Raw genomic sequence first — 112,284 nt, 5'->3', positions numbered from 1 at the left:
CGTTGCCCAAAAGCTGATCAAGATGGGCTATCGCGGCAGCCAGACCGCCGAACTCGTCTTTGACGAATGCCGCGTGCCCGCCGAGAACATGGTCGGGGAAGAGAACAAGGGCGTCGGCATCGTGATGAGCGGGCTTGACCTCGAACGCGCGATGATCTCGCCGATCTGTCTGGGCATCGCCGAACGCGCCCTCGAACTGTCGCTCGACTATGCCCAGACCCGTCGCCAGTTCGGCAAGCCGATCGGCAGCTTCCAGATGGTCCAGTCGATGCTGGCCGAGATGTATGTGCTGGTCGAAACCATGCGCACCTTCACCTACCGCGTCCTCGCCGCCGGCGCCAAGGTCGAGATCGGCGACGGCGGTCGCGGCGATATCCACATGCTGACTGCCGCCTCGGTGATGTATGCCGCGCAGACGGTGAACAAGGTTCTCGATATTGCCGTGCAGGTGCATGGCGGTTCGGGGTATATCTGGGAATCCGAAATCAACCGCCTGTACCGCTCGACCAAGCTGCTCGAAATCGGTGCCGGCACGACCGAGGTGCGCAAGATGATCATCGCCGGCGAGCTTCTGAAGGACATGCCCCGTGGCTGACGCAAAGTTCGGCCTCACCGATGAGGATTTGGCCAGCCATCCGATGACCTATGCATCCGGCGTCCTCGCCGGGCAGACCGCGGTCATCTCGGGCGGCGCGGGCGGCATCGGGCGCGCGACTGCGTGGCTCTTCGCCCGGATGGGGGCCTCGGTCGTCATCACCGGCCGCAAAATCGCCAAGATAGACCCGCTTGTCGAGGCGCTCACCGCCGCAGGGCATACCGCCCGGGGCGAGGCGCTCGATATCCGCGACCGCGCGGCGGTCAGGGATTTCTGGGACCGCCAGTGGCAAAACGGCGGCGCCGATCACCTGATCAACAGCGCCGGGGGCCAGTTCCCCGGCGCCGCTATCGACTTCACCGAGAAGGGTTGGGATGCGGTCATCAACACCAATCTGAACGGCTCCTGGCACATGATGCAAGCCGCCGCGCAGAAGTGGCGCGCGGCCGGTCGGCCGGGCAACATCGTGACGATCATCGTTGTGACCACCGGCGGCCTGCACGGCGTGGCGCATACCATCGCCGCGCGTTCGGGCATCGTCGGTCTGACCCGCGCGGTCGCCGTGGAATGGGCCGCGCTCGGCATCCGCGTGAACTGCGTCGCGCCCGGCGCTATCGAGACCGAGGGCTGGAATGTCTACTCGGAAGAGGCCCGCGCGGCCTATCCCAAGTCCAACCCGATGATGCGCGTCGGTACCGCCTGGGACATCGCCGAGGCCTGCGGCTATCTTTCGGCCCCCTCGGGCCGCTTCGTGACCGGCGAGGTCCTGACGGTCGACGGCGGCGGTCAGCACTGGGGCGAAACCTGGACCATTCCCAAGCCCGACTATTTCAAGACATGAGGATGCCATGCTGATCGAGAAAGGCGCGCGCTACACCTCGCAGGCGCGCACAGTGACCGAAACCGACATCGTGAATTTCTGCGGCCTCTCCGGAGATTTCACGCCCATCCACTCCGACGCCGAATTCGCGCGCACCACACCGGCAGGAGAGCGCATCGCCCACGGCCCCCTGGTAATGTCCATCGCCATCGGGCTCGGCACCGCCTCCGGCCTCTTCGGCGACCGGGTCATCGGGCTGGCGAACATCACCTGGGACTTCGCCGCCCCGGTGCGGATCGGCGACACCGTCCGCTCGGTGCTCGAGGTGGAAGAGCTGCGCCCCTCTTCAAAGGCCGGACGAGAGGTCGCCACCTACAGCTACGACGTACGCAACCAGCGCGACGAAAGCGTGCAGCGCGGGCGGATGATCGTGGTCCTGCGCGCGGCCTGACCGCTCAACCGACGTCGCGCAGTCTCGCCTCCAGCTCGTGCCGCAGGATCTTCCCCGTGGTCGACCGTGGAAGGTCGTCATACTCGACGAAAATCACTTCCTTGGGGCGCTTGTAGCCGGCCAGTTCGGCCCGGCACAGCGCCTCGACCCCGGCCGCGTCGATCTCCTCGCCCTTACGCGCGACAAAGGCCACCGGCACCTCGCCCCACCGTGCATCGGCCCTGCGCACCACCACCGCGTCACGCACGCGCGGATCGGCCAGAAGCACGCGCTCGATCTCGGCCGGATAGATATTCTCGCCGCCCGACTTGATCATGTATTTCGCGCGATCGACAAAATCGAAGGTCCCGTCCGCATGGCGCACGAACATGTCGCCCATATGGAACCGCCCGCCGCGAAAATCCTTGGCATTGGTCTCCGGCGCGTTCCAATAACCGGAAAAGATCGTCGGCCCGCGCACGGCCATTTCGCCCGGCGTCTCGTCAGGCACCTCGTTCCCCTTGGAATCCACCAGCACCGCATCGACCAGCGTCGAAAGTCGCTTGGACAAGGCGCCATGCAACAGCTCGTCAGGCCCCATCAGGCGCACCGATCCCGGCGGCAGACCCGTTTCCGTGGACCCGAAGCTGTTCAGATACCCCGCCCCCGACAACCGCGCGAGATCGGCGGCCAGATCGCGCGGCACAAGGTCGATCATCGCGCCGATGGCGCGGATGCCCTTCACCTGCGTGCCTTCACTGCGCAGTATCTCCACCACCGGCTCGATGGTTCCCGGCATCAGCAGCAACCAGCCCAGATGATCGCGCGCCATGATGTCGACAATGGCCCGCGCGTCATACCCGTCCAGGATATGGACCGTCCCGCCCATCATCAGCGTGGCCAGCACTTGGTCGGTCGATCCCATGTGAAACATCGGCGCCCAGGCGATGAAGCTGTCGCGCGGCGCCACCGAAAGATCCATCCGATAGGCACACATGCGCGCGATCTCGGCCCGATGGCTGATCAGCGCCCCCTTGGGCAGCCCGGTCGTCCCACTTGTGTAAAGAATGATCAGGCCGGATTCAGGGTCTATCGCGGGCCAATCGTCCAAGGCCGGGCCGCCCAGAAGGTCGCTCCACCCGCTCTCGATCTCGATGACAGCAAAGCTGCATCCGGTCGCCTCATAAGCCGACCGGAACCGCGCGGAACAGATCACCAGCGTCGGTTCCACCAGGTTGATGCAGTGGCGCAGCTCGGCAGTCTCGAGTCGCCAGTTCTGGCAGGCGACGATCAGCCCGAGGGCGGCGGCGGCCAGCTGCAGCTCGGCATATTCCTGGCGGTTCTCCGACAACAGCGCGACACGTTGCCCCGCGATCAGCCCGCGTGCCTTCAGCCCGGCGGCCAACGCCAAGACGCGGCGCTCCAGATCGCGATAGGTCACCGGCCCGTTCGCCGCACGGATGGCCACCGTTTCCGGTTGCCGCCGGACAGTCGCCCGGAACAGATCGAAGACGCTGGCGCGCCCCGCTGCCCAGGTCATTTCGGCATCCATCATCACGCCCCTCCCCCCCTAAGAAGCGACTGTCGCACAGACCGTCGCCTCGATGGCCGACAGCCGCGCGACCAGCGGGTCGGCCACGCCGATTCCCGCCATGACCATATCGACGATCGAGTCGGCCAGCACCTCGGGGTCCAGCGAACCCTCGCCCCGCAGATAGCCCCAGACCCGATGCTCGACGCCCCCATAGATCACGTCCCGGACCAGCCGCAGATCAAGATCGTCCCGCAGCTCTCCCTTGGCAATGCCCTCGCGCACGATATCGAGCGTTCGTGCGGTGTAGAGACTGTTCAGCCGAAAGACCTCGGTCGCACGGTACCCGTCGCTGCCGCGCACGTAGTTGAACATCAGGCTGCACATCTCGGGTTCGTCGTGCACCGTCTTGAGGTGGCGCCAGACCATGAACCGCAAACGCGCGCGGGTACCCGTGATGACGGACAGTTCACGCGCATAGGTTTCCAGCATCTCCTCGTACCATACCTCGATTGCACGAGTGAGCAGCGTCGCCTTGTTCTCGAAGAAACGATAGATACTGCCCTCGACGATCCCGGCACGCGACGCGATGGCCGCCATCGAGGCCCCGTCGAATCCCGCCGACCGGAATTCATCGGTCGCCGCCGCGAGGATCTGGCGCACGCGTTCCTCGCGGGAAAGACGTACGACACCCGGGCGATGGGATGTCACGCTTCGTCCCCTGACACAGCAAAGGACGGGCGCCGCTTTTCGACAAAGGCCCGGACGCCCTCGCGCGATTCCTCGGTCGAGAAGGCATCGAACACCGCGTCTAGCGCGATTTCATCCGCTTCGGCGTGCGCGGCATCCTCGGCCCGCAGCACCGCGCGCTTGGTGATTGCCACCGCCTCGGGCCCGCAGAGCAGAAAGCGCGCGGCGAAGGTCAGAGCTGCCTGTTCCAGCGCCTCGGGTTCATGCGCGGAGGAAATAAGCCCGTAGTCCAGCGCCGTCTCCGCATCGATCGAGTCGCCCGACAGCAAGAGATCCAGTGCGCGCGGTCGACCGATCAGCCGGACAAGCTGCTGAATGCCGTTACCGCCCGGCGTCAGCCCAAGGCGCACCTCGGGCTGCCCCATGCGCGACGCGCGGCTCATCAGCCGGAAATCGCAGGCGATGGCCAGCTCCATGCCGCCGCCCAGCGCATGGCCGTTGATCGCTGCGATGGTCGGGCAGGGCAGATGCTGAAGCGCGTTGAACACCTCTAAGATGCGGCGCACATAAGGATCACGCGCCCGCGCCGGATTGCCGGCCAGATCCGAGGCCGGATCGGTGAAATACTTCAGATGCGCTCCCCCGCAGAAGGCCCGGCCCTCTCCGGTCAAGATTAGCGCGCGTGGCGGATCACGGCGCAATTGCTGAAACGCATTCATCAGCGCATCGAGCATATCCCAGGTGAGCGTGTTCATCTGCACGCCGCGCGCCAGGGTCAGGCGCGTAATACCTGCTCGCGGATAGTCTACGCAGGCTGCCTGTGTCGCATCATGCATCCTTCATTCCCCTCTTGTCCCGGTGGAAAGACATTGACAGGTCACCGGGTTCTCCCTTTAATGAAGACAATTCATTAAGAGCGAGCAAACAGCAAGTCCTAAGTGACACGCCAAAGCAGCTCTGATGATGCAGGGGGAGGAAAGTATGGGGAAGTTCGCCCATCGTGCACTTGGCTTAGCCATAGACCCGTCGGGGTCTGCGTGCGAATCACGACAACTAAACCGTATTCATTTGTGGCCGCGCGGCATCAACGCGGGCGCGCTCCATGCTTGAACTGCGCAATCTGCAGGTCCTGTACGACAGGGCCATCGAGGCCGTCCGCGACGTCTCGCTCAGCGTTCCTGATGGCGCGATGGTCGCCCTGCTCGGATCGAACGGCGCCGGCAAGTCCACGATCCTGAAGGCAATCAGCGGCGTGCTGAGCCAGGAAGACGGCGAGATCGTCGCCGGCAGCGTGCAATTCGAGGGAGAATCGCTGGCCGGCGCTTCTGCCTCCGACATCGTGCGGCGCGGAATCATCCAGGTCCCCGAAGGCCGCGCGCTATTTGCGCCGCTGACGGTCGAGGAAAACCTCCTGATGGGCGGGTTTACCCGCACCCGCGCACAGACCCGCGATGGGATCGAACGTATTTACTCCCTTTTCTCCCGGGTAAAGGAACGCCGCCACCAGATTGCCGGCTATCTGTCCGGGGGCGAGCAGCAGATGGTCGCCATCGGCCGCGCGCTCATGTCCGACCCAAAGGTGCTCATGCTGGACGAGCCCTCGCTGGGCCTCGCCCCGCAGATCATCGACGACATCTTTACCGCGGTGGTCGAGCTCAACCGGTCCTCGGGTGTCACCGTGCTCCTGGTCGAACAGAACGCCCAGCTCGCGCTCGAAATCACCAGCCAGGGTTTCATCATCGAGAACGGCCGCATCGTGCTCGACGGCCCCTCGGACAAGCTGCGCGCCAATGCGGACGTGCAGGAATTCTACCTCGGCATCTCCAAGGGCGAGCGCAAGTCGATGCGCGACGTGAAACACTACAAGCGCCGCAAAAGGTGGCTGTCATGAGCTTTCTGCACCTCGAAGGCGTCACCAAGAAATTCGGCGGCCTGACTGCGGTCAGCAACATCAACCTCACCGTCGAACGCGGCCAGATCTACAGCCTGATCGGCCCCAACGGTGCCGGCAAGACAACCCTGTTCAACCTCATCAGCTCGGTCCTGCCGGTCAGTTCCGGCAGCATCACCTTCGATGGCCGCGACATCACCCGCCTGCCGACCCACGCGATGGCGGGCCTCGGCATGGCGCGCACCTTCCAGAACCTCGCTGTCTTCAAGCACGAGACGGTGGTGAACAACATCCTGACCGGCCTGCACTCGCAGCTGAAGACCGATCCCCTCTCGGCCGCCGTCTTCTGGGGCCGGGCGCGCAAGGAAGAGCTCTGGGCGCGCGAGCGGGCCGAGGAAATCATCGACTTTCTCGAAATCGAAGACCTGCGCAACCTTCCCGTCGGCACCCTGTCCTACGGCCAGCAGAAGCGCGTCGAACTCGGCCGCGCGCTTGCGGTGAACCCGCGCCTGCTGCTGCTCGACGAGATGGTGTCGGGCATGAACCAGGAAGAGCGCGAGGACATCGGGCGCTTTGTCCTCGACCTGAAGGAGGAGCTGGGCATGACCGTGCTCATGGTGGAACACGACATGGGGATCGTGATGGATATCTCTGACCGCGTCTGCGTGATGCATCACGGCGCCCGGATCGCCGAGGGCACCCCGGCCGAAGTGTCGGAAAACCCGGATGTGATCGAGGCCTATCTCGGCGGCGGGAGCCGCGCGGCATGACGCTCTCGCTCGACAGAATTCCCGAAATGACGATGCCCCAGATCCTGCGCGAACGCGCGCGGACGCAGGGCAACCGGCTGGCGTTGCGCGAAAAATCGCGCGGCCTTTGGCAGCGAACCACGTGGGGAGAGTACTTCAGGCGCGCGCGCCTCACCGCCATCGGGCTCTATGCCCTGGGTTTCCGCCCCGGAGACCGGCTTGCCATCGCCAGCGACGACAGCCCGGAATGGTATTTCTCCGACATCGCAGCCCAGATGCTGGGGGGCGCCGGGCTGGGGATCTATCCGACGAACCCCTGGCCGGAACTCCAATACATCGTGCAGCATTCCCAAAGCCGCATCGTGATCTGCGGCGATCAGGAGCAGACCGACAAGGTGATCGACGCACGCGCCAACGAAGGCGGGCTGCCGACACTGGAAAGGATAATCTGCGTCGACATGAAGGGCATGCGCAACTATCCGCGCGATACCCTCATGTCCTTCGAGGAACTTCTCGAGCTTGGTCGCAGCAAGGAAGCCGAGCTTGGCTCCGAAGTCGATCGTCTGATCGACGGCGGCAAACCGGATGACACGGCCATTGTCGTCTATACCTCCGGCACCACCGGGATGCCCAAGGGCGCCCGGCTCAGCCATCGCAACATGCTGTCGAATGCCGCCGAAATCGCGCGCATTCACGGCCTGAACGCAGACACCTATTCGGTGCTGTGCTACCTTCCGCTGTGCCACGTGGCCGAGCGCAGCTTCTCGCTGGTCCAGCAGATGGTGACCGGCTGCACCGTCTCCTTCGCCGAAAGCGTCGATACCGTCGTCACCAACCTGCGAGAGATCGCGCCGCTGGGCTTCCTCGGCGTGCCGCGCATCTGGGAGAAGATGCAGCAAAGCATCGACTACCGGGTGCAGGACACCACGCCGCTGCAACGCTGGGTCTATCAGCGCTCCATCGCAAAGGGTCGCGAGATCGCGCGTCGCCGGCTGGCCAACGGCGGCCGGCTGGCCAGCCTGGGTGATCGCCTCACCTATGGCGTGCTTTACCTCGTCTGCCTGCGCGCCCTGCAGCGCTTCCTTGGCCTGAACCGGGTGCGCACAGCCTTCTGCGGTGGGGCCTCCATATCTGAAGACGTGCTATTGTTCTTCTGGACCCTCGGCGTGCCGGTCTACCAGATCTACGGCATGACCGAATGCGCCGGTGCCTCGCATTCGCAGCGCCCCGGCGCAACGACCCTCGGCACCTCGGGCCAGCTGCTAAGCGTCTTCGACCAGAAGATCGCCGAGGACGGAGAACTGCTCCTGCGGGGCGAGGGATGTTTCCAGGGCTATCTCTTCGACGAACAGGCCACCGCCAAGGCCTATGCCGACGGCTGGCTGCACACCGGCGATATCGTCGAGCTCGAAGGTGCCGACGAACTGCGGGTCATGGACCGCAAGAAGGACATCCTCATCACCTCGGGCGGCAAGAACATCACGCCCTCGCTGATCGAGAACGCCCTGAAGGACAGCCCCTACATCCGCGAGGCGATCCTGCTCGGCGACGGGCGCAAGTTCCTCGCAGCACTGGTGCAGATCGACCTCGAGACCACCGGGAAATGGGCGCAATCTAACGACCTGCAATACACAACCTATCGCACACTCGCCGAAAACCCGAAGGTCCGCGAACTGATCGCGGGAGAGATCGAGCGGGTAAACCAGCGCTTCGCCCGCGTCGAGAACATCCGCAGGTTCGAGATCCTCAAGAAGGAACTCGATCACGACGACGGCGAACTGACAGCCACCATGAAGGTGCGCCGCAAGGCCATCGAAACCAAGTTCGCGGACGAAATCGCGACGATCTACGGGAGCGCTGCGTGATGGACTTCTTCCTTCTGCTGTTGTCCACCGGCCTTGTCATTGGCGCCTCCTACGGGCTGATCGCGATGGGCTTTGCTCTGGTCTACAAGGCGACCGGCGTGGTGAACTTCGCCCATGGCGAGTTGGTCATGCTGACGGCCTATGTCGCCTTCACGCTCAGCAACACCTTCGACCTCTCCTTTATTCCCCTGATGCTGATCACCATTCCCATCGCCATGCTGATCGGGCTGACGCTGGAACGCGTCTTCATCCGTCCCATGCTGGGCGAGCCGGTGTTTTCCATCGTCATGGTGACAATCGGCCTGGCTGTCATGCTGCGCGGCATCACCATCATGATCTGGGGGCCGGATCCCCACAACCTGACCGCCGGCGTAACCACCGACGTCATCATGATCGGCAACCTGCCCTTCTACGCCGCCCAGCTCATGTCCATCGCCGCGCTCGCCATCTGCATGACCGCCGCCTGGGCCTTCCTGCGATTCTCGCGCATCGGTATCGCCATGCGCGCGGTCGCCGCCCATGAAACCGCCGCCCTTCTAGTCGGCATCTCGGTCAAGCGCATCCACGCGATGGCCTGGGCGCTCTCCTCCGCGCTGGCCGCCATCGCCGGCGTGCTCTTCGCGATGAACTTCAAGCTGGCGCCCGACCTCTGGTTCCAGGGTCTCAAATCCTTTCCCGCAGTGATCCTCGGCGGTCTCGACTCGATCCTCGGCTCGGCGCTCGCCGGCATCGTCATCGGCATCATCGAGAACATGTCGCAGGGCTACATCGGCCAGGGTCTGCGCGAGATCTCAGGCTTCATCGTCATCGTCATCGTTCTGATGGTCCGCCCCTACGGCCTGTTCGGCGACAAAGAAATCGAAAGGGTCTGACATGCGGACCGGACATTTTCAGGAAACCACCGGCCAACTCATCGCGCTGACCGACAACAGGGTCGTGATCTCTTGGACCGCCGCCCTGCTGATCGCGCTGGTTCTCGCGCCTCTGCTCGTCGGCAACTACGTTCTCACGCTGATGGTCACGGTCCTGATCGCCGTAGTCGGCGCCGTCGGTCTGAACGTGCTGACCGGCACCACCGGGCTGATCTCGCTGGGCCAGGCCGGCTTTCTGGCGGTCGGCGCCTATGGCAACGCGGTGCTGCTCACCGACTACGGCTGGCCCGTCTGGCTGTCGCTGCCCGCTGGCGGTCTGGTCGCGGCGGCGATCAGCCTGCTCGTCGGCATCCCTTCGCTGCGGCTCAAGGGCCTCTATCTCGCCATCACCACGCTCGCCTTCGCCTTCATCGTCAGCCACGTGATCCTCTACGCCGAACCGATCACCCACGGCCCCAACGGCATCTTCGTCAACGGCGCCAAGATCTTCGGCTTCAACGTCCAGAAAGGCGCTCCGCTCTACTATCTCGCCCTCGGTGTCACTGTTCTCGTCGTGCTGATGGTCCTCAACATCCAGCGCACCCGGATCGGACGCGCCTGGCTGGCCATCCGCGACCATGACATCGCCGCCCGCGCGATGGGCATCGACCTCACCCGCTACAAGCTCCTGGCGTTCGTGATCTCGTCCTTCATTGTGGGCGTCGCAGGCGGTTTGGTCTCCTTGCAGATCCGTTTCATCAACATCGACGTCTTCGCGCTGATCCTGTCGATCGAGGCACTGGCGATCATCATCCTGGGCGGCCTCGGCTCGGTCGCGGGCGCCATCCTCGGGGCCGTGTTCCTGACCCTCTTGCCCGAAGGCATCCGCCTGTTCTTCAACCTGATCCTCGAACCCGGATCGTCCTTCTACACCACCTACGTCTACGAAATCCGCGGCGTCGCCTACGGCGCGGTCATCGTAGCGTTCCTGCGCTTCAAACCCGATGGGCTCATCGGTCTCTGGCGCGATCAAAAGAAATTCTGGAGCAACTGGCCGCTTGCCTACTGACCCCGCGGTCTTTCAAGGGAGGAAACACTATGAAACACCTGAAACTCGCCGCGCTCGCGGCCCTGCTCGGCACCTCGGCGATGGCCGCGGACCCGGGCGTGACCGATACCGAGATCAAGATTGGCGACGTCAACATCATGACCGGTCCGGCCTCCTTCATCGGACGCGCGGTGGCCATCGGCTCCAAGATCGCCGCGGCCGAGATCAACGAGGCCGGCGGCGTCAACGGCCGCAAGATCACCATCATCACCGAAGATGACGGCTATGTACCCGCCCGCTCGTTCCAGGCGCTGACCAAGCTGATCGAAGTCGACGAGATCTTCGCGCTGAACGGCACCTCGGGCACCGCCAACGTGCTCGCCATGATGCCGCTGATCGAAGAGAACAACCTGCCCACCATCGTCTCGACCGCACCCAACGAACTGGTCTACGACCCGGTGCGCCCCTCGGTCTTCACGCTGGGCGGCAGCTATTCCAACGCCTTCTACGCCCAGCTCAAATACATCCACGAAAACGCCGAGCCCGAAAATCCGGTCTACGGTCTGATCCGTCAGGACGATGACTTCGGCCTTGCCATCGAACACGGCTACGACCGCGCCATCAAGGAATTCGGCGTCAAGGACGGCGCGCGCGTCGCCTTCAAGAAGGGCACGTCCAATTTCTCGGCCGAAGTGGTTCAGTTCCGCTCGGCCGGTGTCAACGTGCTCGCCAACGGCGGCATCATCTCGGGCGCGGCAAATATCCTGTCCGAGGCCCGCAAGCTTGGCATGGACATGCAATCGGCGCAGGTCTGGTCCGAAGACATGCCGCTTTCCGTGAACCTCGCGGCCGAAGCCGGCTATGACTACTACGTCGCGGATTACGTGGCTCTGACCGGCCCGGCCAACGATGCCTTCATGGAGAAGGCCAAGAAATATGTGTCGGACGAAGAGATCGCGGCGATCAACCGCTATACCTACGTCACCTATGCCTCCCTCATGGCGATGGCCGAGGCGATGAAGGGCTGCGGTCAGGACCTGACCCGCGAATGCACCATCGAGAACCTGCGCAAGATGGAGAACTTCGACGTCGGCGGCATCGTCGCCCCGCTGAGCTTCAACAACGAGAAACAGCTCTCTGGTACCGCGCTGGCCGTCTATCAGATCGACGCCAAGACCAAGACCTTCACCCAGAAGACCGACTTTATCGACTATTGATCCGCTCACGCGCAGGGCGGCCCGGCGCCGCCCTGTCGCCTCTCATCCAGACGTCCCGAAAGTTCGAACCATGACACATTCCGTTTCCGCAAGCCGCAGCCGGAACCCGGCAACCTCCGTGGCGCTGGTCGTCGGCGCATCGCTTCTGATGACGCTGGCCGCCCATGTCTCGGTCCCGTTCTATCCGGTTCCGATGACCCTGCAGGGCAGTGTTGCGGTCCTCGCCGGGCTGCTCCTCGGCCCCAGGCTCGCCCTCGCGGCCATGGCCCTCTACCTCGCTCAGGGCGCGATGGGCCTCCCTGTCTTCGCGGGCACCCCGGCGCGCGGCCTCGGACTGGCCTATATGGCCGGCCCCACCGGCGGCTTCCTGCTGGGCTTCGCGCTGACCGCGTGGCTGGCCGGAACGCTCGCACGCTTCGGGTGGGCGCGGAGTCTCCTCGGCAGCTTCATCGTCTCTCTAATCGCCATCGCCGCCATGTATGTGCCCGGCCTGCTCTGGCTCGGCCAGTTCACCGGCTACGGTGCGGCCCTGCTGACCGCCGGACTGCTGCCCTTCCTGATCGGCGATGCGGTAAAGGCCGCGCTGGCGGCACTTCTCGCCCGCGGCTGGAACAGCCTGCGCCGCTGAACCCTGACGGCAGGCCGCTCCATCCGCGGCGGCCCGCCATCCGGCTTACGCCGGACATCCGCTTGCCCTAGAGTAACCGGATATCCGGCGGAGCATCCACCATGGCAAAATTCATCTACGGAATGAACCTGTCGCTCGACGGCTATGTCGATCACGACCGCTTTGCCCCCGACCCCGTGCTCTTCCGCCACTGGATCGACCAGGTCGCGAACGGCACCGCCAGCATCTACGGCCGCCACATCTACGAGCTCATGCGTTATTGGGACGATGACCAGCCCGGCTGGACCGAGGACGAACACGCCTTTGCCGACGCCTGGCGGAAACAGCATAAATGGGTCGTCTCCCGCACCCTCACCTCGGCCGGACCGAACGCAACTCTGGTGGCCGAAAACATCGACTCCACCATTCGTCAGCTCAAGTCGGACCTGAAGGGAGAGATCGACATCTCCGGCACCCTTCTCGCGCACAGCCTGTCGACCTCGGGTCTGATCGACGAATACAGGCTCTATTATCACCCGGTCGTGCTGGGCAGCGGCAAACCCTTTTTTGCCGGTCCACGCCCGCCCCTGCGCCTGACCGGAAGCGAGCGCATCGGCGACAGCGTCATCCGGCTGACCTACGTCCCCGCCTGAAGGCTCCGCGCCTCAAAACTCGCTCGCCAGATGGCCAAGGCAATCGCCCGCCTCGACCAGAGCGAAGGTGCGGATGCACATGGCGATCCCGCCGGTGCGGAAATGAACCGGCAAGGGCTCCGACCATGGGCGGTCGATATCGTGGATCAGCCCTGCCAGGGCTCCGGCCGCCAGAGTCTCGCCCAGCGCGTATTTCGGCTCGAAAAACCCGCGCCGGTCGGCAAAGGCGTAAAGCCCCGGATCATCCATAACAAACCGCCGCATGGGGCGTTCCGGCAAAGCCGCCGCCGGCAACACTCCCAGATAGGATAGCACGCCCCGCACGCCGCGTTCCGCCGTCGCCAGGCCCGACAGATTGACGGTCGAGCCGCCGCCGAATTCACCAGTCAGGAAATCGACCCCGTTCTGATCGGCAAAATTGCCGATCACCCGATCCTCCCCGCTCAGGGCGCGGATCGAATCGAAGTAGGTCACGTTTTCCGCCCCGAAGGCCGCGACCAGGGCCTCGGTGCGCGCTGCCTTGGCCGGCGCTCCACCGTGGCGCCAGCAGCGTCGGCAGATATTGCAGCGAACTGCCACCGGCATGCAGGTCGATCAGGCAATCGGCGCGCGGCAAAAGCTCGGTCGTGATGTAATGCGCGATCATCTCGGTCGCGGTGCCGTCGCGCTTGCCCGGAAAGGTCCGGTTCAGGTTGATGCCGTCGATGGGCGAAGTCCGCGTTCCCGCCACGAAGGCCGGATGGTTCATCGTCGGCACGATGATGATGCGTCCGCGCACCTGGTCGGGGTCGATCTCCCGCGCCAGACGCGCCAGCGCCACCGGCCCCTCGTATTCATCCCCGTGCACCCCACCGGTCAGCAGCACTGTCGGCCCGCTGCCCTTTGCCACCACCGCAATCGGAATCGCGATATGGCCATAGGCCGAACGATGCACCGAATGCGGCAACCGCAGGGTGCCGAACTGAACCCCTTCGCGATCAAAGTCGATATCGGTGCCGATCATGCTCTTGTCGAAACTCATCGCCCATCCCGCTTGCTGTCGTCAGGTGTTTCTTCCGGAACCGGCTGACGCGTGCCGCCGGTCTGTTTCAACCGCCGAGCCAGCAGGCTCAGGTTGCGATAGGCGACGGCGGCGTCGGGATGCCATGCCGCGACCGCATTGCCCTGTCGGGTCACCACGTCCCAGTCGCCCCGCGCCGCGGGTCCGCTCAACGCGGCCTGCGGGCCCAGCGCATCGACATTGCGCGCCGTGGCATCCAGCAGGCCCTTGTTCAGCGCCGCCGCAATCTCGGCGGGAACACCGGCCTCGGCCCAGGCCTCGCGCGCCACCGCCTGCAGCACCACCGCCAGATTGTTCGCCATGACCGCCGCCCCGTGATACAGCGGCTTGCCACCGTCGCGGATCGGAAAGGTTCGCGCGCCCACCGCCTCCAGAACCGGCGCGACGCGGGCCACCGCATCGGCGTCGCCCTCCATTCCGACAAAGGTGCCCGCGAACCCCTCGGCGGCCGCTGCCGGGTCGGCGAAGGTCATCACCGGATGGGCGCTGGCCAGCGACCAGCCCAAGGCCCCGAGCGGCGCCATCTCCTGCGCCGGCATGAAGCCGCTGCAATGCACCGCCACAGCAGGCCCCGGCGGCGACAATGCCGCCAGCGCGCCCGCGACCTCACCGATGCGCGTATCTGGCACCGCCAGAACCCAGATGTCGGCGGCACGCATCGCCGCGAGATCGCCCACCCCGCGCCCGCTGCCGATGAACGCCAGCGCCCGCGCCAGCCTTTCCGGGTCGCGCCCGTGGATGTCCTGCACCTCGACACCTTCGCAGCCACTGAACAGCCGGAACAGCGTGGTTCCGACGCCCCCCGCCCCGATCAGGTTCAGCTTCAAAGGGCGCTTGGTCAGGGCGTCAGTCAACGGGAAGTTCTCCTATTTCTCCGGATGGCCGCAATTCAGGCGGGCCAGAACCGTCCGGTGGCGGATGATACAACCCCGACCTTTTCACGCAATCCGCGTCACGTCACGCCCGCCGGGGTGTGGCATCTTGGAGGCTTTCCACATCATGACGCAAAGGTTAGACGCAGGACCATGACGCGCGCCTGGCGACATATCCTCGTGATTCCGGTCACCGTGATGCTGATCGCGGTGGTCAGCGTCTTTTCCGCCGCGCAGATGGCGCCGGACCGGACGGACCCGGCTTTCGAACAGGCAGCCCTGCTGGGGATGAGCGCCAGCGATCTCTGCGGCGACGAAGAGATGGATCATCATTGCCCGTTCTGCCGTCTGCTCCCCGAAACACCTGAAGTCGCCCCGGCCCGCATCGCGGTCGACTTCCGCCCGGCGGATGGCTGGCGTCAGCTAACCGACCGCTTCCGCGCCGCGCAGGCACGCCGCCACGCGCAGACCCCGCGCGCGCCACCTTCCATCGCCTGACCGCGCCCGCTCGCCGGGCAATCACAGTCAATTGGCCGACAGAGGCCAACCGAAAGCGCAGGCTGCGGTGCGTCCGCGCGCGCAATGCGATGGAAATACACATGAAACGATCCTTCCTCATGGCCGGCGCCCTGGCGCTGCTGGCCGCACCCGTCCTGGCCCACGCCACCCTCGAACAGTCCGAGGTGGCTGCAGGTTCGACGACCAAGATCACCCTCCGCGTGCCGCATGGTTGCAAGGGCGAGGCGACACATACCCTCCATCTGACTCTGCCCGATGGCTTCTACGCCGCCAAGCCGATGCCGAAACCCGGCTGGACCCTGGCGACGGAAAACGGGGCTTATGCGAAACCCTACGACAACCACGGCTCCCAGATGACCGAAGGCCTGCGCCGCGTGACATGGTCCGCCGGCCACCTCGAGGACGGCTGGTACGACGAATTCACCGTGCGGGGCACGGTCGGCAAGGATATCGAACCGGGCACCATCCTCTACTTCCCCGCGCTGCAGGAATGCGCGAATGGCACCGCCGACTGGACCGATACCTCGGGCGCGCAGGACATTGCGAACCCGTCGCCCAAGATCACCGTTGTCGCTGCCAAGGCAGGCGAAGATCACCACGGCCACGGCTCGATGACGATGGCGCCCATCACCCTCGGCCCGCTCGAAATCACCGCCCCCTTCTCCCGCGCGACCTTGCCGAACGCACCGGTTGGCGGCGGCTTCCTGACCATCACCAACACCGGCCCCGAGGACGACCGGTTGCTCTCGGCCGCTTCCAACATCGCCGGGCGCACCGAAGTGCACGAGATGGCGATGCAGGGCGACGTGATGAAGATGCGCGAACTGACCGACGGCCTGCCGATCCCCGCCGGCGCCACGGTCGACCTGAAACCGGGCGGCTTCCACATCATGTTCATGGATCTCAAGCAGCCCCTGGTCGAGGGCGAGACGGTCACCGTCACCCTGACCTTCGAAAAGGCGGGATCGGTCGATGTGCCGCTGATGATCGGCGCTCCGAACGCCAAGGGTCACGACCATCACTGATTGCAACCGGGGCGGCCTTCGGGCTGTCCCCTCTTTCCCGAGGCTCCCATGACAACCAGAACCCTTCGTTTCGCCCTCTGGGCACTCGTGTTCCTCGCCCTTGCCGCTGTCGTCTGGGTCCGATGGGTACAGCCGATGTTCGAGAAGAGCGTCGCCCTGACCATCGGCCCCGGCGACTATCACCTGACCACCACAACCGGCGAGCTTTTCACCGAGGACACGCTCAAGGGCAAGCCATCGGCCGTCTTCTTCGGCTTCACCCACTGCCCCGAGGTCTGCCCGACCACGCTGGGCGATATCGCGACCTGGCAGGAGGAACTGGGCGAGGGCAACCAGCTGCGCGTCTACTTCGTCACCGTCGACCCCGAACGCGATACCATCGACCAACTCCGCGAATATGTCTCCTGGGCGCCGGGCGTCGTCGGTGTGTCGGGGACGCCGGAAGAAATCGCAAAGGCAATTGCAGCCTTCCGCATCTTCGCGCGCAAGGTCCCGCTCGACAACGGCGGCTACACGATGGACCATTCGGCCAACGTGCTGCTCTTCGACAAGGACGGCCAGCTGTTCGAGCCGATCGCCTACCAGGAAGGCTTTGATCGCGCCGTGGCCAAGATCCGACGGATGCAGGCCGGTTAGGCGTAGCGCTCCAGAGCCTGCCGGAACAGGTCGGCATCCACGTTCCCGCCCGAGGCCACGGCGATCACCGCATCGCCCGCGACCGCCTCGGGCCGGAACAGCGCCGCCGCCAGCGCCACGGCGCCCCCGGGTTCGATCACGATCTTCAGCCGCAGGAAGGCCAGCGCCATCGCGCGCATTGCCTCATCCTCGCTCACCGCGAGCCCCGGCCCGCACAGCCGCTTGAGGATCGGGAAGGTGATGTCGCCCGGCTGCGGCGTGACGATGGCATCGCAGATCGACCCCGACAGGCGGTCGTTGCGCTGGATCGTCCCGGCCTTCAGCGACCGCGCCACGTCATCAAATCCTTCCGGCTCCACCGGCCGCGCCCGCAGCCCGGGGGCCTTCGCCTCAAGCGCCAGCGCGATCCCCGAGGTCAGACCTCCGCCGCCGCAGCACACCAGCACGTCGGCTTCGGTGACACCCAGCTCGGCCGCCTGCGCCGCGATTTCCAGCCCGGTCGTGCCCTGCCCCGCGATCACCAGCGGCTCGTCGAAGGGCTTGATCAGCGTCAGCCCCCGTTCCGCCGCCAGCTTCGCGCCCAGCGCGTCGCGGTCTTCCTTTGCGCGGTCATACAGCACCACCTCGGCGCCCAGCGCGCGGGTGTTGTCGATCTTCAGCTTCGGTGCATCCGACGGCATGATGATCACCGCGGGAACCCCATGCCCCTTCGCCGCCGCGGCGACGCCCTGCGCGTGGTTGCCGCTCGAAAAGGCGATCACCCCCTTGGCCCGCACTTCGGGCGCTAGCGCCGATACAGCCGACCAGCCGCCACGGAACTTGAAGCTGCCCGTGACCTGAAGGCACTCCGGCTTGACCAGCACCCGCCGCCCGGCGATCTCGTCCAGAAAAGGCGAAGTCAGCAGCGGCGTCCGGCGCGCGTGGCCGTTCAGCCGGCCGGCGGCGGCTTCGATCATGGTTATCGAGGTCATATCTTCTCCATCACGGCGCGGATCACGCGCAGGGCTTCGGGTTCATCCAGAAACGGCACATGGCCCCGGTCCGGCACGGTGCCGACGATCATCTCGGGAAACCGCGCCTGCATCTCGTCCAGCGTCGCTTGGCTAAGGAGGTCCGAGTTCGCACCGCGGATCACCCCCACGGGCCGCCCCTTCAACGCCTCGAACCAGGGCCACAGGTCCGGCGCCGGTCCGGCCTCGGCCTGCGCCAGCAGCGCGGCGCGCAGCTCGGGATCATAGCTCAGGTCCAGCCCCTCGGCTGTTTCGACATATTGCGCGCGCGCCAGCCGGGTCCAGACCTCCAGCGGCACATTGGGAAAAGACCGTTCGTAGGCCCGCATCATCCCCTCCGCCGCAGAGTCAAACGTGCTGAAAGACGGCTTCTTCCCGATATACGTCATGATGAAGGCAATGCCTTCGGGGGCGATCACCGGCCCGACATCGTTCAGGATCGCGCCCGACAGCCGGTCGCCATTCAGCGCCGCCAGCGCCATCGCCACCAGTCCGCCACGCGACGTGCCCAGCACCGGCGCCTTTGCCAGCCCCAGATGATCCAGCAGCTCCACCACGTCCTGCGCCTCGCGCACCACGTTGTAATTGCTGATGGTCGCATCCCGATCCGACAGCCCGCGCCCGCGATAATCCATCCGGATCAGCCGGACATTCGGCAGATGCGGCGCGAGAAAGTCAAAATCCCGAGCATTGCGCGTCAGGCCGGCCAGACACAGCAGCGGTTTCCCCTCACCCGCATCCTCGTAATACAGGCTCAGCCCGTCGGTTGTGGTAAAACGCATCTAAACTCCTGCCTCCGCCGGTATGCTGCCCAAATCGCCCAGAACCCGGTGCGGTGTCCACGGCAGACGATCCATCGGTTCGCCGACCCGGTTCACCCAGACGGTGCGGAACCCATAACCCGACGCCGCCGCCGCATCCCACCCGTTCGACGACACGAAGAGCACCTCCTCTGGCGCGCAATCGAACCGCTGCCCGACCAGATCATACACCCGCCGCGCCGGCTTGAAGACGCCGACGCTCTCGACCGACAGCACATCGTCCAGCACATCGCCAATCCCGGCCGAACGCACCGCGCCCTCCAGCATCTGCGGCGATCCGTTCGACAGGATCGCGGTCAGCTTGCCAGCTGATTTCAGCGCCGTCAGCATCTCGGGCACCTCGGGATAGGCCTGCAATTCCCAGTAAAGCTCCAGCAGCCTTTCCCGCAGCGCCGCGTCCCCCGCCAGCCCGCTGGCCTCGAGCGCCCAGTCCAGACCGTCCTGCGTAACCTGCCAGAAATCGGCATGTGCGCCCGTCACCGCCCGCAACCAGGAATAGGCCAGCTGCTTGTTCCGCCAGTCGCGCGCCACCTGCGCCCATCGGTCCCGCAATACGTAAAACTCCGGCGCATCTGCCGCCTGCCGCGCCGCGGCGGTCACATCGAACAGCGTGCCATAGGCATCGAAGACACAGACTTTGATCGGCATGGGCATCCCCTTGTCGGGGCCAAGACTTGCACAAGGCTCACCGGGACGAAAGATGCCATCTCACGAGGGCGGGCAGGCTCAGGCCTGCGGCTGCACAACGTCCGGAACCAGTCTCTGGGTTCCGAATTCCGATCTGCCGGCATCCAGCCGATACATCCCCGACCGGACCATCTCTGTCATTTGTGATCCGCCCAAGAGGCAGCTCGTCATCAGGGCGATCACGCCGACGATCAGCAACCGAACCACACCGTTCAGCATCGCGAAGCGACGGCTTGGCATGTCTCGTCTTATGGTTGTGTCTATTTCCGTCATGTCGCTTAATTGGAGACCGACTGTGGCCGCCAAATGGCAAGCATGGGGAATCTTCTTGAGCAGCGGCAATTCGCTCAGATAAAGTCCGGTTGCGGCATCCCCAGAACGTGAAACCCGCCATCGACGCGGATGATCTCACCGGTCGTGAATTTCCCGGCGTCCGACGCAAGATAGACCGCCGTTCCGCCGACCGCCTCAAGCGTCGCATTGCTGCGCAGCGGGGCGTTCTGGTCGGTGAACTTGTAGGTCTTGCGCGCCCCGCCAATGGCGGCGCCGGCCAGCGTCTTCATCGGCCCCGGGCTGATCGCGTTCACCCGGATCTTGTCCGGCCCGAGATCGTTCGCCAGATAGCGCGTCGCCGCCTCGAGCGCGGCCTTCGCCACGCCCATCACGTTATAGTTCGGCACTACCCGCTGCGACCCTTGATAGGTCAGGGTGATCAGCGTCCCGCCATTGTCCTTCATCAGCGGATAGGCCCGCCGCGCAACCTCGATGAAGGAATAGGCGGAGATATCCATCGAGTTCTTGAAGTTCTCCCGGCTGGTATTCAGGAACCGGCCCGTCAGCTCGGACTTGTCCGAAAACGCGATCGCGTGAACCAGAAAGTCGATCGTCGGCCAGCGCTCGGCCAGCTGCGCGAAGGCGACATCCAGCGAGGCGTCGTCGGTCACGTCGACATCCACCATGAAATCTGACCCGACGCTTTCCGCCAGCGGTCGCAGACGGCTGCCGAATGCCTCGCCCTGATAGGTAAAGGCGAGCTCAGCCCCCGCCTCGTGCATCGCCTTTGCGATCCCCCAGGCAATGGAGCGGTCATTGGCCACCCCCATGATCAGCCCGCGCTTGCCTTGCATTTGATCGCTCATGATTTACCCGCGATATCTGGACAGGATCATCGACCCGTTTGTGCCGCCAAAGCCGAATGAATTCGTCATGACGCTGTCGAGCCCGGCGTTCGCGACGAAGGCCGTCGCGATCTCTTCGGGTTTCAGCGCCGGATCCAGCGTCTCGACGTTGATTGAACGGGTGATGAAGTCGCCCTCCAGCATCAGCAGGCTGAAGATGGCTTCCAGCGCGCCCGCCGCACCCTGCGCGTGGCCGGTCATCGACTTTGTCGAACTGATCGGCGGGGTCGACCCCTCGCCGAACACGCGCCTCACGGCCTGCACTTCGCCCACGTCGCCGACCGGCGTCGAGGTACCATGCGCGTTGATATAACCCACCTTGCAGCCCTCGGGCAGCGTCGCCAGCGCCAGCCGCATCGCGCGCTCGCCGCCCTCGCCGCTGGGAGCCACCATGTCGTGGCCGTCGCTGGTGGCGGCATAGCCCGTCACTTCGGCATAGATCTTGGCGCCGCGCGCCTTGGCATGCTCCAGCTCCTCCAGCACGACAATCCCGCCGCCGCCCGAAATGACAAACCCGTCGCGGTTGGCATCGAACGCGCGCGAGGCCTTCTCCGGCGTGTCGTTGTATTTCGACGACATCGCCCCCATTGCGTCGAACAGGCAGGACAGCGTCCAGTCCAATTCTTCGCCGCCGCCGGCGAACATCACGTCCTGCTTGCCCATCATGATCTGTTCGGCCGCATTGCCGATGCAATGCAGCGAGGTCGAACAGGCCGAGGTGATGGAATAGTTGATTCCCTTGATCTTGAACGCCGTCGACAGGTTCGCCGAGATCGTGGACGACATGCATTTCGGTACCGCGAAAGGCCCGATCCGTTTTGTTGCCCCGGTGTTCAGCACCGACTGATGCGCAGCGAACATCGCGCTGGTCGACGGCCCGCCAGATCCGGCCACAAGCCCGGTGCGCGGATTGACGATATCGGCCTCTTCCAGACCGGCATCGGCGATCGCCTCGTTCATCGCGATATAGGCATAGGCCGCGCCCGGCCCCATGAACCGCAGCGCCCGCTTCTCGACATGCTCGGTCACGTCCAGCTTGAGCGTGCCCGCGACCCGGCTGCGGAATCCATGCTCCGCCATCTCGGGCGAAGCCACGATTCCGCTGGTCCCGGCCTTGAGGGCGGCGACAACTTCGTCCCGGTTGTTCCCGATCGAGGATACGATCCCCAGGCCTGTAACGACAACGCGGCGCATAAGCGCTCTCCTCTTCTGCTTACCGCCTGTGTAGGACAGCGGGACGGCGGGGCGCAACCATGTAGCGAAGCTGCGGCAAGGTCATGCGCCGCGGCCAGCGCGATGGATGCGCTCGCTTCGCCCGATGCAGAAAAGGCCCGGCGCCGCTTTCGCGGCGCGCCGGCCCCTCGCCTCAGAGGCTGGCGTCCAGTTCCTTCAGGATCGCGTCGCCCATTTCCGAAGTGCTCGCCGGGGTCGCGCCCTCGACGTTCAGCAGGTCGGCGGTGCGGATGCCCTTGGCCAGGACGGCATTCACCGCGCTCTCCAGCCGCTCGGCCTCGGCGCCCTTGTCGAAGGAATAGCGCAGCGCCATCGCAAACGATAGGATGCAGGCGATCGGGTTGGCCTTGCCGGTCCCGGCGATGTCGGGCGCCGACCCGTGCACCGGTTCGTACAGCGCCTTCGGACGCCCGTTCGCCATCGGCGCGCCCAGCGAGGCCGACGGCAGCATCCCGAGCGAGCCGGTCAGCATCGCGGCGAGATCCGACAGCAGGTCGCCGAACAGGTTGTCGGTGACGATGACGTCGAACTGTTTCGGCCAGCGGGTCAGCTGCATCGCTCCGGCGTCGGCGTACATATGGCTCAGCTCGACATCCGGATATTCCGCGTCGTGGATCTCCTGCACCACATCGCGCCACAGGATGCCCGATTCCATCACGTTGGCCTTCTCCATCGAGCAGACCTTGTTGCCGCGCTTGCGGGCGAGTTCAAAGGCCGAGCGCGCAACGCGGGCGATTTCGCTCTCCGTATAGCGCTGGGTGTTGATCCCGACGCGCTCGTTGCCTTCCTTGAAGATCCCGCGCGGCTCGCCAAAGTAGACGCCGCTCGTCAGCTCGCGCACGATCATGATGTCGAGGCCCGCGACCACATCCTTCTTCAGCGACGAAAAGTCGGCCAGCGCGTCAAAGCACTGGGCCGGGCGCAGGTTGGCGTAAAGGTCCATCTCCTTGCGCAGGCGCAGCAGCCCGCGCTCGGGCTTCACCGAGAAGTCGAGCTTGTCGTATTTCGGCCCGCCCACGGCGCCCAGCAGAACGGCATCGACCTCCTGCGCCTTCGCCATGGTGTCGTCATGCAGCGGCGTGCCGTGCTTGTCATAGGCGCAGCCGCCCACCAGATCCTCGGAAACGTCGAACTTCAGCCCGCGCTTGGCGCCGAACCAGTCGATGATGCGCGTGACCTGCGCCATGACTTCGGGGCCGATGCCGTCGCCCGGCAGGATCAGAAGGGAAGGGTTGGACATGCGCGTCTCCTCGGGGAATGTATCGCGCAGCGGCCTATCGCGGCGCGGCCCTAGGGTCAATCCAGATCGCGGTCCGGCCTCACTCCGCCGCACTGTGCCTGCGCTGCGGGGCCATCGATTCCAGCATGGCCCGGATCTCTCGGATGTCGCGCTCCATCATCACCAGTCTAATCTCCGGCGTTTCCTGGTCCGGCGGAATGCCGTGCTCGGCCATCTGTTCGCGCACGTCCTCCTCCTTGGCGTTCTGCATGGCGTCCACAATGATGCCGAACAGCAGGTTCAGGGTGGTGAAGGTGGTCAGGATGATGAAGGCGACAAAGTAGATCCAGGCGTGCGGGTGCCGCCTCATCACCTCGCCCGCGATGTCGGGCCAGCCTTCCAGCGTCATCATCCTGAACAGCGTGAAGAAGGTGGCGCCGATGGTGCCGAAATATTCGGGCACGGTCTCGTGAAAGAAACTGAACCCGATGATCGCACCGACATAATACAGGATCGCCAGCACCGCCGCGACAGATGCTCCGCCCGGAATCGCCAGGAACATGCCGGTGATCACCCGCCGCATCGACGGCACGACCGAGATCAGCCGCATCAGTCGCAGCACCCGCAAGGTCCGCAGCACGCCAAGCCCGCCCGCATCCGGCAGCACCGCGATCCCCACCACGATCAGATCGAAGTTGTTCCAGCCGTCCTGAAAGAACGTCCGCCGGTAGACGGCAAGCTTCAACGCCATCTCGCCCACGAAGATGGCCAGGCACAGGTAATCGACCAGCAGCAGCAGGCGCAAAGTCTCGGGTGTCAGGTCGAGCGTCATCAACCCGAGAATGACGGCGTTGACGAGAATCACGCAGATGATGAAGCGCTGAAACAGGGTGCTGTCGACGACGCGGGCGGCGAATGTCATGGTCTGGTCTCCGCGCGGATCACCGTCGTCGGGTCGGTGATGCACACGGCGCGGGACGATGGGCGCTGGTCGGGAATGGCGTGGCTCGGGCGGGATCGTGTTCTGTGGGTCTTCGCCGCTAGATGTGGTCTCCGTCCGCCCGGCTCAAGCAGAGAATGGCGCGGTTTGGTCGGCTCTCGCACCATGCGCGAAATATTGCCCTTGAGATTGCAGGGCCGAGCGCGTATATCCCCCTCAACAGCGGCGCGCCGGGGTCCAAACCTGACGCTCCACCGGGAAATATCAACGGGCCGCGCGCCCGTTTTTTTGTGTCTGAAGCTAATGTCAAACGATCTCATCGCCAAAGCAGCCATCGACCGCCGGCTTGCCGAAATCGTCACCCCTGTCATCGAGGACCTGGGATTCGAACTCGTGCGCATCCGGCTGATGTCGGGCAAGTCGACCACGCTGCAGATCATGGCCGACCGGCCGGACGGCGGCATCGAAGTCGACGACTGCGCCGCCATCTCGAACGCGGTCAGCGCCATCCTGGACGTCGAGGATCCGATTCTCGACGAATACACGCTCGAAGTCTCCAGTCCCGGGATCGACCGCCCGCTGACGCGGCTCAAAGACTTCGACGATTACGAAGGCTACGAGGCCAAGATCGAAACATCCGAGCTGATCGACGGCCGCCGCCGGTTCAAGGGCACACTGGCCGGCATCGAAGGCGACGAGGTGCTGATAAACCTGGAAGAAGGCACGATCGGTCTGAAATTCGAATGGCTCAGCGACGCCAAGCTGGTGCTGACCGACGACCTGATCCGCGAGATGCTGCGCCAGCGCAAGAACGCCGGCACCCTGAACGAAGACACGTTCGACGAGATTTCGGAAGAAAACCCCTCGGGGGATGACGGGTCCGAGGGACCCCAAGAGGAGAACGACTAGATGGCAATCACCTCTGCCAACCAGCTTGAGCTGTTGCAAACCGCCGAGGCCGTGGCCCGCGAAAAGATGATCGACCCCAAGCTGGTCATCGAAGCGATGGAAGAAAGCCTCGCCCGCGCCGCCAAGAGCCGCTACGGCGCCGAGATGGACATCCGCGTCAAGATCGACCGCAAGACCGGTCGCGCGGCCTTCACCCGCGTGCGCACCGTGGTCGAGGACGATGCCGTCGAGAATTATCAGGCCGAACTCACCGTCGAGCAGGCCAAGCAGTACATGGCCGACCCCAAGATCGGCGACATGTATGTCGAGGAAGTGCCGCCTGTCGAACTCGGCCGGATCGCCGCTCAGTCGGCCAAGCAGGTGATTCTGCAGAAAGTCCGCGAAGCCGAGCGTGACCGCCAGTACGAAGAATTCAAGGACCGTGCCGGCACGATCATCAACGGCATCGTCAAGCGCGAGGAATACGGCAACGTCATCGTCGACGTGGGCGCCGGCGAAGCCATCCTGCGCCGCAACGAAAAGATCGGTCGCGAGGCCTACCGCCCGAACGACCGCATCCGCTGCTACATCAAGGATGTGCGCCGCGAGCCGCGCGGACCGCAGATCTTCCTGTCGCGTACCGCACCGGAATTCATGGCCGAACTCTTCAAGATGGAAGTGCCCGAGATCTACGACGGCATCATCGAGATCAAGGCCGTCGCCCGTGACCCGGGTTCGCGCGCCAAGATCGCTGTGGTTTCCTATGACAACTCGATCGACCCGGTCGGCGCATGCGTCGGTATGCGTGGCAGCCGCGTGCAGGCCGTGGTGAACGAGCTTCAGGGCGAAAAGATCGACATCATCCCGTGGAATCAGGATATGCCGACCTTCCTCGTCAACGCGCTGCAACCGGCCGAAGTCACCAAGGTGGTTCTGGACGAGGACGCCGAGCGGATCGAGGTCGTGGTGCCCGAAGAGCAGCTGTCGCTCGCCATCGGCCGGCGCGGTCAGAACGTGCGTCTGGCCAGCCAGCTCACCGGTCTCGACATCGACATCATGACCGAGGAAGAAGAATCCAAGCGCCGCCAGGCCGAGTTCGAGAACCGCACCAAGCTGTTCATGGACACGCTGGACCTCGACGAGTTCTTCGCGCAGCTGCTGGTGGCCGAAGGCTTCACCAACCTCGAAGAGGTTGCCTATGTCGACCAGGACGAACTTCTGGTGATCGAAGGCGTCGACGAAGACACGGCAGGCGAGCTTCAGGCCCGTGCCCGTGACTATCTCGAGGCACAGAACAAGGCTGCGCTCGAAAACGCGCGCGCGCTCGGAGTCGAGGACAGCCTGGTTGAATTCGAAGGCCTGACACCCCAAATGATCGAAGCATTGGCCAAGGACGGCGTGAAGACGCTCGAAGATTTCGCCACCTGCGCCGACTGGGAACTCGCCGGCGGCTGGACAACGGTCAATGGCGAGCGCGTCAAGGACGAGGGTATTCTCGAATCCTTCGACGTCAGCCTCGAGGAAGCGCAGAACATGGTGATGACCGCGCGCATCCTGCTCGGCTGGGTCGATCCCGCGGATCTCGAGGCGGAGGCCGAAGAATCGGAAGACGGCGAAGCCGAAGAGGAGGCCGGGGCCTGAACCCGGGCTTCGGAAAATGACCATGACGCGAGGTGGCGCCGAAAAGAACCGTGACGGTGCGACCGAGCGTAAATGCATCGTCACCGGCGAAGTTCAGCCCGTTCACGGGCTGATCCGCTTTGTCGCCGGGCCTGACGGCCAGCTGGTGCCCGACATCACCGGCAAGCTGCCGGGTCGGGGTGTCTATGTCGCCTCCGACCGGGCGGCGCTGGACAAGGCGGTCGCGAAGAAACTCTTCGCCCGCGGCCTCAAGACACCGGTCACAGTGCCCGAGGGCCTGACCGACGAGGTCGAGCGCCAGGTGCTGCGCCGGCTGGTCGAACTGATCAGCCTCGCCCGCAAGTCGGGAGCGGCGGTGGCCGGCTACGAAAAGGTGAAGAGCTGGCTCGACAAGGAAGAAGCCACGGTCCTGATCCAGGCGGTCGACGGATCGGGGCGCGGAAAGACGAAACTCAGCACGCCGCATTTCGGCCGATATATCGGCTGGATGACCGCGGACGAGTTGGGAATGGCCTTTGGACGGCAAACTGTGATACATGCGGCGCTCGCCTCTGGTGGACTCGCGCCGCGTGTTGTAGAGGAAGCGCAAAGATTGCGCGGGTTGCGTGAAGTGAAGGGCGGCAGCGGCCGCTCGGAAGGAAAAAAAGCTTTATGAGCGATACTGACGGCAAAAAGACATTGGGCTTGCGCGGAGCGGGATCCCGTCCTGGAAATGTGAAGCAAAGCTTCAGCCACGGACGTACCAAAAATGTTGTCGTGGAGACCAAGCGCAAGCGTGTCGTCGTACCCAAGCCGGGCGGCGCCAAACCCACGGCGGGCTCGCCGGCGGGCTCTCTTGGCGACCCTTCACGGCGTCCTGCGGGAATCTCCGATGCGGAGATGGAACGCCGGCTGAAGGCGGTCCAGGCCGCCAAGGCGCGCGAAGTCGAAGAGGCCGCGGAACGCGAGGCCGATGAAAAGGCACGCGAGGAAGAACGCGAGCGTCGCCGGGCCGAGATGGAGGCCAAGGAGCGCGAGGACCGCGAGCGCGAAGAAGCCCTCAAGGCCAAGGCTGAAGAGGAAGAGCGTCAGCGCAAGCTCGCCGAGGTCGCCGCCGAACGCGCGGCCGCACCGGCGGCCAAGGCCGCGCCCGCCGCACGGACCGAACCGGACGCCGGCAACCGCCCGGCCAAGCAGCCTGCCGCGCCAGCCAATCCCCGAAAGGTGGATCTGGAGCGCGACGCGGACCGTACCTCGCGCAACAAGAGCCGCGACGACAGCCGCCGCGCTGGCAAGCTGACCCTGAATCAGGCGCTGACCGGCGGCGAAGGCGGGCGGCAACGCTCGATGGCCGCAATGAAGCGCAAGCAGGAGCGCGCCCGCCAGAAGGCGATGGGCGGCTCGGCCGAGCGTGACAAGATCGTGCGCGACGTTCAGGTGCCCGAGGCCATCATGGTCAGCGAGCTGGCCAACCGCATGGCCGAACGTGTTGGCGCGGTCGTCAAGGCGCTGATGCAGAACGGCATGATGGTCACCCAGAATCAGACCATCGACGCCGACACCGCCGAACTGATCGTCGAGGAATTCGGCCACCGCGTCGTCCGCGTGTCGGATGCCGATGTGGAGCAGGTGATTACCCAGACCCAGGACGACGACAAGGATCTGTCGACTCGGCCGCCGGTCATCACCGTCATGGGCCACGTCGACCACGGCAAGACCTCGCTGCTCGATGCGATCCGCAATTCCAAGGTCGTCTCCGGCGAAGCCGGCGGGATCACCCAGCATATCGGCGCCTATCAGGTTAAGACCAAGGGCGGTCAGCTGATGACCTTCCTCGATACCCCCGGCCACGCCGCCTTCACCTCGATGCGCTCGCGCGGGGCTCAGGTGACGGACATCGTCGTTCTGGTGGTCGCCGCCGATGACGCTGTGATGCCGCAGACGGTCGAGGCGATCAATCACGCCAAGGCCGCCGGCGTTCCGATGATCGTGGCGATCAACAAGATCGACAAGCCGTCGGCGAACCCGCAGAAGGTGCGCACCGATCTCCTCCAGCACGAAGTCGTGGTGGAAAAGATGTCGGGCGAAGTGCAGGACGTCGAGGTTTCGGCGCTCTCGGGCAAGGGTCTCGACGACCTGCTCGAAGCCATCGCGCTGCAGTCCGAACTGCTGGAACTCAAGGCCAACCCCGACCGCGCTGCCATGGGCGCCGTGATCGAGGCCAAGCTCGACGTTGGCCGCGGCCCCGTCGCCACTGTGCTGGTCCAGAACGGCACCCTGCGCCAGGGCGACATCTTCGTCGTCGGCGAACAGTGGGGCAAGGTCCGCGCGATGGAGAACGACAAGGGCGAGCGCATCAAGGAAGCCGGCCCGTCGGTTCCGGTCGAGGTGCTTGGCCTGAACGGCACGCCCGAAGCGGGCGACGTGCTCAACGTGGTCGCGACCGAAGCGCAGGCGCGTGAAATCGCCGCCTACCGCGAGCAGGTCGCCAAGGACAAGCGCGCAGCACTTGGCGCAGCGACCACGCTGGAACAGCTGATGGCCAACGCCAAGGCCGACGCCAGCGTGACCGAACTGCCGATCCTGGTGAAAGCCGACGTGCAGGGCTCTGCCGAGGCGATCGTTCAGGCGATGGAAAAGATCGGCAACGACGAGGTGCGCGTACGCGTGCTGCACTCGGGTGTCGGCGCCATCACCGAAACCGACGTGGGCCTGGCCGAAGCCAGCCGCGCGCCGATCATGGGCTTCAACGTCCGCGCCAACGCCTCGGCGCGCAACACCGCCAACCAGAAGGGCGTCGAGATCCGGTATTATTCGGTTATCTACGATCTGGTCGACGATGTGCGCAACGCGGCGAGCGGTCTGCTCAGCGCCGAAATTCGCGAGAACTTCATCGGCTACGCCACGATCAAGGAAGTCTTCAAGGTCACCGGCGTCGGCAAGGTTGCCGGATGTCTGGTCACCGAAGGCGTCGCACGTCGCTCTGCGGGCGTCCGCCTGCTGCGCGACAACGTGGTGGTCCACGAAGGCACGCTGAAGACGCTCAAGCGCTTCAAGGACGAGGTCGCCGAGGTCCAGTCCGGCCAGGAATGCGGCATGGCCTTCGAGAACTACGATGACATCCGCGAAGGCGACGTCATCGAAATCTTCACCCGCGAAGAAGTGGCCCGCTCGCTCGGCTGATCCGCGGAGTCAGACAAATCAAAAGGCGCGGTGCCCCGGCACCGCGCCTTTTTTTGTCCCGCATCTACGATGATCAGGCCGAAACGGCCGCCGGCTGAACCGGTTGTCCCTTGAAGATCGTATTCCCGACGCGAACCGCGATATGCCCGTCCGGAAACGCCCGAACGAACATGCCCTGAATGGAAACGCAAGTGCCGATGGTGATGGTGCGCAGCAAGTCAGATCCTCCCCACAGAACGAGATGCTCACAGTAGGATCGAGTGTAGTGGCACAGAATTATTAAATCGAGATGAATTTTCAGCCAAGACGATCAAATATTTCGCAAATTCCCAGAAAAATGCAGTTAACTGGCGACCCCAATTCTAAAGCCAATCCCGCAGAATCGGCACCAGCGGCTTGTCCGCCTCGGGCATCGGATAGGACTTGAGGTCGCCCGCCCGCACCCAGGCCAGCGTCTGCCCCTCACGCGCGCGCGGCGTGCCGTTCCACTTGCGGCAGGCGTAAAGCGGCATCAGCAGATGAAAGTCCTCATAAGAGTGACTCGCAAAGGTCAGCGGGGCCAAGCACGACGCCCAGGTGTCTATGCCCAGTTCTTCCTGCAACTCGCGAATCAGGGCAGCCTCGGGGGTCTCCCCCGATTCGACCTTGCCGCCGGGAAATTCCCACAGCCCGGCCATCGTCTTGCCCTCAGGCCGCTGCGCCAGCAGCACCCGGCCGTCCACGTCGATCAACGCGACGGCCGAGACCAATACCATCTTCATGCCGTCACGACCGGTAGTCGGCATTGATGTCGATATAGCCATGCGTCAGATCGCAGGTCCACACGGTGGCCGCGCCGGTGCCCAGCCCCAGATCGACGCGAATCAGCAGCTCCTGCTGCTTCATGTGCTCGGCCGCATCGGCTTCCTTGTAGTCCGGACTGACCCAGCCGTCCTTTGCCACCAGGATATCGCCAAAGTGGATCGTCAGCCGGTCCCGCTCGGCCGCCGCACCCGATTTGCCGATGGCCATGACGATCCGGCCCCAGTTCGGATCCTGCCCGGCAATCGCCGTCTTCACCAGCGGCGAATTGGCGATGGCCATCCCGTGGGTCTTGGCATCGGCATCAGTGGCCGCGCCGGTGATCTGGATCTCGACGAACTTCGTCGCGCCCTCGCCGTCCTTCACCACCTGATGCGCCAGATCCAGCATCACGTCGTACAGCGCTTCCCAGAAGCCCTCTGCATCGGTGGCATCCACGCCCGACGCCCCCGTCGCGCAGAGCATCAGGCTGTCCGAGGTCGAGGTATCGCTGTCGACCGTGATGCAGTTGAAGGTCTTGTCACAGATCGCCGCCAGCTCGGTCTGCAGCCGCGCCTGTTCGACCTTCGCATCGGTGAAGATATAGACCAGCATCGTCGCCATATCCGGCGCGATCATGCCCGACCCCTTCGCAATCCCGGCGATCGAGACGGTCTTGCCGTCGATCTCCACCTGCCGGGCCGATCCCTTGGGAAAGGTGTCTGTGGTCATGATCGCCCGCGCGGCGTCCTTGATCTTTTCCGGCGCCTGCGCGGCTTTCAGCTCGTCCAGCTTGGCAACGATCCGCTCATGCTTCATCGGCTCGCCGATCACACCGGTCGAGGCGGTAAAGACGCGCGACACCGGAACCCCGGTCACGCGCGCAGTTTCCTCGGTCACCTCCTTGACCGACATCTGCCCGCGATGCCCCGTGAAGGCGTTCGAATTGCCCGAGTTCACCAGAATGGCGGCGCCTTCCGAGGCATCGCCACCGATCTTCGCCTGGCAATCCAGCACCGGCGCCGACCGCGTTGCCGACCGGGTGAACACCCCTGCAACGCTGGTCCCCGGCGCCAGCAGCGCCAGCATCACGTCGGTGCGGTTCTGGTAACGCACCCCCGCCTCGGCGCTGGCAAAACTCGCGCCCGCGATCACCGGCAAATCGGGAAAGGAGGCCGGGGCAAGCGGGGAAACCTTGGTGATCTTCGCCATATGTCAGTTCCTGATCAGATCGAGATTACGCAGAACAGTCGGATCGAGTCCTTCGACCTCGGGCCGATCCACCGTGGCCTTCGCGGTCAGTTCCTCGACCCGATCCTCGACGGCCTTCTTGCGCAGTTCGGTGGCGATTTCCTCCGACACCTCTTCCAGCGCCGGCGCCTTGGCGCGCCGCTTTTCGTTCAACTTGATGATATGCCAGCCGAATTGCGTCTGCACCGGCTCGGAAACCTGACCGGGTTCCATCGCCTCCACCGCGGCCGAGAACTCCGGCACCATGTCGCCGGCCGAGAACCAGCCCAGTTCGCCACCGCTCGGTCCCGACGGGCCGGTCGACTTCTCCTTCGCCACTTCGGCGAAATCGGCGCCCTTCTCGATCTCTTCGCGCACTTCCTTGGCGGCTTCCTCGGTCTCCAGCAGGATGTGCGAGGCGTTGAACTCCTCGCCGCCAAAGCCGTCGCCGTACCGCGCGTCATAGGCCGCCTTGATCTCCTCGGGGCTGGCCGCGCCGGCCATCACGCCCTCGATCGCATCCGCCGCCATAAGCGAGCGCTTCTCGTTTTCCAGCGACAGCCGCACGTGCTTGGGCTCTTCGCCGGTCACGGATTGCTCCAGCGCTGTCTGCTGGATCAGCTGGTTCAGGATCGCATCAAACAGAACGTCCGGCGGCAGCTGCTGATACTGCTGCGGCAGCGTCGCATGCGCCACGATCATGTGTCCCAAGGTGATTTCCTCGCCGTTCACCCGCGCCACAACCGTATCCGCATCGGGTTCGGCGATGGACTGGGTCGGCAGGGCCAGCAGGCCGGCGATGGCCATTGCTGGCAGGAAAGTGAAACCTTTGGGCATGTAATCGTTCCTATTCAGGGGTCGCGACCGGGCGCGCCGTTGACACTCTTTGGCCTGCCCCCTAAATCGCCTTGTGGCCTTAGGGGCGCCGCCGTTGCTCCCCGTATCTATAGGGTTGCGACACGGGCGGGCAAGCCTGCGACAACCAGGAAGCCTCGGATCGGCTGGAGAAAGCATGCTGGGTATCGGAACTATCGCCAAGAAGGTGTTCGGAACGCCGAACGACCGCAAGATCAAGGCGACTCGTCCGCTGGTCGAAAAGATCAACGCGCTGGAGCCGGATTTCGTCAAACTCTCTGACGAGGGTCTGAAGGAAAAGACCGAGGAACTCGCCAAGCGGGCGCTCGGAGGAGAAAACCTCGACGACCTCCTGCCCGAAGCCTTCGCCAACTGCCGCGAGGCCGCGCGCCGCGCCCTCGGCCTGCGCGCCTTCGACACCCAGCTTCTGGGCGGCATCTTCCTGCACCAGGGCAACATCGCCGAGCAGAAGACCGGTGAAGGCAAGACCCTGACCGCGACCTTCGCCGCCTACCTGAACGCCCTCACCGGCAAGGGCGTCCACGTGGTCACGGTGAACGAATACCTGGCCAAGCGCGACGCCGAATGGATGAGCAAGGTGTTCAGCGCCCTGGGCCTGACCACCGGCGTGATCTATTCCGACATGCCGAACGACGCCAAGCTCGCCGCCTATCGCAGCGACATCACCTACGGCACCAATAACGAATTCGGCTTCGACTATCTTCGCGACAACATGAAGTCCGAACTCTCCGAAGTATTCCAGCGCGAGCACAACTACGCTATCGTCGACGAAGTCGACTCGATCCTCATCGACGAGGCGCGCACACCCCTGATCATCTCGGGCATGGCGACCGACCGGTCGGAACTCTACCAGACCATCGACACGGTGATTCCGCTCTTGACCGAGTCGCATTACACGCTGGACGAAAAGACCCGGAACGTGACCTTCACGGACGAGGGCAACGAGTTCCTCGAAGCGCAACTGCGCGTCCGCGGTCTGCTGCCCGAGGGCCAGTCGCTCTACGATCCCGAAAGCACCACCGTGGTGCACCACGTCAACCAGGGCCTGCGCGCGCACAAGCTGTTCCAGCGCGACAAGGAATACATCGTCCGCGATGGCGACGTCGTGCTGGTCGATGAATTCACCGGCCGGATGATGGCGGGCCGCCGCCTGTCGGACGGTCTGCACCAGGCCATCGAGGCCAAGGAAGGCGTGACGATCCGCCCCGAGAACGTGACCATGGCCTCGGTCACCTTCCAGAACTTCTTCCGCCTCTACAATAAGCTGGCCGGGATGACCGGCACCGCGGCCACCGAGGCCGAGGAATTCCGCGAAATCTACGGCCTCGGCGTTGTCGAGGTTCCCACCAACCTGCCGATCGCCCGCGTCGACGAAGACGATCAGGTCTTCCGCACCGGCCGCGAGAAATACGCGGCCATGGTCGAAGAACTGAAGACGGCCCATGCCAAGGGGCAGCCGGTCCTGATTGGCACGACCTCGATCGAAAAGTCCGAGATGCTGAGCCAGCTTCTCACCAAGGAAGGCATCAAGCACAACGTGCTGAACGCCCGCCAGCACGAGGCCGAAGCGCAGATCATCGCTGACGCCGGCCGTCTGGGCGCGGTCACCATCGCCACCAACATGGCCGGCCGCGGCACCGACATCCAGCTCGGAGGCAACGTCGAGCTCAAGGTGCTCGAGGCACTCAAGGCCAACCCCGACGCCCACCCCGAGGAACTGCGCGCCGCCGAAGAGGCCAAGCACGCCGAGGAAAAGGCCAAGGTGCTCGCAGCCGGCGGCCTCTTCGTTATGGCCTCGGAACGCCACGAAAGCCGCCGCATCGACAATCAGCTGCGCGGCCGTTCGGGCCGCCAGGGCGACCCGGGCCGCACTGCCTTCTATCTCTCGCTCGAAGACGACCTGATGCGCATCTTCGGCTCGGAACGGCTCGACAAGGTGCTGACCACGCTGGGCCTCAAGGAAGGCGAGGCGATCGTTCACCCCTGGGTCAACAAGTCGCTCGAACGCGCCCAGGCCAAGGTCGAAGGTCGCAACTTCGACATCCGCAAGCAGCTGCTCAAGTTCGACGACGTGATGAACGACCAGCGCAAAGTGATCTTCGGCCAACGGCGCGAGATCATGGAAGCGACCGACATCTCCGAAATCGCCGATGACATGCGCCATCAGGTGATCGACGATCTGGTCGAAACCTACATGCCGCCCCGGTCCTATGCCGACCAGTGGGACACCGCCGGTCTCTATGCCCAGGTCATCGAACAGCTGGGCATCGACGTTCCGGTCATGGAATGGTGTGCCGAGGAAGGCGTCGACAACGACGAAATCCGCGAACGCCTGGTCAAGGCCAGCGACGAGCACATGGCCAAGAAGGCCGCCGAATTCGGCCCCGAGAACATGCGCAACATCGAAAAGCAGGTGCTGCTGCAGACCATCGACGCCAAGTGGCGCGAACACCTTCTGACGCTTGAACACCTGCGCTCGGTCGTCGGTTTCCGCGGTTACGCCCAGCGCGACCCGCTGAACGAATACAAGAACGAAAGCTTCCAGCTGTTCGAGAACATGCTCGACGGCCTGCGCGAGGACGTAACCAAGAACCTCTCGCAACTGCGGATGCCCAGCGAGGACGAACAGCGCGATCTGCTCCAGAAGTTCTTCGCCCAGCAGGCCCAGATGGCCCGCGCCCAGGGCGAGGCGCCGGTGCAGGGCGTGACTGCGGGCGGCGCCTCCGACGCGGCACCAGAAGGCGAACCCGAAGGGCCGCGTCCCGGCTTTGTCGAAGACGACCCGTCGACCTGGGGCAATCCCGGCCGCAACGAGAAGTGCCCCTGCGGCAGCGGTTTGAAGTTCAAGCACTGCCACGGCAAGGTCGCCTGATCGCGCGCGGGGCGTCAGCGCCCCGCTCCTGCCAGAATGACTCCCCGTCACGGTCACACCTTGGCCCCGATTGGTTGGAACAACCGTCGTCAACCCGGTGTCGATGGAGAGTGGAATGAGCAGGAAGCGAACGCTTTTGACCACGGCAGCAACGGTCTGCTGCGCCCTGACCATCGGTTGGGTGATGCAGACTACGGTCGAGCCGCCGAAAGGTGCCGCCGCGCTTGTCATCAGCCCCGTCGCGCAGGCCGATCTGGAACCCGGCGCTACGCCGGTTGAACCGCCCGAAGTGCTGGCCGACGCCTCCGAACCGCAGTCCCTGCCCCAGGCCCCCGACCAGCCCGAACTGCCGATCACGGAAATCCGCCTCACCTCGGTTGCGACGCCGCTGCCGCCGATCTCTGACCTGGCCCGCGCGGTGATGTCCACGGTCGCCTTCGAACCCGACTCCGTGCCCACGCTGCCGGACGAACCGCTCGCCCCCTATCTGGGATGCGACCTCACCGCGACCGCCACCCCCGCCCCGCAGGCCAATGTCGTGCTCACACTTACGGCGCCTTGCAAGGCCAACGCCCGCGTCACGCTGCACCATTCGGGCATGATGTTCACGGAAACCACCTCGGCAGACGGTCGCCTGGAGGTGATGGTTCCGGCAATGAACGAAGACGCGGTCTTCATGATCCAGTTCGACGACGGCAAGGGCACGGTCGCCTCCACCCACGTGCCCGACCTCAAGGGCATCGACCGTGTCGCGCTGCAATGGTCAGGTCAAACCGGCCTCCAGGTCCACGCCCGCGAATTCGGCGCGGCCTACGGCACCGACGGCCATGTCTGGTCCGGCGCCGCGACCTCGCAGAACGGCGGCATGTTTCAGCGCCTCGGCGACCCCGCCGCGCTTGGTGCCAAGGTGGTCGAGGTCTATACCTTCCCCTCTCACGACGCGCCCCACGCCGGCACCGTCGATCTTACCGTCGAGGCCGAGGTGACGGCGTCCAATTGCGGGCGCGACATTTCCGCCCAGTCCATCGAGCTCCGCGACAGCCAGAGCCTCCGCACGCAGGATCTGGTCCTGTCGATGCCCGAGTGCGGATCCGTGGGCGATTTTCTGGTGTTGAATAATCTGGTCGATGACCTGAAGATCGCCGGCAGGTAGCCGGCAACCCGATAGGCCCGAGATGAAGAAGTGGTGTGCGGCGGGTCTCGCCGCACTTTTTGTATTCTGCTCGGCCTTGGTCGCCGCAGCGCAGGACGTTACCCTGACCTCGCACGACGGGTCCATCGAGGTCACCGGCACCCTGCTCGGCTTCGACGGCGAATTCTACCGCGTCGCCACGCAGTTCGGCCCGCTCACTGTCGATGGGTCGGGCGTCAGCTGTGACGGACCGGGCTGCCCCAACCTCTCGGATTACGTCGCCGAACTCCTGTTCTCCGGCTCCTCCACCATGGCCGAGGTTCTGCTGCCGGCCTTGGTCGAAGGTTTCGCCCTGCGCAGCGGCTATCAGGCCGAGCGGCAGGAAATCGACGACTCGCATTTTCAGTACGAGCTGAAATCCCCCGAATCCGGACGCACCCTCGGCCGTTTCATCTTCCGCGTGACCAATACCGACGAAGGCTTCGCCGATCTTCTGGCCGACGAGGCCGATCTGGTGATGGCCCTGCGCGAAATCCGCCCTGCGGAACGCGCCCGCGCCATCGAGGCGGGGATGGGCGATCTCACCCAGCCGGGCCGCGCCCGCGTCGTCGCGCTCGATGCGATGGTGCCGGTGGTGGCCCCCGACAACCCGGTGCACGAGATTTCGGCCGCACAGCTGGCGCAGGTCTTCTCTGGCCAGATCGTCAACTGGACCGATCTTGGCGGCCCCGATGCCCCCATCGCCCTGCATCTTTCTGCCGAAGGCTCCGGTCTGGCCCAGATCGCCGAGGACACCCTGCTGCGCCCCGGCCGCCTGCGTCTGGCCGAAGGCGTGATGCGCCACGCTCCGACCCGTGGCCTTGTCGAGGCGGTGATGAAGGATCCCTTCGGCATCGGTCTTGCCAGCCTGGCGGAATCGGGCGAGGCGCGCGTCCTCCCCCTCACCGGCGGCTGCGGCTTTGCGCTGGCGGCCACCCGGCGTTCGATCAAGACCGAAGACTATCCGCTCACCGCACCCATGTTCCTCTACCAGCCGGCCCGGCGCCTGCCCAAGATGGGCCGCGCCTTTCTCGCCTATGTCGGCAGCCCCCTGGCCCAGATCGTCATTCGCCGCGCCGGTTTTGTCGATCAGGCGACCGAGGTGATCGGTCTCGGCCTCCAGGGCGACCGCCTGGCCAATGCCATCCTGACCGCCGGGGAAGAGGTCTCGCTGGACGAACTTCAGCGGATGGTCGGCGTGCTGAAACCCATGTCGCGCCTGTCTTTGTCCTTCCGGTTCGAGCCCGGCTCCGCCCGCCCCGATGCCCAGTCGCGCACCAATATCCTGCTGCTGGCCGAGGCGATCGAATCCGGCCAGTTCGACGCAAACGCCCTCTCCTTCATTGGCTTCAGCGATGGCGACGGTCCCGCCGGCAGCAACATGCGCATCGCCCGCGCGCGGGCCGAGGCGGTGCGCAATGCGGTGGTCAAGGCCGCGCAGGCCGCGACCCCCGGCAAGATCACCACCCACGTCGAGGCCTTTGGCGAGGCGCTGCCGATGGCCTGCGACGACAGCGACTGGGGCCGCAAGGTGAACCGACGGGTCGAGGTCTGGGTGCGCTGACGCTCAGAACCTGCGGACGCGCACATAGGTGCCGACCGCCTTGCCCTCTTCCCATCGCACCAGCCCGCCCTTGGAATCGACGCTCAGCACCTTGCGCCGGAACTTCTGGTTGCCGTGGTTCACCCGCATCCGCTTGACGTTCAGTGTCACCGTCTTGCCGTCGCTTTCCCAGCAGCCGCTCGCCTCTTCGTCATAGGCGCCATAGCTCAGCATGTAGCCGAATTCGCCATTGGGCGAGAGCATGATCAGCGACCCGACCTCCATCACCCCCCGCAGCTCATAGCCCCCGGCAAGCGCGGGCGCGACCGGCTTGCATTTGCCCAAGACCGGAGTGGCAAGCGCAACACTGAGAAGACAGGCCAGGATCACACGCATGAGACTCACCCTGTTTTCACCGATCCTAGCGTAAATCAGGCCGCCGAGCGATGGTTTCGATATCGCCATGCGGCTGCGGATCGCGGTCCGCGCCCTTGGGATAGGTCTCGCACGAGAACTGCCGCGGCGCCGGGATCGCGGCGCGCGCGGTGCCTGCCCTGTCCGCAACCGGCGGCACGGCACCGCCTCCTCCCGAAGGCGTCAGCAGATGCCGCAACAGGGCCACCGGATGCGCCTTGAGGCTCAGGCGGAGGGCAACGTAATCCTCGACCACCTGCTCGCCCAGCGTCATCTCGGGCAGCAGCGCCGGCGCCTCGTGGATCACCTCGCCCTCGATATCCTGCGCGAACAGCGGCAGCGGTTTGGCGGTCTTGATCGCCTTCGCCGCCCACAGCGCCGCCCGCCGCTTGATCCCCAGCCCGGCAAAGGCATCCGCCTCGGCCAGCAGCTCCAGCACCGACGGCCCCAGCCCCGCCCGGCGCCACAGATCCGCCACCTCGAGATAGCCGTTGCCCCGCGCTGCGGTCAGCCAGCCCGCATCCTCCTCGCAGATCCCCTTGATCTGCCGGAACCCCAGCCGCAGCGCCAGCCCGCCCTTGCCGTCGGGCTCCATCACATTGTCCCAGAAACTGCTGTTCACGCAGACCGGCCGCACCTCCACCCCATGCGCACGCGCATCGCGCACGATCTGGGCGGGCGCGTAGAACCCCATCGGCTGCGAGTTCAGCAGCGCGCAGGCGAAGATCCCCGGGTGATGCCGCTTGATCCAGGCGCTGGCATAGACCAGCAGGGCAAAACTCGCCGCATGGCTTTCGGGAAAGCCATAGCTGCCGAACCCCTCGATCTGGCTGAAACAGCGCTCGGCGAAATTCGCGTCATAGCCGTTCTTCCGCATTCCCCGCAGGAACAGATCGCGGAACTCGCTGACATTGCCGTGTTTCTTGAACGTCGCCAGCGACCGCCGCAGCCGGTCCGCCTGATCCGGCGTGAACCCGGCCCCGACGATGGCGATCTGCATCGCCTGCTCCTGAAACAGCGGCACCCCTTTCGTCTTGGCCAGCACCGCGCCCAGCGCATCCGAAGGGAACACCGCATCCTCCTCGCCGTTGCGCCGCCGGATATAGGGATGCACCATGTCGCCCTGAATCGGCCCGGGCCGGATGATCGCCACCTCGATCACCAGATCGTAGAATTCACGCGGCTTCATCCGCGGCAGGAAGTTCATCTGTGCCCGGCTTTCCACCTGGAACACGCCGATGGTGTCGGCCGCGCACAGCATGTCATAGACGGCCGGATCGTCCTGCGGCAGGCTGGCCAGCGTATGCCTGACCCCATGATGCGCGGCGATCAGGTCAAAGGCCTTCCGGAGGCAGGTCAGCATCCCCAGCGACAGCACATCCACCTTGAGGATGCCCAGCGTGTCGATATCGTCCTTGTCCCAGCAGATGACCGTGCGATCCTCCATTGCAGCGTTCTCGATCGGCACCAGCTCGTCCAGCCGGCCCTCGGTGATGATGAACCCGCCGACATGCTGCGACAGATGGCGGGGAAACCCCTCGATCTGCCGGATCAGATCCAGCGTCTGCATCAGGCGGCGGTTCTTCGGGTTCAGCCCGACCTCCACCAGCCGCTCGTATCGCACCGCCTCGGACGAGTAGAACCCCCAGAGCTGCGAGGACAGGCTCGACAGCACATCCTCCGGAAATCCCATCGCCCGGCCCACCTCGCGGATTGCCCGCTTGCCGCGATAATGCACCACCGTGGCGCACAGCCCGGCGCGCGCGCGGCCATAGCGCTCGTAGATCCACTGTATCACCTCCTCGCGCCGCTCATGCTCGAAATCCACGTCGATGTCGGGCGGCTCGTTCCGCGCCTCCGAGATGAAGCGCTCGAATACCATGGTGCCGACCTCGGGCGAGACCGAGGTGACCCCCAGCGCATAGCAGACCACCGAATTCGCGGCACTTCCCCGCCCCTGGCACAAGATGTCGCGCGACCGGGCAAAGGCGACGATGTCGTGGACGGTCAGGAAGTAGGGCTCGTATCTCAGCCGCGCAATCAGGTCCAGCTCGTGCCGGACGATCTTCTGCACCCGCTCGGGCACCCCTGCGGGATAGCGCCAGGCCAGCCCCGCCTTGGTCAGCCGCGCCAGCCGTTCGGCCGGGGTCTCGCGCCCGTCCGTCTCGCTCGGATAGTCATAGCGCAGCTCGTTCAGTGAAAAGGTCAGACGTTCCGCCAGCGCGCCGGCCCGCGTCACCGCTGCCTCGCACCCGGCGAACAGGCGGCGCATCTCGGCCTCGCCGCGCAGCCGCCGTTCGGCATTCGCCAGGGCCTCGCGGCCCAGGTCGCCGACCCGCCGGTGCAGGCGGATCGCCGTCAGCACATCGGCCAGACGGCGCCGCTGACCGCGATGCATCAGCGGCGCCGCGCTGGCCAGCGTCGGAAGGCCCAGGGCCGCCGCCTCCCGCTCCAGTCCGGCAAAGCGCGAGGCATCACGGCCATCGTACAGCGGATGCATCAGCAGATGCATTGCCCCGCCAAGGCGGTGCACCAGCCGCTGGGCGTGACTCCGCCAGTCCTCTGCCCCGCGCGGCGTCTGCGGCGGCCAGAGCAGCAGCTGAATGCCCTCCGGCCGCTCCAGCAGATCGTCGAGATGCAGATCGCAGGCGCCCTTGCCGGCGCGCAGCTGGCCTGCCGACAGGATACGGCACAGATTGGCCCAGCCCTGCCGCGTCTCGGGCAGCGCGGTCACGTCGATCCCCTCGGCAAAGCGCAGCCGCGCGGCCGGGATCAGACGCGGGACATGGGCCACCGGAAACGACTGCGGCGCCGGCAGATGCGCCGGGCGCGGCGGTCCGATGGGCGCATGGGCGGCATCCCAGTCCTGCCGCTCCTTCACCTTGCGGGCGATGCTCTTCGCCTCCGCATGGGCCCGCACGATCCCGGCCACCGAATTATCGTCGGCAATGGCAATCGCCGGCAGACCCAGCACACAGGCACGGCGCATGTATTCCTCGGGATGCGACGCACCGGTGAGAAAGGTGAAGTTCGAGGTGATCGAGAGTTCGGCGAACATGGGAGGTCAGTATATTCACTTTTTGTTCTCATTGGGAGTCCCCTCCGCTCCGCGCAAGAGGTGGAACGAGAACAGGGATCAGCCCAGAAAACCGCGCGCGCGGATCAGCGCCACCAGTTCGGCGGCCGAGGCCTCCACAGGCTTGCCGGAGGTGTTCAGCTGCGCCTCCGCCCGGGCATAGAGCGATTCGCGGCTGGTCAGGATCGAGCGCAACTGCTCCATCGCTTCCGGATTGCCCGCCATCGGACGCTCGTCGCCCTGCGCGCGCACCCGCGCCATATGCTCGTCGGGCGAGGTGCGCAGCCAGATCGTATGAAAATGCCCCAGAAGCCGCGCATAGGTCTCAGGCTCGACAACGATGCCGCCAGCCACCGCCAGAACCACGTTGTCATGCGTGCAGATCACCCGGTCAACCGCCTGCGCCTCAAGGCTGCGATAGCCTTCCTGCCCATACAGCGCCAGCACCTCATCCACCGGCATCCCCGAGTGTTCCTCGATCTCGCGGTTGAGCTCGACAAAGGGCACGCCCAGCGCCTTGCCGACCATCGCGCCCAGCGTGGATTTCCCGGCCCCGCGCAGCCCGACAAGACAGACGCGATGGGCCTGCCGCGCTTCCGAGGAATCGGCCGTCAGCGCCTCCATCACCGTCTGGCGCGCCTCGGGGCTGGCCGCGCGATACAGGTCGGCCATCCGCGCCACATCCGACGACCAGGGGTCGTCCGCGCTCAGCAGCCATTCGATGCGATGATCCAGCGCCACGGCGACCCGCTGCAGCAGACCGATGGAGATATTGCCCTCGCCGGCCTCGAGCTGCGCCAGATAGCGCGGCGAAACGCCCGAAATCTCCGACAGCACCCGGCGCGGAATGCCCTTGCGTTCGCGCGCCTTGCGCACCCGCTCGCCCACCTGCCGGATCAGCGCCGCCACGCCAGCCTCGCCCTGCCCCTCGTCGGCCGGGGCGATACGGTCGCCGCGAAAGTTGGTGATCTCGGTCATGGAACGCTGCTTTATGTATTATAATGCAAGATCTACCCCGCGCGGCCGGCTCAGGCAATTGCTTTCGCCGCGCGGCAAGCGTCAGGCCCGGATCAGCGGCTCGACAATCGCGCGCACATCCGGCGGCGCGGGCCGGGTGCGCACGCTCGCCGCCTCGGCAAAGACCGAAACAAAACGCCCCTCGAAACAGACCACCCCGTCCTGCCGCCCGATCACCCGGAAGGTGATCGACTTGGTGCCCAACTCGGTCGGGAAAACCTCGCACATCAGCCGGTAGCGCGGCGTGACCGGAGACCGGAAGTCCAGCGACATATGCACGAAAGGCGTGCCAAAGCCGCGGTCCAGTTCCATCTGATACCAGCCATCGCCGTCCAGCACATGCTCCCACCAGCCATTGATCGCCAGCAGCGCGAATTCCGGCAGCCGCCCGGTATAGGCGATCCGCGCCGGATCGCAGTCGCCCCAGGTCACGTGGATCGGGTATTCGAAGGCGCGCGGCCCCGCGTCATCGGCCATTCAGTAGGTTTCCACGTGATACCGGCCTTCCTCGCGCATCGTGTCGCGCAGGGCGGTCCATTGCTGGCCAATGCTTTCGGCAATATTGGTCAGGGTCTTCTCGACACCCTCTTCCATCCCGCGCAGCCCGCAGATGTAGACATGCGTCTTGGGATCGCCCAGCAGGTCCGCAACGGCGTCCTGCTCTGCCACCATCCGGTCCTGCACGTATTCCTTCGGCTGATCGGGCAGCCGCGAATAGACCAGATGCTTTTTCAGAAGCGCATCGGGCACCTTCTTCAGCGGCCCGAAATAGGGCAGGCTCTCGGGCGACCGCGCGCCAAAAAACATCGTCATCCCGCCCGACTTGCCGCCAACCGTACGCTGGCGCCGCATGGTGAAGGCCCGCATCGGCGCCGAGCCGGTGCCGGTGCAGATCATCAACAGCCGCGCATCCGGATCCCCCGGCATCAGGAACGTCGCACCGAACGGCCCGGTGACGCGCACCGTATCGCCCTTCTTCAGGTCACAGACAAAGTTCGAACACAGACCCTTCTCTTCCCGCTTCACCGTCAGCGAGACGTTGTTGAACCCCGGCCGCTCGCCGTCGCGCGGCGAGGACACCGAATAAAGCCGCGGCAGATGCGGTTTGCCCTCGGCATCGGTGCCCGGCGGGATGATCCCGATCGACTGCCCCTCCAGCACCGGAAACGGCAGGCTGCCGAAATCCAGGATGATGTGGCGCACGTCGCTGTCCGACCCGGCCTCGGTCAGCCGGTAATTGCCCTGCACCGCCGCCTCGGCCGGCTTGCCCAGGTTATACATGTTCACGGTCGGCTTGGACGCGCTTGCCGGCGCCCGCGCCTTGCCGCCCGCGCCCGCATGGGCCTCGGCCAGCAGCGCCGCCATCGCCTCGTCCATCGCCTCGATGCTGGTCTCGGCGTTGCCCAGCTCCTTCTGCTCGGGCAGCTCGGTCCATTCGTACTGCTCGGACAGCGAATAGGGCTCTTCCACAACCCGCCATTCGTCGATCGACCCGGTTGGGCAGACCGGAATGCAATCCATGCAGAAGTTGCACTTGGAGGCATCGACCACGACGTTGTTGTCGTCATGCTCGATGGCCTCCACCGGGCAGGTCATTTCACAGGTATAGCACCGGATGCAGATCTCCGGATCGATCAGATGCTGTTTCAGCGGCTTGTTCATTGGGATGCGCGCTTCCGGGTCAGGATGATGTCGGGGATCATCAGAACGTCGATAAGATCCGCGCAAAGGCCATTGCAATTCGCACATCCGACGCAGGGATTGTGCAGACCGCCCAGCGCGGCCGAAAGGGCCGTGGTATGGGTCTGATCGGGTTTCGAGCGTTGGATGTCCATCATGCAACTCCGATACAAAACGGTCAGTGTGGCAGGGGAATGTTGAAAAGCCGTTCCACTTGTGACCGCGCACACTGCCTTTCTAGCATGTCCGGCCCACGTCCTGCAAAGGATGCAGCAGGCAGCCCCTTCCGTTCCCCGCGCGGGGCGAAACACGTTCCGGAGCGCTGGCCCCGGACCGCAGCTTCCCGACTCAGGCCATATGCAGGCGGACGTATTCGAAATCGCCCGGCTTGTTGTCGATGCCGACCTTCGGCGGCGCGATCCAGCTGGCGTATTTGCCCGGCTCATAGCAGGGCACCATCAGCGACTGGATGAAATCGCCATCGGCCTTGGTCGGCAGCCACTCGCCGCGGCGCTTTTCCCAGTCATCGGCCGAGATGATATTGCCCTTCGGATCGACCGCCACACTGCTGAACACGCCGATCTGGCGGTGGAAGCCTTCGTGCGGCAGCATCAGCTCGAACTCGATTCCGGCTTTCTCGATGATCTTGTTCCAGCGGCCCACGCCGCCGGCCGCATCGCGGACATAATCGTCGCGCAGGCGCATGTTGATCGCGGTCAGCGCCGGCGCGTCCTCGGTGATGATCTTGCCGTCCTTGACGGTCTTCACCTGATAGGTCGCGTCCTTCAGCTGGTGATCGTCGTCGATCCGCGCTTCCATATAGCGGCCCTTGATGCCCGAGTTGAAGGCATTGGCCGCATTGGTCGAAATCTCCTGTCCGAACAGGTCGAGGCTGAGCGTATAGTGCAGGTTCAGCTTCTTCTGGATCGTCGGCAGGTCGATCACGCCCAGGTCGCGGATCTTGTTGATGTCATAGGGGTCGCTGATCCCGGCCTTGTTCATCGCCTCGACCGTCGCCTGGATCACCCGGCCCACGCCGGTCTCGCCCACGAACATGTGGTGCGCTTCCTCGGTCAGCATGAAGCGGCAGGTGCGCGACAGCGGATCGAACCCGGACTGTGCCAGCGATTCCAGCTGCATCTTGCCGTCGCGGTCGGTGAAATAGGTGAACATGAAGAACGACAGCCAGTCCGGCGTTTCCTCGTTGAAGGCGCCGAGCATCCGGGGCGCCTCGTCGCTGCCCGAGGAGCGGCGCAGCAGGTCGTCCGCCTCTTCCCGGCCGTCGCGGCCGAAGTATTTCTGCAGCAGGTAGACCATCGCCCACAGGTGGCGGCCTTCCTCGACGTTCACCTGGAACAGGTTGCGCATGTCATAAAGCGAGGGCGCGGTCAGGCCGAGGAACTTCTGCTGTTCCACCGATCCCGGCTCGGTATCGCCCTGGATCACGATCAGGCGCTTCAGCATGTTGCGGTATTCGCCGGGGACTTCCTGCCAGGCCAGCTCACCCTTGTGCTCGCCCATCGGAATGCGCCGGTCTTCAACCTGCGGCGCCAGCAGGACGCCCCAGCGGTATTCCGGCATCTTCACATAGTCGAACTTGGCCCAGCCTTTTGGGTCCACGCTGACGGCGGTGCGCAGATAGACCATCGACTCCTGGAAGTTCTGCGGGATCAGGTCGTTCCACCAGTTGATATAACCGGGGTGCCATTTCTCCAGCGCCTTCAGCACCTTCTTGTCCTGGCTCAGGCCGACGTTGTTGGGAATCTGGGTGTCGTAGCTGACGTTGATGAGATCGAGCATTTTCTTCTCCTGGATCGGTGCGTGGCAAGCACGCACCCTACGGGTTTGCGGTAGGGTGCGTGCTCTGCACGCACCGTCCTTTGGTTCACACGCGTTCCATGTTGTATTCGCCGCGCACGCCGGTGCCATACCGCTGCAGCGCGCCATCCTTGCCCACCGCGTTCGGGCGCTGGAAAATCCAGTTCTGCCAGGCGGTCAGGCGGCCGAAGATGCGGGTTTCCATCGTCTCGGGGCCGGCAAAGCGCAGGTTCGCCTCCATGCCGGTCATCGCGTCGGGCGAGAAGGATGCGCGCTCCTCCATGAAGATGCGCACTTCGTCTTCCCAGTCGATGTCGTCGAGGATGTAGGTGACCAGCCCCAGCTCGTCCGCCTCGTCGGCCTCGATGCCTTCGCCGATATGGTCCTTCAGCGTGTCGATCTGCTCCGGCGCGCCAAGGAACCGCGTCTCCAGCCGCGTCAGCCCGTTGCTCATCGGGTATTGCCCGAAGTTGCCTTCGGTCAGGGTAATCGCCGCCATCGGGCGGTTGTCGCCCTCGAAGGCGTCCAGCATCATGTAGCTGCGGTCGACCGCCCAGAGGATCTCGGCCAGCATCCCCGCATAGCACGACCCGTGCTCGACCAGCGCGACCATGCTGCGCGAGGTCAGGTCGATCCGCTTCAGCACGCGCTTCCAGTACTGCAGGATCTCGTTGGCCAGCCAGTGATCGGCATTGTCGCGCAGCAGCGCCTCATGCGCCGCTACCTGTTCGCCATCCCCCTGGGTGGTGAAGACCACCAGCCCCACCTGCCGCTCGTTCAGCCGAAGATGCAGGATGGCGTCGTCCAGCTCGCGCGCCAGCCGCAGCATGTAGGTCTCGCACCCCTCGGCCACCACAGCGTCCATGTCGGCGGGCGCATCCGCATCCGGGCCTTTGACAAGGATCGTCGCCTTGCCCGCGTCCCGGTCCAGCGTCACCTCGACCAGCGAATAGGTCACGCCGTCGTCGGTGAACTTGCGCGAGATCGGCTTCAGCTCGATGCCTTTCAGCCCCGACGCCTTCTCCGACGCCTCCGCGAACTCCTTCGCCCGCTTCGCCACCGTCTCGTCGAAGGCCGAGTTGGCGACAACCTCGTCCACCAGATTCCAGTCCTTCGCCCGCTCGCCCTTGATGCCTTCCTCGATCGAGCAGAACACATCCGCCCTATCGCGCCGCACCTTGCGCTTGTCGGTCACGCGGGTCAGCCCGCCGGTGCCCGGCAGCACCGCCAGCAGCGGCACCTCGGGCAGCGCAACCGAAGAGGTCGCGTCGTTCGTCAGCATGATATAGTTGCAGGCCAGCGCCAGCTCATACCCGCCCCCGGCGCAGGCGCCCTTCACGGCGGCGATGTATTTCTGGCCCGAATCCGCCTCCGCCGCCTCGAAGGTATTCCGCGTCTCGTTGGTGAACTTGCAGAAGTTGACCTTATGCGCGTGGCTCGCCCCGCCCAGCATCCGGATGTTCGCCCCGGCGCAGAACACCTTGTCCTTGCCCGACCGCATCACCACGACCTTCACCTCGGGGTGCTCGAACCGCATCCGCTGAACAACGTCCGCCAGCTCGATATCGACGCCCAGGTCGTACGAGTTGAGCTTCAGCTGATAGCCGTCGAACAGCCCGCCATCCTCGTCCACATCCATGAACAGGTTGGCGACCTCTCCATCGTATTCGACGCGCCAGTGGCGGTATTTCGACGGGTCGGTTTGAAAGTCGATGACCTTGGACATGAGTCGCTCCCCAAATCGGTGTGTTGGATGCACTTTACTGCGATTTCCGATGTCTCGTAAAGCTGGAATATGCATGATAGTGCAGTTTCTCGCCAAGTTTCTCGAATTTATGCACTATATTGCAAATTCCGCCCGCTCCCGGAGACTCCTGACGTAGCGCTCGACGCGAACCCGGTCCAATCCCAGGATGGCTGACGGCCCCGCGCTCTCCGCCATCAACCCCTCGGCGATCCCGCACAGCCGCAGCGCCGCGCGCGGCCGCCCCATCTCCAGCTTCAACGCCGCATTCGCCACCTGAATCACCGCCTGCACGAACCTCCGTTCCGGCGCGTTCGGCGGCAGGGTCATCCACACCGGCTCCAGCACCTCATGCGCTTCCCAGAAAAAGCCCTGCTCGATGAAATGCCACCCCGCGCGCCAGGCTAGCGTCTCGGCCAGCGGCCCCGCGCCCACCGAGGCGTGAAACGCCTCGAACGCCCCCTCCGCATGGCGCGGCGAGCGCCCCGGCACATAGCGGTGAGTCGGCAGGGGGATGTCAGGCCGTTTCAACCTCGGCCGCCTCGATCCGTTCCAGCCGGGCGCAGTATTCGGCGACTTCCGCCAGAACCCGATCACCCGCCTCCAGATGCGGCGCGTGCTTGCAGCCGTCGATCACCACCATGTCGACCGGCGCGTAACTCCGCCCTTCGATCTCCTGCACCTGCGCCAGCGTGCCATACTGATCGTCCCGCCCCTGGATCGCCAGGATCGGCACGCGGATATAGTCGATCACGTCCGCCACGTTCCACGCCTTGAAATCCGGGTCCAGCCAGACGCCGTTCCAGCCATGAAACGCAACGTCCACATCGCGGTGATAGCGGGCCAGTTTCTCTTTCAGCTCACCGCTCTCATAGGCCGCCTTCGCCTCGGCAATCGCCTTCAGCCCCATCGGCTCGGTGAAGAAATGCGGCGCCATGACAATCAGGCCGCGCACCCGGAAATCCTCGACGCTGCCCGCATGGATCGCCGCGATGGTCGCGCCGTCGGAATGGCCGAACAGGATGACCTTCTGCGCCCCGATGGCGTCCAGCACCTTGGGCAGGACCTGCGTCGCCTCATGCGTCATAAAGTCCAGCGAGCGCGGCAGGTCCACCGGGTCCGACTGCCCGTATCCCGCGCGCGAATAGACAAAAACGCCCATCCCCGTCGCCTCGGCCACCTTCTTCGGAAAATCCCGCCACAGCGCGACACAGCCCAGCCCCTCATGCAGCATCACGATGGTTGGGGCCTTGTCCGGTGCGGGGCCATGGCAGGCATATTCCAGCCGTTTGCCGTCAATCTCCAGCCGTGCCTTCGGGGTTGCCGTCCACTCCATGATCACACCTCCTGTCGCAGCTTGAACCGCTGGATCTTGCCCGTCGCCGTCTTTGGCAACTCGTCCACGAACTCCACCCAGCGGGGATATTTCCACATGCCGATCTTATCCTTCACGAAGTCCTTCAGATCGCCCGCGTCATCCGTTGTCTTGCCGCTCTGCAACACAACATAGGCCTTGGGCTTCTCCAGATGCTGCTCGTCCATCCACGGGACCACCGCCGCTTCCAGCACCGCCGGATGATCGATCAGCGCCTGCTCCACCTCGAAGGGAGAGACCCAGATCCCCGAGACCTTGAACATGTCGTCGGTCCGGCCACAGTAGACCATCCGCCCCTCCGGCGTGCGCTCGTATTTGTCACCGGTGCGCGTCCAGTGGCCCTCGAAGGTCGAGCGCGACTTGTGCCGGCGGTTCCAATACCCGTCGGCGCTCGACGGTCCGCGCACCAGCAACTCGCCGATCTCGCCCTCGCCCACGTCCTCGTCATGCTCGTCCACCAGCCGCACCTCGTATCCCGGCACCGCCACGCCCGAGGTGCCATAGACGCAGTCACCCGGCCGGTTCGACAGGAAGATATGCAGCATCTCGGTCGATCCGACCCCGTCGACGATCTCGGCGCCCCACAGCGTCTCGAACCGCTCGCCGATCTCGCGCGGCAGGGCCTCGCCCGCCGAGGTGCACAGGCGGATGCAATGATCCGGCATACCGCGGCGTCCCTGTTCGGCGACCAGCGCCGCATAAAGCGTCGGCACCCCGCAGAACAGCGTCGGCCGCTCGCGCGCCATGATGTCGAACACTGCCTCCGGCGTCGGCCGACCGCCGAAGATCACCGTCGTGGCGCCGACCGACATCGGAAAGGTCATCGCGTTGCCCAGCCCGTAGGCAAAGAACATCTTGGCGACCGAGAACATCGTGTCATCCTCGCGGATGCCCAGCACCTGCCGCCCGAAGGTATCCGCCGTGGCCTTCAGCGAGGAATGGACATGCCGCACACCCTTGGGCGTGCCCGTCGAACCCGAGGAATACAGCCAGAACGCCATTTCGTCCTCATGCGCCTCGACCGCGTCTTCCGGTTCGGCGCCGCGCATGAAGTCGTCAAAACTCTCGGTGCCCTCCGGCGCCGCGCCGATCACCACCACAGCGCGCAGAAAGCGGTTGCCCTGTATCGCAGGCCGCACCGTCTCCCACAGCTGTTCCGAGACCACCAGGATCGAGGCGCGCGAATCCCTCAGAACATCCTCATAGACCTGCGCGGACAGAAGCGTGTTCAGCGGCACCGGGATGGCACCAGCCTTGAGCGCGCCCCAGAAGATCACCGGAAATTCGATCTGATCGCGCACGATCATCGCGATCCGCTCCTCGCGCCGCACCCCGTGGCGGATCAGTGCGCCGGCAAAGCGGCTGGTCTGCTCGGCCAGTTCGCCATAGCTCAGGCTTCGCTGCGCCCCATCCGCCTCACGAAAGGCGGTCTTCCCCGAGCGGCCTTCCGCGACGTGACGATCGACGAAATAGATGGCTGCATTGGCGTTTTCGGCCATGTGACTGGGCTCCCTCACCTGGTGATTCCGCATTTCCTTATAAGGCGACGGCAGGAATCGTGTCTCTCCTCCGCCTAATTGTGCAACATAATGCCAAAGTTGGCAATATACTGCATAACTCGGCATCCTGCGATCCGCTCTTTTGACCTGGTCCACCCTGCCAGAAAACCGCCCCGAAACCATCACCTGTCCCAAACCCCGATCTCAAAGATTGTTAGCGATAACACTCATGAAATCAATAATATGACCCCCCGTCCTAGCTGGGACATTGCAGAAATCGGGGCTCAAGGCGTCCCGCCAGGCTCCCAGACTTCCCCCGCCGCCAACGCCCTGAACCGTTCAGCAGCCACCCCCCGCGCCGCCAGCGCCTCGGCCAATGCCTCCACCGGCGCCTCCCGCGCCTCGTTGGTCAGCTGAAAGGTCCCCCAATGATGCCCGATTGCCGCTTCGGCCCCGCAGCGCAGGAACCCCTCCATCGCCTCCGCCGGATTCTGGTGCTGCGGCGACATGAACCAGCGCGGCTCGTAGGCCCCTACGGGCAAGATGGCGAGGCGCAGGTCGCCATGCCGGCGCACCACGTCATAGGGCCGCCCGCCATCGAAGCCGGTATCGCCGATGAACAGCACCCGCCCCGCCGGACCGTCAATCGTGAACGACGCCCAGAGCGCCATCGCCCGGTCCCGCGTGCCCCGCGCCGACCAGTGGTGGCAGGGGTCCAGATGCACCGTCAGCGGCCCCGCCTCCACCGCCTCGCCCCAGTCATGCGCGGTGACCTCGATGCCAGGCACCAGCCGGCGGAGCAGGGTATCGTTGCCCAGCGGCGTGATCACCCGCGGCGCATGAACGGCGTGCAGCCGGCGCAGAGTCAGGCCATCCAGATGATCGTAATGATTGTGCGACAGCAGGATCAGATCGATCTCCGGCAGGTCGTCAAAGGCGATCCCCGGCGCCGTCACCCGCTTCGGTCCCGCGAATTGCACGGGCGACGCGCGATCCGACCAGTGCGGATCGGTCAGGATATTCACCCCCGCCGTCTGAATCAGCAGCGTCGCATGACCCACCATCGTCACCCGCAGGTCGTCTACCCGTGCCGCAGGGCGCGCCCCGTGATGCGCGCTCACCGCCGACTTCGGCCAGCGCGCCCGCGTCTCGCTCCCGAACTGCCAGCGCAGCAACTCGCGGAACCCGTTCAGGCGGTGGCCGCCCGGATTGTGAAACACCTGGCCGTCGAAATGATCCGAAACCGGGCCAGAGTAGTAGGGATTCCTGCGCGCCATCCGTTCCCCGCCTGTCCGCTCGACTCAAGGATAGGCACGCGCCGCTCCGTTTCCAACATGGACGACGCACGTCCTTCGCGCTAAACCGCCGGGCAAACAGCAGAAAGCCTCCTCATGTCTGGCCACGGCGCTCCGATCCCGATGACCTCTGCCCCCTGTGGCCCGCTGTCCGGCACCGCCGAGGTGCCCGGCGACAAGTCCATCTCGCACCGCTCCCTGATCCTCGGCGCGATGGCGGTGGGTGAAACGAAGATCACCGGATTGTTGGAAGGCGAGGACGTGATCGACACTGCCAAAGCCATGCGCGCCTTCGGCGCCGAGGTCACCCAGCACGGTCCCGGCAGCTGGAGCGTCTTTGGAGTCGGCGTCGGTGGCTTCGCCGAACCCGGCAACGTGATCGACTGTGGCAATTCCGGCACCGGCGTGCGCCTCATCATGGGTGCGATGGCCACCTCGCCGATCACCGCCACCTTCACCGGCGACGCCAGCCTGAACAAGCGACCGATGGCCCGCGTGACCGACCCGCTCTCGCTGTTCGGCGCGCAGTCCTACGGTCGCAAGGGCGGCCGCCTGCCGATGACAATCGTCGGCGCCGCCGATCCGGTGCCCGTGCGCTATACCGTCCCGATGCCTTCGGCCCAGGTGAAATCGGCGGTTCTGCTCGCCGGTCTCAACGCCCCGGGCCAGACCGTGGTGGTCGAGAAGGAAGCGACCCGCGATCATACCGAACGGATGCTGGCCGGTTTCGGCGCGACGATCTCGGTGGAGGAAACCGACGATGGCCGCGTCATCACCTTGACCGGCCAGCCCGAACTGACGCCGCAGACCATTGTGGTGCCGCGCGACCCTTCAAGCGCCGCCTTTCCGGTCTGCGCCGCGCTGATCGTGCCGGGCTCGGATGTGCTGGTGCCGGGCATCGGCCTGAACCCCACCCGCGCCGGCCTCTTCACCACGCTCCGCGAAATGGGCGCCGACCTGACCTACGAGAACGAGCGCACCGAAGGCGGCGAACCCGTCGCCGACCTGCGCGCCCGATTTTCGCCCGACATGAAGGGCATCGAGGTTCCCCCCGAACGCGCCGCCAGCATGATCGACGAATACCCCGTGCTCTCGGTCGTCGCCGCCAATGCGACCGGCGTCACGATGATGCGCGGCGTCAAGGAGCTGCGAGTGAAGGAAAGCGACCGGATCGACGCGATGGCGGTTGGCCTGCGCGCCTGCGGCGTCGAGGTGGACGAGGGCGAGGACTGGTGGTCCGTCACCGGCAACGGCCCCGGCTCGGTCACCGGCGGCGCTACCTGCGCCAGCCATCTCGACCACCGCATCGCCATGTCCTTCCTCGTGGCGGGCATGGCCGCCCGCACCGCTATCAGCGTCGATGACGGCGCGCCGATCGCCACCTCCTTCCCGATCTTCGAACCCCTGATGGCGCAGCTCGGGGCACAGGTGGAACGGAGCGCGCCGTGATCCCGCGCCGCCGCCTGACCGCCTGGGCGGGACAGGCCGCGGCGCTGCTCTTCGGTCTGATGTGGGTCGTGCTGGAATGGCATGTCCGCCCCGAGGCCGGCACCATTCCGTTGCCGCAATCGAATTTCTCGGGCTATTCGAACGCGGATGTTGCCGCCCTTGCCCAGACCCTCGGCCCTGACGTGCTCGCCACCTATCGGGCCATCCTGCTCTACCTGGACCCCGCCTACATCGCCTGCTTCGTTGCCTTCTTCGCACTCCTCTTCTGGCCGCGCCGGTGGCCGCTGATGCTGGCCGCCGCTTATGCCCTGGCCGACCTCAATGAGAACCGTCTGATCCTTCAGGCCCTGTCCGAACCTGTTGTGCTACCGATCCAGCACACCAGCTCGGCCTATCTGTCCACGCTGGTCAAATTCGTCCTCTTCGGCGCCTGTCTGGCCACACTTCTCTGGGCCTTGTGGCAAAACCGGCTGTCGCCCACCCGCAGTCGCGGCTAGAAAGCACGGAACGGCAAGGAGGCGCGAATTGGCTTTCACGGTGGCAATCGACGGTCCGGCGGCGGCGGGCAAGGGCACGCTGTCCAAGGCGCTCGCCAAACATTTTGGTTTTGCGTACCTCGATACCGGGCTGCTCTATCGCGCGGTCGGTGCCAAGGTGCTGCTCGGCGCCGATGCCATCGAGGCGGCACAGGCCCTCACTGCCGACGATCTTGCAGCCATCAACCTGCGCACCGCCGACGTGGCAGAGGCGGCCAGCAAGGTCGCCGCCATTCCCGAGGTGCGCGCCGCCCTCGTTGATTTCCAGCGCGCCTTCGCGAGGCGTGACGGCGGCGCGGTTCTCGACGGACGCGACATCGGGACGGTGATCTGCCCCGAGGCCGAGGCCAAGCTGTTTGTCACCGCCAGCCCCGAAGTGCGCGCAGAACGCCGCTGGCTCGAACTGCGCGTCAGCGATCCGGATGCCTCGCTCGCGGATGTTCTCGAAGACGTGCGCGCACGCGATGAGCGCGACATCACCCGTGCGGCGGCACCGTTGAAACCTGCAGAGGACGCCGAAACCCTCGACACCAGCGACCTCGGAATCGAGGCGGCGCTTGCCGCGGCGATCCGATTCGTTGAAACGCGGATGCGCCGCTAATCGCCCAGCTGCGACAACGCAAGCGCAAGGCTCAGACCCACAGCCACGGCAATTCCTGTCCACTTCGCATCATCCCGGAACGCGGTCGGGAACACCTCGGTGGCGAGCGAGGCGAGAACTGCCCCGGCGGCAAAGCACCGGATCACGGCGATCCAGCCCTCCGGAGCGGACTCCAGCGCGTAGTATCCCCCAAGCGCCGCCGCAGACAGCAGCAGCGCCACCCCCGTCCACATCCACAGCGCGGTGGCTTTTGATTTGCCTTGGTCGATCATCTTGCGGGCGCCGCCGGCGGCTTCCGGGAGGTTCGACAGAAAGATCGAACCCGCGAGAGCCGCGACGCCCAGGGCGCCGGTGCCGATCAGGGCGCTGCCCAGCGCAAGGTTTTCCGGAACCCCGTCCAGTGTCACCGCGAGCAGCAGACCCAACCCACCGTGATCACCGAACCGGTCACCGACCCAGGCGTCCAGACCGGTAAACACGATTGCACCGCCAAGAACCGTTCCGATCACGCCATAAAGGGGGAGATCGGTCAGCGCCGGGCGGATCAGCTCGTCCATCACCGAAACGATCAGCGCACCCCCGGCCATCGCGACGATGAAGCCTTCGACGTTTTTCGGCAATTTCAGGTAACTGCCCCAAATGGCGCCGAAAATCAGCGCAGCCGAGGTGATGATGATGACCAGGACGACAACCATGCCTTTGAACGGACTGCCCGTCCGTTCGGTTCCGCGGTCAGCGGCGGATGGGCCAGACGCGCCGCACCGCCGGATCGCGCAGCCACAGACCGACCCACATCACTATGCCAAGCCAGACCGGGAACAGCGTGTGGCTGACCAGGGGACTACCCGCAAGCATCTGCGCCACCATCGCCCCGCCGAAGATCGCCATCATCAGCGTCGCTCCGAAAACACCGGTTCGGGGGATCAGGAAGAGCACGCTGCAGACAAGTTCCAGTGCGCCGATGAGCAGAACCGGGGCGTCGGGCCAGCCGAGACCGGCCATCGTCTGCTGTCCCACGTCTGTCAGGAACTTGGGCGCGACCGATGCACCGAACATGAACAGACCGAAAAGGACGCAAAGGCCCCAGCCGAGGCGGGTCATGAAGGGTTCGGACATGGCGGCTCCCATGCGCATTTAAGTTGATATCAACTTTCGACTATGGTCCAGGGAAGTCAAGTGACGAGCGATTACAACTGGGAAAATGACCGCGCGCCATATAGGATCCCGCGAGGCCCCGGGGGTTGCCAGAACCGCCCGCGCAGGCTATAGCCCGCGCGTCGTAAAGGCGAAAACGCCGCAGTCCGAAAAACAGGCAGGGTCGGAATACCACCGGCCCTTATTCGTTTTGCGGACCGTCAGACCAACCCAAGACCGGCGGAGACAACCGCTTGGCCAGAAAACCGATGAAAAAGGAAAACCAGAGCCACATGGCACCGAACAACGCGATGGAGGAATTCGAAGCCCTCCTTAACGAAAGCTTCGAAATGGACACGCCCCAGGAAGGGAGCGTCGTCAAAGGCAAGGTCATCGCCATCGAAGCGGGACAAGCCATCATCGACGTCGGCTACAAGATGGAAGGCCGCGTCGATCTGAAAGAATTCGCAAATCCCGGCGAACAGCCGAACATCAAGCCCGGCGACGAGGTCGAAGTCTATCTTCGCCAGGTCGAGAACGCGCGGGGCGAGGCTGTCATCAGCCGTGAGATGGCCCGCCGCGAAGAAGCCTGGGATCGCCTCGAGAAGGCCTACGCCAACGAAGAACGCGTCGAAGGCGCCATCTTCGGCCGCGTCAAGGGCGGCTTCACCGTCGACCTCGGCGGCGCAGTGGCCTTCCTTCCCGGTTCGCAGGTTGATGTCCGCCCCGTGCGCGACGCCGGCCCGCTGATGGGTCTCAAGCAGCCGTTCCAGGTTCTCAAGATGGACCGCCGCCGTGGCAACATCGTTGTCTCGCGCCGCGCGATCCTCGAAGAATCGCGCGCCGAACAGCGCGCCGAAGTGATCGGCAACCTGACCGAAGGCCAGACGGTCGACGGCGTGGTCAAGAACATCACCGAATACGGTGCCTTCGTTGACCTCGGCGGCGTCGACGGCCTGCTGCACGTCACCGACATGGCCTGGCGCCGCGTCAACCACCCGTCCGAGATCCTGCAGATCGGCGAGACCGTGAAGGTCCAGGTCATCAAGATCAACAAGGAAACCCACCGCATCAGCCTGGGCATGAAGCAGCTTCAGGAAGATCCGTGGGATCTGGTCGGCGCCAAGTATCCGCTGGGTTCGGTCCACCAGGGCCGCGTCACCAACATCACCGATTACGGCGCCTTCGTGGAGCTGGAGCCGGGGGTCGAGGGCCTGGTGCACGTCTCGGAAATGTCCTGGACCAAGAAGAACGTCCACCCCGGCAAGATCGTTTCGACCAGCCAGGAAGTCGACGTCATGGTTCTGGAAATCGACGGCGCCAAGCGCCGCGTTTCGCTGGGCCTCAAGCAGACCATGCGCAACCCGTGGGAAGTCTTCGCCGAGACTCACCCCGAGGGCACCGAGGTCGAGGGCGAGGTCAAGAACATCACCGAATTCGGTCTGTTCATCGGCCTGCCGGGCGACATCGACGGCATGGTTCACCTCAGCGACCTGTCGTGGGACGAGCGTGGCGAAGACGCCATCCAGAACTACCGCAAGGGCGACATGGTCAAGGCAGTCGTTTCCGAAGTCGACATCGACAAGGAACGCATCTCGCTCTCGATCAAGAACCTCGGCGGCGACAAGTTCGCCGAAGCGGTTGGCGGCGTGAAGCGCGGCTCGATCATCACCGTCACCGTGACGGCGATCGAGGACGGCGGCATCGAAGTGGAATATGAGGGCATGAAGTCCTTCATCCGCCGCTCCGACCTGTCGCGTGACCGCTCCGAACAGCGCCCCGAGCGCTTCTCGAAAGGCGACAAGGTCGATGTGCGCGTGACCAACGTGGACAGCAAGACCCGCCGCCTGGGCCTGTCGATCAAGGCCCGCGAGATCGCGGAAGAGAAGGAAGCAGTCGAACAGTATGGCTCGTCCGATTCGGGCGCGTCGCTGGGCGACATCCTCGGCGCGGCGCTCAAGGGCGACCGCTAAGACACAGACGCCTTCCCGGCGTTGCAGCCCCGCGGCCCATCCGGCTGCGGGGCTTTTTCGTGGCTGCTGCCCACACTCGACGCCTCTCCCGCTGGTTGCGAATCAAGGGAGCGCGACAATTATCGAATGCACCGGTCCATAGGTCGCCCGACCCGCCTTGCCGCTCGAAACAGGTCACGACAGAGGCGGTTCAACTGGTCAGCTGTGCGGATTGGTGGAAAATCCTGTTCATAATCCGATGCTTCCAGTTCCAAACGGCCGCGAAAGGAATATAGTCAGCGGAATAAAAGACTGCCAAACACCGCCGCCTTGGGAGGGGCAAACGCATGATCCGGTCTGAACTGATCCAGAAAATTGCCGACGAAAACCCCCATCTCTACCAACGCGATGTGGAGCGAATCGTGAATACGGTCTTCGAGGAAGTCACCGACGCGATGGCGCGGGGCGACCGGGTCGAGCTGCGCGGATTTGGCGCCTTCTCGGTCAAGCAGCGCGATGCCAGAACCGGCCGGAACCCGAGAACGGGCGAAACGGTTGAGGTCGAGGAAAAACACGTCCCCTTCTTCAAGACCGGCAAACTGCTGCGTGACCGCCTGAACGGAAAGTAACTCATGCGCTACATCCGCTACGCCATTCTGGCCATTCTGGCCGTCCTGCTTATCTCGGTATCGCTCGCCAACCGGGGGCTGGTCGAGTTGCGACTGGTGCCAGAGGCTGTGTCGGAGCTTATCGGATACAATCAGGTGGTTTCGCTACCGCTGTTCGTCGTGGTGCTGGGCGGCGTCGCGGTCGGCCTGATCATCGGCTTCATCTGGGAATGGCTGCGCGAACACAAGCACCGCCGCGTGGCCAGCGTGAAGGCGCGCGAAGTGAACAAGCTCGAGCGCGAGGTCACCCGGCTGAAAGGCAAGCAGGCCGAGGGCAAGGACGAAATCCTCGCCATCCTCGACGAGGCGGTCTGAGCGCCGGCAGGGATGAACGTCAGGGTCAAGTTCTGCGGCCTCTCGAGGCCCGAGGATATCTCTGCCGCGATCGCGGCAGAGGCGGCCTATGTCGGCTTTGTCTTCTTCCCCAAATCCCCGCGCTGCGTCTCCCTCGACACCGCCCGCGCGCTCGCCCTGTCGGTGCCGCCCGGCATCGCAAAGGTTGCACTGACCGTCGATGCCGATGACACCACGCTTGATGCCATCGTCAATACCGTCCCGCTCGACATGCTCCAGTTGCACGGGCACGAGTCACCCGAGCGGGTCAGCGCCCTGCGGTCCCGTCATGGCCTGCCCATCATGAAGGCAGTCGGCGTCTCCGACGCGACCGATCTCGAAGCGCTGGATACTTACGGCAAGGTCGCCGACCAGCTGCTGGTGGATGCCAAGCCGCCAAAGGGGGCCGATCTGCCCGGTGGCAACGGCCTCGCCTTCGACTGGCGGCTCATCGCCGGGCGGCGCTGGCCCGTGCCGTGGATGCTGGCAGGCGGTCTGACCCCCGCGAACGTCGCCGAGGCGATCCGCCTCACGGGCGCCCGGCAGGTGGACGTCTCGTCGGGCATCGAAAGCGCGCCCGGGGTCAAGGATGCCGGCCTCATCGCCGCCTTCGCTGCCGCCGCGAAAGGCGCCTGACATGGCCGACATCCATTTCCGCACCGCCACCGCCGCCGACGTGCCCGAGGTCGTCGCCCTGCTCGCCGATGACGTGCTGGGCGCGGGTCGCGAAGGCACCGACATGGCCCCCTACCTTGTCGCCTTCGCGGCGATGCAGGCCGAGAGCGCCAACCAGCTTATCGTGGGCGAGATGGCGGGCGAAATCATCGCCACCTATCAGATCACCTTCATCTCCGGCCTCTCGCTCAAGGCGGCCCGCCGCGCCCTGGTGGAAAGCGTCCGCGTCGCCGCCGCCCTGCGCAGCCGCGGCATCGGCGCCCGCCTGATGGCCGATGCCGAAACCCGCGCCCGCGCCGCCGGTTGCACGCTCATCCAGCTGACCAGCAACGCCAGCCGCAGCGACGCCCGCCGCTTCTACGAACGTCTCGGTTTCGCGCCCAGCCACACCGGTTTCAAGAAACCGCTCGGCTAAACCCGCCGAACACCCATGATCGCCCGGCAGAGTTTGTGCAAACACGCGCCTCCGGTGGTTTACGCGCTTCGTCCGGGGCGCTAGGAATGCGCATTCGCACAAGGGGAGCCAGGCCATGCCCGACGATCTGATCAATTCCTACAAGACCGGCCCCGACGAGAACGGCCGTTTCGGCATGTTCGGCGGACGCTTCGTGTCCGAGACGCTGATGCCGCTCATCCTCCGGCTCGAGAAGGAATACGAGAAGGCCAAGACCGACCAGTCCTTCTGGGACGAGATGGACGACCTCTGGACCCATTACGTCGGCCGCCCCTCGCCGCTCTACCACGCCGAACGGCTGACCGAGCACCTGGGCGGCGCCAAGGTCTATATGAAACGTGACGAGCTGAACCACACCGGCGCGCACAAGATCAACAACGTGCTGGGCCAGATCATCCTTGCCCGCCGCATGGGCAAGACCCGCATCATCGCCGAAACCGGCGCGGGCCAGCACGGCGTCGCCACTGCGACCGTCTGCGCCAAGTTCGGCCTGAAATGCGTGGTCTACATGGGCGCGCATGACGTCGAGCGGCAGAAACCCAACGTCTTCCGGATGCGCCTGCTGGGCGCCGAGGTGGTGCCGGTGACCTCGGGCCGCGGCACGCTCAAGGACGCCATGAACGACGCGCTGCGCGACTGGGTGACCAACGTGCGCGACACCTTCTACTGCATCGGGACCGTGGCCGGCCCGCATCCTTATCCGGCGATGGTGCGTGACTTCCAGTCGATCATCGGCAAGGAAGTGCGCTGGCAGCTGGCCGAAGCCGAGGGTGAAGGCCGACTGCCCGACACCGTGGTCGCCGCGATCGGCGGCGGGTCAAACGCGATGGGGCTGTTCTTCCCCTTCCTCGACGACGCCTCGGTCAGGATCATCGGCGTCGAGGCCGGCGGCAAGGGCGTCGACTCGCGGATGGAGCACTGCGCCTCACTCACCGGCGGACGGCCCGGCGTGCTGCATGGCAACCGGACCTACCTGCTGCAGGACGATGACGGCCAGATCCTCGAAGGCTTCTCGATCTCCGCCGGGCTCGACTATCCCGGCATCGGGCCCGAGCATTCGTGGCTGCACGACGTGGGCCGCGCCGAATATGTTTCGATCACCGACGCCGAGGCGCTGGAGGCCTTCAAGCTCTGCTGCGCCCTCGAAGGCATCATTCCCGCGCTCGAACCCTCGCACGCTCTGGCCCACGTGATGAAGATCGCGCCCGACCTGCCCAAGGACCACATCATCGTGATGAACATGTGCGGCCGGGGCGACAAGGACATCTTCACCGTCGCCAAGCACCTCGGCTTCGACATGTCCTGACTGCGACCGGTTCGGCATCTTTGGAAAGGCGGCCCTCAGCGGCCGCCTTTTTTACTCAGGCATAGGCAGGCGCGTAATAGGCCTCGCAACAGGCCCGGTGCGCCGCCGCCATCGCGTCATGGGCAGGATGCGACGGGCCCAGAAGCTCCTGCTGCCACCAGTCGGCCGCGATGTCATACAGCTCGGTGCTTCCGTCCTGATACCGGATGAATCGGTAAGGCCCCTTGCGGATCGCCGACCCGATCGGGTTGAAGGTCGGCACCGCCCGCTCCGGATCCGCCGGCCCGCCTTCCACGACCTGCCGCAGCGACCGACCCGCCGTCTGCTCAAGCGGGGGCAAATCCAGACAGTCAAGGATCGTCGGCCCGACGTCCAGCAGCGCCACGGGGTCCGAAACCACCCGCGCCTCGGGCCGGGCGGGATCATGGATTATGAAGGGCACCAGCGCCGACTGCTCCCACAGCGTCGACTTGCCAAAGCGATGACGCTCTCCCAGATGATGGCCGTGGTCGGTCAGGATCACCACCATCGTATTCTCCGCATGCGGCGAGGCCTTCAGCGCGTCCCAGACGGTGCCCAGATGATGGTCGCCGTGACTGACCGCCGAAAAGTAGTTCCGCACGCTCTTCTTCCACTTGCGCAGGTTGTCCAGCCCGAAGTTCTTGCGCACCGTGGCCTCGGAATAGGCGCAGTTCTGAAACCCCTTCTTCCAGCTTTCCGGCATGTGGAAATCGTTCAGGCGATACATCTCCTTGAACCGATGCGGGGTGATGAAGGGGCTGTGCGGGCTGTAGAACCCGACCTCCCGATAGAATGGCGCGTCACCGTCATACCCTTCGATGAACTCCACGAATGACGCCGCCGCCTGTGCGTCGTGGTAGTAACCGTCGTCCTTCGGATCGGTCGTGGAAACCCCGCCGCCACTCCCGCCGCTGCGGCTCTGCGCGATGCTCTCACGCAGCGTGACGTCGATGCGAAACCCCTTGCGGTGATCCGAATACAGCACCTCGTGAACCGGCGGATCCAGCGGCTTGAAGCCGTGGTGCACCTTGCCTCCCGACGAACAGAAGTATCCGTTCGCCTTCAGCCGATACGACCACATCTCTTCCGGCGCGACCGTTTCAAAGACCGAAGTCTTGTTGCCGAAAACCTGCGTCTGATGTGGCGTGCGGCCGGACATGAAGCTCGCCCGCGACGGGCCGCACAGGGGCGACTGGCAATAGGCCGCGTGAAACGCGGTCGAACTGGCGCAGATCCGGTCCAGGTTCGGCGTCTTCAGCGCGGCGCCGAAGATCGTCTTGTAGTGCCAGAACGAAAAGGCGTCGTCGAAACTGACAAGCAGGACGTTCTTCTGCCGTTTCGCCATTCCGAAATCCCGCGCGCTGGACAGCCTCGCCGGAAGACTACCAGCCTCCCGGCAAGACGCAATGCGGCGGCGCGTCAGACCTCGTGCAGGACGGTCTCGAACCCTTCGAACTGCGGCGGTCCGGCAAGCGCGTCCTTGGTGCTGCTGGTGCCGGCATCCCTGTGCGCGGCCCGGAACGCCTCGGACTTGGTCCAGGCCTCGAAGGCCTCGGCGCTGTCCCAGATCACGTGGCTGGAATACAGGCGATAGCCCTCTCCCGTCGGCCCTTTCAACAGGCGGAATTCGCGAAAGCCCGGCACCTCCTTCAGATGCGATTCACGCGATTTCCAGATGGATTCGAACAGCTCTTCCTTCCCGGGCAGGACCTTGAACCGGTTCATAGCGATAAAGCTCATGACACCTCACTTTGTTGGAGAACCCGGCTGGCCGCGTCTGCGCTGGCGTGGATGCCGTCCGGCTACCATCCGACGCCGCCCGGGGTCAATGCGGCGCGGCGCCCCGGCGGATGCCGCTTTGATCGCAAGGCGCGGTGGCGTAGACTTCCCCCGCGGCAGGCCGGAGGATCAACATGGCAACGCGATTTCTGGCGATGGTGCTGGCGCTGTGCCTCGCCGGCCCCCTGCATGCGCAAAGCGGACCGGAAGACATGGTGCGCTGGATCTACCGCTCACTGACCGGCCTCGGCACCGACAAGGGGCTGGCCTACCTATCGGCACCCGAGCGGCGGGAGCAATATTTCTCGGGCCGCATGGTAGACTATTACGCGGCCGAAGACAGCTATGCCTCGATCGGGCAAATGGGCTGCATCGACTTCGGACTGGAAGTCGGCGCCCAGGATTTCGACGCGCGCGAGATCGACCGCACCCTGACCGTAACCTCCGAGGAACGGCGCGGCCGCCGGATCGTGACCGCCTCCTTCTCGAACTTCGGCCAGTTGACCCGGATCGCCTATCACTTCGCCGACCAGGGCGGCTTCTGGCGCATCGACGACATCTCGGGCGACGGCTGGCGCGTCTCCGACCTCGCCTGCGACGCGCGCGGCGCGGCCGAGGCCGACCGCAAGGCGAAGGCCGCAAAAAAGGGCGAGCCCGTCGCAGGCCCGGCCTATACCGCCGGTGCCGCCGACTACTGCTATCGGTCAGGCCTTGACGTGCTGCGCCTCAGCGTTGCCCAAGACGGTGGCGCCGTCTTCGACCTCGAAAGCGCCCAACCCGCCGGCCACACCTGCAAGGCGCAGGGCGCGGCTGTCTGGACCGGCGATGGCTGGGTCCATTCCAACGCCAAGTCGGGCGGCGACTGCCGGCTCGAGATCCTGATCACCTCGGACCAGGGCCTGCGCCTCGGCGATGCCGAGCGGGGCTGCAAGGCCGCCTACTGCGGCCCGACCGCCGTGCTCGAAGGGCTCACCTTCCCGCGCACCAGCCAGATCGACTGCGCTTATCTGCCGGAAAAGTCCCGCTAGGGCGGCCCTGCAGAATCGCCGCCTTCTCTGGTTTCCAAATACCTCCGCCGGAGGCAGCCGCGCCCCGCGCGGCTTTTGCGCCCGCAGGGCGCAGGGCGTCAGCCCATCGCCACCCGGGGCCGGTGCCGCACCGTCACCGCGCCCATTTCTCTAGGTCACGCGCGATGCGCTCGGAATCCATGAAATGGCCGATCATCACCCCAGTCGCGTGGTCATAGGCCTCGGCCAGCGGCATATCGAGCTGGCGATAGAGCGCCTGTTTGCCATCCCCGACAGCCTTCTGATGACGGCTCGCAAGCGTCTTCGCAAAGTCCATCACGAAGGGCATCAGCTCGTTCTCGGGCAGGATGCGGTTGATCAACCCGGCCGACAGCGCCCAGTCGGCATTGACCGGGGTGCCCGACAGCGCCAGTTCCATCACCTGCTTTCGCCCCACCGCGCGGCTGACCGCCACCGCCGGGGTGGTGCAGAAACCGCCGTTGACGACACCCGGCAGGCAGAAGGTCGCGCCCGGCGACGCATAGGCCAGATCGCACGACGCAAGCAGTTGCAGCCCGCCGGCCGTGGCGATGCCCTCGCAGATTGCGATCACCGGCTTTGGCGACATCGTGATGGCCATCATCATCTGGCCACAGGCGGTGAACAGCTCTTCCAGGTAGGCCCGGCCGTGGTCCGGCTCGCTCCGATGCCGGGCAATTTCCTTGAGGTCGTGCCCGGCACAGAAGATCTTGCCCGGCCCGTGCAGGACGATCACGTTCGTCCCCGCATCCGCTGCGGCGGCGTCGATGGCCTCATGCAGCGCGGCAATCATCGCCAGCGACAGCGGATGCGCCACGCCATTGCCCAGCGTCAGAACCTGCACCTGGCCTTCCTGTGCGGTCTCGATCAGCGCCGACATCGTCATCACACCAGATCGATGGCGTGCTCTTTCAGCACGTCCAGCGGCACGATTTCCAGCGCCCGGCGATGGGTGGACCCAAGGCTCACCTGCGGCGCGCACCCTTCGTCCGCCGCCTGCAGGAACCTCCCGGCACACAGGCACCACCGATCGCCGGCCTTCAGCCCGGCGAAACGGAACTCGGGGCGCGGCGTGGACAGATCGTTGCCGACGTATTTCGAGAAGGCGAGGAACTCCGCGGTCATGACGACACAGACGGTATGGCTGCCCTGATCGGCCGCACAGGTATTGCAATGGCCATCGCGAAAGAAGCCGGTCAGCGGCTTGGTCGAACAGGGCGTCAGCGGCAGGCCCAGCACGTTCACAGACTCGTCGGGTTCCATGACCTATTCCTCGATCCCCTGCGCGATGGCGCGCATCATCGCGATATTGGCGTCGTTCACACCCGGGTTGCGAAACCCGCGGTCGGCGGCGGTCACCACGATGACGACGCCCTTCACGCGATCAATATACAGATACTGCCCATAGATGCCACGGCCCAGCACCTCGCCCGGGGGTCCACCGGCAGGGATCCACCACTGGTATCCGTATCCGATCTGGCCCGGTGCGGTTGGCGCCGAAGCGGCGGTCGAGTCCTCGATCCACGCCTTCGGCACCACCTGCGCGCCGTTGTACCTCCCGTCCTGCTGGATCATCAGCGCAAAGCGGGCGTAGTCCCGCGTCGTGATGTTGAGACCGCCCAGCACAAAGGCGACGCCGGCGCCGTCGGTGATGTAATAGGCCTCCTGCTCCATCCCCAAGGGTGCCATGATCCGTTCCGACAGCAGGTCCGGAACCGACCGCCCGGTGGCGCCCCGGATCACCATCCCGATCACATGGGTGTCGATCGAGACATATTGCCATTGCGTGCCCGGCGCAGTGAACCGCTCCGTCAGACCCGCCGCAAAATCATCCAGCCGCCCGCCCAGCGCGACGACCCGTCCCATCCGGTTGATGTCGGAATTATAGTCCAGATAGTCCTCGTCGAAGGTCACCCCGCTCGCCATGTTCAGAACGTTGCGGATGGTCGCGCCGTCATATGCAGATCCCTTCAGGCTTGGCGCATATGTGGTCACGGGCTCGTCCAGCGAGGCGATGGTCCCATCGGCCACAAGCGTGCCGAAAAGGGCCGAAAGATAGCTCTTCGCAAGCGACCAGGAAATCCGGCGATCCTGCGCCGTGGTGCCAAGATGATAACTCTCGTGCACGATCTTCCCGTTCTTCATCACCAGAAGCGAGGTCACGGAACGGTCGCGAATCCACTGGTCGACGCCCGCCGGCAGCTCTGCGTCCGGCCCCTTCGGCAACTCGGATTCGGGCAGCGCACCACGTTTAACCGGCGTGGTCAGAAATGCTCGATCCATATGGGAAAAGTTTCCGACGATGCGCGATTCCGAAAACAGCGAATTTACCGCCCAGAGGCGCATGAGGTCCTCGCGCTTCCAGACCCCGATGACGACCGCCGCCAATATCAGCGCGACCAGCCCGCGGCCCAGCCATTTTCCGAAAGTGCGCATGTCGCCCCCTGTCCCTTGGCCCGAACCTATGCGGGGGCAAGGTCGGGCGGCAATGACGAATTGCGCCGGCTAGGCTTCGTTCCAGCGCACCCAGCGCCCGTGGAAGTCCGCCCGGCCCAGCTCGATGCGCTGATCTCCCGGCCACAGCCGCAGGGTCACGGCAGCACCATCGGGCGACTTGTCCGCCTCCATCCCCAGCCAGGCCAGCGGCCGGTTGGCGGTGGCGCTGGCTCCGGCGGCCTCGATCAGGGCCCGGCCCTCGGCCTGTTTCTCGGCCGGGAAATACTGCCAGGCAATCGTATGATAGATCAGATGCAGCACGCCCTCGGGCTGCGCGGCAAGCCTGGGCCCCAGCCAGTCGATGGCATCCCCTCGGAACACCGGAGTCTCCTGCACCGACATCGCCGCGCGGGTCAGTGCCATGCGGTGCGGCTGGTCGGGCCAGAGATAGGCGAACAGCCGCCGCGCTTGCGCCGGATCGGCCAGGTCCAGCGGGTTCAGGTCCACCCCGGCCCGGTCGGCCACCGTCACCGATGCCGGCGCGGGGGCCGGGCCGCTCCAGTCGGGCGTCAGCGTCAGCGCGGGATCCGAGGGGCCAAGGCGGCTTGCCCCTGCCTGCACCGCGAACCGGTCCCAGTTCAGGTTCAGCCCCGCACTGGCGCCAAGCTCCGACGTCATGAAAGGCAACGGATAGCGCGCCGCCAGCCAATGCGCCGCCGGCACGATCACCGCGCTGCGGCGCACCTCGTTGGTCTGCGGCGCGCTTTCGACCCAGCGCAACAGCGTGTCCGAGTGCCGCTCCATCGCGTCCAGTACCGCCACCAGCAAGGCCTCGTCGCCAACGTCATTCGGCGGATAGACCGCCGCCAGCGCCGCATCTCCGCCCAGCACCAGCGCATGCAGCCCGCCGGCCACCCGCAGCGGCATCGAAACGGCAGACGGTCCCAGATCGCCGGGCCAGTCTGCAATCGCGCGCCCGAAGGCCGTATCGGGCCAATGCGCGCCCAGCAACGCCATCAGCCGCCCCATGAACGGCGACCCCAGCTCGGCGCAGGCGCGCGACTGCCGCGCGAAGGACTCGGCCAGCCTCATTTGAACCGCCCCAGCAGCTTTTCCAGCGGCGTCCGCGTATCCACCTCGGGTTCTGCCTCGGGTGCGGGTTGCGGCTTTGCCTCTGGCTTCGTCCCGGTCGACGGGCGCGTCGGCGCCACCCGCAGCGCGACGGCGTTCATGAAACGCGCGCTATCGCCACCGGCGAGATACGCCGCCCCATCCGAGATCCCGCGCAGCAGGTCGTCCAGCCAGTCATCGTCGGCCTTCGGGAAATCGTGCAGCACATACCCGGGCACCGCCTCCTTGCGGCCCGGGTGGCCGACACCCAGACGCACCCGGTCATAGCCCTCGCCGATATGCGCATGGATCGACCGAAGCCCGTTGTGCCCGGCATGGCCGCCGCCCGACTTGACGCGCAGCTTGGACGGCGCCAGGTCGATCTCGTCGTGGATAACAATCACATCCGCCGGCTCCAGCCGGTAGAACCGCATCGCCTCACCCACCGACTGTCCCGACAGGTTCATGAAGGTCTCGGGCTTGAGCAGCATGACCTTTTCGCTGCCCAGCCGACCCTCGGCAATCTGCCCCTGAAACCGCAATTTCCAGGGCGTAAAGCCATGGTCGCCAGCGATCCGGTCCACCGCCATGAACCCGATATTGTGCCGGTTGCGGGCGTATTTCGCGCCCGGATTGCCAAGGCCGACGATCAGCTTCATGCAGGCTCCCTCCGTGGTCGGCCTGTCATGCCCGGAATCCGTCCGGATTTCCAGTCGCCCGAAACGAAACGGGGCCCCGAAGGGCCCCGCCGTATACCTCGTCCGAACCGGGATTATTCCTCGGTTTCGGCGTCTTCCTCACCGTCATCCTCGCCCCCGGCCGAGCGCAGGCCCGACGGCGCCGAGATATTGGCGATCACGAAGTCGCGCGAGATGGTCGGCTTGACGCCTTCCGGCAGTTGGACGTCCGAGATGTGGATCACGTCACCGATCTGTGCGTTCGAGATGTCGATGGTCACGTGGTCGGGAATGTCACCCGCCGTCACCAGCAGTTCGACCTCGGCGCGGACCATGGTCAGCGTGCCGCCCTTGCGCAGGCCGGGGCATTCTTCTTCGCCAGCCACTTCGACCGGGATGCGCAGGTTGATCTTCGAGGTGCGGCGCAGACGCATGAAATCGACGTGCGTCGGCAGGTCCTTCACGACATCGCGCTGAACGTCGCGGCAGATCACGCGGACATCCTCGTGGCCCTCGACCTTGAGGTTCCACAGGGTCGACTTGAAGTGACCCGCCTTCAGGCGCTTGAGCAGCGCGTTGAAGGGAACGTTGATTGCCAGCGGTTCTTTCTCGCCACCAAAAACGACACCCGGAACCATGCCTTCGCGGCGTGCCTGACGAGCGGCGCCCTTGCCTGTCCCCGTCCGTTCCAGGGCGATGAGATCAGGGATCTCTCCAGCCATGTTGATTCTCCAATATAAGGGCGGGGCTCCTCCAAGGCTGTAGTCCCCGCGTGAAGCCGCGCCTATAGACCAGATGCGCCTGCTTGGAAAGAGCTTTCCCTTGCCAAGCCCGGGTCGGCATGGGAAGCGGCGCCATGGGATTTTCCGATGACCTTCGCGCAGCTCGCGCCCCAGCGCTGGGGTTTGCCGCCATGGGGGCAGTCTGGGCCGCCTTCGCGGCACAGGTGCCGGTGCTCAAGGCGCAGATCGGCGCGGCGGATGCGCTCTTCGGATCGCTGTTCCTGGTGTCGAGCCTCGGCGCGCTGATCGCCATGCGATTCGCTGGGCCGGTGGACCGGGCGCTGGGCGCGCGGTCGGTGCAGGTCACCGCCGCCGCGATGGGGCTGGCGATGCTTCCGGCCGCCTTCGCCGGCTCGCCGGTGCTGTTCTGTGCCGGCATGGTGCTGGCCGCCGGCTTCTCGGGCATCTGCGACGTGCTTATGAACGCCCGCACCTCGGAACAGGAAGAGGCGCGCGGCAGGCCGCTGATGAACCTGACGCATGGGATCTATTCCTTCGCTTTCGCCCTTTCCGCCGTCCTGACCGGCCTTGCCCGCGAGGCCGGGCTGCCGCCCGTCGCCGTGTTCGGCGCCATCGCGCTGCTGATCGTTCTGGGCGGGCCGCTCATGCGCGCGCCGCACCGCCATCTGGCAGGAGAACCGGCGGACCTGTCCACGCCCGCCGTCCGCGGTCTGGTCTGGCTCGCCGGTCTGGTTTTCCTCGCGGGCTTTCTGGCCGAACAGGCCGCCGACGGCTGGTCGGCGCTGCACATCGAACGCACGCTGGGCGGGCGCGCCGCCGAAGGCGCGCTGGGCCCGGCCGTGCTTGGCCTGACCATGGGCATCGGCCGGATGTCGGGCCAGGCCCTTGCCGCGCGTTTCTCCGAAACGCTGCTGATTGCGATCGCCTGCCTGGTCGCCGCCTGCGGCGTGACGCTGGCCAGCCTCGCGCAAAGCGTGCCGATGGCCTACCTCGGCTTCGCCGTGCTGGGCCTCGGCATCTCCATCGTCGTGCCGCTCTCGGTGGCGCTGGTCGGACGCATCGTGCCCCCGTCCGAACGCGTCGCCGCCATCGGCCGGGCCTCCATCGTCGGCTACGGCGCCTATCTCGTCGGGCCCAGCCTCATGGGCCTGACCTCCGAAGCTTTCGGGCTGCGCGTCGCCTTCCTGATGCTGGCCGTCATGCTGGTGCTGGTCGCCACGCTCCTCGTCCCGCTGATCGCCCGGCGGATCAGGGCAACGCGCTGACCAGATGACCGCCTGCGTCCAGCACCCGGGCGTGCAGATCGTATTCGGACGCCCGGGCCGCCTTCAGCAGCTTCAGCGTGCCCGGCTCCAGATCGGCGGGTATCAAAGGCGAGACATTGCGCGCCTTCAGCTCGATAGGCTGCCCAAAGCGGTCGTCAAGAAACGCCCCTAGCCTCTCCGGCATCTCATGCGCGAACAGATGGTGCACAAGCACTTCGCCTGTGCCCGAGGTCAGAAAGGCGAACTGGCTGCCGATTCCCGCATAGGCCGGCGGATCGTCCGAGATGACATCGCGAACGAACCGGTCAAAACTGATATCCCCGGTCGAGAAGGCGCTGCCCGCCTTCGCCTGCCGCGCTCGATAGCGATACCAGCTGCGGATCTGCGCCTCGGGCTCGCGGATGACGGCAAAGCGCTCGGGCGCGATCCCGAACTCTTCCTTCAGGAAAGGCGCGACGCGCGTATGGAACCGCTGCGCGGTGATATGCTTGCGCCGCTTGGTAAAGATGACGTCGGCCCTGCCCTTCAGCGCCATTTCCACCGCCGTGGTGCCGGTCTTCGGCACCGCGATGAAGGCCAGGTTCTGGGCCGAGAAGATCAGCATGGGCGGGCAGGCCGCCGATGGATCCGACGCCCTGTCACGGCTGCCAGCGGCCTTCGAAATCCTCGGGAATCAGCAGGTTATGCCGCCCGAGGTTCTGCACCCGGGTCTCGCCGCACAGCGCCATCGTCAGGTCCAGCTCCTTGCGGATCACCTCCAGCGCAGTGCTCACGCCTTTCTGCCCCATCGCGCCCAGCCCGTATATATACGACCGCCCGATAAAGGTGCCCGTGGCTCCCATCGCCAGCGCCTTCAGCACGTCCTGACCCGACCGGATGCCGCTGTCGAGATGAACTTCGACATCGCCCTGCACCGCATCGAGGATCGGCCGCAGCATCCGGATCGAGCTCAGCGCCCCGTCCAGCTGCCGCCCGCCGTGGTTCGATACCAGGATCGCATCCGCCCCCAGCTTTGCCGCCATCTTGGCGTCCTCGGGATCAAGGATGCCCTTCAGGATCACCTTGCCGCCCCATTGCTCCATCAGCTTCTCGATCTTCGACCAGTCCAGCGTCAGGTCGAACTGTTCGGCGGTCCAGCTTCCCAGCGAGGCGGTGTCGGAGATTCCATGCACATGGCCGACGATATTGCCGAAATTGCGCCGCTTGGCCGACAGCATCTCGATGCCCCAGGCCCATTTCGTCATCAGGTTGGCAATGGTCTTCGGCGTCAGCTTCGGCGGCGCCGACAGTCCGTTCTTCAGATCCTTGTGCCGCTGGCCGAGCAGCTGCAGGTCCAGCGTGATCACGAGGGCCGAACATTTTGCGTCCTTCGCCCGCTGGATCAGCCGCGCGACATAGTCGGCATCCTTCATGGTATAAAGCTGGAACCAGAAGGGCTTGGTGGTCGCCTCGGCTACCTCCTCGATGGAATTGATCGACATGGTCGACAGCGTATAGGGCACGCCAAAGGCCTCGGCCGCTCGCGCGGACTTGATCTCGCCGTCGGCGCTCTGCATCCCCGTCAGCCCCACCGGAGCCAGCGCCACGGGCATCGTCACATCCTGCCCGATCATCTGGCTCGCGGTGCTGCGCCCGCTCATGTCCACCGCCACCTTCTGGCGCAGGCGGATCTTCTCGAAATCCGTCGTGTTCTCGCGGAAGGTCTGCTCGGTCCAGCTGCCGCTTTCCGCATAGTCGTAGAACATCCGCGGCGTGCGGCGCTCGTGCAGGCGCTTGAGATCGGCGATGGTCGTGATCACGGGCATGGGGGTCTCCCGGCGAAATGGTAGATCCTGTTACCAACGCCTCCGCTTTTTCTCAAGGCGGCATTCGGTGCGGTCTGGAGGTTCCGGCAGGGCCTGTGCATAGTCCGCGCGAACGGCTGAAAGGAGCGGAGATGTTTTTCGACGATGTGAAGGTTGGCGACCGCTACGACACCGGCAGCCGCACGCTCAGCGCGGAAGAGATCATCGCCTTCGCGCGGCAATGGGATCCGCAACCCTTCCACACCGACCCCGAAGCCGCGAAACAAAGCCATTTCGGCGGTCTGGTGGCCAGCGGCTTCCAGACGATCCTTGTCGCCTTCAACCTGATCCTGGCCACCGGCCGCTTTTCCGAAAGCTCGATGGGTTCGCCCGGCATGGCCGAGATCCGCTGGCTGAAACCGGTATATGCGGACGACACTCTGCGGGTCGAGGTCAACGTGACCGGCGCGCGCGCATCGCGCTCCAAACCGGACCGTGGGTTCATCGACGTCCATAACAGCGTCTTCAACCAGAAGGGTGAGCTGGTCTGCGACTATCGCTCGACCTGGATCCTGAAAACACGGGGATCCTGAAAACACGGGCCGCGTGACGGTCGCAAAGCTTGCCAGCCGCGCCTCCCGGCTCTAGGTCAGACGCAACACAAAAGAGGATCGGACATGGCGCACAAGGTGTTCATCGACGGCGAGGCCGGAACCACGGGCCTGCAAATCCGCGAACGGCTGGATGGCCGTTCGGACATCGAACTGATCCGGCTGGACCCCGAGCGCCGCAAGGATCGCGGCGAACGGGCCGAGGCGCTGGCCGAGGCGGATGTGAGCATCCTCTGCCTGCCCGACGACGCCGCACGCGAAGCGGTTGAACTGGCCGCGGGCAACAAGGCCCGCCTGATCGACGCCTCCACTGCGCACCGCGTCGACCCCGAATGGGACTACGGCTTCCCCGAACTGAAGGCCGGCCAGCGCGAGGCCATCGCCGCCTCGTCGCGCGTGTCAAATCCCGGCTGCTACGCCACCGGCGCCATCGCCCTGCTCGCCCCGCTTGTCGCGGCCGGGCTGGTCGACCCTGATTCCGGCATCACCATCAACGCGGTCTCGGGCTACAGCGGCGGCGGCAAGGCGATGATCGCCGATTTCGAGGCCGGCAAGGCCCCCGCCTTTTTCGTCTACGGCCTCGGCATGGCCCACAAGCACCTGCCCGAGACAGTCAAGCACTCCGGTCTCGGGACAACCCCGATCTTCATCCCCAGCGTCGGCAGCTTTGCGCAGGGCATGATCGTCCAGATCCCGCTGCACCGCCCCGATGGCGACGCCGCCGCGCTGGAGCCGGCGCTGCAGGCGCACTACAAAGGCCAGCAGTTCGTCAAGGTCCTGCCTGCCGAACCCGCCTCGGCCCAAATGGACCCGCAGGCGCTGAACGGCACCAACACGCTTGAACTCCGCGTGCAGACCTCCGGCGACGGCAAGCGCGCGGTCCTGCTGGCCCGGCTCGACAATCTGGGCAAGGGCGCTTCGGGTGCCGCAGTCCAGAACCTGAACCTGATGCTCGGCCTCGACGAAGCGACCGGCCTGACCTGACTCAGCCGCACCAGACGCGGGTAACGATGTCGTTCGCATCGTAATCCGCGTTGTGACGGTCCTGCCGGTAATCCATCGTGATCACCCCGTCCGGCGGCACAAACCGTGTGCCGGCGGGCATCACCGCCCGCGCCACCGACAGCGGTTGCCCCACCAGCGCGCGTTCCTGCGGCGCGAGGCAGGCCATGTCGTCGCCACCGGGCGCGGCGGCCTCGGTGCAGCCGGCCAGAATCAGCAGAAGTCCAAGTCGTTTCATCGCAAGTGCGCCTCCCGAAACTGTCCCCGAACGGATCTGCCCGAAGAGATGGCGTAAAAACTACGGGTGGCAACCCCGCCGCAGGGTTGCATTGGGCAGGTCCTTGCCACAGGGTCGCGCCAAACGACCGAGAAGGAGACGCCTTATGCGCACCAAAGCCGCCGTGGCCGTTCAGGCCGGCAAACCGCTGGAAATCATGGACGTGAACCTGGACGGCCCCCGCGCGGGCGAGGTCCTGGTCGAAATCAAGGCCACCGGCATCTGCCACACCGACGAATTCACCCTCTCGGGCGCCGATCCCGAAGGCCTGTTCCCGGCCATCCTCGGCCATGAAGGCGCGGGCGTCGTGCTCGAGGTCGGCCCCGGCGTCACCTCGCTGAAACCGGGCGACCACGTGATCCCGCTCTACACGCCCGAATGCCGCGAGTGCGAATACTGCCTCAACCCCAAGACAAACCTCTGCCAGTCGATCCGCACGACGCAGGGCCAGGGCCTGATGCCGGACGGCACCTCGCGGTTCACCACGCTGGATGGCGACCCGATCCTGCATTACATGGGCTGCTCGACCTTCTCGAACCACACGGTTCTGCCCGAGATCGCGCTGGCCAAGGTGCGCCCCGACGCGCCCTTCGACAAGATCTGCTACATCGGCTGCGGCGTCACCACCGGCATCGGCGCGGTGATCAACACGGCGAAGGTCGAGATCGGCAGCCGTGCCATCGTCTTCGGCCTGGGCGGCATCGGCCTGAACGTGATCCAGGGCCTGCGTCTGGCGGGCGCTGACCAGATCGTCGGCGTCGACCTCAACCCAGACAAGGTGCCGATGGCCACTCGGTTCGGCATGACCGATTTCGTGAACCCAAACGAAGTCGACGGTGATCTCGTCGCCTATCTCGTCAACCTGACCAAGGGCGGCGCCGACTACACCTTTGATGCCACCGGCAACGTCAAGGTCATGCGCACCGCATTGGAATCGGCCCACAAGGGCTGGGGCGAAAGCATCATCATCGGCGTGGCACCGGCGGGGGCCGAAATCTCGACCCGTCCCTTCCAGCTGGTCACCGGCCGCAGCTGGCGCGGCACCGCCTTCGGCGGCGCGCGCGGTCGCACCGACGTGCCGAAGATCGTCGACTGGTACATGGGCGGCAAGATCGAGATCGACCCGATGATCACCCACACCCTGACGCTGGACAAGATCAACGAGGGTTTCGACCTGATGCACGCCGGCAAGTCGATCCGCTCGGTGGTCGTCTACTGACCTGCCCCGCGGCGTGGGGCGGGCTGAACCCCGCCCTACGCCTTGCACCCAAAGCCCCGCATCAATAGAAGCACCGCGACACGCTAACCGGAGATGCGCACATGGGCTTCAAGATGGGGATCGTCGGCATGCCCAACGTCGGCAAGTCGACCCTGTTCAACGCGCTGACGCGCACCGCGGCCGCCCAGGCCGCCAACTTTCCCTTCTGCACCATCGAGCCCAACGTGGGCGAGGTCGCCGTGCCGGATGCGCGTCTCGACAAGCTGGCGGAAATCGCCGGCTCGAAACAGATCATCCCGACGCGCATGACCTTCGTCGACATCGCCGGCCTCGTGAAGGGCGCCAGCAAGGGCGAAGGCCTCGGCAACCAGTTCCTCGCCAACATCCGCGAATGCGACGCCATCGCCCATGTGCTGCGCTGCTTCGAGGATGGCGACATCACCCATGTCGAAGGCCGGGTGGATCCCGTCGCCGATGCCGAGACGATCGAGACCGAGCTGATGCTCGCCGATCTCGAAAGCATCGAGAAGCGCCGCGCCAACCTCGTGCGCAAGCTCAAGGGCAACGACAAGGAAGCGGCGCAGCAGGACCGCTTGCTCGCCGCCGCGCAGGCCGCGCTGGAAAACGGCAAACCCGCCCGCACCGTCAAGGTCGACGCCGAGGACGCCCGCGCCTGGAAACTGCTGCAACTCCTGACCACCAAGCCCGTCCTCTACGTCTGCAACGTGGCCGAGGCGGACGCGGCCGATGGCAACGCATTCTCGCAGAAGGTGGCCGAGATGGCCGCCGCCGAAGGCAACTCGCACGTCGTGATCTCGGCCCGGATCGAGGAAGAGATCAGCCAGCTCGATGACGACGAGGCGCAGATGTTCCTCGAAGAGATGGGCCTGACCGAAGCCGGGCTCGACCGGCTGATCCGCGCCGGCTACGCGCTGCTGCATCTCGAGACCTATTTCACCGTCGGGCCGAAAGAGGCCCGCGCCTGGACGATCCGTCAGGGCACCTCGGCCCCGCAGGCGGCAGGCGTCATTCACGGCGATTTCGAAAAGGGCTTCATCCGCGCCGAAACCATCGCCTACGACGATTTCGTGTCCCTGGGCGGTGAACAGCCAGCCAAGGAAGCCGGAAAGATGCGCTCCGAGGGCAAGTCCTATATCGTCAAGGACGGCGACGTGATGCACTTCCTGTTCAACACCTGAAACACCGGTGCCGCCGCACGGGGGAACACCCCCTTTGCGGCTGCGCCCCGATGCGCTAGGCCCTTGCCGGACACCCCTCCGCAGGAGCCGCCGATGACCCGCCCCGCCTTTCCCCCGCTGACCGACGACTCCTGGCCCGAGGCCGCGCGCGGCCTGCGCGACGGTTTCGCGGGCAAGCTCAACGTCTATCGCGTGATGGCGCATCACCCCGCGCTGCTGAACGCCTGGGCGCCGCTGCGTGCGCATGTCGTGGTCGACAACGTGCTCGGCAAGCAGTTCAGCGAGGTGGTGATCCTGCGCACCGGCGTGCACCTCGGGTCGAGCTACGAATGGAACCACCACGTTTCGCGCGGCCGGGCCTGCGGGATGTCCGACGCGCGCATCGCCTCGATCAAGGGCGCGCCGGACGAGATGGAACCGGACGACGCCACGCTTGCCCGCGCGGTGGACGAACTCTTCACCGACAAGCGCCTGACACCCGAAACCCAGACGGCGCTGGTCGCGCTGGTCGGCCGCGAAGGCGTCTTCGACGTGATCGCGACGGTCGGTTTCTACTCGACGCTCGGCTACATCCTGAACAGCTGCGACACCCCTCTCGACGCAAATGTCGCCGCCGAACTCGAGGCGCAGCCGCTGGCAGCGACGTGACGTCGCGTCGGGTTGCCCAGCCCCGGATTTCCGGGCATTCAGACCGGGACAGGCCGCGCGCGGCCACCAAGGGGAGAGCATCGACATGATCATCGACGGACAGGCCGCCATCGTCACCGGCGGCGCATCGGGGCTGGGCGGGGCTACCGCCGAACTGCTGGTCAAAGCCGGCGCCAAGGTCACCATCTTCGACATGAACGCCGACTTGGGCGAGGCCAAGGCCTCCGAGATCGGCGGCAAGTTCCAGAAGGTGAACGTCACCGACGAAAGCGCGGTCGAGGAAGCCATCGCCGCCGCCGAAGGGATGCACGGCAAGGCCCGCATCCTGGTCAACTGCGCCGGCATCGGCCCCCCGGCAAAGGTGATCGGCCGCGACGGCTCGGCCCTGCCGCTCAAGGAATTCTACACCGTCATCAATGTGAACCTGCTCGGCTCGTTCAACGTGCTGTCGAAATTCGCCGCCGCCCTGCACAAGGAAGAACCGGTCGGCGAAGAGCGCGGCGTGATCATCAACACCGCCTCGGTCGCGGCCTATGACGGGCAGATCGGCCAGGCGGCCTATGCGGCCTCCAAGGGTGGCGTCGTGGGCATGACCCTGCCGATCGCCCGCGAATTCGCGCGCTGGGGCATCCGCGTGATGACCATCGCACCGGGCCTCTTCCTGACCCCGCTGCTCGCCTCGCTGCCGAAAGAGGCACAGGATTCGCTGGGCGCGCAGGTGCCCTTCCCTAGCCGCCTGGGCGACCCGTCGGAATATGCCAGGATGGTCGCCGCCATCATCGACAACCCGATGCTGAACGGCGAGGTCATCCGGCTTGACGGCGCGATCCGGATGGCGCCCAAGTAAGGCACATCATTCGGGAGGACGAGCCATGGACTTCTTCGCCGCGGGATCGCGCCCTTCGCTGAAGGCAAACGCGGAGTATTTCACCGGAACCGTCTGGCAGGACGTCATCGTCGAGGCTCCCGCACCCGCCCGCGTCAGGGCGCTGCGCGTCGCCTTCGAACCCGGCGCGCGCACGGCCTGGCACACCCATCCGCTGGGCCAGACCCTGCATGTCCTCTCCGGCACTGGCCTCTTCGGCCTGCGCGGCGCCGCGCCCAGGGTCATCCGCGCCGGGGATTCGATCTGGATCCCGCCGGGCGAAGAGCACTGGCACGGCGCCGGCCCGACCACGGGCATGGTGCACCTCGCCATCCAGGAGGCGGCAGACGGTAAATCCGCCGACTGGCTGGAGCATGTCAGCGACGCCGACTACGAGCGCGCGCCGGAATAAGGCCATCGCCCGGCGAATGCGGCGCGCGCAGAATCGCGCGTGCCGCGCGATGCCTCCGGCGGAGGTATTTTTGAACCAGAGAAGCGGGGGGCGCTGCGCTGCCCCTCAGGGGGAGTCGGGGCGGCGCAGCTCGCTCCACCTCTTCGCCTTGCGGCCGCGGTATTTAACCGTCAGGTCCAGCGGCACGTCATTCTCGTCATAGACCCCCAGCACCACGCCGCGCCGGCGGCTCTTGGTCCGCATGGCGATCAGCTGCGCCTCGCTGCGCGTGGTGCGCTGCGACACCCGGCGGGTCCAGGCGAACAGGTGATCGTACATCATGTCGATGGCGGCCAGATGCTCGGAAGCTTCGGAGGTGCCCAGATCCACAAGTTCCTGCGGATCGCTCTCCAGATCGAACAGGATCGGACGGTGCCCGCCTTCGCAATGGATCAGCTTCCACTTGCGGCTGGCGATCATGAACATCACCCCATCGCGCGGTCCCGCCTTCAGCATGTCGGCCACGGGCGAGGCGGAATAGTCGTATTCGCAGATCACATAATCCCGCCCGTTGTCATCAGTCGTTCCGTGCAGGATCGGCAGCAGCGAACGCCCTTCCAGGATATGCGTCGCCACCTCGCCCCCCGCCACCTCGACAAAGGTGGGGGCGAGGTCGATGCTCTCCACCAGCGCCTCCGACACGGTGCCGCGCGTCGCGTCCGCCTCGGGCGAGGGATCGTAGACGATCAGGGGGACCCGGATCGCCGTATCGTGGAAAAAGGTCTTTTCCCCCATCCAGTGATCGCCGAGGAAATCGCCGTGATCCGAGGTCAGCACGATCATCGTGTCCTCCATCCGGCCCGTCCGCTCCAGCCAGGCGAACAGCTCTCCCATCTGGTCATCGCATTGCTTGATCAGGCCCATATAGGCCGGGATCACCGCCTCGCGCACATGCGCCTTGGAAAACGTCCTGCCGATCATCGTATCCATGAAGGCGCGCAGCACCGGATGCGCGTTTGCCTTCTCGGCCTCCGAGCGGACGACGGGCAGCACATGTTCTGGGCCATACATGTCATTGTAGGGCGCCGGCACGATATAGGGCCAGTGCGGCTTGATATAGGACAGATGACAGCACCACGGCCCATCGGCCTGTTCGATGAACTGCATCCCGCGCCGCGTCATATAGGGCGTCTCGCTGTCGAATTCGCCGATATTCGCAGGCTGCGGCGCGTTCTTCAGGAACCAGCCCGACAGCACGTTGCCGTCCGCGTCCAGCGCCGAATTGGCGAAGTCGTGCCAGGGGTTGTCGCTCTCGTAGCCCTTTTCGCGCAGGTATTGGTTATACGCCTTCGCGCCGTCCGGGTCATAGGCGCCGTCCGGCCCCTCGGGCAGCATCCCGTCATCGCGCTCAAAGACGTCGAACCCGCATTCGGCCACCCGGGCCCCGATCAGGCTGTCCGGTTCCAGTCCCAGCCGGGCCATGCCCTCTTCGTCCGCGCGCATATGCGTCTTGCCGACCAGCCAGCAGGCCATCCCCGACTTGCGCAGGTGATCGCCCATCGTCATCTCGCCCACCTTCAGCGGGATGCCGTTCCAGCTGGCCCCGTGCGAATGCACATAGCGGCCGGTATAGGTCGACATCCGCGACGAGCCGCAGATCGGCGACTGGATATAGGCGCGGTTGAACCGGACGCCCTTGGCAGCCAGCCGGTCGATATGCGGCGTCTGCAGATGCGGATGGCCGTAGCAGCTGAGATAATCCCACCTCAGCTGGTCGAACATGATGAAGAGGATGTTCTTCGCCCGGGCCATCCCGCCCCCCCTATTGCAGGACCGAGCCTGGAATCGGCACGATCCGCGTCACCTTGATCGCCTCGCGGTCGATCAGCCGGGCGACCTTGGGCTGGATTTCGGTCTTCCAGACGTCCGAACCGTAATAGGCCGCGTAGAGTCGCTCGCGCTCGGCCTCCGATTCGAACCGGCGCAGCCAGACGTACGTGCTGTCGTCGCCCTCGCCGCGAAAGCTGCCGGCGATCACCATGCCGACCGCCATCTGACCGGGAATGATGGTCCCCTGCATCAGGTCGAGCCATTCCTCCATGCAGCCGGGTCGGATGACGTATTGCCGAAGTTCGTAGAATGCCATCGCTCAGCCTTTTGCCTTGATTGCCTGGATGCTCTTTTCGCGCCGGTTCAGCCACCAGCCGTATTGCTCGGGCCAGTCGTCGAAGGCGTTGACGCCCATGTCATAGGCCTGATGACGCGGCCAGAACGGATCGAACAGCGCCTGCCGCCCGATGGCGACAAGATCGGCCTGCCCGGCCTGCAACGCCGCCTCGGCCTGCGGCCCGTCCAGGATCAGCCCGACCCCCTGGGTGGCGATATCGGCGCCCTTGCGGATAGCCTCGGCATAGGGCAGCTGGAACCCCGGCGGAAGGGGCACCCCGGCGCTGACCTTGCTGGCGCCCATGTTGCCCCCCGACGAACAGTCGATCACATCGACGCCCAGCGCCTTGAGGTCCTTGGCCAGCTCGATCGAATCCTCGATCTCCCAGCCGCCCTCGGCCCCGTCCACCGAGCTGATCCGCACGAACAGCGGCTTGCCCTCCGGCCAGGCGGCGCGCACCGCTTCGGTGACCTCCAGCAAGGCCCGGCTGCGGCCCCGGCGGTCGCCGCCATAGGCATCGGTGCGCTTGTTCGACAGCGGCGACAGGAAGCTTTGCAGCAGATAGCCATGCCCCGAATGCAATTCGATGAATTCGCAGCCCAGCGCATCGGCTCGCCGCGCGGCGGCAGCAAAATCATCGACCAGCTGCGCAATTTCGCCCGGAGTCATCTCCTGCGGCATCAGCCAGCCATCGGCCACCGGCACCGCGCTCGGCGCCTTGACCTGCCAGGCGATGTCACCCAGCGCGTTGTCCGCCGCGCCGATCGGCCCGTTGCCGCGCCAGGGGCGCTGCATCGACGCCTTGCGCCCGGCATGGGCCAGCTGGATTCCCGCCAGCGCGCCATTCGCCCGCACGAAATCGATGGCCGGGCGCAGCGCCTCGGCATGGGCGTCCGACCAGAGGCCGATATCGCCATGCGTGATGCGGCCATCGGCCTGAACCGCGGCGGCTTCGGTCATCACGGCGGCAAAACCGCCCTTCGCAAATGCGCCGAGGTGGACGAGATGCCAGTCGTTGGCGAATCCCTCGACCGCCGAATACTGGCACATCGGCGAAACGGTGATGCGGTTGGCAAAGGTCACGTCCCGCAAGTGCAGCGGGGTAAACAGCAGGGGTCTGGTCATTCGGGTCTCCTCTTGTCCCGGACGCTGACCTGTCCCGTCGGTATTGGCAATACCCCCGGTTGCCTCTTGCCCGCCGCTCGGACAAGGTGGCAGCGCATCGGGGAGGGTTGCACATGGGGGTACGCCTGTTCTCGGACCGCAAGCGTCCGGTCCACATGGGGCCTTTCCCGACCGAGCGGCTGGCCCGCCTGCCCTCCGTCCCGCTGTCCGGGGTGCCTCCCTTTGCACCGGTGGCCTTCCGCCGGCCCGAAGCGCCCGAAAACATCGTCAACGCGATGGGCGAATATCAGGCCATGCTGGACGCGATCCGCGACGGGCTGGTGAACCGCGCGCGCGCCGAGATCCCGGCCGATCCGATGGAACGCGCCAACCACCTCAAGGCCTTCGGTTATTTCAACGATGCCGCGATGGTCGGCATCTGTGCCTTGCCACCCGACGCCCTCCTGTCACACCCTGTCGTCAATCCCGATATCGACCGTCTGGCGCAGGATCTGCGGACCCGCCAGACCAAGACCCTCGCCTCGGGCATCGACGTCATCATGGCCGATCTCAAGGACAGCATGGAGGCGCCGCCCTCCACCATTTCCGGCCATACCCACGCACTGGTTTTCCTCTACGAAAACCCGCGCGCGCCGCGTCCGGGCGAGGCGGGCTGCGACTGGCTTCACGACGCGCTCAGACAGCGTGGCTGCCTGCGGGCGGCGGAAACGGCGGTGATCCTGGCGAACTACATCCGCCTCCTCGGCTTCGACGCCAAGGCGCATACCGGCGCGGCTTCGGACGTCTGCCTCAACCGGCTGGCCGTCGCCTCCGGTCTGGCCTGGGTCGAGGCCGACACGGTGCACGCGCCCTGGCTCGGCCCGAACGTCGGCCTCGCGGCCGTGACCTGCGCCATGGACCTTGCCACAGACCACCCGCTCGACCCCATCCAGCCACGCAGCGCACTGCACGGTCTTGGCTGGACGCTGGGCACCACCTCCCGCCGCTCGGCCCTGAACCGCGACCCCTTCGACCGGCGCGACTTTGTCGAAGGCCCCCACCCGTTCGAAACGCTGAAACGCGTGGACAGCCCGACGACCTACATCGACGAACCCCGCGTCGCCCGCGTGCCCAAACGCGCCGACATGTTCGCCCGTGCCCAGTTCGGCGACATGGGAAAGGCGCTGCAAGAGGGCGCCAACGGCGGTCACTACGCCCGCAAGGCCGCACCCAGCTTTGCCCAGCGCCGCGCGCTCGGCGCCTTCGTCCTGCTGCAGGACGGCGCGCCCGGCGACGGCCCCCGCCCCACAGACGCCGCAAGAAACGCCGCGAACATCAAGGCCGCCAGCTATTTCCTCGGCATCAACGCGGTGGGCCTGTCGCACTGCCCCGACTGGGCCTGGTATTCCCACGACGCCATCGGCGACCCCATCGACCCGCCGCACGATCAGGCCATCAGCATGATCGTCGACCAGGGCTTCGAGACGATGGAGGGCGCCTCGGGCGACGACTGGATCTCTGTCGCCCAGTCGATGCGCGCCTACCTGCGCTTCTCCCTGCTCGGCGGCGTCATCGCCCGCCAGATCCGCAACCTCGGCTATTCCGCCAAGGCACACACGGTCATGGACGGCGATGTGCTGCAACCGCCGCTCCTCCTGCTCTCGGGGCTGGGCGAGGTCAGCCGCATCGGCGAGGTCATCCTGAACCCCTTCCTCGGCCCGCGCCTCAAATCCGGTGTCGTCACCACCGACATGCCGCTTACCCACGACAGGCCCATCGACTTCGGCCTTCAGGCCTTCTGCGAGTCCTGCAACAAATGCGCCCGCGAATGCCCTTCCGGGGCCATCACCGCCGGACCCAAGCTGATGTTCAACGGCTACGAGATCTGGAAATCCGACAGCCAGAAATGCGCAACCTACCGCATCACGACCCAGGGCGGCGCAATGTGCGGACGCTGCATGAAGACCTGCCCCTGGAACCTCGAAGGCATCTTCGCCGAAAAACCGTTCCGCTGGGCCGCCATGACCCTGCCCGCCGCCGCGCCCGCGCTGGCACGGCTGGACGACGCGGTGGGCAAGGGCGGCCTGAACCCGGTCAAGAAATGGTGGTGGGACATCGAACTGGCCGAGGACGGCGCCTACAGGCCCGCCCGCGCCCCCGTGAACCGGCGCGACCTCCAGAAGGACCTGAACCTGCGCTACGAGGACCAGACGCTCGCCGTCTACCCGGCCCCGCTGGCGCCGCATCCCTGGCCCTACCCCTTCGCGATGGACCGCGAGAAGGGGATCGAAGCCTACAGGGCGATGATCCCCGCCACGGAATATCGCGCGCGTCTCGCCGCCGGCGACGAAACCGTTGTCCACCGCTACACCCTGCCGGGCGAGGCGCCCGTGCTGAGGGTCGAGGTGGCGGCAGCCGAGAAGATGACCGGCGACGTGACCAAATACGAATTCCGCCTGCCAGACGGCGGTGACCTGCCCGCCTGGACGGCGGGCGCGCATCTCGACATCGTGGTCGCGCCCGAATTCCTGCGCCAGTATTCCATGTCGGGCGACCCCGCGGACCGCTCGAAATACCAGATCGGTGTCCTGCGCGAGGATCAGGGCCGCGGCGGCTCGAAACTCATGCACCGCATCTTCACCCCGGGCCGGCGGGTGTTCATCTCGCGGCCAATCAACCACTTCGGGCTCGAGGAGGGCGCGGCAAAGAGCTACCTCATGGGCGGCGGCATCGGCATCACCCCGATGATCGCCTTCGCCCACCGCCTGCATGCCCTCGGCCGCGACTTCGCGCTGCACTACTCGGTGCCTTCGCGCGCTGCCGCCGGTTACCTGCAAGACCTCTCCGCCGCTCCTTGGGCGGACCGCGTCCACCTGCATGTCTCCGACGAAGGCACCCGCGCCGACCTCGCCGCGATCCTCTCCGGATATCGCGACGGCTGGCACGTCAACACCTGCGGGCCCGACCGCTACATGAACGCGGTGATCCAGGCGGCAGAGGCGGCGGGCTTCCCCGATGAGGCCCGGCACCTCGAATATTTCTCGGTCCCCGAGACACCAGACTACGTGAACCACCCCTTCACGCTGACCCTCACCGACGGGCGCAGCTTCGCCATCCCCGCCGACCGCACCCCGACCGATGTGCTGGCCGAAAACGGCGTGCATGTGGACGTGAAATGTGCCGACGGCCTCTGCGGCGTCTGCCGCTGCCGTCTGGTGTCCGGCGCGGTCGAACACCGCGATTTCGTGCTCTCCGCCTCCCAGCGGAAAGACTGGATCATCCTCTGCCAAAGCCGCGCAGCCCAGCCGGGCGGCGAGGTGGTGGTCGACCTGTCGTAGGACGGGGCTTGCCCCGCCGCACCGGCCTTGGCGTCAGTTCACCACGACGAACTCGATCCGCCGATTGCGCGCCTTGTTCTCGGCGCTGTCGTTCGGCCGCAACGGCTTGCTCTCGCCATAGCCGACCACGCGCATCCGCGCATTGCCGATCCCCTTCGCCGCCAGATAGGCCCCAACCGCATCCGCACGCCGCTCGCTCAGGCGCTGGTTTGTGGCGTCGGACCCGTCCGAATCCGTATGCCCGCCAATCTCGATGTTCAGATCCGGGCACCGGTTGACGATGTCATAGAGGTTGTCCAGCAGCGGATAGGATGACGGATCCAGCCGCGCGCTGGCCGGGGCAAAGTTGATATTGCCCGTCCGCGACAGGATCTCGAACCGGCCGACACAGGCCTCGCGGTCCATCACGCCCTTGGTCTCCAGCGCGGCAGCGGCGCCCGCCGGTGCGGCGGCAAGCACCGCCTCGGTCGGCGGCGTGCCCGGCGACGCCCGGTCAAAGACAAAGTCGAAGCTGACGACGCCCACCGGCACGATCACCACATTGGCCGCTTCCTGCAGCTTCTCGCGCCCGGCCTCTAGGTTGAACTCGTCCAGCTTGATCGCGATCGGCGTGGTCGAGGCGACGGTGATCCGGTCATTGCTGATCAGCGTGACCGCCACATCGGCCCTCTTTTCCAGCGTCACGCCATGCAGCGACAGCGTATAGGTCACCGGAACGAACTTGCGCCGCACCTGATGCAGGTCGCGCAGCTGCTCGGGGTCAAGCTGAACCGAAATCGTCGCCTCGGGAAAGTTGAAGCTCTCGAAGAACAGGAACCGCATCCGCACGTTGCGCAGGTCGATATTGGTGTCGACCGAATCCATCAGCACACGGATCTGCGCCTTGCCGTCCTCGGTGATCAGGCCCGACAGCGTGGCGAACTTGCTGGTCTCGGCGACGTTTCCCTTCTTCACCGAAAGGAACCGCAACTGCGAGGCAGCGGCGTCAAGGACCCAGCCGTGTTCAAAGGGGTCGATGCTCTGCGCCCGCGCGACAGGGGCCAGACCGGTCAGCAGCGCGAGGCTGAAGAGAAGGGTACGGAGAAAATTCATGGACATGACTATCTCTTGATTCTGGGGCCGTCGAATTGGCAGCCGGTGACGGGGCGTGTATAACGCAGTATTAGGAAACTACCGCCTATGAGCAAGAAAAGCGACGTGGCGCACGAAAATGGCCAAATTTCGGTCGGATTTTTTGTATAAGGCGGGTCAAAGCCCCGGTGCCGGATGTCCGTTCCGCGCGGACGAGGGCACAAGCGAGAGCAGGGAACGCACGTGCAAGCAGTGTTGAGAACGATCCTGTGCTGGCTGGTCCTGACGACCGGTCTTGCACATGCCGAACCGCGCATCGCGCTGGTTCTGGGCAATTCGGGCTACAGCTCGGTTTCCCCGCTCGACAATCCCGCCCATGATGCCAGGCTGATCGGCGACACGCTGACCGGCCTCGGCTTCGACGTGACACTGCTGATTGACGCCAGCCAGCTCGAAATGAAACGCGGTATCTCGCAATTCGGCCGCGCCCTGCGCGAAGCCGGGCCAGATGCCACCGGCCTGTTCTACTATGCCGGCCACGGGGTGCAGTCCTTCGGCAACAACTACCTGCTGCCCGTCGACATCGCCCTGAACGACGCCGCCGATCTCGACCTCATGGCCATCGAGGCGCAGACTGTCCTGCGCCAGATGTATTCCGCCCGCAACAAGACCAACATCGTCATTCTCGACGCCTGCCGGAACAACCCTTTCAGCGAAATCCCCGCCTTCAACGACAACGGCCTGGCCGAGATGCAGGCGCCCACCGGCACCTTTCTCTCCTATGCCACCGCGCCCGGATCCGTCGCGCTCGACGGGCTCGACGGGAACAGCCCCTTCACCCAGGCGCTGGCGCGGCTGCTGCCGACCCCGGGCCTGCCGATCGAGCAGATGTTCAAGCAGGTGCGCGTCGAGGTGATCGGCGCGTCCGGAGGACAGCAGACGCCCTGGGATTCCTCGTCGCTCACCAACGATTTCACCTTCGCCCAGGCCACCCCGCAAAGCGCGGCGGATCTCGAGGCCGAACAGGTCTGGAACTCGGTCAAGGCCAGCCGCGATCCGGTGCAGATCATGCTTTTCCTGCGTGGCTACGGCGACAGCAAATATGCCGGCGAGGCGCGCGGCCTGTTGGCCTCGGTGATGGAGCGTGAACTGGCCGGCGACCAGAAGGCCCAGCCCAAGGCACAGCCTGCCGGACCGTCGCCCGAGGAACAGAAGATGTTCGAGACTGCCCAGGCCGCCCCCAGCGAAGCGGCGTGGGACGCCTACCTGCAGGCCTACCCCACCGGCACCTTTGCCGAATTCGCCCAGCAGGAACTGGCCGCCCTGCGCGCCCAGACCGGCGGCGACCCGGTCGGCCCCGGTGCCGGTGCAATGGACAAACCCCTGCCCGAGGCGCCCAAGGAAGAGATCGCCACCCCCGGCATCGTCACCTTCGAAACCCCGCTCGTCTCGGAACAGCCCGAGGTCAACGGCAAGTCCATCGCCGAACTGATCACCGGCTCGCCGATCTTCCCCCCGATCGAAGGGCTGCCGGAGTCCTACTGGAAGGGCCAGCACTGTTCCAACTGCCACGAATGGACCCGCGAACGCATCTGCACCCAGGCCAACACCTATCTCAGCCTGAACATGCAGCGCTCGCTGACCAAGGCCCACCCCTTCGGCGGCGCGCTCAAGCGCAACCTCAAGGCCTGGGCCGCGGGCGGCTGCCTCTGATCACCGCTCGGCGGTCGTCACAAAGAAATAGACCCATTCGCCCTTGAAATCGGCGTGCTCCGCGCGCTTTTCGGCCACCCGTTCCTTGAGATAGGCGAGGTAAGGCGCCGCCGGTTCCATCAGCGGCCGCAGGCCTTCGTACAATGGCTCGGAGGCGGCAAAGGCCACCGCGATCTCCTGCCCGTAGGGCGGCCCGATGACGATCTTCAGCCCCCTGTCGTCGTCGCTCCTGGTGCCGACCCGCAGCGCCTCATCGCGGGTGGCCAGGTTCAGCGGCACCTGCTCATTCGGCGCAAGGTGGATCACATTGCCCCCGGCATCGAAGAAATCGACATAGACATAGGCGTCATATTCCGGCGCGGTCAGGTCGAACCAAAGCCGCTGATCCTTGACGAAATCCAACACCCGCGCCTGTGACGCCTCTCCGATCAGCAGCGGATTGGTCGACTGGTCGTTGGACTGCGGCAGACCCACGTCGCCGATCCCCGACAGCGCGCCACACTGCGGACGAGGCAGGATCAGGATATTGTCCGAAACCCGGATATCCTCGCCCATCTGCGCCTGCAGCGCGGCCAGCACCGGCGCGCGCAGGTCGTTCTCCGGGATGTGTCCATTGATCTGCAAGGTCGCGGTATCCGGATCGAACGCAACCTGAAGCCGCGAACAGGGCACCTGCGCCAGCAGCGCCGAAACCCCGTCGCGCAGCGGATCCCCCTCGGCACTCACGTCGCCCGGTTTCATGAAGCTCTGGAACGCGGCAAGCGAAACGGGATCGACCTCGCCATCCCCCGTCGGAAAGGCAAGCGTCGCCTTTACCGGCTCGCCCAGCGGCGCGGCGGCTTCGGTCGGCGTGGCATTCGCCGCGGCCTCCGCGACCAGCTGGCCGGTGGCAGGCGTATCCGGCAACGCGGCGGCATCGGGCGCGACCGTCGCAACCGGCGCCGCCTCGGGCGCATCCGGCGCCAGGGCCACCGGCGTGGCCTGCGCCGCCGCAATCGGCGCGGCAGGCTGAACGGCCGCGGCGACCCGCAGGGCCGTCTCTGCCGCCGCGGGCAAAACCTTTGCCGGGGCAGCTTCCGCACGCAGCACCGCCGGTATCACCTGCGCGGCAACCGCAGGCCGCGCCTCGGCCACCGCAGTTTGCACCGGCAGGGCCGAAACCGGGGCCGACACCGCAACCGTCGGCGCAGCCTGCGCCGTGGCAGCCGCATCCGCCTGCGGCCGCGCCGCCTCCAGCTGCGGCACCGTTACGGCCTCCGCCGTCAGCCGGTCCGCCTCGGGCCGCCCGGGCGCGACAGGCTCCGCCCGCGCTTCCGTCACCCGCGCCCGGGAATGGGGGATCGCGCCCTGCGCCAGACTCGCCCCCTCGGCCTGTGCTTCCGCTGCGGCCTCCGCATCCGGCCGGGCCTCCTGCGCCACAGTGCGGTCCAGCTGATAGGCCTGCACGTCCAGCTTGCTGGGCGGCAGCGGCTGTTCCTCCACCGGGTCCGGCTTCACCGCCAGCGCCAGCGCGCCATAGCCCCCCACATGCACCAGCGCCGAAATCGCCAGGCCCGCCGCCCAGCGCGCCGCGCTCATGGCGATCCGGCCGGCGTCACCACCAGCACCACATCGCGGATCCCCATCGCCTCGGCCGCGCCGACCAGCGGCAGGACATGGCGCAACTCGGCGTTGCGGTGGGCGTTCACCCTCAGCCGCAGCGCCGGATCGCCAGTCAGCCGCGCCTCCAACTCCGCATCCAGATCGCTCCGGCTGATCGCCCGGCCATCCAGCGCCAGAGCGCCATCCGCCGCCACCGACAGCGTCGCGCCGCCCGCCGGCATGTCCGACCCGCTCGCCGCCACGGGCGGCACCACGTCGAACGGCGCGGTGGCGTCCATCCGGCCGATCAGCATGAAGAAGATCAGCAGGAAAAACACCACGTCGATCAGCGCGACGATGGTTTCCCCATGTTGCGGCGGCGCGCGGCGGGTAAGCTTCATGGCCGCGCCTCCAGCCGCACCACGCGCAGCCGCACCGCCCCGGCACGGGCCGCGGCATCCATGACCGACACCAGCGCCTGCGTGGTCGCCGCGCCCGAGGGCAGCACAAGCACCTGCAACAGCGGATCATCGGCCAGTCTGCGCGCCAGCAGATCGCTCAGCCCCGCCAACGGCGCCGCCGCGCCCTGCACCACCGGGATCCCGTCAGACCCCAGACGGATCATCAGCGTCCCGCCACTCGCTCCCGACGCGGCGGCGGCGGGGGCCTCATCCTGCTGCCGCACCGCCGGAATCATGTCGAGGTTCAGATAGGTCGACGTGACCATGAAAAAGACCAGCATGATCAGCATCACGTCGATCATCGGCACCAGCGAGATCAGCTGGGCGGGCCGTGCCGGTCGTCTGAGACCCGTGCCGGCCATGGCTCCCTCTCAGATATTCGGGTTCTGGTCGGCCAGCATCAGCTCGCCCACCGCGCTTTCGATATTCTGCGCCGCCGTCTCGATCCGCGCGGCGAACAGCCCCGCCGCCACCGCCGCCGGGATCGCCACCAGCAGCCCCGCCGCCGTGGTCAGCAGCGCCTGCCAGATCCCGCCCGCAAGGGTCGAGGCATTGGCCGCGCCCTCGGCCAGGGCCAGTTCCTGGAACGACTGGATCATCCCCAGCACCGTCCCCAGCAGGCCCAGCAGCGGCGAGATCATCGCGATGATCTCCAGCAGCCGGACCAGCCGGTTCATCTGCGCCAGTTCCTCGTTGCCCCGCCGCGTCAGTTCCGCCTCCAGCGGCGCGCCCTTGAACCCGCCGGCCAGCGCCCGCATCGCATAGGCCGTCACCCGGTCAGCGGGCGACCTGCCGCCCTCCAGCGCCTTCTGCGCGCCGTGCCGATCGCCGCCTTTCCACTGCTCCAGCGCCGCCGCGCGCAGCGCCCTGCCGCCGCCAACGTGCCAAAGCTGGATGATCTTGACCACGATCACCGTCAGCGAGATCAGCGACAGCACGACCAGCACCGCGATGATCGGGCCGCCGCTGACCAGCATGTCAAGCGTGCCGGTCATCGCTTACTTGACCAGCGCGGCAGAGGTTTTGCTGTTCAGTGTCAGGATCGGAAAGCAATCCATCTCCTCGGCGTTCTGCGGCCGGCACGAGGTCAGCTCGTGCAGCAGGATCTCCGAGATGTTTGTGCAGCTGATTTCGGGAATCTCGAACAGCTTGAGCGTCGTCCGCGCGACCGGCAGCGGGGCGGCGTCGATCGACAGCAGCCGGTCGATCACGCCCTTCCCGTCCAGAATCGCCAGGCTCATCTCGAAGCCGTCGAATCCCGTCTTGGTCTCGTTCCGGAACAGGAAGAAGGCGCGGCAGCCGCCGCCCTCGATCTCTTCGAACTTGTTCAGCTCGACGGTCAGCCCTCCCTCCTCCGCCCGGGCAGCAGGTGCAAGGCTCAGACCCGCCGCAAGACAGCCGGCCAGTAACGTCAGATGGCGCATATCGTCCTCCGTTGCGGCACGGCCCCTACGAGGCCAGCGCCTCGCTGACCTTGCCCAGCGAATCCAGCGCGGAGCCGCGGATATTGGTGTTCACAAAGCCGTTCTGATCGACGTCCATGAAGAAGGGCGAGTCCAGCACACCCTGATAGCTCAGGATGATCTTGCGCGCCTGAGACTTCAGCGTCTCGCGCGCCTCGCCATCGGGCGCTTCCACAAGCTTCTCCAGCGTGTCTTCCAGATCGGTGTCGATCTCCCTCAGATAGTCGAACAGCTTGCCCGACTGCGACGCGACATCTTCCAGTCCCTCGATCTCGGCCGCTGCCTGATCGATGGCCGATTTCAGCCCGGCAATCTGCTGCTCCAGCGCCTTGCGCGTGTTGATCCAGGCCAGCCGCGACTGGACGAAAGGTACGACATTGTCGGGGATCGACTCCCGGGCCTCCTGCGCGGCGGCGCTGGTGGTGGCGGCTGCGGCCTCCTTCAGCAGTTGGGCCACCTTGCCGGCCGCCGCCAGCGCCCGGTCATACGCCCCATCGGCGGCCAGCTCGCGGGCATAGGCGAAGGCCCGGTTGATCCCGTCCAGATCGCCCTTCTTCTCCTGCATGGCCTTGTCGACCAGCGGGGCCAGCTTGCCCTCGGCGGCCAGCCACTTGGCGGCCTCCGGCGGCATCGCGTCGCTCGCCGCCTTCTCCTGGCTCGACGTGCCGCCGGTCTTGGCCACGGCTGCCTCGATCTTGCCCAGCATCACATCCGCGCCACTCAGGTCGCCCGACTTGATCAGCTGCGCAGCATTGCCCAGCGCGGCAATCAACTTGTCCCGCGCCGGTCCCTGGATCGCCGAAATCGGCTGCTTCAGCGCATTGGCCCGGGCAATCAGCGCCTTGGCGTCGATCGCATTCTCATCGGTAGATCCCGCGGCAGGCTGCTCCTGCGCCGGCGGCGGCGCATTGCCCAGCTTCGCCACCGCGCTTTCCAGCGCCGTCACCGTCTGATCGGCCTTGGCAAGATCGCCCGCCTTGATCAGCTGCACGGCCATTCCCATGACCTTCTTCAGCTTGTCGCCAGCATCGCCCTGCGCCGCCATGACGGCGGGCTGGACGGCCTTCAGGCGCTGGGCAAGCTGGCCGGCATCGGGGCCATCCTCGCCCTGCGCCTCTTCCTGCTCGTCTTCGCCCTGCTGCGGTGCCTCGGCTTGCTGTTCGTCTTCAGCCTGCTCCTCCTCCTGCTCGGCGATGTCGTCCGGATCCTCCTCGGCGCCGAAGGCGTCGAATTCCGGATCGTCGGGCAGATCCTCGATATCGCTCTCGATCTGCTGGCCGCTTTCGTCGAAGATCACGACGTTCAGCATCACCTTGTTCGTGCGCAGGAAGCGCTTGCACTGCTTGGCCAGCTGACCGAAGTGCCGCCCGCAGGTCAGCTCGGCAACCTTGCCGTTGATCTTGACCGTGCCAAAGGCAAATTTGCTGCCGTCGCCCTGGGCCTTGGCTTCCTTGCCCAACAGCGTCGGGCTGCGTTTCTTGTGCAGCAGCATGACACAGTCTTCCGGCTTCTTGCCCGGAACAAATCCGAACGACAGCGGAGCCTTCTTCGCCTTGCTCATCAGTTTCTTGAACGGAGCACCCTTCAGGGCTTCGGTCGCCATGTCACACACCTCCTGAAAACGCTCAGAAATCCAATTGCTCCAATTGACTTTGAGAAAACGATAAGGCTGACTTGGGGTCAAGCTATAGTTGCGCTGCATAGTTGAAGTTGATCGCTGCACCAACCGCCGGGGGGCTGATCGGTAGGTGTTGAAACTGGACTCGAAACAATCGAGTCTGTCGAAGGGAGGCCGGATGGACCCGGAAGTCCTGCTGGAACCAATCACCGAGGATTCTCCCAGCGGCGAGAACCTCGAATACGATCCTGTTTTCGTCGAGATGGAGCAGGCCGCCCAGCCCGGCGAAGAAACCCAGTTCGATGATCCAGACGACGGGGGAAAAGAGCCCGACTACGGCGAGGTCGCCGTGAAGGCGCTCGAGATCATGGGGCAAAGCCATGATCTGCGCGCGGCCATCTACATGGCCGATGCCGCGCTGAACACCGAAGGACTGTCCGGCTTTGCCAACGCCACCCAGGTCATCCGCGGATATCTCGAGAAATACTGGGAAACCTGTTTTCCCGAACTCGACGCCGATGACGACAACGACCCCACGATGCGGATCAATGCGGTGCAGGGGCTCTGCGGCCAGCCGGGCGGCATGGCCGGCCCCTCCGCCATCTACCGTTCTCTGCGTCGGGTGTCCCTGACCGACAGCCGCAGCTTCGGCGGCTTCTCCCTGCGCGACATCGAAATCGCCGAGGGCCATACACCCGCGCCGGAAGGAATGGATAACCCGCCCGACCCGACGCAGATCAGCGCGGCGTTCCGCGACACCGACCCCGAAACCCTGTCCACCATGCTCGATGACGCCCGGCGCGCGATGGACAACGTCCGCGCCGTCTCTGCCGTCTTCGACGACCAGACGCCGGGTCAGGGACCGGATCTCGATCCGACGATCCGCCTCTTGTCGACCATCACCAAGACCCTGTCGAAATACGCCGGCGGCAGCACCGCCGACTCGGCGGTATCTGACGTTTCGGACGAGCCCGAGGCCGATGGGGGCGCCGCGCCGATGGCGGCGGCGGCAGGCGGTGCGGTGGGTGCGATCCGATCGCCAGCCGATGTGGGCAACGCGCTGGACCGCATCATCGAATATTACCGCCGGTACGAGCCTTCCAGCCCGATCCCGCTCTTGCTGATGCGCGCCAAGCGTCTCGTCAGCGCGGACTTCATGACCATCATGCGGGACATGGCTCCGGACGGCATCGACAACGTAAATGTCATCCGCGGTCTCGGCGACGAATAATTTCCGGCCTGTGATATTGTTCACAGACCAGTGCAGACTCACCACGATATTCAAGGCACATCAAGGAGCACGACATGAGCGGAAGTTCTCAGAAATTCATCGCCCGTAACCGGTCCCCTAGGGTCCAGATCGAATACGATGTGGAACTCTACGGCGCCGAGAAGAAGGTGCAACTGCCCTTCGTGATGGGCGTGATGAGCGACCTGTCCGGCAAGTCCGAGGTGGAACAGCCGGCCGTCGCCGACCGCAAGTTCCTCGAAATCGACGTCGACAACTTCGACGACCGGATGAAGTCGATGGCCCCCCGCGCCGCCTTCACCGTGCCCAACACGCTGACCGGCGAAGGCAACCTCGCCGTCGACATCACCTTCGAAAGCATGGACGACTTCTCGCCCGCCGCCATCGCCCGCAAGGTCGAGCCGCTGCGCGAACTGCTCGAGGCCCGCACCCAGCTGTCGAACCTGATGACCTACATGGACGGGAAGACCGGCGCCGAGAACCTGATCGCCAAGATCATCCAGGACCCGAGCCTCCTGAAAACCCTCGCGGCGCAGCCTGCGCCCAAGACCGAAGAATAAGGAGGCGGAGAGATGGCTGAAGAACAAGCACAAGTCGCATCCGCCGCCGGCGCCACCGCGTTCGGCTCCTCGGAATTCGAAGCTCTGCTGAGCAAGGAGTTCCGGCCCAAGTCGGACCAGGCCAAGTCGGCCGTCCAGAACGCGGTCAAGACGCTGGCCCAGCAGGCACTCGCCAATACCGCGCTGATCTCCGACGACGCCCTGCGCTCGATCGAAAGCATCGTCGCCGAGATCGACAAGAAGCTGACCGAGCAGGTGAACCTGATCCTGCACCACGCCGAATTCCAGCAGCTCGAAAGCGCCTGGCGCGGTCTGCACTATGTGGTGAACAACACCGAAACCGACGAGATGCTCAAGATCCGCGTGATGAACATCTCGAAGAAGGACATGCACAAGACCCTGCGCAAGTTCAAAGGCACCGCCTGGGACCAGTCGCCGATCTTCAAGAAGCTCTACGAAGAGGAATTCGGCCAGTTCGGCGGCGAACCCTACGGCACGCTGGTGGCGGACTACCACTTCGACCACAGCCCGCCGGATGTGGAACTGCTGGGCGAGATGTCCAAGATCGCCGCGGCCGCACACGCCCCGCTGATCGTCGGCGCCAAGCCCAGCCTCTTCCAGATGGACAGCTGGTCCGAACTCGCCAACCCGCGCGACCTGACCAAGATCTTCCAGACGCCGGAATACGCCAGCTGGCGGTCGCTCCGCGAAAGCGAGGACTCCAAGTATGTCGGCCTCGCGATGCCGCGGTTCCTGGGGCGCCTGCCCTACGGTTCCAAGACCGACCCGGTCGAGGCCTTCGCCTTCGAGGAAGACACCGAGGGTGCCGACAGCGAGAAATACTCCTGGGTCAACGCCGCCTACGGCATGGCGGTGAACATCAACCGGTCCTTCAAGGAATTCGGCTGGTGCTCGCGGATCCGGGGCGTGGAAAGCGGCGGCGCGGTGATGAACCTGCCCAGCCACACCTTCCCCACCGATGACGGCGGCGTGGACCAGAAATGCCCGACCGAGATCGCGATCTCGGACCGGCGCGAGGCGGAACTTGCCAAGAACGGCATGATGCCTCTGATCCACCGCAAGAATTCCGACATCGCCGCCTTCATCGGCGCCCAGTCGCTGCACAAGCCGGCCGAATACGACGATCCCGATGCAACCGCCAACGCCAACCTGGCTGCGCGCCTGCCCTATCTCTTCGCGACCTGCCGCTTCGCGCACTACCTGAAGTGCATGGTCCGCGACAAGGTGGGCTCGTTCAAGAGCCGGCAGGACATGCAGGGCTGGCTGCAGGACTGGATCAACCAATACGTCGACTTCAACGCGGACGTCTCGTCCGAGCGCGAAAAGGCCCGCAAGCCGCTGGCCGCCGCCGAAGTCGTCGTCGAAGAAGTGGAGGGCAACCCCGGATACTATTCGTCCAAGTTCTACCTCCGCCCCCACTACCAGCTCGAAGGGCTGTCCGTTTCCCTTCGCCTGGTATCCAAACTGCCTTCGGAGAAGGGCGCGTAATTAGTGGCGCCTCGACGGCGGGACTTTGTTTAATTGGCGATTGACGCCTCACTCAGAAAGGACACAGAAAAATGGAAAACACCTTCATCAAGATCGGCGACATCCCCGGTGAATGCCCCGAGCGCAACCACAAGGAATGGATTCCCGCCAAGACCATCTCCTGGGAAGTCACCCGCACCCTGGACATGGATGACCTCGGCACCACCCAGCGCGGCTATGCCAACTCGAGCTTCGGCAAGGTCTCGGTGACCTCGGAACTCAGCATCGCCTCGCCCAAGCTGATGCTCTCGGTCGCCGACGGCACCTCGCGCAAGGAAATCACCATCGAGATGTGCCGGTCGGCCGACAGCGCCGGCAAGGGGATGGAACCCTACCTCATCTGGAAGCTCTTCGACACGGTCATCGACAAATACGAAGTCTCCGGCGGCGAAGAGCAGATCCCGGAAGAAAGCTGGGACCTCTGCTACCGCCGGATCGAGATCGTCTACAAGAAGGCCGACCCGAAAACCGGCGCTCTGGGCACCGGCGGTACCTTCAGCTGGGATGTCATGGCCGGCGAAATGGGCTGACCCCTTTCCTGACAAACTCGTCCGGGCCCTCGTGGCCCGGACTTTGTCATTTCTGAAAGTCCCACCTGAACAGGCCGCACATGACCCCAGAAGAGCATCTGAAATCCGGCGACCTGGATGCGACGCTGACCGCGTTGCAGGACAAGGTGCGCAAGGATCCCGCGAACGCAAAATTGCGCATCTTCCTGTTCCAGCTCCTCTGCGTGCTGGGCGACTGGAAACGCGCGATCACCCAGCTCAAGCTCTCGGCCGAGATGGATCCGCTCGCCACGATGATGGCCAAGACCTATCGCGAGGCGATCATCTGCGAGGTCTACCGCGAAAAGGTCTTCGCGGGCGAGAAGTCGCCCCTGGTCTTCGGCGAACCCCAGGAATGGCTGGCCCTGCTGATCGAGGCGCAAAAGCTTCTCGGCTCGGGCAAGACGACCGAGGCCGCCAACCTGCGCGCCCGCGCCTTCGACGCCGCGCCCGCCACCTCGGGCGAGGCGGACGGCGTGCGCTTCGAATGGATTGCGGACGCCGATATGCGCCTTGGCCCGGTGCTCGAGGTAATCGTGAACGGTCGCTATTTCTGGCTGCCGTTCAACGCCATCGCCAAGCTGGAAATGGAAGCGCCCAGCGACCTGCGCGATGCGGTCTGGACGGCGGCGACCCTGACGCTCGCCAACGGGGGCGAGGTGCCGGCGCTGATCCCGACACGCTATGCCGGCACCACGCCGGGCGGTGATGCGGCCGAGAAACTGGCCCGCGCCACCAGCTGGACCGATCTCGGTGCCGAAACCTTCGCCGGATCGGGCCAGCGGCTGCTCGCCACCGACCAGGCCGACATCGCCCTGCTTGACCTGCGGCTTCTGAAGATGGACGGTGCAGAGGGGGCCGGTTCTGACGTGAAGGACACAGGCCAGGATGGCTGACAAGACTCTGACAGACCGGCTTCAGCCGTCGCTCCTGGACCGACTGACCGATCACGAACCGGGCCAAGTCAAGGAAAGCCGCGAAGAGCGGGTGATCGACATTTCCCGCCTGCGCGACATCATCCAGCGCGACCTGACCTGGCTTCTGAACACCAACAACATCGAAAGCAGCATGGACGGCGAGGCCTTCCCCAACGTGCGGCGCTCGGTGCTGAACTACGGCATGCGCGAAGTCGCCGGGGAATACTCCACCGAAGAACGCGCGCAACTGATCCGCAAAGCCATCGAACGGGCGATCACCGAACACGAACCCCGCATCATCAAGGGCTCGGTCGATGTCTCGCTCAGCCCCGACGAGAATGGCGGGAACATGACCGTCGCACTGAACATCCGCGCCGACATGTGGGCGCAGCCACTGCCGATGGAGCTGTATCTGCGCTCCAAGGTGGACGTGACAACCGGCGAAGTCCTCGTGGAACGGAGGAGCTGACGCGATGGACACGCGGTTGATGAAACACTACGAGAACGAGCTTCTCTACCTGCGCGACATGGGCGCGGAATTCGCCGAAGCCTATCCCAAGATCGCCTCGCGCCTGGGGATGGAAGGCACCGAGGTGCTCGACCCCTATGTCGAACGGCTGCTCGAAGGCGTGGCCTTTCTCTCCGCCCGCGTCCAGCTCGAACTCGAACTGCAATACCCGGCCTTCACCAGCCACCTGATGGAGATCGTCTATCCCCATTACCTGGCGCCCACTCCGGCGATGATGATCGCGGCCTTCGAACCCGACATCACGAACTCGGCGGTCAAGTCGGGCTATGTCCTGCCCCGTCACACGCTGCTGCGCAGCCGCTTGCAGGAAGGCGAACAGACCCCCTGCGAATTCCGCACCGCCGCCGATCTGACGCTCTGGCCCGTCGAGATCGCCGAGGCGCAGTATATCGACGGCCGCGGCGATCTGGTGGCCGCCGGCGTGACCGGCAACACCGACGCCCGCGCCGGCATCCGCCTGCGGCTGCGCCGCAAGGACGGCGGCAAGATGTCCGACCTGCCGATGGACAGCCTGACGATGCACCTCAAGGGCGGCGGCGGCAACAACTGGGCCATGCTGGAACTGCTCTGCACCCAGACCCGCGCGCTCTGCGGCCGCTCGACCGACCGGCGCGCCGACTGGTCCCAGCAACTGCCCGGCAGCGGCATCCGCGCCCGCGGGTTCGAGCGTGACGAGGCCCTGCTGCCCCTGCCCCGCCGGTCCTTCGACGGCTACCGCCTTCTGCAGGAATACTTCGCCATGCCGGAGCGGTTCCTCTTCGTGGAACTGCACGGGCTTCGCCCCGCCCTGCAAAGGGCGACCGGCTCCGAGGTCGATATCTACATCCTGCTCGCCGAAGGCCGGCGCGAGATTTCGGCCAGCGTGGTGCCCGAAGCCTTCATCCTGAACGCCGTGCCCGCGATCAACCTCTTCCCCAAGCGGTGCGACCGGGTGCACGTCACCGCCCGCGACACCGAACTGCACGTGATCCCGAACCGCACCGCGGCGATGGATTTCGAGATCTTCAGCATCGAAAGCGTCACCGGCATCAGCAGCGAGGGCGAGGAAGACCTCGAATTCCGCCCCTTCTATTCCGCGACCGACTTCACCTCGGCGGGCGAGACGCATCCGGCCTATTTCACCATCAAGCGGCGGATGCGGCAGCGGTCCGAAAAGGAACGCCTGCGCGGGGTGCGCACCACCTATCTCGGCTCCGAGGTCTATCTCACTCTGGTCGACCGCACCCAGGCGCCCTATTCCGCCAACCTCGAACAGCTCGCCGTGCGCGCCCTCTGCTCGAACCGCGACCTGCCCATGCTTCTGGCCACCGGCGACGTCGACATCTTCCAGCTGCCCGAAGGTGGCCCGGTCAGCTCGATCCGCCTGCCCGTTTCGCCGACCCGGCCGCATCCGACGCTGGCGCAGGGCGATACCGCCTGGCGGCTGATCAGCCACCTCAGCCTCAACTACCTTTCGATCATCGACACCGACGGCACCGGCGGCGGCGCCGAGGCGCTGCGCGAACTGGTCGGCATCTACGCCCCGCTCGGCGACCGCGTGACCGAGAAACAGCTCGAAGGCATCTCCTCCGTCACCAGCCGCCCGATTGTCCGCCGGATGAGCGACGAGGTGATGTCCACCGCCGTGCGCGGACTGGAAATCACTATCGGCTTTGACGAAAGCTTCTTCGAGGGCACCAGCGTCTATGTCTTGGGCGCCGTGCTCGAACGCTTCATGCGAAAATACGTTACGATCAACAGCTTTACAGAAACCGTCCTGAAAACGCAGAAACGCGGGGAAATTGCCAGATGGCGACCGGAAAAGGGTCTCGGCCGGATCATCTGAGTCACCTTGATCGGTTGATCGCCGCGCCCGAGGAACACCACCTGTTCCAGGCGCTTCGCATCATCGAGGCGGCCTATCCGGACAATCCGCGGCTCGGCGAAAGCCGGCGCCCGCGCGAAGACCGCGTGCGCCTCGGGCAAGAGGCCGAGCTGGCCTTCCCGCCCTCCACCATCGCCGCCTTCGCGCCCCCCGCGCCCAACAAGCCCGGGCGCCTGACAAACCGGTTCTTCGGCCTCTTCGGTCCTCAGGGCCCGCTGCCGCTGCACCTGACCGAATACGTCCGCGACCGCTATCGCAACCACCGCGACCGCACCATCGTGGCCTTTGTCGACATGCTGATCCACCGCATGACTGGGCTGCTCTATCGCGCCTGGAACAGCGGCAATCCGGCCGTCAGCTACGACCGCGCCGACGATCCGATGTCGCGCAAGGTGGCGGCCATCGCCGGGTTCCACGGCACCTACCTGCGCGGCCGCGACGCTCTGCCCGACGAGACGCGCCTCCATTTCGCCGGCTTCTTCAGCCAGGGCGCGCGCAACGCCGAGGGGCTGGTGTCCATTCTGTCCTCCTTTTTCGAGGCTCCGGTGACGCTGCAACAGTTCGTCGGCAGCTGGCTCGAGCTCGAACCCGACGACCGCTGGCAGCTGGGCGGCATGGGCGGCCTCGGCCAGTCCACCAGCATCGGCCAGAAGGTCTGGACCCGCGGCGACAAGTTCCGCATCCGCATCGGCCCGCTGCCCCTCGACAAATACGAACGCCTCCTGCCGGGCGGAGAGTCCCTTGACCGGCTCAGGGCGGCCGTGCGCAACTATGTGGGGGACGCGCTGGACTGGGACGTCAACCTGGTACTGGCGGGCGACGACGTTCCGCGCGCCAGCCTCGGCGGAAAGACGCGGCTGGGACACACCAGCTGGATCGCGTCGCGCCGCGACGCCGACGAAACAAGGCCGGATGCCGAGGACCTGTTCCTCTATCCCGGCGCGATTGCAACAGGAGAGCGGCACGACAAGGCCGCCGCAGGGATCGGGAAGGGTATGCAATGACCGAAATCAGCCGGGTTTCACTGTTCGGAAAGCTGAACAAACTGGGGTATCAGGCGGTCGAAAGCGCCACGGTGTTCTGCAAGATGCGGGGCAACCCCTATGTCGAGCTGGTCCACTGGATGCACCAGTTGCTGAACATGCAGGACAGCGACCTGCACCGCATCATCCAGCACTACAAGCTCGACCCCGGCAAGATCGCCACCGAGATGACCCGAGCGCTCGACATGCTGCCGCGCGGGGCCAGCGCGATTTCCGACCTCTCCGACCATCTGACCGACGCGATGGAACGCGGCTGGGTCTGGGGCTCGCTGCTCTACTCGTCCAGTCAGGTCCGCACCGGGCACCTGCTGCTCGGCATGCTCAAGACCCCCTCGCTGCGCAACATCCTCAAGTCGATGTCGCCCGAACTCGGCAGCATCGGCCCCGACGATCTGGCCGACAACTTCGCCAAGGCCACCGAAGGCTCGCCCGAGGAACGGCTGCGCCCGCAGGACGGGAGCCAGACCGGCGGCGGCGTCGAACCCGGCGAGGCCAGCGGGGCCCGCGCGGCCCAGCTTGGCAGCACCGAAGCGCTTGACCAGTTCTGCACCGACCTCACCGAACAGGCCCGCAATGGCGAGATCGACCCCATCGTCGGCCGCGACGAGGAAATCCGCCAGCTGATCGACGTGCTGATGCGCCGCCGCCAGAACAACCCGATCCTCACCGGCGAGGCCGGCGTCGGCAAGACCGCCGTGGTCGAAGGCTTCGCCCTGCGCATCGCCCGCGGCGACGTGCCCCCCGCGCTCCAGAACGTCCGCCTGCTGGTGCTCGACGTCGGCCTGCTGCAGGCCGGCGCCTCGATGAAGGGCGAATTCGAGAACCGCCTGCGCAGCGTCATAGACGAGGTGCAGGCCAGCCCCACCCCGATCATCATGTTCGTGGACGAAACCCACACGCTGGTCGGCGCCGGCGGCGCGGCCGGCACCGGCGACGCGGCCAACCTGCTGAAACCGGCGCTGGCGCGCGGCACCCTGCGCACCATCGGCGCGACGACCTGGGCGGAATACAAGAAATACATCGAGAAAGACCCGGCCCTCACCCGCCGCTTCCAGGTGGTCCAGGTCGACGAACCCGACATCCCCAAGGCCATCCTGATGATGCGCGGCATCGCCTCGATGCTGGAAAAGCACCACAAGGTTCAGGTTCTGGACGAAGGCATCGAAGCCGCCGTCTCGCTCTCGGCCCGCTATATCCCGGCGCGGCAGCTGCCGGACAAGTCGGTCAGCCTCCTCGATACCGCCTGCGCCCGTGTCGCGGTCAGCCAGCACGCGGTCCCGGCCGAGGTGGACGACTGCCGCCGCCGGATCGAGGCGCTGACCACCGAACTCGAGATCATTGGCCGCGACGAAACCGCCGGCTACGAGGTCGGCGACCGCCGCGAGGCCGTGACCGCCGCCAAGACCGCGGAAGAAGATCGGCTGACCTCGCTGACCGCCCGGTGGGAGGGCGAAAAGGCCGTGGTGGACCGGATCCTCGACCTGCGCGCCAGACTGCGCGAAGGCGGCGCCCCCGTCGACACCCCGCTGGTCGGCGCCGAGGCCGAAGTCGTCGAAAGCCCGCTGTCCGACGAGGCCCGCGCCCAGCTGATGGCCGACCTCAAGGCCGCCAACAAGGAACTGACCGACCTCCAGGGCGAATCTCCGCTGATCCTCCCCATCGTCGACCACCAGGCCGTGGCCTCGGTCGTCGGCGACTGGACCGGCATCCCCGTGGGCCGCATGGTCAAGGACGAGATCGACACCGTGCTGCACCTCGAAGAACACCTCGCCAAGCGGGTGATCGGCCAGGACCACGCGATGAAGATGATCGCCAAGCGCATCCAGACCTCGCGCGCCGGCCTTGACAACCCCTCCAAGCCGATTGGCGTGTTCCTGCTGGCCGGCACCTCTGGCGTCGGCAAGACCGAAACCGCGCTCGCGCTGGCCGAGGTGCTCTATGGCGGCGAACAGAACGTCATCACCATCAACATGTCCGAATACCAGGAGGCGCATACCGTCTCCTCGCTGAAAGGCGCACCTCCGGGCTATGTCGGCTACGGCGAAGGCGGCGTCCTGACCGAGGCGGTGCGGCGCAAGCCCTACAGTGTCGTCCTGCTCGACGAGGTGGAAAAGGCCCACCCCGACGTGCACGAAATCTTCTTCCAGGTCTTCGACAAGGGCGTGATGGAAGACGGCGAAGGCCGCATCATCGACTTCAAGAACACGCTGATCCTGCTGACCTCGAACGCCGGATCCGACCTCATCATGGACATGTGCTCCGACCCCGACCTGCTGCCCGAACCCGAGGGCATCGCCAAGGCGCTGCGCGACCCGCTGCTCAAGATCTTCCCCGCCGCCCTGCTGGGCCGCCTCGTGACGATCCCCTATTACCCGTTGTCGCCGACGATGATCGCCGAGATCACGAAACTCCAGCTCAACCGCATCAAGAAGCGGGTGAAAGAGGCCCACGGCGTGCCGTTCGAATACTCGGACGCCGTGGTCGACACCATTGTCGAGCGCTGCCAGGAACTGGAAAGCGGCGGCCGCATGATCGACGCGATCGTGACCAATACGATGCTTCCCGAAATCTCGGCCGAATTCCTCCGCCGGATGATGGAGGGCGGCGAGATCGCCAGGGTTGCCATCGACGTGAAAGATGGCGAATTCACCTACAGATTTGACTAGGCGCCGCCGGGCGCCGGTTTTGACGTAACAGGGACAGCGAAAGCAAGAAGGCAGAAATGACTGCAGCCGCACAAACCGACATCCGCGCCCGCCTGCGCGTCATGGTCGAATCCGACCGGTTCAAGAACGCGATCATGGCGGTGATCATCATCAACGCGCTCACGCTGGGCCTGTCCACCTCCGACCGCGTGGTCGCCGCGGTCGGGCCGCTCCTGGTTCTCGTCGATACGGTCGCCCTGTCGATCTTCGTGATCGAACTGCTGATCAAGTTCTTCGTCTACCGTCTGTCCTTCTTCAACAGCGCCTGGAACATCTTCGACCTGATCGTCGTGGGCATCGGCCTGATGCCCTCGGGCGGCGGCCTCTCGGCCCTGCGCGGCCTGCGCGTCATCCGAACCCTGCGCCTGCTGTCCGTCGTCCCGCAGATGCGCGCCGTGGTGCAGGCTCTGCTCGATGCCCTGCCCGGCATGGGCGCGGTCATCATCATGCTCTCGATCGTCTATTACGTCTTCGGCGTGATGGCGACGCTGCTCTTCGGCGACACCTTCGACGAATGGTTCGGCACCCTGGGCCGGTCGATCTATTCGCTGTTCCAGATCATGACGCTCGAATCCTGGTCGATGGGCATTGTGCGCCCGGTGATGCAGGAATTCCCCTATGCCTGGGCCTTCTTCGTGCCCTTCATCATGGCCACCACCTTCTCGGTGCTGAACCTCTTCATCGGTCTGATGGTGAACACCATGCAATCGGCGGTCGAGGACGAAACCGAGGCCGAATTCGAAGGCCTGCGCGATCTGGTCAAGGTCGAGACCGACATCGTCGGCGAACAGGTCGCCGCCATGCATGAAGAGCTGAAGGCAATGCGCGCCGAACTCGCCGCGCTGCGGAGCGCGCGCGATGGCGGGTAACTCGCAGAAATTCATCGCCCGCAACCGGGCGCCCCGGGTCCAGATCGAATACGATGTGGAACTCTACGGCGCCGAAAAGAAGGTGCAGCTGCCCTTCGTCATGGGCGTGATGAGCGACCTGGCCGGCAAATCGAAGGTGGAACAGCCGGCCGTCGCCGACCGCAAGTTCCTCGAAATCGACGTCGACAACTTCGACGACCGGATGAAGTCGATGGCCCCCCGCGCCGCCTTCTCCGTGCCCAACACGTTGACCGGCGAAGGCAATCTTTCGGTCGATCTCGTGTTCGAGAAGATGTCCGATTTCTCGCCCGCCGCCATCGCCGCGAAGGTCGAACCGCTGAAGGCCCTGCTCGAGGCCCGCACGCAGCTCACCAATCTCATGACCTACATGGACGGCAAGTCCGGCGCCGAGGCGCTGATCGAGAAGATCCTCGCCGACCCTGCTCTGCTGGGCGCCATCTCTGCCATGCCCACCGCCGCCGATGCCACGACCGACGCCGCCCTCGACAGCCTGCGCGCCGTTGAGATGCCGGAACCCGAGGCCGATTCCAGCGACGACGCCCTCGCGTCGCTGCGCAGCACCGAGGTGGCCGAGGCGCCTGAGCAAGACGACACCTCCGCCCTCGACAGCCTCCGCTCGGTCGATGTGCCAGAGCCCGAGCCTGACACCACCGACGACGCCCTCACATCGCTTCGCGGCATCGAAATCGCGGACAAAGTCGAGCAAGACGACGCTGAGGCCCTGAACAGCCTCCTCGCCGTCGAAATCCCCGAGGCCGAAGCCGACACCACCGACGACACCCTGACTTCGCTGCGCAGCGTGGAGGTTGCCGACACGCCCGAGGAAGACGACACCGCCGCCCTCGACAGCCTCCTCACCGTCGAAACCCCCGACGCCGAGGCAGACACAACCGAAGACACCCTGACTTCGCTGCGCAGCATCGAGGTCACCGACACGCCTGACGAGGACGACACCGCTGCCCTCGACAGCCTCCTCGCCGTCGAAATTCCCGAGGCCGAAGCCGACACAACCGAAGACACCCTGACTTCGCTGCGCAGCATCGAGATCGCCGACACGCCTGACGAGGACGACACCGCTGCCCTCGACAGCCTCCTTGCACTGGAAACCCCCGACGCCGAGGCAGACACAACCGAAGACACCCTGACTCCGCTGCGCAGCATCGAGGTCACCGACACGCCTGACGAGGACGTCACCGCCGCCCTCGAAAGCCTCCTCGCTGTCGAAATCCCCGAGGCCGAGGCAGACACAACCGAAGACACCCTGACTTCGCTGCGCAGCATCGGGGTCGCCGATACGCCAGACGAGGATGACACCGCCTCCCTCGACAGCCTCCTCGCCGTCGAAATCCCCGAGGCCGAAGCCGACACCACCGACGACACCCTGACTTCGCTGCGCAGCATCGGGGTCGCCGATACGCCAGACGAGGACGACACCGACGCCCTTGACAGCCTCCTCGCCTTGGAAGTCTCCGAGGCCGAGGCAGACACCACCGACGACACCCTGACTTCGCTGCGCAGCATCGAGATCGCCGACACGCCAGAGGAAGACGACACCGCCGCCCTCGACAGCATCCTTGCCCTGGAAACCCCCGAGGCCGAGGCGGACGCCACCGACGACACCCTGACTTCGCTGCGCAGCATCGAGATCGCCGACAGGCCCAAGGAAGACGACACCGCCGCCCTTGACAGCCTCCTCGCCATCGACATCCCCGAGGCAGAGGCCGACACCACCGAAGACACCCTCTCTTCGCTGCTCAGCATCGAAACGCCCGAGGCGCCAAAGGAAGACGACACCAGCGCTCTCGACAGCCTTCTAGATAGCGGTGCACCGCCAGAAGATGATTCCGATCCTCTCGCAGCCCTGCATGACGAGGCATCCGGGACATTGCATCCCGCTGACGCGGATACCCTCGACGACCTTTTCGGTGACCTCGCCGAACCCGAGCCACAACCCGAACCCCCAGCCGACGACACCCTCGACGACCTCCTCGGAGACCTCGACGAACCCGAGCCACAACCCCAACCCGAACCCCCAGCCGACGACACCCTCGACGACCTCCTCGGAGACCTCGACGAGCCAGCACCACAACCCCAACCCGAACCCCAGGCCACCGACACCCTCGATGACCTCCTCGGAGACCTCGCGGATCCCGCACCACAACCGGACCCGAAACCCCAGTCCACCGACACCCTCGATGACCTCCTCGGAGACCTCGCGGATCCCGCACCACAACCGGACCCGGAACCCCAGTCCGCCGACACCCTCGACGACCTCCTAGGAGACCTCTCGGAACCCGAGCCGGCGCCCCAAGCCGCCGACCCCCTGGACGACCTTCTCGGCGACCTGACCGCCGGGGCACCCGGCGACCCGGAGACAGGAGCGCAGATGACCGAGGATCTGGATTTCGACTTCGGCGTGCTCTCGGGCGAACGGCCCGATGCGGCGCGGCTTCGGCGCAAGCGCTTCCGCATGGCGATCTTCGGCGATTTCTCCGGCCGCGCGGCCCGGGGCCTGATCGAGACTGGCGACGCGCTGGCCGCCCGCAAGCCGATCCCGCTCGACCCCGATACCGCCGAAGAGGTGATCGAAGGCTTCAAGACCACGCTGGTCCTGCCCGTCGGCAAGGACGGCGCCGGGGTGGAGGTCAAGCTCGACGGCCTCGACTCCCTGCACCCGGACGAACTTTACGAGAATGTCGGCCTCTTCGCCGAACTCGTCGGGCTGAAACAGCAGCTGGGCATGGGCGCCACGGCGCAGAAGGCGGCGGCGCGGCTGAAGGAATGGAGCGAAAAGCACGGCACTTACGCCGCCCCGGCAAAGCTGAAGTCGGGCGGAAATTCCGTGCCCGCCAACCTGCGGATGACCGACTTTCAGAAGCTGATCGGCGATACCTCGGGCGCGCTGGCTCAGGCCTCGCCGATCGAGGAGCTGATGGCCCGGATCGTCGGACCGCACATTCGCGCGGTGCCCGATGCCGACCAGAAGGCGATGCAAAAGGCGGTGGACGAGTCGCTCTCGGCGGCGATGCGGCTGGTGCTGCATCACCCCGAGTTCCAGTCGCTGGAAGCGCAATGGCGCAGCATCGACCTGATCGCCCGCAGCGTCGAAACCGACGACACGCTCGACGTCATCCTCTACGACATCTCTGCCGAGGAGATCGCCGCCGATCTCGCCTCTGCCCCTGACCTCGCGCAAAGCGGGCTGGTCAGGCTGTTGACCGGCGAACCGCTGGACGAAGAGAACGGGCGCGGCGGCTATTCGGCCCTGCTCGGCCTCTATACCTTCGAGGAAACGCCGCCCCACGCCGAACTGCTCAGCCTTGTGGCCCGCGCCGCGGCTCATGTCGACGCGCCTTTCTTCGCGGCGATGGCGCCGGGCTTCATGGAGGTCGCCAAGGAAGACCGCCACCCGCTGACCGCCCGGGCCTGGGACGACCTGCGCGCGATGAACGAGGCGCAGTATCTGGGCCTTGTCACCCCACGCTTCCTGCTGCGTCGTCCCTATGGCGCCAAGACCGAACCCTTTTACGAATTCGACTTCGAGGAATTCACCATGGCCGAGGGCCTGGGCGGGATGCTCTGGGCCAACCCGGTGGTTCTGGTGGCGATCCTCCTGGCGCGCAGCTTCCGCCAGTTCGGCAAGTCGATGCAGCTTGGCAAGGTGATGAGCCTGGGCGACATGCCCTATCACGTGGTGACCGACCGCCACGGCGATCAGGTCGCCCTGCCCTGCACCGAACGCAACCTGACGCTCTCGACGGTCGAAACGGTGATGGCGCGCGGCTTCATGCCCGTTGTCTCGGTCAAAGGCCGCGACGAGGTGCGTCTGGCCTCGTTCCAGTCGATGGGCGGCGGCGAAATCCGCGGCCCCTGGACCGGCGAACCGCCGCCTCCCGCCACGGCGCCCCGAAAGATGACCCTGCCCGCGCCGAAACAGAAGGACCAGGCGCCCGAAGATGATCTGGATGCCCTGCTCGCCGGCTTCGGCGACGCCGATCCCGCCCCGGCGGGCGATGTCGACGCCGATCTCGCCGCGCTTCTCGACGGACTGTGATCCAGTTCATTGATGTGATGCCCTGGGCAGTGTTTGCTGCCTGCGACTTTGAAAGGACAGCCCCATGGCCAATGTCAAAATTGAATTGAAGGGCAAGATCACCGAGCTGAAGGGCGAAGAAGAGCTCTGGCTGACCGGGGCCATCGTGCGCGAGGCCTTCAGCGAGCTGACCGAGATGACGGTCGAGTTCGTCACGAAAGAGGCAATCGAGATGAAAAATCTCGTCGGCCAGGTGATCGGGGTCGAACTCGAGCTGAACGACAACAAGAAGCGCCGCTTCGAAGGCTTCTGCGTCTCGGTCGAACGGCTGGCCGAGAAGGTCGGCAGCAAGGGCAAGGAGGTCCAGTATCTGGCGACGGTCCGGCACTGGGCGTGGATGCTCACGCGCACTTCCGACAACCGCATCTTCCAGGAAAAGACCGCGATCCAGATCATCGAACAGGTCTTCGGCGACTACGGCTTTGTCGATTACACCAAGAGGCTCAGCCAGTCCTATGAAACGCGCGAATACTGCGTGCAATATCGCGAGACCGATTACGACTTCATCAGCCGGCTGATGCAGGAAGAGGGGATTTACACCTTCTTCGACAATGCGCCCGACAGCGGCGACAAGAACAAGCTCATCCTCTGCGACGACAAGACCTCGTCGCACAAGGCGACCCCCGGCATGGCCGAGCTCGAATTCTCGGGTTCGGGCGGCAAGGGTCAGGAACAGGGCAACAAGGTCACGGACTGGGCCAGCGCCGAAAGCGTGGTTTCCGGCAAGGTCACCCTGAACGACTTCGACATGCTGACCCCCCGCGCCGACCTCAAGGCGCTCGAGCCGACGACGACGCAGGCTTCGCATTCGCACAAGAGTTACGAACTCTACCATTACCCCGGCCACTACCGGAAAGACACGAACCGCGGCAAACGTCTGGCCAAGGTCCGGATGCAGGCGGAAGAGGTCGACTACCAGCTGCGTCGCGGCGTCACCAATTCGCGCAATCTTGCCATCGGCTATACCTTCAAGCTGACCGAAGGCCCCCAGGGCGAAAACAATAGCTATGTCGTGACCGAGGCGGTGCATTACATCCGCCCCTCCGAATCGCACCGGATGGAGCCGAACCGCCAGGACCGCGACCGCCCCGAGCTGACCTATCCCGAAGAGATGGAAAGCATGGACTACGCCTGCTATTTCGTCGCCCTGAAATCCGACATCCAGTTCCGCCGCCGCCAGAAAACCCCCTGGCCCGAAATCGCCGGCCTGCACACCGCCACCGTGGTCGGCAAGGCGGGCGAAGAAATCTGGACCGACGAACACGGCCGCGTGAAGGTGCAGTTCCACTGGGACCGCGAAGGCAAGAAGGACGAGAATTCCTCCTGCTGGATCCGCGTGGCGACGCCCTGGTCCGGCAAGGACTGGGGTCTGGTCGCGATCCCGCGCATGGGGCAGGAGGTCGTGATCCAGTTCGAAGAGGGCAACCCCGACCGGCCGATCTGTACCGGGATGCTCTGGAACGGCGATACCAAGCCCGCGTTCAAGTATCCCGACGACGCTGCACAGCTCGGCATCCGCACACGCTCGACCAAATCGGGCGGGGCGAACAACTACAACGAGCTGATGTTCGAGGACAAGAAGGGCGCCGAATTCATGCGCGTCCAGGCCGAAAAAGATCACCAGATGCTGATCAAGAACAAGTCGGTCGTGACCATCGGCGAGGACACGCTCGATCCGGGCGCCCATGATGCCGACGGCTGCCTCAGCGAGACGATCAAGAAGGACGTCACCCGCACCATCAAGGAGGGCAACCACTACCTCACGATCAAGCAGGGCGACGAGGAATACAAGATCGAGACCGGCAGCCAGAGGATCGAGATCAAGACCGACAAGGAACAGACCGTCGAAGGCAAGTTCACCGAGACGATCACCGGCAACTTCAAGACCGAGATCAAGCAGGGCAACCACGATCACACCGTGTCGATGGGCAACCAGACGACGGCGGTGAAGATGGGCAACATCTCGACCAAGGCCGATCTCGGCAAGATCACCGTCGAGGCGATGCAGAGCATCGAGCTCAAGGTCGGCCCGTCCTCGATCAAGATCGACCCCTCGGGCGTCACCATCAAGGGGCCGATGCTCAATTTCGAGGGCACCGGCATGGCCACGCTGAAATCGCCGCTGACCCAGGTGAAGGGTGACGGCATCCTGATCGCCAAGGGCGGCATCACGTTGATCAACTAGGTGCACCATGACCGACCGCTTCAGCAACCTGACCAAGATTCCCGACCTGCCCGCCGCGCGGATGCTGGCCGACGCCAACGTGAAACTGAAAACGCCGCTCGATGCCCCGGCCAGCGCCAAGGCGCCCGTGGTGCTGGGCGAACTCGACAGCAAGGATGCCTGGGTCGACATGCTCATGCTGCTGGGCGTCATCCTGCCCGCACGTGAACGCACCTGGTGGGCCTGCCTCGCCGCGCGCGACTATGTCGGGCCCAAGTCCGACGCCGACCCGCTGCCGCTGACTCTGGCCGAGGCCTGGGTGTTCAAACCCACCGACGACAACCGCCAACAGCTGCGCGCCGCGATGGACCACGCCGCGGCCGAGGACGACACCGTGCATTGCGCCCGCGCCGCGCTGTTCGGCGACGGCACGCTGGGGCCGGGCGACATGCGCGAACACGCCGCTCCCGCCGGCGCCGCCGAGCTGTCTGCCTTCGCCATGAATATGGTGGCACTCAACAAACTGTCTGATAGGTTCGAGGAACATAAGACCCTGCTGATCGACCGGGCGCTCGACATCGCGCGCGGCGGCAATGGCCGGGTCGGCACGAAACCGCAGGCAAAGGAGTAAGGGGTATGTGTTTTCCGCAGCATCGCGCAACCGACAACGTGCTTTGCGCCCTCTTTGCGCCCACGCCCGCCGGCCCGGTGCCGGGCACCTCGGCCACGATCCCGCCCTGCGCGCCGACGGTCCTTGTCGGCAGCATAATGGCCGCGCGCATCGGCGACATGCACCCCTCGGGTACCGGTCCCCATCCGCTGGTGAAAGGGTCCGCCACGGTGATCATCGCCTCGATGCCGGCGGCGCGGATGCTTGACAATTGCGTCTGCGGCGGCATGGCCATAAAGGGTGAATTCACCGTTCTGACAGGAGGTTAAGCAACGCGGGCATGGCAGTCACGCTCAAGTTCCAGAGTTCCGGCACTGTGCCCGGAAACGCGCGCCCCGTCACGATGCAGGGTGGCAGCCTGACCGTGGGACGCGGCCAGGCGAACGACGTGGTCTTGCCCGACCCAGACCGCCAGTTGTCGAAGAACCATTTCGTCATCGAAGATCACAACGGCAATGTTGTGGTGGTCGATCTCTCGACCAACGGCACCTTCCTGAACTACTCGAAAATCCCGCTCGGCCGCACGCCGACGCCGCTGAACAACGGCGACGTCCTCAGCCTCGGCAGCTATGAACTGGT

108 protein-coding genes and 2 pseudogenes (2 of these 110 cut by a window edge) are annotated in these 112,284 nt (G+C 65.4%); 57 read left to right on the top strand and 53 right to left on the bottom strand.

What is annotated here, in order from left to right; translation table 11 throughout:
* The 3 genes in view from ACFO5X_RS11930 to ACFO5X_RS11920 are tightly spaced (at most 7 nt apart) and all read left to right on the top strand, a layout consistent with a single transcriptional unit that may run on beyond the window.
* A protein-coding gene (locus ACFO5X_RS11930) for an acyl-CoA dehydrogenase family protein (RefSeq protein ID WP_380717678.1) crosses the window boundary here: on the top strand, positions 1-595 show its 3' portion. It extends 602 nt beyond the left edge of the window; the window shows 595 of its 1,197 coding nt (coding positions 603-1,197); the start codon falls outside the window, past its left edge; the stop codon is at positions 593-595.
* Entirely contained in the window at positions 588-1,436 is an 849-nt protein-coding gene (locus ACFO5X_RS11925) for an SDR family NAD(P)-dependent oxidoreductase (protein ID WP_380717677.1), read from the top strand. Before ACFO5X_RS11930 ends, ACFO5X_RS11925 begins: the two co-directional genes overlap by 8 nt.
* A gap of 7 nt (positions 1,437-1,443) precedes the next feature.
* Positions 1,444-1,866: a MaoC/PaaZ C-terminal domain-containing protein gene (locus tag ACFO5X_RS11920; RefSeq protein WP_380717676.1), complete on the top strand. Its 423-nt coding sequence runs from the start codon at positions 1,444-1,446 to the stop codon at positions 1,864-1,866.
* Positions 1,867-1,870: 4 nt separating this feature from the next.
* Here ACFO5X_RS11920 and ACFO5X_RS11915 read toward each other — a convergent pair whose 3' ends face one another.
* The 3 genes from ACFO5X_RS11915 to ACFO5X_RS11905 are packed head-to-tail and all read right to left on the bottom strand — an operon-like array spanning position 1,871 to position 4,902.
* The gene (locus ACFO5X_RS11915) at positions 1,871-3,400 is read right to left on the bottom strand and encodes a class I adenylate-forming enzyme family protein (RefSeq protein ID WP_380717675.1); all 1,530 of its coding nucleotides are present in this window, start codon (positions 3,398-3,400) and stop codon (positions 1,871-1,873) included.
* 15 nt (positions 3,401-3,415) lie between these two features.
* Positions 3,416-4,087, bottom strand: a complete 672-nt coding sequence (locus ACFO5X_RS11910) for a TetR/AcrR family transcriptional regulator (RefSeq protein WP_380717674.1) — start codon at positions 4,085-4,087, stop codon at positions 3,416-3,418.
* Positions 4,084-4,902 (bottom strand): enoyl-CoA hydratase/isomerase family protein, encoded by an 819-nt coding sequence (locus ACFO5X_RS11905; protein ID WP_380717673.1) that lies wholly within the window; start codon positions 4,900-4,902, stop codon positions 4,084-4,086. Before ACFO5X_RS11905 ends, ACFO5X_RS11910 begins: the two co-directional genes overlap by 4 nt.
* Positions 4,903-5,168: 266 nt before the next feature.
* Here ACFO5X_RS11905 and ACFO5X_RS11900 point away from each other — a divergent pair, with 266 nt between their 5' ends.
* The 8 genes from ACFO5X_RS11900 to ACFO5X_RS11865 all read left to right on the top strand — a co-directional run bounded on the left by ACFO5X_RS11900 (position 5,169) and on the right by ACFO5X_RS11865 (position 12,947).
* Positions 5,169-5,957: an ABC transporter ATP-binding protein gene (locus ACFO5X_RS11900; protein WP_380717672.1), complete on the top strand. Its 789-nt coding sequence runs from the start codon at positions 5,169-5,171 to the stop codon at positions 5,955-5,957.
* Positions 5,954-6,727, top strand: a complete 774-nt coding sequence (locus tag ACFO5X_RS11895) for an ABC transporter ATP-binding protein (RefSeq protein ID WP_380717671.1) — start codon at positions 5,954-5,956, stop codon at positions 6,725-6,727. The genes ACFO5X_RS11900 and ACFO5X_RS11895 overlap by 4 nt, the downstream gene beginning before the upstream one ends.
* Positions 6,724-8,571 (top strand): AMP-dependent synthetase/ligase, encoded by a 1,848-nt coding sequence (locus ACFO5X_RS11890; RefSeq protein WP_380717670.1) that lies wholly within the window; start codon positions 6,724-6,726, stop codon positions 8,569-8,571. The genes ACFO5X_RS11895 and ACFO5X_RS11890 overlap by 4 nt, the downstream gene beginning before the upstream one ends.
* Positions 8,571-9,443, top strand: a complete 873-nt coding sequence (locus ACFO5X_RS11885) for a branched-chain amino acid ABC transporter permease (RefSeq protein WP_380717669.1) — start codon at positions 8,571-8,573, stop codon at positions 9,441-9,443. The genes ACFO5X_RS11890 and ACFO5X_RS11885 overlap by 1 nt, the downstream gene beginning before the upstream one ends.
* 1 nt (position 9,444) lies before the next feature.
* Positions 9,445-10,491, top strand: a complete 1,047-nt coding sequence (locus tag ACFO5X_RS11880; RefSeq protein ID WP_380717668.1) for a branched-chain amino acid ABC transporter permease — start codon at positions 9,445-9,447, stop codon at positions 10,489-10,491.
* A 29-nt stretch (positions 10,492-10,520) separates the two neighbouring features.
* A complete protein-coding gene (locus ACFO5X_RS11875; RefSeq protein ID WP_380717667.1) occupies positions 10,521-11,687 on the top strand; it encodes an ABC transporter substrate-binding protein in 1,167 nt (388 codons plus the stop codon).
* 70 nt (positions 11,688-11,757) lie between these two features.
* A complete protein-coding gene (locus ACFO5X_RS11870) occupies positions 11,758-12,315 on the top strand; it encodes a biotin transporter BioY (RefSeq protein ID WP_380717666.1) in 558 nt (185 codons plus the stop codon).
* 101 nt (positions 12,316-12,416) lie between these two features.
* Positions 12,417-12,947 (top strand): dihydrofolate reductase family protein, encoded by a 531-nt coding sequence (locus tag ACFO5X_RS11865; protein ID WP_380717665.1) that lies wholly within the window; start codon positions 12,417-12,419, stop codon positions 12,945-12,947.
* 12 nt (positions 12,948-12,959) lie between these two features.
* Here ACFO5X_RS11865 and ACFO5X_RS11860 read toward each other — a convergent pair whose 3' ends face one another.
* Genes ACFO5X_RS11860 through ACFO5X_RS11850 form a run of 3 tightly spaced genes read right to left on the bottom strand, consistent with a single transcriptional unit; the run spans position 12,960 to position 14,861 of the window.
* Positions 12,960-13,376 (bottom strand): succinylglutamate desuccinylase/aspartoacylase family protein, encoded by a 417-nt coding sequence (locus tag ACFO5X_RS11860; protein ID WP_465269465.1) that lies wholly within the window; start codon positions 13,374-13,376, stop codon positions 12,960-12,962.
* Positions 13,327-13,968, bottom strand: coding sequence for a M14 family metallopeptidase (locus ACFO5X_RS11855; protein WP_380717663.1), 642 nt, complete (start codon positions 13,966-13,968; stop codon positions 13,327-13,329). Before ACFO5X_RS11855 ends, ACFO5X_RS11860 begins: the two co-directional genes overlap by 50 nt.
* Entirely contained in the window at positions 13,965-14,861 is an 897-nt protein-coding gene (locus ACFO5X_RS11850) for a Rossmann-like and DUF2520 domain-containing protein (RefSeq protein WP_380717662.1), read from the bottom strand. Before ACFO5X_RS11850 ends, ACFO5X_RS11855 begins: the two co-directional genes overlap by 4 nt.
* Positions 14,862-15,032: 171 nt before the next feature.
* Between ACFO5X_RS11850 and ACFO5X_RS11845 the strand changes: the two genes are divergently transcribed.
* The 3 genes from ACFO5X_RS11845 to ACFO5X_RS11835 all read left to right on the top strand — a co-directional run bounded on the left by ACFO5X_RS11845 (position 15,033) and on the right by ACFO5X_RS11835 (position 17,059).
* Positions 15,033-15,377 carry a hypothetical protein gene (locus tag ACFO5X_RS11845; protein WP_380717661.1) on the top strand — a complete coding sequence of 115 codons (345 nt, stop codon included), beginning with the start codon at positions 15,033-15,035 and terminating at the stop codon, positions 15,375-15,377.
* Positions 15,378-15,478: 101 nt separating this feature from the next.
* Entirely contained in the window at positions 15,479-16,423 is a 945-nt protein-coding gene (locus tag ACFO5X_RS11840; RefSeq protein ID WP_380717660.1) for a DUF1775 domain-containing protein, read from the top strand.
* A 48-nt stretch (positions 16,424-16,471) separates the two neighbouring features.
* Positions 16,472-17,059 carry an SCO family protein gene (locus ACFO5X_RS11835; protein WP_380717659.1) on the top strand — a complete coding sequence of 196 codons (588 nt, stop codon included), beginning with the start codon at positions 16,472-16,474 and terminating at the stop codon, positions 17,057-17,059.
* Here ACFO5X_RS11835 and ACFO5X_RS11830 read toward each other — a convergent pair.
* The 8 genes from ACFO5X_RS11830 to ACFO5X_RS11795 all read right to left on the bottom strand — a co-directional run bounded on the left by ACFO5X_RS11830 (position 17,056) and on the right by ACFO5X_RS11795 (position 24,129).
* The gene (locus tag ACFO5X_RS11830) at positions 17,056-18,030 is read right to left on the bottom strand and encodes a threonine ammonia-lyase (protein WP_380717658.1); all 975 of its coding nucleotides are present in this window, start codon (positions 18,028-18,030) and stop codon (positions 17,056-17,058) included. The genes ACFO5X_RS11835 and ACFO5X_RS11830 overlap by 4 nt on opposite strands.
* Entirely contained in the window at positions 18,027-18,851 is an 825-nt protein-coding gene (locus ACFO5X_RS11825; protein ID WP_380717656.1) for an alpha/beta fold hydrolase, read from the bottom strand. The genes ACFO5X_RS11830 and ACFO5X_RS11825 overlap by 4 nt, the downstream gene beginning before the upstream one ends.
* On the bottom strand, positions 18,852-19,538 hold the full coding sequence (locus ACFO5X_RS11820; protein WP_380717655.1) for a haloacid dehalogenase type II: 687 nt from the start codon (positions 19,536-19,538) through the stop codon (positions 18,852-18,854).
* 78 nt (positions 19,539-19,616) lie between these two features.
* Positions 19,617-19,817, bottom strand: coding sequence for a hypothetical protein (locus ACFO5X_RS11815; protein ID WP_380717654.1), 201 nt, complete (start codon positions 19,815-19,817; stop codon positions 19,617-19,619).
* A gap of 107 nt (positions 19,818-19,924) precedes the next feature.
* Positions 19,925-20,716 (bottom strand): enoyl-ACP reductase FabI, encoded by a 792-nt coding sequence (locus tag ACFO5X_RS11810; RefSeq protein WP_380717653.1) that lies wholly within the window; start codon positions 20,714-20,716, stop codon positions 19,925-19,927.
* Between the two features lie 3 nt (positions 20,717-20,719).
* The gene (fabB, locus tag ACFO5X_RS11805; protein ID WP_380717652.1) at positions 20,720-21,949 is read right to left on the bottom strand and encodes a beta-ketoacyl-ACP synthase I; all 1,230 of its coding nucleotides are present in this window, start codon (positions 21,947-21,949) and stop codon (positions 20,720-20,722) included.
* A gap of 172 nt (positions 21,950-22,121) precedes the next feature.
* Entirely contained in the window at positions 22,122-23,228 is a 1,107-nt protein-coding gene (leuB, locus tag ACFO5X_RS11800; protein ID WP_380717651.1) for a 3-isopropylmalate dehydrogenase, read from the bottom strand.
* A gap of 79 nt (positions 23,229-23,307) precedes the next feature.
* Entirely contained in the window at positions 23,308-24,129 is an 822-nt protein-coding gene (locus ACFO5X_RS11795; protein ID WP_380717650.1) for an ion transporter, read from the bottom strand.
* Positions 24,130-24,450: 321 nt separating this feature from the next.
* Between ACFO5X_RS11795 and rimP the strand changes: the two genes are divergently transcribed.
* Genes rimP through infB form a run of 4 tightly spaced genes read left to right on the top strand, consistent with a single transcriptional unit; the run spans position 24,451 to position 29,838 of the window.
* Entirely contained in the window at positions 24,451-25,056 is a 606-nt protein-coding gene (gene rimP / locus ACFO5X_RS11790; protein WP_380717649.1) for a ribosome maturation factor RimP, read from the top strand.
* Positions 25,057-26,676, top strand: a complete 1,620-nt coding sequence (gene nusA, locus ACFO5X_RS11785; RefSeq protein WP_380717648.1) for a transcription termination factor NusA — start codon at positions 25,057-25,059, stop codon at positions 26,674-26,676.
* 22 nt (positions 26,677-26,698) lie between these two features.
* Entirely contained in the window at positions 26,699-27,331 is a 633-nt protein-coding gene (locus ACFO5X_RS11780; protein ID WP_380717647.1) for an RNA-binding protein, read from the top strand.
* Entirely contained in the window at positions 27,328-29,838 is a 2,511-nt protein-coding gene (gene infB / locus ACFO5X_RS11775; RefSeq protein ID WP_380717646.1) for a translation initiation factor IF-2, read from the top strand. The genes ACFO5X_RS11780 and infB overlap by 4 nt, the downstream gene beginning before the upstream one ends.
* A 73-nt stretch (positions 29,839-29,911) precedes the next feature.
* Here the strand turns inward: infB and ACFO5X_RS11770 are convergent, their stop codons facing one another.
* From ACFO5X_RS11770 to ACFO5X_RS11755, 4 genes are all read right to left on the bottom strand, one after another.
* Positions 29,912-30,055 carry a hypothetical protein gene (locus ACFO5X_RS11770; protein WP_380717645.1) on the bottom strand — a complete coding sequence of 48 codons (144 nt, stop codon included), beginning with the start codon at positions 30,053-30,055 and terminating at the stop codon, positions 29,912-29,914.
* 145 nt (positions 30,056-30,200) lie between these two features.
* Entirely contained in the window at positions 30,201-30,599 is a 399-nt protein-coding gene (gene mutT, locus ACFO5X_RS11765; RefSeq protein WP_380717644.1) for an 8-oxo-dGTP diphosphatase MutT, read from the bottom strand.
* Between the two features lie 4 nt (positions 30,600-30,603).
* Positions 30,604-31,830 carry a bifunctional glutamate N-acetyltransferase/amino-acid acetyltransferase ArgJ gene (gene argJ / locus ACFO5X_RS11760; protein WP_380717643.1) on the bottom strand — a complete coding sequence of 409 codons (1,227 nt, stop codon included), beginning with the start codon at positions 31,828-31,830 and terminating at the stop codon, positions 30,604-30,606.
* Between the two features lie 3 nt (positions 31,831-31,833).
* Positions 31,834-32,685 carry a peptidylprolyl isomerase gene (locus ACFO5X_RS11755; RefSeq protein WP_380717642.1) on the bottom strand — a complete coding sequence of 284 codons (852 nt, stop codon included), beginning with the start codon at positions 32,683-32,685 and terminating at the stop codon, positions 31,834-31,836.
* Between the two features lie 175 nt (positions 32,686-32,860).
* Between ACFO5X_RS11755 and secA the strand changes: the two genes are divergently transcribed.
* The 3 genes from secA to ACFO5X_RS11740 all read left to right on the top strand — a co-directional run bounded on the left by secA (position 32,861) and on the right by ACFO5X_RS11740 (position 38,331).
* Positions 32,861-35,596, top strand: a complete 2,736-nt coding sequence (gene secA, locus ACFO5X_RS11750) for a preprotein translocase subunit SecA (RefSeq protein ID WP_380717641.1) — start codon at positions 32,861-32,863, stop codon at positions 35,594-35,596.
* A gap of 115 nt (positions 35,597-35,711) precedes the next feature.
* Positions 35,712-36,749, top strand: coding sequence for a hypothetical protein (locus tag ACFO5X_RS11745; protein WP_380717640.1), 1,038 nt, complete (start codon positions 35,712-35,714; stop codon positions 36,747-36,749).
* Between the two features lie 22 nt (positions 36,750-36,771).
* Positions 36,772-38,331 (top strand): phosphate ABC transporter substrate-binding/OmpA family protein, encoded by a 1,560-nt coding sequence (locus tag ACFO5X_RS11740; RefSeq protein ID WP_380717638.1) that lies wholly within the window; start codon positions 36,772-36,774, stop codon positions 38,329-38,331.
* Between the two features lie 3 nt (positions 38,332-38,334).
* Here the strand turns inward: ACFO5X_RS11740 and ACFO5X_RS11735 are convergent, their stop codons facing one another.
* From ACFO5X_RS11735 to ACFO5X_RS11680, 12 genes are all read right to left on the bottom strand, one after another.
* A complete protein-coding gene (locus tag ACFO5X_RS11735) occupies positions 38,335-38,706 on the bottom strand; it encodes a hypothetical protein (RefSeq protein ID WP_380717637.1) in 372 nt (123 codons plus the stop codon).
* Positions 38,707-38,731: 25 nt separating this feature from the next.
* Positions 38,732-41,782 carry an error-prone DNA polymerase gene (locus ACFO5X_RS11730; protein ID WP_380717636.1) on the bottom strand — a complete coding sequence of 1,017 codons (3,051 nt, stop codon included), beginning with the start codon at positions 41,780-41,782 and terminating at the stop codon, positions 38,732-38,734.
* A 78-nt stretch (positions 41,783-41,860) separates the two neighbouring features.
* On the bottom strand, positions 41,861-42,778 hold the full coding sequence (locus ACFO5X_RS11725; protein ID WP_380717635.1) for a helix-turn-helix transcriptional regulator: 918 nt from the start codon (positions 42,776-42,778) through the stop codon (positions 41,861-41,863).
* Between the two features lie 81 nt (positions 42,779-42,859).
* Positions 42,860-43,294 (bottom strand): acyl-CoA thioesterase, encoded by a 435-nt coding sequence (locus ACFO5X_RS11720; RefSeq protein WP_380717634.1) that lies wholly within the window; start codon positions 43,292-43,294, stop codon positions 42,860-42,862.
* Positions 43,295-44,479, bottom strand: coding sequence for a benzoyl-CoA 2,3-epoxidase subunit BoxA (gene boxA / locus ACFO5X_RS11715; RefSeq protein ID WP_380717633.1), 1,185 nt, complete (start codon positions 44,477-44,479; stop codon positions 43,295-43,297).
* Positions 44,476-44,652, bottom strand: a complete 177-nt coding sequence (locus ACFO5X_RS11710) for a hypothetical protein (RefSeq protein ID WP_380717632.1) — start codon at positions 44,650-44,652, stop codon at positions 44,476-44,478. Before ACFO5X_RS11710 ends, boxA begins: the two co-directional genes overlap by 4 nt.
* Positions 44,653-44,845: 193 nt before the next feature.
* On the bottom strand, positions 44,846-46,297 hold the full coding sequence (gene boxB / locus ACFO5X_RS11705) for a benzoyl-CoA 2,3-epoxidase subunit BoxB (RefSeq protein WP_380717631.1): 1,452 nt from the start codon (positions 46,295-46,297) through the stop codon (positions 44,846-44,848).
* Positions 46,298-46,382: 85 nt separating this feature from the next.
* Positions 46,383-48,041: a 2,3-epoxybenzoyl-CoA dihydrolase gene (gene boxC / locus ACFO5X_RS11700; RefSeq protein WP_380717630.1), complete on the bottom strand. Its 1,659-nt coding sequence runs from the start codon at positions 48,039-48,041 to the stop codon at positions 46,383-46,385.
* A gap of 114 nt (positions 48,042-48,155) precedes the next feature.
* The gene (locus ACFO5X_RS11695; protein WP_380717629.1) at positions 48,156-48,590 is read right to left on the bottom strand and encodes a DUF309 domain-containing protein; all 435 of its coding nucleotides are present in this window, start codon (positions 48,588-48,590) and stop codon (positions 48,156-48,158) included.
* Positions 48,577-49,395 carry an alpha/beta fold hydrolase gene (locus ACFO5X_RS11690; protein WP_380717628.1) on the bottom strand — a complete coding sequence of 273 codons (819 nt, stop codon included), beginning with the start codon at positions 49,393-49,395 and terminating at the stop codon, positions 48,577-48,579. Before ACFO5X_RS11690 ends, ACFO5X_RS11695 begins: the two co-directional genes overlap by 14 nt.
* A 2-nt stretch (positions 49,396-49,397) precedes the next feature.
* The gene (locus ACFO5X_RS11685; RefSeq protein ID WP_380717627.1) at positions 49,398-50,933 is read right to left on the bottom strand and encodes a benzoate-CoA ligase family protein; all 1,536 of its coding nucleotides are present in this window, start codon (positions 50,931-50,933) and stop codon (positions 49,398-49,400) included.
* A gap of 284 nt (positions 50,934-51,217) precedes the next feature.
* Positions 51,218-52,210, bottom strand: coding sequence for an MBL fold metallo-hydrolase (locus ACFO5X_RS11680; protein WP_380717626.1), 993 nt, complete (start codon positions 52,208-52,210; stop codon positions 51,218-51,220).
* A gap of 114 nt (positions 52,211-52,324) precedes the next feature.
* On the opposite strand from ACFO5X_RS11680, the gene aroA reads away from it, so the two are divergent.
* From aroA to ACFO5X_RS11665, 3 genes are read left to right on the top strand one after another with little or no spacing between them, the layout of a single operon-like run.
* The gene (aroA, locus tag ACFO5X_RS11675) at positions 52,325-53,677 is read left to right on the top strand and encodes a 3-phosphoshikimate 1-carboxyvinyltransferase (RefSeq protein ID WP_380717625.1); all 1,353 of its coding nucleotides are present in this window, start codon (positions 52,325-52,327) and stop codon (positions 53,675-53,677) included.
* Positions 53,674-54,174: a hypothetical protein gene (locus ACFO5X_RS11670; protein WP_380717624.1), complete on the top strand. Its 501-nt coding sequence runs from the start codon at positions 53,674-53,676 to the stop codon at positions 54,172-54,174. Before aroA ends, ACFO5X_RS11670 begins: the two co-directional genes overlap by 4 nt.
* Before the next feature lie 28 nt (positions 54,175-54,202).
* The gene (locus tag ACFO5X_RS11665; protein WP_380717623.1) at positions 54,203-54,814 is read left to right on the top strand and encodes a (d)CMP kinase; all 612 of its coding nucleotides are present in this window, start codon (positions 54,203-54,205) and stop codon (positions 54,812-54,814) included.
* On the opposite strand, the gene ACFO5X_RS11660 is transcribed toward ACFO5X_RS11665, so the two are convergent.
* The gene (locus ACFO5X_RS11660; RefSeq protein WP_380717622.1) at positions 54,811-55,509 is read right to left on the bottom strand and encodes a ZIP family metal transporter; all 699 of its coding nucleotides are present in this window, start codon (positions 55,507-55,509) and stop codon (positions 54,811-54,813) included. The two genes, ACFO5X_RS11665 and ACFO5X_RS11660, sit on opposite strands and share 4 nt — an antisense overlap.
* Before the next feature lie 37 nt (positions 55,510-55,546).
* Positions 55,547-55,930 (bottom strand): DoxX family protein, encoded by a 384-nt coding sequence (locus tag ACFO5X_RS11655; protein WP_380717621.1) that lies wholly within the window; start codon positions 55,928-55,930, stop codon positions 55,547-55,549.
* A gap of 287 nt (positions 55,931-56,217) precedes the next feature.
* On the opposite strand from ACFO5X_RS11655, the gene rpsA reads away from it, so the two are divergent.
* From rpsA to trpB, 6 genes and pseudogenes are all read left to right on the top strand, one after another.
* Entirely contained in the window at positions 56,218-57,921 is a 1,704-nt protein-coding gene (rpsA, locus tag ACFO5X_RS11650; RefSeq protein ID WP_380717620.1) for a 30S ribosomal protein S1, read from the top strand.
* Between the two features lie 314 nt (positions 57,922-58,235).
* Positions 58,236-58,529: pseudogene (ihfB, locus tag ACFO5X_RS11645) on the top strand (integration host factor subunit beta); the annotation flags it as partial.
* Positions 58,530-58,532: 3 nt separating this feature from the next.
* A complete protein-coding gene (locus ACFO5X_RS11640; protein ID WP_380717619.1) occupies positions 58,533-58,883 on the top strand; it encodes a lipopolysaccharide assembly protein LapA domain-containing protein in 351 nt (116 codons plus the stop codon).
* A gap of 12 nt (positions 58,884-58,895) precedes the next feature.
* A complete protein-coding gene (locus ACFO5X_RS11635; protein ID WP_380717618.1) occupies positions 58,896-59,537 on the top strand; it encodes a phosphoribosylanthranilate isomerase in 642 nt (213 codons plus the stop codon).
* A gap of 1 nt (position 59,538) precedes the next feature.
* Positions 59,539-59,991 (top strand): GNAT family N-acetyltransferase, encoded by a 453-nt coding sequence (locus ACFO5X_RS11630; RefSeq protein WP_380717617.1) that lies wholly within the window; start codon positions 59,539-59,541, stop codon positions 59,989-59,991.
* Positions 59,992-60,106: 115 nt separating this feature from the next.
* On the top strand, positions 60,107-61,336 hold the full coding sequence (trpB, locus tag ACFO5X_RS11625) for a tryptophan synthase subunit beta (protein WP_380717616.1): 1,230 nt from the start codon (positions 60,107-60,109) through the stop codon (positions 61,334-61,336).
* 55 nt (positions 61,337-61,391) lie between these two features.
* Here trpB and ACFO5X_RS11620 read toward each other — a convergent pair whose 3' ends face one another.
* Positions 61,392-62,702, bottom strand: a complete 1,311-nt coding sequence (locus tag ACFO5X_RS11620) for a sulfatase-like hydrolase/transferase (protein ID WP_380717615.1) — start codon at positions 62,700-62,702, stop codon at positions 61,392-61,394.
* A gap of 74 nt (positions 62,703-62,776) precedes the next feature.
* Positions 62,777-63,097 carry a heme-degrading protein HmuQ gene (locus ACFO5X_RS11615; protein ID WP_380717614.1) on the bottom strand — a complete coding sequence of 107 codons (321 nt, stop codon included), beginning with the start codon at positions 63,095-63,097 and terminating at the stop codon, positions 62,777-62,779.
* Positions 63,098-63,270: 173 nt separating this feature from the next.
* Here ACFO5X_RS11615 and ACFO5X_RS11610 point away from each other — a divergent pair, with 173 nt between their 5' ends.
* Positions 63,271-64,164, top strand: coding sequence for a hypothetical protein (locus tag ACFO5X_RS11610; RefSeq protein WP_380717613.1), 894 nt, complete (start codon positions 63,271-63,273; stop codon positions 64,162-64,164).
* A gap of 133 nt (positions 64,165-64,297) precedes the next feature.
* Here ACFO5X_RS11610 and ACFO5X_RS11605 read toward each other — a convergent pair whose 3' ends face one another.
* The 6 genes from ACFO5X_RS11605 to ACFO5X_RS11580 form a co-directional block, all read right to left on the bottom strand.
* Positions 64,298-65,068: an enoyl-CoA hydratase-related protein gene (locus ACFO5X_RS11605; protein WP_380717612.1), complete on the bottom strand. Its 771-nt coding sequence runs from the start codon at positions 65,066-65,068 to the stop codon at positions 64,298-64,300.
* Complete coding sequence (locus ACFO5X_RS11600) at positions 65,068-65,445, bottom strand: DUF2237 family protein (protein ID WP_380717611.1); 378 nt, start codon at positions 65,443-65,445, stop codon at positions 65,068-65,070. Before ACFO5X_RS11600 ends, ACFO5X_RS11605 begins: the two co-directional genes overlap by 1 nt.
* A 3-nt stretch (positions 65,446-65,448) precedes the next feature.
* Positions 65,449-66,618 (bottom strand): serine hydrolase domain-containing protein, encoded by a 1,170-nt coding sequence (locus tag ACFO5X_RS11595; protein WP_380717610.1) that lies wholly within the window; start codon positions 66,616-66,618, stop codon positions 65,449-65,451.
* A gap of 69 nt (positions 66,619-66,687) precedes the next feature.
* Complete coding sequence (locus tag ACFO5X_RS11590) at positions 66,688-67,710, bottom strand: DUF2332 domain-containing protein (RefSeq protein ID WP_380717609.1); 1,023 nt, start codon at positions 67,708-67,710, stop codon at positions 66,688-66,690.
* Entirely contained in the window at positions 67,707-68,387 is a 681-nt protein-coding gene (gene pth / locus ACFO5X_RS11585; protein WP_380717608.1) for an aminoacyl-tRNA hydrolase, read from the bottom strand. Before pth ends, ACFO5X_RS11590 begins: the two co-directional genes overlap by 4 nt.
* 113 nt (positions 68,388-68,500) lie before the next feature.
* Entirely contained in the window at positions 68,501-69,127 is a 627-nt protein-coding gene (locus ACFO5X_RS11580; RefSeq protein WP_380717607.1) for a 50S ribosomal protein L25/general stress protein Ctc, read from the bottom strand.
* Between the two features lie 134 nt (positions 69,128-69,261).
* On the opposite strand from ACFO5X_RS11580, the gene ACFO5X_RS11575 reads away from it, so the two are divergent.
* A complete protein-coding gene (locus tag ACFO5X_RS11575; protein WP_380717606.1) occupies positions 69,262-70,413 on the top strand; it encodes an MFS transporter in 1,152 nt (383 codons plus the stop codon).
* On the opposite strand, the gene ACFO5X_RS11570 is transcribed toward ACFO5X_RS11575, so the two are convergent.
* Positions 70,397-71,017 (bottom strand): hypothetical protein, encoded by a 621-nt coding sequence (locus tag ACFO5X_RS11570; RefSeq protein WP_380717605.1) that lies wholly within the window; start codon positions 71,015-71,017, stop codon positions 70,397-70,399. The genes ACFO5X_RS11575 and ACFO5X_RS11570 overlap by 17 nt on opposite strands.
* Before the next feature lie 34 nt (positions 71,018-71,051).
* A complete protein-coding gene (locus ACFO5X_RS11565) occupies positions 71,052-72,218 on the bottom strand; it encodes an alpha-hydroxy acid oxidase (protein ID WP_380717604.1) in 1,167 nt (388 codons plus the stop codon).
* 131 nt (positions 72,219-72,349) lie between these two features.
* On the opposite strand from ACFO5X_RS11565, the gene ACFO5X_RS11560 reads away from it, so the two are divergent.
* Positions 72,350-72,790 carry a MaoC family dehydratase gene (locus ACFO5X_RS11560; RefSeq protein ID WP_380717603.1) on the top strand — a complete coding sequence of 147 codons (441 nt, stop codon included), beginning with the start codon at positions 72,350-72,352 and terminating at the stop codon, positions 72,788-72,790.
* An 84-nt stretch (positions 72,791-72,874) separates the two neighbouring features.
* Positions 72,875-73,792, top strand: coding sequence for an N-acetyl-gamma-glutamyl-phosphate reductase (gene argC / locus ACFO5X_RS11555; RefSeq protein WP_380717602.1), 918 nt, complete (start codon positions 72,875-72,877; stop codon positions 73,790-73,792).
* A 1-nt stretch (position 73,793) separates the two neighbouring features.
* On the opposite strand, the gene ACFO5X_RS11550 is transcribed toward argC, so the two are convergent.
* Positions 73,794-74,048 (bottom strand): hypothetical protein, encoded by a 255-nt coding sequence (locus ACFO5X_RS11550; protein WP_380717601.1) that lies wholly within the window; start codon positions 74,046-74,048, stop codon positions 73,794-73,796.
* A gap of 145 nt (positions 74,049-74,193) precedes the next feature.
* Between ACFO5X_RS11550 and ACFO5X_RS11545 the strand changes: the two genes are divergently transcribed.
* From ACFO5X_RS11545 to ACFO5X_RS11525, 5 genes are all read left to right on the top strand, one after another.
* Entirely contained in the window at positions 74,194-75,306 is a 1,113-nt protein-coding gene (locus ACFO5X_RS11545) for an S-(hydroxymethyl)glutathione dehydrogenase/class III alcohol dehydrogenase (RefSeq protein ID WP_380717600.1), read from the top strand.
* Between the two features lie 101 nt (positions 75,307-75,407).
* Positions 75,408-76,505 carry a redox-regulated ATPase YchF gene (gene ychF, locus ACFO5X_RS11540; RefSeq protein WP_380717599.1) on the top strand — a complete coding sequence of 366 codons (1,098 nt, stop codon included), beginning with the start codon at positions 75,408-75,410 and terminating at the stop codon, positions 76,503-76,505.
* A gap of 93 nt (positions 76,506-76,598) precedes the next feature.
* Entirely contained in the window at positions 76,599-77,153 is a 555-nt protein-coding gene (locus ACFO5X_RS11535; protein WP_380717598.1) for a carboxymuconolactone decarboxylase family protein, read from the top strand.
* A gap of 85 nt (positions 77,154-77,238) precedes the next feature.
* Entirely contained in the window at positions 77,239-78,000 is a 762-nt protein-coding gene (locus ACFO5X_RS11530; RefSeq protein WP_380717597.1) for an SDR family NAD(P)-dependent oxidoreductase, read from the top strand.
* A 25-nt stretch (positions 78,001-78,025) separates the two neighbouring features.
* Positions 78,026-78,430: a (R)-mandelonitrile lyase gene (locus ACFO5X_RS11525; protein WP_380717596.1), complete on the top strand. Its 405-nt coding sequence runs from the start codon at positions 78,026-78,028 to the stop codon at positions 78,428-78,430.
* Positions 78,431-78,535: 105 nt separating this feature from the next.
* On the opposite strand, the gene ACFO5X_RS11520 is transcribed toward ACFO5X_RS11525, so the two are convergent.
* From ACFO5X_RS11520 to ACFO5X_RS11510, 3 genes are read right to left on the bottom strand one after another with little or no spacing between them, the layout of a single operon-like run.
* Positions 78,536-80,221 carry a sulfatase-like hydrolase/transferase gene (locus ACFO5X_RS11520; RefSeq protein ID WP_380717595.1) on the bottom strand — a complete coding sequence of 562 codons (1,686 nt, stop codon included), beginning with the start codon at positions 80,219-80,221 and terminating at the stop codon, positions 78,536-78,538.
* A gap of 10 nt (positions 80,222-80,231) precedes the next feature.
* Positions 80,232-80,555 carry an NIPSNAP family protein gene (locus tag ACFO5X_RS11515; protein WP_380717594.1) on the bottom strand — a complete coding sequence of 108 codons (324 nt, stop codon included), beginning with the start codon at positions 80,553-80,555 and terminating at the stop codon, positions 80,232-80,234.
* A gap of 3 nt (positions 80,556-80,558) precedes the next feature.
* Positions 80,559-81,701, bottom strand: coding sequence for an NADH:flavin oxidoreductase/NADH oxidase (locus tag ACFO5X_RS11510; RefSeq protein WP_380717593.1), 1,143 nt, complete (start codon positions 81,699-81,701; stop codon positions 80,559-80,561).
* A gap of 113 nt (positions 81,702-81,814) precedes the next feature.
* Between ACFO5X_RS11510 and ACFO5X_RS11505 the strand changes: the two genes are divergently transcribed.
* Complete coding sequence (locus tag ACFO5X_RS11505; RefSeq protein WP_380717592.1) at positions 81,815-85,018, top strand: 2Fe-2S iron-sulfur cluster-binding protein; 3,204 nt, start codon at positions 81,815-81,817, stop codon at positions 85,016-85,018.
* Positions 85,019-85,051: 33 nt separating this feature from the next.
* On the opposite strand, the gene ACFO5X_RS11500 is transcribed toward ACFO5X_RS11505, so the two are convergent.
* Positions 85,052-86,116, bottom strand: coding sequence for an OmpA family protein (locus ACFO5X_RS11500; protein ID WP_380717591.1), 1,065 nt, complete (start codon positions 86,114-86,116; stop codon positions 85,052-85,054).
* Positions 86,117-86,332: 216 nt separating this feature from the next.
* Between ACFO5X_RS11500 and ACFO5X_RS11495 the strand changes: the two genes are divergently transcribed.
* Positions 86,333-87,802 (top strand): caspase family protein, encoded by a 1,470-nt coding sequence (locus tag ACFO5X_RS11495; protein WP_380717590.1) that lies wholly within the window; start codon positions 86,333-86,335, stop codon positions 87,800-87,802.
* Here ACFO5X_RS11495 and ACFO5X_RS11490 read toward each other — a convergent pair whose 3' ends face one another.
* From ACFO5X_RS11490 to ACFO5X_RS11465, 6 genes are read right to left on the bottom strand one after another with little or no spacing between them, the layout of a single operon-like run.
* Positions 87,803-89,380: a hypothetical protein gene (locus ACFO5X_RS11490; protein WP_380717589.1), complete on the bottom strand. Its 1,578-nt coding sequence runs from the start codon at positions 89,378-89,380 to the stop codon at positions 87,803-87,805. It abuts the gene before it with no gap.
* Positions 89,377-89,784 carry an ExbD/TolR family protein gene (locus ACFO5X_RS11485; protein ID WP_380717588.1) on the bottom strand — a complete coding sequence of 136 codons (408 nt, stop codon included), beginning with the start codon at positions 89,782-89,784 and terminating at the stop codon, positions 89,377-89,379. Before ACFO5X_RS11485 ends, ACFO5X_RS11490 begins: the two co-directional genes overlap by 4 nt.
* The gene (locus ACFO5X_RS11480; protein WP_380717587.1) at positions 89,781-90,206 is read right to left on the bottom strand and encodes an ExbD/TolR family protein; all 426 of its coding nucleotides are present in this window, start codon (positions 90,204-90,206) and stop codon (positions 89,781-89,783) included. The genes ACFO5X_RS11485 and ACFO5X_RS11480 overlap by 4 nt, the downstream gene beginning before the upstream one ends.
* Before the next feature lie 9 nt (positions 90,207-90,215).
* Positions 90,216-90,839 (bottom strand): MotA/TolQ/ExbB proton channel family protein, encoded by a 624-nt coding sequence (locus tag ACFO5X_RS11475; protein WP_380717586.1) that lies wholly within the window; start codon positions 90,837-90,839, stop codon positions 90,216-90,218.
* Between the two features lie 3 nt (positions 90,840-90,842).
* Positions 90,843-91,268: a hypothetical protein gene (locus ACFO5X_RS11470; RefSeq protein ID WP_380717585.1), complete on the bottom strand. Its 426-nt coding sequence runs from the start codon at positions 91,266-91,268 to the stop codon at positions 90,843-90,845.
* A 25-nt stretch (positions 91,269-91,293) separates the two neighbouring features.
* Positions 91,294-92,910: a hypothetical protein gene (locus tag ACFO5X_RS11465; protein WP_380717584.1), complete on the bottom strand. Its 1,617-nt coding sequence runs from the start codon at positions 92,908-92,910 to the stop codon at positions 91,294-91,296.
* A gap of 193 nt (positions 92,911-93,103) precedes the next feature.
* Between ACFO5X_RS11465 and tssA the strand changes: the two genes are divergently transcribed.
* The 16 genes and pseudogenes from tssA to tagH form a co-directional block, all read left to right on the top strand.
* Positions 93,104-94,156, top strand: a complete 1,053-nt coding sequence (gene tssA, locus ACFO5X_RS11460; RefSeq protein WP_380717583.1) for a type VI secretion system protein TssA — start codon at positions 93,104-93,106, stop codon at positions 94,154-94,156.
* A gap of 74 nt (positions 94,157-94,230) precedes the next feature.
* Positions 94,231-94,734, top strand: a complete 504-nt coding sequence (gene tssB, locus ACFO5X_RS11455) for a type VI secretion system contractile sheath small subunit (protein WP_380717582.1) — start codon at positions 94,231-94,233, stop codon at positions 94,732-94,734.
* 12 nt (positions 94,735-94,746) lie between these two features.
* Positions 94,747-96,243, top strand: a complete 1,497-nt coding sequence (tssC, locus tag ACFO5X_RS11450; RefSeq protein WP_380717581.1) for a type VI secretion system contractile sheath large subunit — start codon at positions 94,747-94,749, stop codon at positions 96,241-96,243.
* Between the two features lie 71 nt (positions 96,244-96,314).
* Positions 96,315-96,812 carry an Hcp family type VI secretion system effector gene (locus tag ACFO5X_RS11445; protein WP_380717580.1) on the top strand — a complete coding sequence of 166 codons (498 nt, stop codon included), beginning with the start codon at positions 96,315-96,317 and terminating at the stop codon, positions 96,810-96,812.
* Between the two features lie 80 nt (positions 96,813-96,892).
* Positions 96,893-97,726, top strand: coding sequence for a type VI secretion system accessory protein TagJ (locus tag ACFO5X_RS11440; protein WP_380717579.1), 834 nt, complete (start codon positions 96,893-96,895; stop codon positions 97,724-97,726).
* Positions 97,719-98,216, top strand: a complete 498-nt coding sequence (gene tssE / locus ACFO5X_RS11435; protein ID WP_380717578.1) for a type VI secretion system baseplate subunit TssE — start codon at positions 97,719-97,721, stop codon at positions 98,214-98,216. The genes ACFO5X_RS11440 and tssE overlap by 8 nt, the downstream gene beginning before the upstream one ends.
* A gap of 4 nt (positions 98,217-98,220) precedes the next feature.
* Positions 98,221-100,101 (top strand): type VI secretion system baseplate subunit TssF, encoded by a 1,881-nt coding sequence (gene tssF / locus ACFO5X_RS11430; RefSeq protein WP_380717577.1) that lies wholly within the window; start codon positions 98,221-98,223, stop codon positions 100,099-100,101.
* Positions 100,065-101,144 (top strand): type VI secretion system baseplate subunit TssG, encoded by a 1,080-nt coding sequence (gene tssG, locus ACFO5X_RS11425; RefSeq protein WP_380717576.1) that lies wholly within the window; start codon positions 100,065-100,067, stop codon positions 101,142-101,144. The genes tssF and tssG overlap by 37 nt, the downstream gene beginning before the upstream one ends.
* Positions 101,141-103,849, top strand: coding sequence for a type VI secretion system ATPase TssH (gene tssH, locus ACFO5X_RS11420; RefSeq protein WP_380717575.1), 2,709 nt, complete (start codon positions 101,141-101,143; stop codon positions 103,847-103,849). Before tssG ends, tssH begins: the two co-directional genes overlap by 4 nt.
* 56 nt (positions 103,850-103,905) lie before the next feature.
* Positions 103,906-104,757, top strand: coding sequence for an ion transporter (locus ACFO5X_RS11415; RefSeq protein ID WP_380717574.1), 852 nt, complete (start codon positions 103,906-103,908; stop codon positions 104,755-104,757).
* Positions 104,747-105,229, top strand: a pseudogene (tssB, locus tag ACFO5X_RS11410) (type VI secretion system contractile sheath small subunit); the annotation flags it as partial. The gene ACFO5X_RS11415 and the pseudogene tssB (ACFO5X_RS11410), both read left to right, overlap by 11 nt.
* Positions 105,224-108,832: a type VI secretion system contractile sheath domain-containing protein gene (locus ACFO5X_RS11405; protein ID WP_380717845.1), complete on the top strand. Its 3,609-nt coding sequence runs from the start codon at positions 105,224-105,226 to the stop codon at positions 108,830-108,832. The pseudogene tssB (ACFO5X_RS11410) and the gene ACFO5X_RS11405, both read left to right, overlap by 6 nt.
* 64 nt (positions 108,833-108,896) lie before the next feature.
* On the top strand, positions 108,897-111,056 hold the full coding sequence (locus ACFO5X_RS11400) for a type VI secretion system Vgr family protein (protein ID WP_380717573.1): 2,160 nt from the start codon (positions 108,897-108,899) through the stop codon (positions 111,054-111,056).
* A gap of 7 nt (positions 111,057-111,063) precedes the next feature.
* Positions 111,064-111,666: a DUF6931 family protein gene (locus ACFO5X_RS11395; protein ID WP_380717572.1), complete on the top strand. Its 603-nt coding sequence runs from the start codon at positions 111,064-111,066 to the stop codon at positions 111,664-111,666.
* Between the two features lie 5 nt (positions 111,667-111,671).
* Entirely contained in the window at positions 111,672-111,974 is a 303-nt protein-coding gene (locus ACFO5X_RS11390; RefSeq protein ID WP_380717570.1) for a PAAR domain-containing protein, read from the top strand.
* A gap of 11 nt (positions 111,975-111,985) precedes the next feature.
* Positions 111,986-112,284: the 5' end (the start) of a type VI secretion system-associated FHA domain protein TagH gene (gene tagH, locus ACFO5X_RS11385; RefSeq protein ID WP_380717569.1), read on the top strand. Its footprint extends 1,195 nt past the window's final position; only the first 299 of its 1,494 coding nucleotides appear in the window; it begins with the start codon at positions 111,986-111,988; the stop codon falls past the right edge of the window.

The organism is Seohaeicola nanhaiensis (assembly GCF_042654245.1).
Taxonomy (GTDB): Bacteria; Pseudomonadota; Alphaproteobacteria; order Rhodobacterales; family Rhodobacteraceae; genus Seohaeicola_A; species Seohaeicola_A nanhaiensis.
This window is presented reverse-complemented; position numbering and strand designations above follow the sequence as displayed.

What these genes read in the sequence shown, in the direction of transcription:
- ACFO5X_RS11920 (WP_380717676.1), top strand. Translation starts at nt 1,444, where the DNA reads ATGCTGATCGAGAAAGGCGCGCGCTACACCTCGCAGGCGCGCACAGTG.
- ACFO5X_RS11915 (WP_380717675.1), bottom strand. Translation starts at nt 3,400, where the DNA reads ATGATGGATGCCGAAATGACCTGGGCAGCGGGGCGCGCCAGCGTCTTC.
- ACFO5X_RS11905 (WP_380717673.1), bottom strand. Translation starts at nt 4,902, where the DNA reads ATGCATGATGCGACACAGGCAGCCTGCGTAGACTATCCGCGAGCAGGT.
- ACFO5X_RS11900 (WP_380717672.1), top strand. Translation starts at nt 5,169, where the DNA reads ATGCTTGAACTGCGCAATCTGCAGGTCCTGTACGACAGGGCCATCGAG.
- ACFO5X_RS11895 (WP_380717671.1), top strand. Translation starts at nt 5,954, where the DNA reads ATGAGCTTTCTGCACCTCGAAGGCGTCACCAAGAAATTCGGCGGCCTG.
- ACFO5X_RS11890 (WP_380717670.1), top strand. Translation starts at nt 6,724, where the DNA reads ATGACGCTCTCGCTCGACAGAATTCCCGAAATGACGATGCCCCAGATC.
- ACFO5X_RS11885 (WP_380717669.1), top strand. Translation starts at nt 8,571, where the DNA reads ATGGACTTCTTCCTTCTGCTGTTGTCCACCGGCCTTGTCATTGGCGCC.
- ACFO5X_RS11880 (WP_380717668.1), top strand. Translation starts at nt 9,445, where the DNA reads ATGCGGACCGGACATTTTCAGGAAACCACCGGCCAACTCATCGCGCTG.
- ACFO5X_RS11875 (WP_380717667.1), top strand. Translation starts at nt 10,521, where the DNA reads ATGAAACACCTGAAACTCGCCGCGCTCGCGGCCCTGCTCGGCACCTCG.
- ACFO5X_RS11870 (WP_380717666.1), top strand. Translation starts at nt 11,758, where the DNA reads ATGACACATTCCGTTTCCGCAAGCCGCAGCCGGAACCCGGCAACCTCC.
- ACFO5X_RS11865 (WP_380717665.1), top strand. Translation starts at nt 12,417, where the DNA reads ATGGCAAAATTCATCTACGGAATGAACCTGTCGCTCGACGGCTATGTC.
- ACFO5X_RS11855 (WP_380717663.1), bottom strand. Translation starts at nt 13,968, where the DNA reads ATGAGTTTCGACAAGAGCATGATCGGCACCGATATCGACTTTGATCGC.
- ACFO5X_RS11845 (WP_380717661.1), top strand. Translation starts at nt 15,033, where the DNA reads ATGACGCGCGCCTGGCGACATATCCTCGTGATTCCGGTCACCGTGATG.
- ACFO5X_RS11840 (WP_380717660.1), top strand. Translation starts at nt 15,479, where the DNA reads ATGAAACGATCCTTCCTCATGGCCGGCGCCCTGGCGCTGCTGGCCGCA.
- ACFO5X_RS11835 (WP_380717659.1), top strand. Translation starts at nt 16,472, where the DNA reads ATGACAACCAGAACCCTTCGTTTCGCCCTCTGGGCACTCGTGTTCCTC.
- ACFO5X_RS11830 (WP_380717658.1), bottom strand. Translation starts at nt 18,030, where the DNA reads ATGACCTCGATAACCATGATCGAAGCCGCCGCCGGCCGGCTGAACGGC.
- ACFO5X_RS11825 (WP_380717656.1), bottom strand. Translation starts at nt 18,851, where the DNA reads ATGCGTTTTACCACAACCGACGGGCTGAGCCTGTATTACGAGGATGCG.
- ACFO5X_RS11820 (WP_380717655.1), bottom strand. Translation starts at nt 19,538, where the DNA reads ATGCCGATCAAAGTCTGTGTCTTCGATGCCTATGGCACGCTGTTCGAT.
- ACFO5X_RS11815 (WP_380717654.1), bottom strand. Translation starts at nt 19,817, where the DNA reads ATGCCAAGCCGTCGCTTCGCGATGCTGAACGGTGTGGTTCGGTTGCTG.
- ACFO5X_RS11810 (WP_380717653.1), bottom strand. Translation starts at nt 20,716, where the DNA reads ATGAGCGATCAAATGCAAGGCAAGCGCGGGCTGATCATGGGGGTGGCC.
- fabB (WP_380717652.1), bottom strand. Translation starts at nt 21,949, where the DNA reads ATGCGCCGCGTTGTCGTTACAGGCCTGGGGATCGTATCCTCGATCGGG.
- leuB (WP_380717651.1), bottom strand. Translation starts at nt 23,228, where the DNA reads ATGTCCAACCCTTCCCTTCTGATCCTGCCGGGCGACGGCATCGGCCCC.
- ACFO5X_RS11795 (WP_380717650.1), bottom strand. Translation starts at nt 24,129, where the DNA reads ATGACATTCGCCGCCCGCGTCGTCGACAGCACCCTGTTTCAGCGCTTC.
- rimP (WP_380717649.1), top strand. Translation starts at nt 24,451, where the DNA reads ATGTCAAACGATCTCATCGCCAAAGCAGCCATCGACCGCCGGCTTGCC.
- nusA (WP_380717648.1), top strand. Translation starts at nt 25,057, where the DNA reads ATGGCAATCACCTCTGCCAACCAGCTTGAGCTGTTGCAAACCGCCGAG.
- ACFO5X_RS11780 (WP_380717647.1), top strand. Translation starts at nt 26,699, where the DNA reads ATGACGCGAGGTGGCGCCGAAAAGAACCGTGACGGTGCGACCGAGCGT.
- infB (WP_380717646.1), top strand. Translation starts at nt 27,328, where the DNA reads ATGAGCGATACTGACGGCAAAAAGACATTGGGCTTGCGCGGAGCGGGA.
- mutT (WP_380717644.1), bottom strand. Translation starts at nt 30,599, where the DNA reads ATGAAGATGGTATTGGTCTCGGCCGTCGCGTTGATCGACGTGGACGGC.
- argJ (WP_380717643.1), bottom strand. Translation starts at nt 31,830, where the DNA reads ATGGCGAAGATCACCAAGGTTTCCCCGCTTGCCCCGGCCTCCTTTCCC.
- ACFO5X_RS11755 (WP_380717642.1), bottom strand. Translation starts at nt 32,685, where the DNA reads ATGCCCAAAGGTTTCACTTTCCTGCCAGCAATGGCCATCGCCGGCCTG.
- secA (WP_380717641.1), top strand. Translation starts at nt 32,861, where the DNA reads ATGCTGGGTATCGGAACTATCGCCAAGAAGGTGTTCGGAACGCCGAAC.
- ACFO5X_RS11745 (WP_380717640.1), top strand. Translation starts at nt 35,712, where the DNA reads ATGAGCAGGAAGCGAACGCTTTTGACCACGGCAGCAACGGTCTGCTGC.
- ACFO5X_RS11740 (WP_380717638.1), top strand. Translation starts at nt 36,772, where the DNA reads ATGAAGAAGTGGTGTGCGGCGGGTCTCGCCGCACTTTTTGTATTCTGC.
- ACFO5X_RS11735 (WP_380717637.1), bottom strand. Translation starts at nt 38,706, where the DNA reads ATGCGTGTGATCCTGGCCTGTCTTCTCAGTGTTGCGCTTGCCACTCCG.
- ACFO5X_RS11730 (WP_380717636.1), bottom strand. Translation starts at nt 41,782, where the DNA reads ATGTTCGCCGAACTCTCGATCACCTCGAACTTCACCTTTCTCACCGGT.
- ACFO5X_RS11725 (WP_380717635.1), bottom strand. Translation starts at nt 42,778, where the DNA reads ATGACCGAGATCACCAACTTTCGCGGCGACCGTATCGCCCCGGCCGAC.
- ACFO5X_RS11720 (WP_380717634.1), bottom strand. Translation starts at nt 43,294, where the DNA reads ATGGCCGATGACGCGGGGCCGCGCGCCTTCGAATACCCGATCCACGTG.
- boxA (WP_380717633.1), bottom strand. Translation starts at nt 44,479, where the DNA reads ATGAACAAGCCGCTGAAACAGCATCTGATCGATCCGGAGATCTGCATC.
- ACFO5X_RS11710 (WP_380717632.1), bottom strand. Translation starts at nt 44,652, where the DNA reads ATGGACATCCAACGCTCGAAACCCGATCAGACCCATACCACGGCCCTT.
- boxB (WP_380717631.1), bottom strand. Translation starts at nt 46,297, where the DNA reads ATGCTCGATCTCATCAACGTCAGCTACGACACCCAGATTCCCAACAAC.
- boxC (WP_380717630.1), bottom strand. Translation starts at nt 48,041, where the DNA reads ATGTCCAAGGTCATCGACTTTCAAACCGACCCGTCGAAATACCGCCAC.
- ACFO5X_RS11690 (WP_380717628.1), bottom strand. Translation starts at nt 49,395, where the DNA reads ATGGAGTGGACGGCAACCCCGAAGGCACGGCTGGAGATTGACGGCAAA.
- ACFO5X_RS11685 (WP_380717627.1), bottom strand. Translation starts at nt 50,933, where the DNA reads ATGGCCGAAAACGCCAATGCAGCCATCTATTTCGTCGATCGTCACGTC.
- ACFO5X_RS11680 (WP_380717626.1), bottom strand. Translation starts at nt 52,210, where the DNA reads ATGGCGCGCAGGAATCCCTACTACTCTGGCCCGGTTTCGGATCATTTC.
- aroA (WP_380717625.1), top strand. Translation starts at nt 52,325, where the DNA reads ATGTCTGGCCACGGCGCTCCGATCCCGATGACCTCTGCCCCCTGTGGC.
- ACFO5X_RS11660 (WP_380717622.1), bottom strand. Translation starts at nt 55,509, where the DNA reads ATGGTTGTCGTCCTGGTCATCATCATCACCTCGGCTGCGCTGATTTTC.
- ACFO5X_RS11655 (WP_380717621.1), bottom strand. Translation starts at nt 55,930, where the DNA reads ATGTCCGAACCCTTCATGACCCGCCTCGGCTGGGGCCTTTGCGTCCTT.
- rpsA (WP_380717620.1), top strand. Translation starts at nt 56,218, where the DNA reads ATGAAAAAGGAAAACCAGAGCCACATGGCACCGAACAACGCGATGGAG.
- ACFO5X_RS11640 (WP_380717619.1), top strand. Translation starts at nt 58,533, where the DNA reads ATGCGCTACATCCGCTACGCCATTCTGGCCATTCTGGCCGTCCTGCTT.
- ACFO5X_RS11635 (WP_380717618.1), top strand. Translation starts at nt 58,896, where the DNA reads ATGAACGTCAGGGTCAAGTTCTGCGGCCTCTCGAGGCCCGAGGATATC.
- ACFO5X_RS11630 (WP_380717617.1), top strand. Translation starts at nt 59,539, where the DNA reads ATGGCCGACATCCATTTCCGCACCGCCACCGCCGCCGACGTGCCCGAG.
- trpB (WP_380717616.1), top strand. Translation starts at nt 60,107, where the DNA reads ATGCCCGACGATCTGATCAATTCCTACAAGACCGGCCCCGACGAGAAC.
- ACFO5X_RS11620 (WP_380717615.1), bottom strand. Translation starts at nt 62,702, where the DNA reads ATGGCGAAACGGCAGAAGAACGTCCTGCTTGTCAGTTTCGACGACGCC.
- ACFO5X_RS11615 (WP_380717614.1), bottom strand. Translation starts at nt 63,097, where the DNA reads ATGAGCTTTATCGCTATGAACCGGTTCAAGGTCCTGCCCGGGAAGGAA.
- ACFO5X_RS11610 (WP_380717613.1), top strand. Translation starts at nt 63,271, where the DNA reads ATGGCAACGCGATTTCTGGCGATGGTGCTGGCGCTGTGCCTCGCCGGC.
- ACFO5X_RS11605 (WP_380717612.1), bottom strand. Translation starts at nt 65,068, where the DNA reads ATGACGATGTCGGCGCTGATCGAGACCGCACAGGAAGGCCAGGTGCAG.
- ACFO5X_RS11600 (WP_380717611.1), bottom strand. Translation starts at nt 65,445, where the DNA reads ATGGAACCCGACGAGTCTGTGAACGTGCTGGGCCTGCCGCTGACGCCC.
- ACFO5X_RS11595 (WP_380717610.1), bottom strand. Translation starts at nt 66,618, where the DNA reads ATGCGCACTTTCGGAAAATGGCTGGGCCGCGGGCTGGTCGCGCTGATA.
- ACFO5X_RS11590 (WP_380717609.1), bottom strand. Translation starts at nt 67,710, where the DNA reads ATGAGGCTGGCCGAGTCCTTCGCGCGGCAGTCGCGCGCCTGCGCCGAG.
- pth (WP_380717608.1), bottom strand. Translation starts at nt 68,387, where the DNA reads ATGAAGCTGATCGTCGGCCTTGGCAATCCGGGCGCGAAATACGCCCGC.
- ACFO5X_RS11580 (WP_380717607.1), bottom strand. Translation starts at nt 69,127, where the DNA reads ATGGCTGGAGAGATCCCTGATCTCATCGCCCTGGAACGGACGGGGACA.
- ACFO5X_RS11575 (WP_380717606.1), top strand. Translation starts at nt 69,262, where the DNA reads ATGGGATTTTCCGATGACCTTCGCGCAGCTCGCGCCCCAGCGCTGGGG.
- ACFO5X_RS11570 (WP_380717605.1), bottom strand. Translation starts at nt 71,017, where the DNA reads ATGCTGATCTTCTCGGCCCAGAACCTGGCCTTCATCGCGGTGCCGAAG.
- ACFO5X_RS11565 (WP_380717604.1), bottom strand. Translation starts at nt 72,218, where the DNA reads ATGCCCGTGATCACGACCATCGCCGATCTCAAGCGCCTGCACGAGCGC.
- ACFO5X_RS11560 (WP_380717603.1), top strand. Translation starts at nt 72,350, where the DNA reads ATGTTTTTCGACGATGTGAAGGTTGGCGACCGCTACGACACCGGCAGC.
- argC (WP_380717602.1), top strand. Translation starts at nt 72,875, where the DNA reads ATGGCGCACAAGGTGTTCATCGACGGCGAGGCCGGAACCACGGGCCTG.
- ACFO5X_RS11550 (WP_380717601.1), bottom strand. Translation starts at nt 74,048, where the DNA reads ATGAAACGACTTGGACTTCTGCTGATTCTGGCCGGCTGCACCGAGGCC.
- ACFO5X_RS11545 (WP_380717600.1), top strand. Translation starts at nt 74,194, where the DNA reads ATGCGCACCAAAGCCGCCGTGGCCGTTCAGGCCGGCAAACCGCTGGAA.
- ychF (WP_380717599.1), top strand. Translation starts at nt 75,408, where the DNA reads ATGGGCTTCAAGATGGGGATCGTCGGCATGCCCAACGTCGGCAAGTCG.
- ACFO5X_RS11535 (WP_380717598.1), top strand. Translation starts at nt 76,599, where the DNA reads ATGACCCGCCCCGCCTTTCCCCCGCTGACCGACGACTCCTGGCCCGAG.
- ACFO5X_RS11530 (WP_380717597.1), top strand. Translation starts at nt 77,239, where the DNA reads ATGATCATCGACGGACAGGCCGCCATCGTCACCGGCGGCGCATCGGGG.
- ACFO5X_RS11525 (WP_380717596.1), top strand. Translation starts at nt 78,026, where the DNA reads ATGGACTTCTTCGCCGCGGGATCGCGCCCTTCGCTGAAGGCAAACGCG.
- ACFO5X_RS11520 (WP_380717595.1), bottom strand. Translation starts at nt 80,221, where the DNA reads ATGGCCCGGGCGAAGAACATCCTCTTCATCATGTTCGACCAGCTGAGG.
- ACFO5X_RS11515 (WP_380717594.1), bottom strand. Translation starts at nt 80,555, where the DNA reads ATGGCATTCTACGAACTTCGGCAATACGTCATCCGACCCGGCTGCATG.
- ACFO5X_RS11510 (WP_380717593.1), bottom strand. Translation starts at nt 81,701, where the DNA reads ATGACCAGACCCCTGCTGTTTACCCCGCTGCACTTGCGGGACGTGACC.
- ACFO5X_RS11505 (WP_380717592.1), top strand. Translation starts at nt 81,815, where the DNA reads ATGGGGGTACGCCTGTTCTCGGACCGCAAGCGTCCGGTCCACATGGGG.
- ACFO5X_RS11500 (WP_380717591.1), bottom strand. Translation starts at nt 86,116, where the DNA reads ATGTCCATGAATTTTCTCCGTACCCTTCTCTTCAGCCTCGCGCTGCTG.
- ACFO5X_RS11490 (WP_380717589.1), bottom strand. Translation starts at nt 89,380, where the DNA reads ATGAGCGCGGCGCGCTGGGCGGCGGGCCTGGCGATTTCGGCGCTGGTG.
- ACFO5X_RS11485 (WP_380717588.1), bottom strand. Translation starts at nt 89,784, where the DNA reads ATGAAGCTTACCCGCCGCGCGCCGCCGCAACATGGGGAAACCATCGTC.
- ACFO5X_RS11480 (WP_380717587.1), bottom strand. Translation starts at nt 90,206, where the DNA reads ATGGCCGGCACGGGTCTCAGACGACCGGCACGGCCCGCCCAGCTGATC.
- ACFO5X_RS11475 (WP_380717586.1), bottom strand. Translation starts at nt 90,839, where the DNA reads ATGACCGGCACGCTTGACATGCTGGTCAGCGGCGGCCCGATCATCGCG.
- ACFO5X_RS11470 (WP_380717585.1), bottom strand. Translation starts at nt 91,268, where the DNA reads ATGCGCCATCTGACGTTACTGGCCGGCTGTCTTGCGGCGGGTCTGAGC.
- ACFO5X_RS11465 (WP_380717584.1), bottom strand. Translation starts at nt 92,910, where the DNA reads ATGGCGACCGAAGCCCTGAAGGGTGCTCCGTTCAAGAAACTGATGAGC.
- tssA (WP_380717583.1), top strand. Translation starts at nt 93,104, where the DNA reads ATGGACCCGGAAGTCCTGCTGGAACCAATCACCGAGGATTCTCCCAGC.
- tssB (WP_380717582.1), top strand. Translation starts at nt 94,231, where the DNA reads ATGAGCGGAAGTTCTCAGAAATTCATCGCCCGTAACCGGTCCCCTAGG.
- tssC (WP_380717581.1), top strand. Translation starts at nt 94,747, where the DNA reads ATGGCTGAAGAACAAGCACAAGTCGCATCCGCCGCCGGCGCCACCGCG.
- ACFO5X_RS11445 (WP_380717580.1), top strand. Translation starts at nt 96,315, where the DNA reads ATGGAAAACACCTTCATCAAGATCGGCGACATCCCCGGTGAATGCCCC.
- ACFO5X_RS11440 (WP_380717579.1), top strand. Translation starts at nt 96,893, where the DNA reads ATGACCCCAGAAGAGCATCTGAAATCCGGCGACCTGGATGCGACGCTG.
- tssE (WP_380717578.1), top strand. Translation starts at nt 97,719, where the DNA reads ATGGCTGACAAGACTCTGACAGACCGGCTTCAGCCGTCGCTCCTGGAC.
- tssF (WP_380717577.1), top strand. Translation starts at nt 98,221, where the DNA reads ATGGACACGCGGTTGATGAAACACTACGAGAACGAGCTTCTCTACCTG.
- tssG (WP_380717576.1), top strand. Translation starts at nt 100,065, where the DNA reads ATGGCGACCGGAAAAGGGTCTCGGCCGGATCATCTGAGTCACCTTGAT.
- tssH (WP_380717575.1), top strand. Translation starts at nt 101,141, where the DNA reads ATGACCGAAATCAGCCGGGTTTCACTGTTCGGAAAGCTGAACAAACTG.
- ACFO5X_RS11415 (WP_380717574.1), top strand. Translation starts at nt 103,906, where the DNA reads ATGACTGCAGCCGCACAAACCGACATCCGCGCCCGCCTGCGCGTCATG.
- ACFO5X_RS11405 (WP_380717845.1), top strand. Translation starts at nt 105,224, where the DNA reads ATGCCCACCGCCGCCGATGCCACGACCGACGCCGCCCTCGACAGCCTG.
- ACFO5X_RS11400 (WP_380717573.1), top strand. Translation starts at nt 108,897, where the DNA reads ATGGCCAATGTCAAAATTGAATTGAAGGGCAAGATCACCGAGCTGAAG.
- ACFO5X_RS11395 (WP_380717572.1), top strand. Translation starts at nt 111,064, where the DNA reads ATGACCGACCGCTTCAGCAACCTGACCAAGATTCCCGACCTGCCCGCC.
- ACFO5X_RS11390 (WP_380717570.1), top strand. Translation starts at nt 111,672, where the DNA reads ATGTGTTTTCCGCAGCATCGCGCAACCGACAACGTGCTTTGCGCCCTC.